Below are 80,844 nucleotides of genomic sequence, written 5' to 3' on the forward strand. Positions count from 1 at the left end.
GCCCCCGCCCGTCTGATACTGCTACGGCCACTACCGACCACTACACCCCCCCTATCGGCGGCAGCGTCAGATGTGTATAAGAGACAGCCCTGTGTCGGCCCGCCCGGACCCTCAGCCGGAGAAGCCGACGTGCGCGAGCCGCAGCGTGCCGCGCAGCGTGAGGTGGACGTCGTGCACACCGGCGGCCCGGAACGGGGCGTCCAGGGTGGTGCAGTCGTAGGGGCCCTTCGTCGGCGGCAGGGTGAGTGTCGCGAGGGCCGGGCCCCCGTCCAGGGAGATCTCCACGGTCCCCTCGCCGGACACCTCGGCGGTGACCGCGGTGACGCCGGCCCTGAAGTCGCAGGCCCGGTAGACCAGTTCGCCCGGGCCGTCGCCCAGCGGCGTCACCGCGTCCCCCGCCGTCCTGGTGGCGTCGACGATCCGGGTGCCGTGGTGTTCGTCGAAGTCGGCCCCGTCCAGGCCGCGTTCGCGGACCGGGCGGGGGCCCGCGGGCTCGCCGGCGAGGCCGAGCGTCGCGCGGAGCCGGACGTCCTCGCTGGACGCGCCCGCCAGGACCTCGTACGGGCCCGGCTCCAGCCGCCACCGGCCGTGCGCCACGTCCCAGAACTCGAAGACGGACAGCGGCAGTTCGAAGGAGAGCGCGGCCGAGGAGCCGGGGTCCAGGCGGACGCGGCGGTGTCCGGCCAGTTCGCGGCGGGGGCGCGGCACGGACGGGTCGACGGCGCGGACGTAGAGCTGGGCGACCTCGTCGGCCGTCACCGCGCCGGTGTTGGTGACGGTGAAGGAGACGTGCACCGCGTCCGGGCCCGACGTCGCCCGCAGGTCCGCGTACGCGAACGACGCGTACGACAGGCCGTGCCCGAACGGGAACAGCGGGGTGCCCTCGAAGTACAGGCAGGTCTGGCGGCCGCCGATCACGTCGTAGTCGAGGAGGTCCGGCAGGTCGTCGTCGGAGGCGTACCAGGTCTGCGGGAGGCGGCCGGCGGGCGAGACGTCGCCGGTCAGGATGCCCGCCAGCGCGGTGCCCGCCGCCTGGCCGCCGTGCGCGGTCCACAGGACGGCGGGAAGGTCCGCGGGGTCCACCGCGTACGGGTAGGCGGAGACCAGGACCAGGACGGTCGCGGGGTTCGCGGCCCGGGCCGCCCGCAGCAGCCGCTCCTGGTGCGCGGGCAGGCGCAGCGTCGTACGGTCCTCGGTCTCGCGGCCGTTGATGTGCGGGTCGTTCCCGGCGACCACGAGGACCACGTCGGCGTCGGCCGCGGCCCGGGCCACCGCGTCCTCGCCCCGCTCCACGACCTCCACGTCGAGGATCTCCGCGTCCCGCCCGGCAACCTTCACGCCGTCGGCGGCGACACAGACGTGTCCGCCCGTCCCCAGGTGCTTCAGGAGGTGCCCACTCCCATGTGCCGTGGAGGGTTCCAGGCGGAACGTCTCCTGGACGACCCAGCCGCCGGGCTGGTCGGCCGAGGCGCGCACGAAGCCGTCCTCGGCGACGGAGAGGTGGCGTCCGTCGGGCGCGCGCAGGGTCAGCACGCCGTCGCCCCAGTCGGTCAGCGCGAATTCGGTGCCGCGGGCGTCCGCGGTGAGCGGGGGCAGGTCGGTCCGGCCCGCGACGAGCGCCGGGTCCAGCGCGCCCCCGGCGCCGCGCACCCCGTCGGCCGCGTCCGGCGCCTCGGGCACGCTCAGGTACGTCCCGGCCGACGTCCGCAGCCGTATTCGGTCCACGCCCTCGGCGAAGGCGACCCGGTCGGCGCCGAGGCGCTCGTACAGGCCCTCCAGAGGTGTCGAGCGGTGCAGGAGGGTGCCGCTGTACCAGTCGAGCTTGCACTCGTCGGCGAGCAGGCCGACGACGGCGACGCGGGTGCCCTCCGCGAGCGGCAGCAGTCCGTCGTTCTTCAGCAGCACCACGGCCTGCTCGGCCGCCTCCCGGGTGAGCGCCCGGTGGGCCGGGGTGTCGAAGTCGTCCGTGTCCGCGAAGGGATCGGCCTCCGGGTCGAACTCGCCGAGCCGGAAGCGCACCGAGAGCTGCCTGCGGACCGCCGCGTCGACGTCCGCCTCGCTCAGCAGCCCCCGCGCGAGGGCCCCCCGGAGACGGGCGACGGTCTTCGAGCTGTCCGTGCCGTGGTCCGTGAAGCTGTCCACCCCGGCCCGCACCGCGGCCGCGACGGCCTCCTCGTGGGTGTCGAAGTAGTGCTCGGATTCGACCAGGTTCGAGGGTGCTCCCGCGTCCGAGCAGACCAGCAGCTCCTGGTCCGTCCAGGTGCGCAACTGCTCGCGCAGGTACGGCGAGACGTGGTTGGGGCGGCCGTTGACCAGGTTGTACGCGGGCATCACGCCGGCCACCGCGCCCGCCTCCACCGTCGCACGGAAGGCGCGCAGGTCGTACTCGTGCAGCACGCGCGGGCGCACGGACGAGGACGAGGTGTCCCGGTCGGTCTCGTTGTTGTGGGACAGCCAGTGCTTGAGCACGGGGGCCGTGCGCCAGTACACGGGATGGTCGCCGCGCAGGCCCCGGGTGTACGCGGTGGCGATGGCCGAGGTGAGCACCGGGTCCTCGGAGTAGCCCTCCTCGTTGCGTCCCCACAGCGGGTGGCGCAGCAGATTGACCGTGGGCGCCCAGACGTTGAGGCCGACGCGGTCGTCGCGGGCGCGCATGGCGCGGGCCTCCCGGGAGACGGCTTCGCCCACCCGGCGGACGAGGTCCTCGTTCCAGGTCGCGCCGAGCCCCACGGCCTGCGGGAACACGGTCGCCGGGCCCATCCACGCCACTCCGTGCAGGGCCTCCTGTCCGGTGCGGAAGGCGGCGATGCCGAGGCGCTCCACCGGGGGCGCGAACTGGTGCAGGAACGCGAGGCGTTCGTCGAGCGTGAGCCGTGCCAGCAGATCGTCGATGCGCTTCGCGAACGGCAGCCGCGCATCGCGGAAAGGCGGCGCGGAGGGCGGGGGTGCGGTCACGTGAGGGTCCCTTTGCGATGGAGCGACGGGGCGCTTTCGAAGCGCTTCGATGCTCGGGCGGCCGAGGCGGGGTGTCAAGACACCTCGGGGCAACAACTCCGTTCCCTCATTGGATTTTCAAGCACCGTGGACCGTCCGACCCGGCCCGTGGCGGCGCCCAGGAATGTTGGGATCGGCTCTTGTGCGCCCCTGGGTGTTCACTTAACCTCGCAGCAACATCGAAGCGCTTCGACAGGCGGCGAGAGCCCGTCCTGGGGTGCGTAGTCCGCCGGGGACCGCTTCAGCTCAGCCAGTTCCACTCGAGACACCGCAGCCGACGGCTCCCCGCCGGGTGTCCTGCTGTGCGCCACGAAGGGTTGACGCAATGACGCCGAACTCCGCCACCTCCGGCCCCAGCCGGAGAAGCTTCCTCGCCTCCACGGCGGTGGCCGCGACCGCCGTGGCCGGCGGGATGCCGCTGCTCGCCGCCTGCGGCGGGTCCGACGGCGGCTCCAAGGAGGGGACGACCTCGGGCAAGGACGCGCAGCGCATCCTCCCCGCCTTCGTGGCGCAGAGCGTGGTGACGCCGGACATCCCCGCGAAGAACGGCTCCGCGGCCGGCTTCACCGGCGAGCTCTCCCTCGCCGGGCTGAAGACCTCGGTACCGCGCAAGCTCGGCAAGGGCGGCACCGTCCGCGTCATGTCGCCCTTCTGGGGGACGCCCCCGAAGGGCAGCAACGCCTACTACGCGGCGATGAACGCCAGAATCGGCGCCGACATCGTCTGGCAGAACCAGGACGGCAACACGTACGACGAGAAGCTCGGCGCGGTCCTCGCCTCCAGCGACCTGCCGGACGTCGTGGTGATCCCCAGCTGGAACATGGGGGGCAAGATCCCGAGCGCCATCATCAGCAAGTTCGCCGACCTCGGCCCCTACCTCTCCGGCGACCGGGTGAAGGAGTACCCGAACCTCGCCGCCATCCCGAGCGACGCGTGGAAGTACTCCATCTTCGGCGGCAAGCTGCGCGGCCTGCCGCAGCCCGCGCCGACCGTCACCGGCATCGTGCCCTTCTACCGCAAGGACGTCTTCGACAAGGAGGGCTACGAACTGCCCTCCTCCGCAGCGGAGTTCCTCGCCCTCGCCAAGGACATCACCAACGCCAGGGCGAAGGTGTGGGCCTGCGACGACATGAAGTGGACCGCCTTCAACGTCTTCGGTGTGCTGTCCGGGAGCGAGAAGCCCCTCGGCTGGAACCTCGTCGACGGCAAGCTGGTCTACCGGGTGGAGACCGAGGAGTACCTCGACGCGCTGGAGTGGACGCGCAAGCTGTACGCGGCCGGTGTCGTCCACCCCGAGGCCAGGGCGGCCAACCAGGGCAACGCGGGCCAGCGCTTCACCGCCGGCGAGGTCCTGATGTACAACCAGAACATCTCGGACTGGTGGGGCAAGACGGCCGAGCAGGCGGGCCACCAGAAGGACTTCCGCATCGCGGGCATGGACATCTTCGGCCACGACGGGGGCGACCCCCGGCTCTGGGCCGGTTCGCCCGCGGGCATCTTCGCCTTCGTCAACAAGAAGGCGTCCAAGGCCGTGGTCCACGACGTGCTGGCCGCCGCGAACGTCTCCGCCGCCCCGTACGGCACCCAGGAGTACATGCTCACCAACTACGGGGTGGAGGGCACGCACTACACCGTGCAGGACGGCACGCCCGTGAAGAACGACAAGGGCAACCAGGAGGTCCTGAACGCGTACGTGATGCTGGCGAGTCCCGCCCCGACCATCGCGCACCCCGACTTCCCCGACATCGCGGCGGACCAGGTGCGGTGGCAGCAGCGGATGGGCGCCTTCACCAAGAAGTCCCCCTTCTACGGCCTCCAGATCACCGAGCCGGCCCGCTACACCAACCTCTCCAACGACTTCGAGCAGCTGGAGGACGACATCGTCCGCGGCCGCAGGAAGACCGGCGACATGCAGCAGGCCGTGTCGGACTGGAAGAGCCAGGGCGGCGACAAGCTGCGGGACTGGTACCGCAAGCTGCTGGACGACACCGGCTCCGCCCAGGGGTGACGAGGTGGCACACAGCACCGCACCGGGCCCCGCCCGCACGGCCGCGTCCTCGGCGGCGGACACCGCCGAGCCGTCCGCCGGCCGCGCGAGGGCCACCGCGGGCGGCCGGGCCCCCCGGGCCGCCCGCGCCGCGGAGAACGGCTCCTTCCGCACCCGCTTCCGGCGGGACCGCACCCTGGTCCTGATGACGCTGCCGGCCGTCCTGCTGGTCCTGGTCTTCAACTACATACCGATCCTCGGCAACGTCGTCGCCTTCCAGGAGTACGACCCCTACGTCGGCGACAACGGCTTCGTCGCCGTCTTCCACAGCCCCTGGGTGGGCTTCGAGCAGTTCACCCGGATCTTCGAGGACTCGGCGTTCTGGGACGCCGTGCGGAACACCCTCGTCCTGTTCGCGCTGCAGCTCGTGCTCTTCTTCCCCGTCCCCATCGCGCTCGCGCTGCTGATCAACAGCGTGATCAGGCCCCGGGTGCGGGCGGTGTCCCAGGCGATCCTCTACCTGCCGCACTTCTTCTCCTGGGTGCTGGTCGTCACCGTCTTCCAGCAGATCTTCGGCGGCGCCGGCATCATCGCGCAGACCCTGCGGCAGCACGGGTACGAGGGCTTCGACCTGATGACGGACCCGGGGATCTTCAAGTTCCTGGTGACGGCGGAGGGCGTCTGGAAGGACGCCGGCTGGGGCGTCATCGTCTTCCTCGCCGCGCTGGCCTCGGTGAGCCCCGACCTGTACGAGGCCTCGGCGATGGACGGCGCCGGGCGCCTGCGCCGCCTGTGGCACGTCACGCTGCCCGCCCTGCGCCCGGTGATCGCCCTGCTGCTGGTGCTGCGGGTCGGCGACGCGCTCACCGTCGGCTTCGAACAGATCCTGCTGCAACGGGACGCGGTGGGCCCCGGCGCCTCCGAGGTCCTCGACACCTACGTGTGGTGGAACGGCGTCCGCAACCAGGACTTCAGCTACGCGGCCGCGGCCGGTCTGATCAAGGGCGTGGTCAGCCTCGGGCTGGTCCTCGCCGCGAACAAGGTGGCCCATCTCATGGGCGAGCAGGGGGTGTACAAGAAGTGAGCGCCGTGACCGGGCCCCGGCCGAAGACCCCGGGACGCTGGGCCGCACCGCCGAGGCCCGCCTGGGAGGAGACGCCCGGCCGGGCCGGACTCGCGGGCAAGGGCATCGTGCTGGCCGGTGCCTGCCTGGCCGTCCTGTTCCCGCTGTGGATCGTCGCCGTCACCAGCCTGTCCTCGAAGGAGACCATCACCGACGCGGGCGGCCTGGTGGTGGTCCCCAGGGGCGTCACCTTCATCGCGTACCAGGAACTGCTGAGCGGCGGCCAGGTCACCCGCGCCACCCTCGTCAGCCTGGGCGTCACCCTCGTCGGCACGCTGTTCTCCATGACGGTGTCCGTCCTCGCCGCGTACGGGCTGTCCCGGACCGGGTCGGTCGGGCACCGCTGGTTCCTCATGACCCTGCTCGCCACGATGTTCTTCGGCGCGGGCCTCATCCCCACGTACCTGCTGGTGCAGTCGCTGGGGCTGACGGACACCTACCTCGCGCTGATCCTGCCGAGCGCCGTCAGCGTCTTCAACGTCCTCGTGCTGCGCGGCTTCTTCATGGGCATCTCCCAGGAACTCGTCGACAGCGCGCGGATCGACGGCGCGGGGGACTGGCGGATCCTCTGGCAGATCGTGGTGCCGCTGTCCCGCGCGGTCATCGCGGTGATCACGCTCTTCTACGCCGTCGGCTACTGGAGCGCCTGGTTCAACGCCTCCATCTACCTGAGCGACCAGGACATGATGCCGCTGCAGAACGTCATGATCCAGCTCGTCCAGAAGCAGGAGCCGCCGGTCGGGATGGGGCAGGCCATCAAGACGGGCGAACTGTCCGCGCTGGCCGTCCAGATGGCGGTCATGGTGCTGGCGCTGCTCCCGGTCGCGGTGCTCTCGCCCTTCGTCCAGCGGCACTTCAAGAAGGGCATGCTCACCGGCGCCGTGAAGGGCTGACGCGCGCCGGCCAGCCCCGTCCGGCCCCGGCACCGGCCGGCCGCTCGGCATCCCCGTCCCCGACGGGCCCCCTCCCCACGCTCTCAGGAACGAGGTATGTCATGCCCACGTCGCGACCGAGCCGGCGGACCGTGCTCGCCGGGACCGCCGCCACCGCCGCCCTCACCGCCGTCCCCGCCCTCGCCGCCCCGGCCCGAGCCGCCGGGGAACCCGGGGCGGCCCCCTACCGCTGGCGCAACGTCGTCATCGGCGGCACCGGTTTCGTCACCGGACTCCTCTTCCACCCCTCCGTGCGCGGTCTCGCCTACGCCCGTACCGACATCGGCGGCGCCTACCGCCGCGACGAGCGCACCGCCCGCTGGATCCCGCTCACCGATCACCTCGGCTGGGACGACTGGAACCTCCTCGGCGTCGAGGCCGTCGCCGTCGACGCCGCCCACCCGGACCGGCTGTACCTGGCGCTCGGCACCTACGCCCAGTCGTGGGCCGGACCCGGTGCCGTCCTGCGCTCCGAGGACCGCGGCGCCACCTGGACCCGCACCGACCTGGACGTCCGGCTCGGCGCCAACGAGGACGGCCGCGGCACGGGCGAACGGCTCCTCGTCGACCCGCGGGACAGCGACACCCTCTGGCTCGGCACCCGCCACGACGGTCTGCTCAAGTCGACTGACCGGGGCGCCAGTTGGTCCCGCGTGCCGGCGTTTCCCGCCCGGCCGAGCGCCACCGGCCAGGGCGTCACCCTGCTCGTCGCGGCCGGCCGCACCCTCTACGCGGGCTGGGGCGACGGCGACGGCACCGCGGGCACGGCGAACCTCTACCGCACGGCCGACGGCGCCACCTGGGAGGCCGTCCCGGGGCAGCCCTCCGGCACTTCGGCCAGGATCCCGGTCCGGGCGGCGTTCGACGCGCACACCCGTGAGCTGTACGTCACCTACGCCGACGCGCCCGGACCCAACGGCCAGACCGACGGCAGCGTGCACAAGCTGCGGACCGCAGGCGGGACCTGGACCGATGTCACACCCGTACGGCCGTCCGGCGGCGGGGGAGGAGACCCGGCCGACACCTTCGGCTACGGCGGGGTGGCCGTCGACGCGCGCCGCCCCGGCACCGCCGTCGTCTCCACCAACAACCGCTGGGCGGCCGTCGACACCCTCCTGCGCACCACCGACGGCGGCCGCACCTGGACCTCCCTCAAGGACACCGCCGTCCTCGACGTGAGCGAGACGCCCTACCTCGCCTGGGGCGGTGAGCAGCCCAAGTTCGGCTGGTGGATCCAGACGGTCGCCGTCGACCCCTACGACTCGCGGCACCTCGCCTACGGGACCGGCGCGACCGTCTACGCCACCCGCGACCTCACCCACTGGTCCCTCTGGATCCGCGGCCTGGAGGAGACGGCTGTACGCCACCTGATCTCGCCCCCGGCGGGGGCGGCGCACCTGATCAGCGGCCTCGGGGACATCGGCGTGATGTACCACGAGCGGCTGACCGCCTCCCCGTCGCCCGGGATGGCCGCGAACCCCGTCTTCGGCTCGGCGACCGGGCTCGCGCAGGCCGCGGCCCGGCCGTCGTACGTCGTCCGCACCGGCTGGGGCGACCATGGCAACGGCGCGTACTCCCACGACGGCGGGCGCACCTGGAAGCCCTTCGCCGCCCAGCCCGCCGTCGCGAAGGACGCGCCCGGCCCGATCGCGGTGAACGCCGACGGCTCGGTCCTGCTGTGGTCCTTCGTGCACTGGGACGGCACGAGGTACGCGGCCCACCGCTCCGCGGACGGCGGCGCGACCTGGACCGAGGTCGCCTCCTTCCCCAAGGGCGCGACACCGGTCGCCGACCCGGTCGACCCGGCGCTGTTCCACGCGTACGACACCGGCACCGGAACGCTGTACGCCAGCACCGACGGCGGCGCGTCCTTCGCGGCCCGGGCGAGCGGACTGCCCTTTGGCGACAGCCAGTTCAGGGTGGCCGCGGCCCCGGGACGGACCGGCGACCTGTGGCTCTCCGCCAAGGGCGAGGGCCTGTACCGGTCCACCGACGGGGGCGCGCGCTTCACCAGGGTCCCCGGCTGCCGGTCCTCGTACACCCTCGGCTTCGGCCGCGCGGCCCGGGGCGCCGGCTATCCCGCGCTCTACCAGGTCGGCTCGACGGACACGGTCACCGCCGTCCTGCGGTCCGACGACGAGGCGCGGACCTGGGTGCGCGTCAACGACGACGCCCACCAGTGGGGCTGGACCGGCGAGGTCGTCACCGGCGACCCCCGCATCCACGGCCGCGTCTACCTCGGCACCAACGGCCGGGGCATCCAGTACGGGGACCCGGCCTGATGCCCGCCCTCGGTGACGCCACCCGGGGCCGCCTCCTGTTCGGCGGCGACTACAACCCCGAGCAGTGGCCCGAGGAGACCTGGCAGGACGACGTACGGCTCATGAAGGACGCGGGCGTCAACTCCGTCACCGTCGGCGTCTTCTCCTGGGCCCGGCTCGAACCCCGTCCGGGAGCACGGGAGTTCGGCTGGCTCGACCGGCTGATGGACCTGCTGCACGGGAACGGCGTCGGTGTCGTCCTCGCCACCCCCACCGCCGCCCCGCCCCCGTGGATGGGCCGGCTGCACCCCGAGACGCTGCCGCGCGACGAGAACGGGCAGACGGTGTGGTGGGGCTCGCGCCAGCACTTCTCGCACTCCAGCCCCGTCTACCGCCATCACGCCGCCGCCATCACCGAGGACCTCGCCGCCCGCTACGGCGGCCACCCCGCCCTCACCATGTGGCACATCAACAACGAGTACTGCACGCACGACTGGGGCGACGAGGCCGCCCGCGCCTTCCGCACCTGGCTGCTCCGCCGCTACGGGACACTCGGCGCGCTCAACACGGCCTGGGGCACCGCCTTCTGGAGCCAGCGCCACGACACCTGGGACGAGATCATCCCGCCCCGCCGCGCCCAGTACATGAACAACCCCGCCCAGGTGCTCGACTTCCGGCGCTTCACCTCCGACGCCCTCATGGAGTGCTACCTCGCCGAACGCGACATCGTCGCCCGGCACACCCCGGACATCCCGGTGACCACCAACTTCATGCCGTTCTGGCAGGGGCAGGACGCCTGGGCGTGGGCGGCCGAGGAGGATGTCGTCTCCGTCGACGTCTACCCCGACCCCCGCGACCCCGACGGCGGCCAGTACTCCGCGCTGATCCACGACATGACCCGCGCGCAGGCCCGCGGCGGCCCCTGGATGGTCATGGAGCAGGCTGCGGGACCGGTCAACTGGCGTGGCGTGAACCACCCCAAGCCGCGGGGCCTGAACCGCCTGTGGTCCCTCCAGGCCGTGGCCCGCGGCGCCGACGCCGTCTGCTACTTCCAGTGGCGGCAGTCCCGCCAGGGCGCCGAGAAGTTCCACTCCGGGATGCTCGGCCACGCCGGCGAACAGGGCCGCGCCTTCCAGGAGGTCAAGCGGATCGGGGCGGAACTGGCCCGGCTGGGCGAGCGGGTGGCCGGCACCCGGGTCGAGGGCGCCGACGTCGCGCTCCTGCTGGACTGGCACGCCTGGTGGGCGGGCCTCCAGGACGGCCGGCCCTCCACCGAGGTCGACCTCCCGGCGGTCGTCCGCGCCTGGCACCGCGCCCTGTGGGAGACGCACACCACGGTCACCTTCGCCCACCCCGAACACGACCTGTCCGCGTACCGGCTCGTCGTCGTCCCGCAGCTGTACCTGCTGACGGACGCCGCGACCGACAACCTCGTGACGTACGTACGGGACGGCGGCACCCTCGTCTCCGGCTTCCTGACCGGCGTCGCGGACGAGGACGACCGGGTGCGCCCCGGCGGCATGGACGCCCGGCTGCGCGACCTCTTCGGCATCCGCACCCTGCACGAGTGGTGGCCGCTCGACGCCGGTGAGCACGTCGGCGTCGAGGGGTTCCGCGGCACCCTGTGGTCCGAGGAGATCGAGGCGGCGGACCCCGACGGCGTCACGCCGTACCGGGGAGGCGAACTGGACGGGCTCCCGGCCGTACTGCGCAAGGGCCGCGCCTGGTACTTCTCCACGCTCCCCGAGCCGGAGGCGCTGCGCGGCCTGCTGGCCGGGATCGCCGCGGACGCCGGGGTCCGGCCGCCGCTCGACGCGCTCCCCGACCGGGTCGAGGCGGTACGCCGCGGCGGGCTGCTGTTCCTGCTCCACCACGGACACGGCACGGTCACCGTGCGCGTCCCCGGACGCCACCGCGACCTGCTCACCGGCGACCGCGTCACGGACACCGTCGAGCTGGGCCGCTACGGCGTGGCCGTGCTGGAGGCGGCCGATGAGTGAGCCCGTGCACGGCACCTGGGAGCCGGCGCCCGCCGCCCGCTGGGAGGACGCCTTCCTGAGCGGCAACGGCCGGCACGGTGTCATGGTGTTCGGCGGTCCGGACGACGAGCGGATCGTCGTCAACCACCACCGCCTGGTCCGGCCGAACGGCGGCGACCACACCCGGCCGCCCGCGCTGGCCGCCGCGCTTCCCGGGCTCCAGGACCGCCTGCTCGCCGGGGACACCGCCGCGGGCGACGACTTCACCGACGGCCGGCCGCTGCGGTGGGTGCGGCCCTTCCACCCCGCCTTCCAGGTACGGCTGCGCGGACCCGGCGCCCCGTGGACCTCCTACCGGCGGGAGATCGACTTCACCACCGGCGTCGTGCGCTCCGAGTGCGACGGCCGGCGCGCCGACGTCTTCGTCTCCCGCGCCGACGACGTCGTCGTGCAGTACGTGCGCGGGCCGGGCCTCACCGCCGACGTGACGCTCGACCACCGGCTGCCGGGCGCCCCGCGGGACCTCGGGGTGGGACACGGCGCCGTCCTGACCCCCGAGGGCGCGCTCCTCACCCTGCGGGCCCGATACCCCGGAAGCGGGTCGGCCTACACGGGAGTGACCCTCGTGGTGGTCACCGGCGGTCGGACGGTGACCGCGCCGCCCGGCGTCCGGGTCACCGGGGCCCGCGCGGTCCTCCTGCTCACGCGGGTACGGCGGCACCCGGGAGAGCTGGACGTGCTCGCCGAGGCCCGCGCCCTGCGCGCCCTGCTCCCGGATGGCGACGAGGACCCCTACCAGCGCCTGCTGGAGCGGCACACCGCCCGGCACCGCGCCGCCTACCTGCGCGTGGGCCTGGACCTGGGCGCCGACCCGGCCGAACGCGCGCTGCCAGGTTCGGAGTTGCTGCGCCGGCCCGAGAGTCCCGCACTCGCCGAACGGCTCTTCGCGGCGGGCCGGTACCACCTGCTGTCCGCCTCGGGCTCCCTGCCGCCGCGGCTCACCGGGCTGTGGACGGGGGAGTGGGACACGGCCTGGTCGGGGGCGTTCACCACCGACGCCAACCTGAACCTCCAGACCGCCTCCGCCGTCGCGGCCGCCCTGCCCGAGGTCACCGAGGCCCACGCGGCCCTGGTGTACGGCCAGTTGGCGGACTGGCGCGACAACGCCCGCGCGATCTTCGGCACCCGCGGTGTCGTCGCCCCCGCCCACACCGACGGGGAGTCCGGGCACCTCTGCCACTTCAGCCGCGATCATCCGCTGCACGTGTGGACGGCCGGCGCCGACTGGCTGCTGAAACCCCTCGTGGACCACGACGAGACCCGCGGCGAACGGGACCCGCGGCTGGCCGCCGCCCTCGCCGAGGTCGCCGCGTTCTACGAGGACTTCCTCACCCGCACCGACGAGGAGGGCCGGCTCGTCGTCGTGCCGTCCTACTCACCGGAGAACCGCCCCGCGAACGCCGGTCCGGTCGCCGTCAACGCCGCCATGGACCTCTCGGCGGCCCGCCACGCCCTGCTCACGGCCGCCGACCACCACCCGGGCGACGCCGAGCGCCTGCGCGCGCTCGCCCGGCGGCTGCCGCCCCACCGGATCAACGCCGACGGCGCGCTGGCGGAGTGGGCGCGGGACGGACTGCGCGACACCTACGACCACCGGCACCTCAGCCACCTCTACGGGGTGTGGCCGCTGGACGAGATCAACCCGTACGACACCCCGGAACTCGCCGCGGCGGCCCACCGCGCCCTCGCCCTGCGCGGCGCCGAGAACGACTCCGCGCACGGACACCTGCACCACGCCCTGGTGGCGGCCCGGCTGGGCGACGGCGAGCGGGTGGCGGGCGCCCTCGGCGCCGTGCTGGCCGGCGACTACTTCCACGACTCCCTGATGAGCGGCCACTACCCGCACCGCCACGTCTACAACGCGGACGCCGCCCACGCCCTCCCGGCCGTGCTCATCGAGATGCTCGTGCACTCCACCCCCGGACGGCTCGTCCTCTTCCCCGCGCTCCCCACGGCGTACCCGAGAGGCCGTCTGCACGGCGTCCGCACCCGCTTCGGCGCCGAGGTCGACCTCGACTGGGCCCCCCGCCGCCGCACGGCCGTCGTCCGCCCCACCCGCACCGCACACGTCGAACTCAGGACTCCCTCCGGGGCGCGGACGCTCCGCCTGCGCGCCGGAGAGGACCGCGTCCTCACCCTGGGGCCGCGGTAGTACCGCACCACCGGACCTCCCCCCACCCATGGAAGGGACACCATGGCATCACGTACCCCGCGCCGGATCGTCAAGGCGCTGCTGGCCCCCGCGCTCGCCCTCGGCGCCACCGTCGGCCTCGCCTCCGCCCCGGCGCAGGCGGCCGTCTGGAGCTCCTGCGACCAGTGGGGCAACACCTCGCTGAACGGCTACACCCTCTACAACAACATCTGGGGCTCCGGCGCCGGTTCGCAGTGCTTCTGGGCCAACTCCGGGACCAACTGGGGCGTCAACGCGAACCACCCCAACACCGGCGGCATCAAGTCGTACCCCAACGCCAAGAAGGTGATCAACAAGACGATCACCTCGCTGGGTTCACTGAGCAGCGGCTACAACGTCTCGGTCCCGTCGTCCGGCGCGTACAACACGTCCTACGACATCTGGGACACCGACTACGACTACGAGATCATGCTCTGGGTCAACCACAACGGCGCCGTCGGCCCGCTCGGCACCTCGCAGGGCAACGTCACCCTCGGCGGCCACACCTGGACCGTCTACAAGGGCAGCAACGGCGCCAACGAGGTCTTCTCGTTCCTGCGCACCTCGGACTCGTCGTCCGGCACGGTGAACATCCTCCCGATCCTCAAATGGATCAAGGACACCAAGCACTGGTTCGGCAACGAGACCATCGGTGACGTCCAGTTCGGCTACGAGATCACGTCCTCGTCCGGCGGCCTGAACTTCACCACCAACAGCCTGACCGTCAGCAGCAGTTGACGCACACACGGAAAAGCGGCCGGTCCCTTCCCGGGGCCGGCCGCACTCGTCCGTGAGGGCTACGGCGCCACCGGAAGCCGGGCCCCGTCCCGCAGGAACAGCGGGATGCGGTCCAGCGGCGCGGGAACCGTCACCCGGGCGCCGCCCGCGTACTCCTCGCCGGTCCACGCGTCCGTCCAGCGCGCGCCCGCCGGGAGATACGCCGTCCGGACCGTGGCCCCCGCCGTCAGCACCGGCGCGACGAGCAGGTCGGCGCCGAACAGGTACGCGTCGTCCACCGACCAGGCGGCCTGGTCGTCCGGGAACTCCAGGAACAGCGGGCGCATCACCGGCAGCCCCTCCTCGTGGGCCTCCCGCATGACGTCGAGCACGTACGGCTTCAGCCGCTCCCGCAGCCGCAGGTACTTCTCCATGATCGCGCCGGCCTCCTCGCCGTACGACCAGACCTCGTTGGGACCGCCGGTCATCTCCGGGCCCAGCGGCATCCCCGGGTCGCGGAAACCGTGCAGCCGCATCAGCGGGGACAGCGCCCCGAACTGGAACCAGCGGACCATCACCTCGCGGTACGCCGGGTCGTCCGGGTCGCCGCCGTGGAAGCCGCCGATGTCGGTGTTCCACCAGGGGATGCCGGACAGCGCCGTGTTCAGTCCCGCCGCCATCTGGCGGCGCAGGGTCGCGAAGTCGGTGCCGATGTCGCCGGACCACAGCGCCGCCCCGTAGCGCTGACTGCCCGCCCAGGCCGACCGGTTGAGGGTGACGATGTCGCTCTCCCCGGCGGCCGTCATGCCCTCGTGGAACGTGCGGGCGTTCTCGCGCGGATACAGGTTGCCGACCTCCAGGCCCGGGCCCGCGTGGTAGCGCAGGTTCTCCTGGAAGCCCGGCTTCAGCTCCGGCTCGCAGGCGTCCAGCCAGAAGGACCTGATGCCGTACGGCTCCACGTAGTGGTCGCGGATCTTCGACCAGACGAAGTCGCGGGCCTCGGGGTTCGTCGCGTCGTAGAAGGCGACCTGGACCGTGGAGGCGACCTCCTTGTCGGGCCAGTCGGCGTGCGCCGTCGGGCCGTACTCGGTGCCGATGAAGTAGCCGCGCTGCTCCATCGTCCCGTGGTTCTCGGACAGCGGCGACACCGACGGCCACACGCTCACCACCAGCTCGACGCCCAGCTCGGCCAGCTCCCGCTGCATCGCGGCCGGGTCGGGCCACTCCGCCGGGTCGAACTTCCACTCGCCCAGGTGCGTCCAGTGGAAGAAGTCGCACACGATGACGTCCAGCGGCAGGCCCCGGCGCCGGTACTCCCGTGCCACCGCGAGCAGTTCGTCCTGGGTGCGGTAGCGCAGCTTGCACTGCCAAAACCCGGCCGCCCACGCGGGCAGCATCGGGGTGCGGCCGGTCACCGCGCTGTAGCGGCGCTGCGCGTCGGCCGGGTTCCCCGCGGTGATCCAGTAGTCGAGCTGGCGGGCGGAGTCGGCCACCCAGCGTGTGCCGTTGCCGGCCAGCTCGACGCGGCCGATCGCCGGGTTGTTCCACAGGAGGGTGTAGCCGCGGCTGGACGTGAGGACCGGGATGGTCACCTCGGCGTTGCGCTGCACCAGGTCGAGGACCGCGCCCTTCTGGTCCAGCAGCCCGTGCTGGTGCTGTCCGAGGCCGTACAGCTTCTCGCCGTCGTACGCGGCGAACCGCTGCTCCAGGCGGTGGTGGCCGTTGCCGGTCGGGGTGTAGAGGCGCGGGCCCGGCCACCAGAAGTGGGCCCGCTCCTCGGCGAGGAGTTCCCCGCCGTCCTCGGTGCGCAGGAAGCGGAGCATGCCCTCGGCGTCGGCCTCGACGGTGAGCGCGCCGACCGTCAGCCGGGCCCGCCCGTCCTCCACCTCGACGGTGCCGGCGGCGGCCGGCGGCTCGTCCAGCAGCGCGCCCGGCAGGTCCGGCAGGACGGGGCCGCCGAGGCGGGCGCGGACGCGGACGGCGTCGGGGCCCCAGGGCTCGATACGGACGGTCTCCTGGCGGCCGCTCCACTCCAGCGCGCCGTCCCGTTCGCGGAACGTGCCGACCGTGGGCGAGGACTGGGCGAGGCTGACCGACCCCTGCTGGGGCGGGTTCTGGGCAGGCTGGTTCACGAGGGGTGCTCCCGGGATGAGGAGTGGCGACAGGACCCGGCGCGGCCGTGGCGCGCCGGGGCGAGGCGGGGGTGCCTTCGGTGGCCCCGGGGCGGAGGTCGCCGAGGTGTCGTGGTGGCGGTGGGTTCAGAGGGCGGCGGGGCCGGTGCTCGCCCGCACGGTCAGCTCCGGCGCGAGCAGGACGACGTCGTCCCTGCCGTGCCCGTCGAGCTTGGCGATCAGCTGCTCGACGGCCCGGCGGCCCATCTCCTGCGCCGGGATGGCGACCGAGGTGAGCCGCACGGACGCCTGGGTGGCGACCTGGTCCGGGCAGACCGCGATCACGGACACGTCCTCGGGCACGGCGCGGCCCTGCCGGCGCAGCAGCGCGAGCAGCGGTTCGACCGCGGACTCGTTCTGCACGACGAAGCCCGTGGTGCCGGGGCGTTCGTCGAAGAGCCGGGCGAGGGTCACGGCCATCGCGTCGTAGCCGCCCTCGCAGGGGCGGTGCAGCACCCGCAGGCCCAGTTCCCGCGAGCGGGAGCGGAGTCCGTCGAGCGTGCGCTCGGCGAAGCCCGTGTGCCGCTCGTAGACGGCGGGCGCCTCGCCGATGACAGCGATGTCATGGTGGCCGAGCTTCGCGAGGTGCTCGGCGCACAGGGCCCCCGTCGCGCCGAAGTCCAGGTCGACGCAGGTCAGTCCGGTGGGGTCGGCGGGCAGGCCGATGAGCACGGCCGGCTGGTCGGTCTCGCGCAGCAGCGGCAGCCGCTCGTCGTCCAGTTCCACGTCCATCAGGATCATGGCGTCGGCGAGCCCGCTGCCGGTGACCCGGCGCATGGCGTCCGGGCCCTCCTCGCCGGTGAGCAGCAGGACGTCGTACCCGTGGGTGCGGGCCGTGGTCGCCACCGCGATGGCGATCTCCATCATCACGGGCACGTACATGTCCGTGCGGAGCGGGATCATCAGCGCGATGATGTTCGACCGGCTGCTCGCCAGGGCCCGGGCGCCCGCGTTCGGGTGGTAGCCGAGTTCCTGGATGCTCCGCTCGACCCGCTGCCGGGTGCCCGCGGAGATGGACCGCTTGCCGCTGAGGACATAGCTCACCGTGCTCGCCGAGACTCCGGCGTGCTGGGCGACCTCGGCGAGGGTGACCATCCGGCTCTCCAAGCATGGTGTGAAGCGCTTCGACAGCGCGGGCTGCGGGCAACGGCGAGTGGGGGTGGCTCGACAGTAGCTCGACGGGGGATGGGTGTCCATAGGTTGTCGAAGCGCTTCGACACGATTCTCGGGCCGCGCTCCCTCCGCGATCCGCCGGGCGCTCCCGGACGTCTCGCACGCCCGCGTGCGGCAGTCTCCCGGAGGCCCCCACCGGCGCGTACGGCGGCCCCGGCCGCCCGCGGCGGGCTCCGGGGTGTGTCCCAGACGGTCCCCCGGAAAGGAGCCCCGACGCAACACCCCGCGTCCCTTCTGCCGGGCCGGGCGGGACTCCGGCAGGCGGTCGCGCATTGGGCCGAACGCTGCGCCAGGACTGGTGGGGCCGGACCGGATCGGGTACATACGATCGGGTAGCACCGGTCGGTAACGAACAGCCCCAAGATCCCTATTCGCGGCGAGGTGAGCCTCTTGTCCGCAACACCCCACCAGCCCACAGTCACCGAACGTGAGGCCCGACAGGTCGCGGAGGCCGCGCGCGAACAGGACTGGCGCAAGCCCAGCTTCGCCAAGGAACTGTTCCTCGGCCGCTTCCGGCTCGACCTCATCCATCCGCACCCCATGCCGTCCGACGAGGCCGCCCAGCGCGGCGAGGAGTTCCTCGCCAAACTGCGCGACTTCTGCGAGACGAAGATCGACTCGGCCCGGATCGAGCGTGAGGCGCAGATCCCCGACGAGGTGATCAACGGGCTCAAGGAGCTCGGCGCCCTCGGCATGAAGATCGACACCAAGTACGGGGGCCTCGGTCTCACCCAGGTCTACTACAACAAGGCGCTCGCCCTGGTCGGCTCCGCGAGCCCCGCCATCGGCGCCCTGCTGTCCGCGCACCAGTCGATCGGCGTACCGCAGCCGCTGAAGATCTTCGGCACCCAGGAGCAGAAGGACGCGTTCCTGCCGCGCTGCGCGCGCACGGACATCACGGCGTTCCTGCTCACCGAGCCCGACGTGGGCTCCGACCCGGCCCGGCTGGCGACGACGGCCGTCCCGGACGGGGACGACTACGTCCTGGACGGAGTGAAGCTCTGGACGACCAACGGGGTCGTCGCGGACCTGCTCGTCGTCATGGCGCGCGTACCGAAGTCCGAGGGGCACAAGGGCGGCATCACCGCCTTCGTCGTGGAGGCCGCGTCCGAGGGCGTCACCGTCGAGCACCGCAACGCCTTCATGGGGCTGCGCGGCCTGGAGAACGGCGTGACCCGCTTCCACGGCGTCCGGGTGCCGGCCGCCAACCGGATCGGCCCCGAGGGCGCGGGCCTGAAGATCGCCCTGACCACGCTGAACACCGGGCGGCTGTCGCTGCCCGCCATGTGCGTGGGCGCAGGCAAGTGGTGCCTGAAGATCGCCCGCGAGTGGTCGGCGGCCCGCGAGCAGTGGGGCAAGCCCGTCGCGTTCCACGAGGCGGTCGGGACGAAGATCTCCTTCATCGCGGCGACGACGTTCGCCCTGGAGGCGGTCCTCGACCTGTCGTCCCAGATGGCCGACGAGGACCGCAACGACATCCGCATCGAGGCCGCCCTCGCCAAGCTGTACGGCTCGGAGATGGCCTGCCTGATGGCCGACGAACTGGTCCAGATCCGCGGCGGGCGCGGCTTCGAGACCGCCGAGTCGCTGGCGGCCCGCGGCGAACGCGCGGTCCCCGCCGAGCAGATCCTGCGCGACCTGCGCATCAACCGCATCTTCGAGGGCTCCACGGAGATCATGCACCTGCTGATCGCCCGCGAGGCGGTCGACGCCCACCTGAAGGTCGCCGGCGACCTGATCGACCCCGACAAGTCCCTGTCCGACAAGGCGCGGGCGGGCGCCAACGCGGGCGTCTTCTACGCCAAATGGCTGCCCAAGCTCGTCGCGGGACCTGGACAACTGCCCAACTCCTACAGCGAGTTCAAGCACGAGGTCGACCTCTCCGGACACCTGCGCTACGTGGAGCGCACGGCCCGCAAGCTCGCCCGCTCCACGTTCTACGCCATGTCCCGCTGGCAGGGCCGCATGGAGACCAAGCAGGGCTTCCTCGGCCGGGTCGTCGACATCGGCGCCGAACTGTTCGCGATGAGCGCGGCCTGTGTGCGCGCCGAACTCCTGCGCACCACCGAGGACCACGGCCGGGAGGCCTACCAGCTCGCCGACGTCTTCTGCCGCCAGTCCCGCATCCGCGTCGAGGAACTCTTCGGGCGGCTCTGGAACAACACCGACGACGTCGACCGGACCGTGGTCAAGGGCGTCCTCTCCGGCACCTACACGTGGCTGGAGCACGGCGTCGTCGACCCCTCGGGCGAGGGCCCCTGGATCGCGGACGCGACCCCTGGACCCAGCCGGCACAAGAACGTCCACCGCCCCATCCGCTGACCCCCCGCCCCGTCCGCTGTCCCGCTCCGCGGCTCACGCCCGTCCCGTCCACCGTCCCGCCCGCCCGCCGGGGAGCGGACCGGCGGACGGGAACGGGCGAGGAATCCGGGGCCGGGTCAGCAGTACTTGTAGCCCGCGCCGCGCGAGGACCACGTGCACGTGTCGACCCGCGTGCCGCTCGCCTTGCTCAGCCGGGCCGTGTCACCGGTGTTGTTCCACACGTACCAGGAACGGCCCCAGTACTTGTCGTACGCGTTGTTCGTGCCGGACCCGGTGTGGACCTTCTTGCTGTGCCCCGCGCCGACCTTCACGTCGCCGAAGGTGTAGGTGTAACCGGTGTCGTCCCTGAGCGTCCAGTTCTTCAGGGAGACCGCGGAGGAGGTGGTGTTCTTGATCCGGACCCACTCGCCGTTCAGCGACGTGTTCGAGCCGCCGTCCGAGCCGGGACTGTCGTAGTACACCTCGTAGATGAAGACACTGCCGGCCGCGTGGGCCGGAGCGGTGGCGAGGAACGTGCCGGTCAGAGCCATGGCGCCGACGAGCGCGGGCAGGACAGCGCGAACGCGCATGAGGACCCCCCAGGGTGGTTTTCCGGCCGGTCGTCCACCGGCCAGGGGAGCAGTGTGCTCATGGGATGGGCGTACTGTCCGGGAAAAGCCCGTTGCGGCCCCATTGGGCTCCCCGGGGTGCTAAAAGAACGAGGAGTAGGGGGACGTGCTGTCCTGCCGGACGCGCGTTGCGGCAACAATGGGGGGATGAGCGACAGTCCAGCCCCCCTCGCTGATCCGCATCTCGTTTTCGACCCCGTGGACGGAGTCAGGGATGTCGTGATCCTCGGCTCCACCGGCTCGATCGGCACCCAGGCCATCGACCTCGTGCTGCGCAATCCCGGCCGGTTCCGGGTCACCGCGCTCTCCGCCGCCGGCGGGAGGGTCGGACTGCTCGCGGAGCAGGCCCACCGCCTGCGCGTGCGCACGGTCGCCGTCGCCCGCGAGGACGTCGTACCGGCGCTGCGCGAGGCGCTGTCGGCGCGGTTCGGGGCGGGGGAGCGCATTCCCGAGATCCTGGCGGGGCCCGACGCGGCCACCCGGGTCGCCGCCTCCGACTGCCACACCGTGCTCAACGGCATCACCGGCTCCATCGGCCTCGCGCCGACCCTGGCCGCCCTGGAGGCCGGGCGCACCCTGGCGCTGGCCAACAAGGAGTCGCTCATCGTCGGCGGCCCGCTGGTCAAGGCGCTGGCCAAGCCGGGGCAGATCATCCCGGTCGACTCCGAGCACGCCGCCCTGTTCCAGGCGCTCGCCGGCGGCACCCGGGCAGACGTGCGCAAACTCGTCGTGACCGCCTCCGGCGGCCCGTTCCGGGGGCGTTCGAAGTCCGAGCTGGCGCACGTCACCCCCGCGGACGCGCTGGCCCACCCCACCTGGGCCATGGGACCCGTCATCACGGTGAACTCCGCGACCCTCGTCAACAAGGGCCTGGAAGTCATCGAGGCGCACCTCCTCTACGACATTCCCTTCGAGCGGATTGAGGTGGTGGTGCACCCGCAGTCGTATGTTCACTCGATGGTCGAGTTCACCGATGGATCCACGCTGGCCCAGGCGACGCCCCCCGACATGCGCGGGCCGATCGCCATCGGGCTCGGCTGGCCCGAGCGCGTCCCGGACGCGGCGCCCGCCTTCGACTGGACCAAGGCGTCGAGCTGGCAGTTCTTCCCGCTCGACACCGAGGCCTTCCCGTCCGTGGGACTCGCCCGGCACGTGGGACAGCTCGCGGGCACGGCCCCGGCGGTGTTCAATGCCGCCAACGAGGAGTGCGTGGACGCGTTCCTGAACGGCACGCTGCCGTTCAACGGGATCATGGAGACCGTCACGCGAGTGGTCGAGGAACACGGCACACCGCGTACGGGAACTTCCCTGACCGTCGCGGACGTCCTCGAAGCGGAGACCTGGGCGCGCGCCCGGGCCCGTGAGCTGACCGAGACGACAGCGCACACGACCGCGGAGGCCCGTGCATGACGACCTTGATGATGATCCTCGGCATAGTCGTCTTCGCGGTCGGCCTGCTCATCTCGATCGCCTGGCACGAGCTGGGACACCTGTCGACGGCCAAGCTCTTCGGCATCCGCGTGCCGCAGTACATGGTCGGTTTCGGCCCGACCGTCTGGTCCCGCAAGAAGGGCGAGACGGAGTACGGCATCAAGGCCATCCCGCTCGGCGGCTACATCCGCATGATCGGGATGTTCCCGCCCGGCTCCGACGGCAAGATCGAGGCCCGCTCCACCTCCCCCTTCCGCGGCATGGTCGAGGACGCCAGGTCGGCCGCGTTCGAGGAGCTGAAGCCGGGCGACGAGACCCGCCTCTTCTACACGCGCAAGCCGTGGAAGCGGGTCATCGTGATGTTCGCGGGCCCCTTCATGAACCTGATCCTGGCCGTGGCGATCTTCCTCGGCGTGATGATGACGTTCGGCATCAACACCCAGACGACCACCGTCGGCCGGGTCTCCGACTGCGTCATCCAGCAGAGCGAGAACCGCACGAAGTGCGAGAAGGGCGACCAGCCCGCGCCCGCCAAGGCCGCCGGACTCAAGCTCGGCGACAAGATCGTCGCGTTCGACGGCAAGCCGGTGAAGGACTGGTCGAGCCTCCAGTCCGACATCCGCGCCAACCCCGGCCAGGACGTCACGCTCACCGTCGACCGCAAGGGCGAGCGCCTCGAATTGACCGCCCACCTGATCAGGAACCAGGTCAGCAAGACCGACGGCAACGGCGGCTACGTCCAGGGGAAGTACGTCTACGCGGGCTTCCTCGGCTTCACCCCCGCCTCCGGGATCGTCGAGCAGTCCTTCGGCGAGTCCGTGGACCGCATGGGCGACATGATGCAGAACGGCGTCGAGTCGCTGATCTCGCTGCCCGGCAAGGTCCCCGCCCTTTGGGACGCGGCCTTCGGCGACGGCCCGCGCGAGGCGGACTCGCCGATGGGCGTGGTCGGCGCGGCCCGGGTCGGCGGTGACGTCTTCACCCTCGACATCCCGGCCTCCCAGCAGATCGCGATGATGCTGTTCCTGGTCGCCGGCTTCAACCTCTCCCTCTTCCTGTTCAACATGCTGCCGCTGCTCCCGCTCGACGGCGGGCACATCGCGGGGGCGCTGTGGGAGTCGCTGCGCAGGACCGCCGCGAAGGTGCTGCGCCGGCCCGACCCGGGCCCGTTCGACGTGGCGAAGCTGATGCCCGTCGCCTACGTGGTGGCCGGGATCTTCGTCTGCTTCACGCTGCTGGTACTGATCGCGGACGTCGTGAACCCGGTCAGACTCTCCTAGAGCGAGCCGATGACGACGGCCGGGCACGGTGTGTGCCCGGCCGTCACCATTGAGTGGGTTTACGCACGGGATGTGCTCCGCCGGGAGCCCGTGCCGTAATCTCGTTGCCTGGAGCCCACTGTCCCGGGACCTTGATCCATCACTTGGGGTTGCACAGCAGATGACTGCGATTTCTCTCGGTATGCCGTCCGTTCCGACCAAGCTCGCCGAGCGCCGGAAGAGCCGGCGGATCCAGGTCGGAACCGTGGCCGTGGGCGGGGACGCACCCGTGTCGGTGCAGTCGATGACGACGACGCGTACGTCGGACATCGGTGCCACGCTGCAGCAGATCGCGGAGCTGACCGCGTCGGGCTGTCAGATCGTGCGGGTGGCGTGTCCCACGCAGGACGACGCGGACGCGCTGGCGACGATCGCCCGCAAGTCGCAGATCCCGGTGATCGCGGACATCCACTTCCAGCCGAAGTACGTGTTCGCGGCGATCGACGCCGGGTGTGCGGCGGTGCGGGTGAACCCGGGCAACATCAAGCAGTTCGACGACCAGGTCAAGGAGATCGCGCGGGCCGCGAAGGACACCGGCACCCCGATCCGGATCGGGGTGAACGCGGGTTCGCTCGACAGGCGGTTGCTGCAGAAGTACGGCAAGGCGACGCCCGAGGCGCTGGTGGAGTCGGCGCTGTGGGAGGCGTCGCTCTTCGAGGAGCACGACTTCCGCGACATCAAGATCTCGGTCAAGCACAACGACCCGGTCGTGATGGTCAACGCCTACCGGCAGCTCGCCGCTGCCTGCGACTACCCGCTGCACCTCGGTGTGACCGAGGCGGGTCCGGCGTTCCAGGGGACCATCAAGTCGGCGGTCGCGTTCGGGGCGCTGCTGTCCGAGGGCATCGGCGACACGATCCGTGTGTCGCTGTCGGCCCCGCCGGCGGAGGAGGTCAAGGTCGGCATCCAGATCCTGGAGTCGCTCAACCTCAGGCAGCGCGGGCTGGAGATCGTCTCGTGTCCGTCGTGCGGGCGTGCGCAGGTCGACGTGTACAAGCTGGCCGAGGAGGTCACGGCGGGCCTGGAGGGGATGGAGGTCCCGCTGCGCGTCGCCGTCATGGGGTGTGTCGTGAACGGTCCCGGCGAGGCCCGCGAGGCCGACCTCGGTGTCGCCTCGGGCAACGGCAAGGGGCAGATCTTCGTCAAGGGCGAGGTCATCAAGACCGTGCCCGAGTCGAAGATCGTCGAGACCCTCATCGAAGAGGCCATGAAGCTCGCCGAGCAGATGGAGGCCGACGGCATCGCCTCCGGCGAGCCCTCCGTGTCGGTCGCGGGCTGAGCACCGGCTCCACCCGCCCCACGCGTCCCGCGCCCCCGGAGGCCCGCGCCCCGGGGGCCCGCTCCGCCCCGCCCCGGACAGGCGCCCGGGCGAGGGGCACCGCACGGCACCGCACACCCGTGCCGGGTACAGTGCGGAGATCAGCAGACCGTATGGTGAGGCCCCCGCACGTGTTGACCCAGACCACCACCAGGGTCCTCGAACCGAGTGACCTGGACGCCGCGCTCGCCGTCCTCGACAGCGAGCCGGTGTCGAACGCCTTCGTGGCCTCCCGGGTCAAGGTCGCCGGCCTCGACCCCTGGCGCCTCGGCGGCGAGATGTGGGGCTGGTACGAGGACGGCATGCTGACCTCGCTGTGCTACGCGGGCGCCAACCTCGTCCCCATCTGCGCCACCCCGCGCGCCGTCCGCGCCTTCGCCGACCGGGCCCGCCGCGCCGGCCGCCGCTGCTCCTCCATCGTCGGCCCCGCCGAACCCACCGCCCAGCTGTGGCGGCTGCTGGAACCCCACTGGGGCCCCGCCCGCGAGGTCCGCGCCAACCAGCCGCTGATGGTCACCGACCGCCTCCCCGACGACATCGCCCCCGATCCGTACGTCCGCCGCATGCGCAAGGACGAGATGGAGACGATCATGCCGGCGTGCGTGGCGATGTTCACCGAGGAGGTCGGCGTCTCCCCGATGGCCGGCGACGGCGGGCTCCTCTACCAGGCCCGGGTCGCCGAACTCGTCGGCGCCGGACGCTCGTTCGCCCGCCTGGACGAGGACGGCAAGGTCGTCTTCAAGGCGGAGGTCGGCGCCGCCACCGAGCACGCCTGCCAGATCCAGGGCGTCTGGGTCGCCCCCGAGTACCGGGGACGGGGACACGCCGCACCCGGCATGGCGGCCGTGCTGCGCTTCGCCCTCGCCGACGTCGCCCCGGTCGTCAGCCTCTACGTCAACGACTTCAACACCGCCGCCCGGGCGACGTACCGGCGCGTGGGATTCCAGGAGGTCGGGGCCTTCATGAGTGTGCTGTTCTGACACCCCGGGGCTGCCTGTAGTCTCCCCGGCATGCTGCGCTTTCCCGGTCAGGGTCCCCACAGCCCCGACGACGTGGTCATCGGTCCGCTGGATCTCGCCGCACGGGTGGACGAGGCGCTCGCCGTGCAGGCCCTGGCCTTCGGACTCGGCGCCGACGAGATCGCCGTACGACGGCAGATCGTGCTGCGGCACCTGGTCTACCCCGGAGCCCGCGCCCTCGGCGCCACCACCACCGACGGACGGCTCGTCGGCTTCGTCTACGGCATGCCCAACGACCGCACCCACTGGTGGTCCACCGTCGTGGAGCCGTACCTGCGCGAACAGGGCCAGGACGGCTGGCTCGACAACTCCTTCGTGATCACCGAGCTGCACGTCCACCCCGAGCACCAGAACCGCGGTGTCGGCCGGGCCCTGATCACCACCATCACCGACGGCGCCGCCGAGCCCCGCTCCATCCTCTCCGCGATCGACACGGAGAGTCCCGCCCGCGGCCTGTACCGCTCGCTCGGCTACGAGGACCTGGCCCGCCGGGTGCTCTTCCCGAGCGCCCCGAAACCGTACGCGGTGATGGGCGCTCCGCTGCCGCTGCGGCACCGCTGAGGCGTCCCGGCCCGGCGGCGCGCGGGCAAACCGATTTCCACCGTCCCGTACCGCCCGGCTAACCTCCTTGCCATCACCCTTACGCAGCAGGAGTCGAGAATCATGGCCCAGGTCCAGCGCATGTCCCGTTTGATGGTCAAGACACTGCGTGACGACCCGGCGGACGCCGAGACGCTCAGCCACAAGCTGCTCGTCCGCGCCGGCTACGTGCGCCGCAACTCCGCGGGCATCTGGACCTGGCTGCCGCTGGGCAAAAAGGTCCTCGACAACATCTCCCGCGTCGTGCGCGAGGAGATGGACGCCATCGGCGCCCAGGAAGTGCTGCTGCCGGCCCTGCTGCCCAAGGAGCCCTACGAGGCGTCCGGCCGCTGGGAGGAGTACGGCGACCTGCTCTTCCGCCTCAAGGACCGCAAGGGCGGCGACTACCTCCTCGGCCCGACGCACGAGGAGATCTTCACCCTGCTCGTCAAGGACCAGTGCACGTCCTACAAGGACCTGCCGGTCATGCTCTACCAGATCCAGACGAAGTACCGCGACGAGGCCCGTCCGCGCTCCGGCGTGCTGCGCGGCCGCGAGTTCCAGATGAAGGACTCGTACTCCTTCGACACCACCGACGAGGGCCTCGCCGAGTCGTACGCGCTGCACCGCGCCGCGTACCGGAAGATCTTCGAGCGCCTCGGCCTGGACTACCGCATCGTCTCCGCCGTCTCCGGCGCGATGGGCGGCTCGGCCTCCGAGGAGTTCCTCGCCCCGGCCGCAGCCGGCGAGGACACCTTCGTCGACTGCCCGAACTGCGACTACGCGGCGAACACCGAGGCGGTCACCTTCGCCCTCGCGCCCGTCGACGCGGAGCACGGCCCGGTCGAGGAGCTGGACACCCCCGACACCCCGACCATCGAGACGCTCGCCGCGCACCTCGGCGTCCCCGCCTCCGCCACCCTGAAGAACCTGCTGGTCAAGGTCGACGGCGAGATCGTCGCCGTCGGCGTCCCCGGTGACCGCGAGGTCGACCTCGGCAAGCTCGGCGAGCACCTCGCGCCCGCCGTCGTGGAACTGGTGACGGCCGAGGACTTCGAGGGCCGCGACGACCTCGTCCGCGGGTACGTCGGGCCGCAGGGCCTGGACAAGGTCCGCTACGTCGCCGACCCGCGGGTGGCCCCCGGCACCGCCTGGATCACCGGCGCCAACAAGGCCGACAAGCACGCGAAGAACGTCGTCGCGGGCCGCGACTTCGAGGTGGACGACTACCTCGACGTCGTCGTGGTCGAGGAGGGCGACCCCTGCCCGAAGTGCGGCACCGGCCTCAAGCTGGACCGCGCCATCGAGATCGGCCACATCTTCCAGCTGGGCCGCAAGTACGCGGACACCTTCCAGCTCGACGTGCTCGGCCAGCAGGGCAAGCCGGTCCGCGTGACCATGGGCTCGTACGGCATCGGCGTCTCGCGCGCCGTGGCCGCGCTCGCGGAGCAGTCGGCGGACGAGCAGGGCCTGTGCTGGCCCAAGGAGATCGCCCCGGCCGACGTCCACGTGGTCGCCGCCGGCAAGGCCCTCCAGACCGAACTGGCCCTCGACGTCTCCGAGAAGCTGAGCGCGGCGGGCGTGCGGGTCCTGGTGGACGACCGGGCCGGCGTCTCGCCCGGCGTGAAGTTCACGGACGCCGAACTCATCGGCGTACCGAAGATCCTGGTCGCCGGCCGGCGCTCCGCCGAGGGCGTCCTGGAGCTCAAGGACCGCCGCACCGGCGAGCGCGAGGAGCTCACCGTCGACGAGGCGATCGCCCGCCTGTCCGCCTAGTCACCGACCTGGTCCGCCCGCGGCCCCGCGAAGGAACTTCTTCGCGGGGCCGCGGTCCGTCGTGCGCCGCTCAGAGCCAGCCCGCGAACTCCAGCAGCAGCTCCGCGTCCTGCGCCCGCCCGACGCGCCGCGCCCGTACGCCCGACTCGACCGCCCGGAACAGGGTCCAGCCGCGCAGCCGCTCCTGGTCCAGGTCCAGCGACTCGGCCAGCCGCTTCACCCGGCGGCGGGTGATCGACGCGCCCGACGGGGAGGCGATCAGGTCCTCCACCCGGTCCCGGACCAGCCGGGCCAGGTCGAAGGCGCACTCGCCGACCACCGGGTCGGGGCCCACGGCCAGCCACGGCATCCGCTCCCCGGCGAGCACCTTGCTCTGCCGGAAGGTGCCGTGCAGCAGCCGCTCCTCGGGAGGGCCGGCGAGCAGAGCCTCGCGCGCCGCGAGGGCCGCTTCCACCAGCGGCCCGGACTCGGCGTCGGCGTCCGCCCGCATCGCCTCGGCCTGTCGGCCCGTGCGTTCGGCCACCGTCTCGAAGACATGACCGGCGGGCGGTTCGACCCACAGCCGGCGCAGGGTGCCGGCGGCCTCCAGCAGCGCCTTCGCCTCGGGCAGCGAGCGCACCGACACCTCGGGGTGCAGCCGCTCCAGCAGCAGCACCCCCTGGGTGTCGCCGGGATTGAGGAGCTGTACGGCCCCGAAGCCGTCCCAGTGGGCGAGCGCCGCCCGTTCGTGCTCGGGGCGGGCCCGGCCGGGTGCCAGCTTCAGCACGGCGGGCGTCCCGTCCACCTGCCGGACCAGCACGACCAGGCTGCTGCGGCCACCGGGAGCCTGCACCCGCTCGACGGTCAACTCGCGTAGAGCGGTGGCCTGCCGGACCTGCTCGGGCAGCTTCTCCAGCCACTCGGCGACCCCGTCCGTCCCGTTCCGCCGCGTCTCGCCGAGCGCCCGCACGAGGCGCTGCGGCGGTTCGAAAGCCATGCGGAGGTGTTCCTTCCAGGTCGCCCTATGCCGGTGGACTCGCCGCGGCGGAGGGGCCGGCCGCCCGCTCGGCGAGACCAGGGAAGGCTACGCTCTCGCCGCGCCAGCGCACCGCCCGCACCGCCGCCTCCCTGAGCGCGTCCGCGGCGGTGCGCCGCCGCGCCCCCTCCGCGGCCCGCACCAGGTCGCCGTAGACGCCGGCCACCCGGTCCTCCAGCTCGGCGGCGAGCCGGACGGCCGCCGCCGAGTCCGGCACGGCGAACGGCAGCGCGTAGGCGGCCGCCGCGGCCACCGGCCGGCCGTCCAGGTCGCGCACGAGGCGCTCCAGCTCGTCGCGCCGGGCGCGGTGCGCGTCGTACGCCGCCCGCGCCTCGTCACGCCGCTCCCCGGAGATGCGGCCGCCGACCACGCCGTACCCGTAGACGGCGGCGTGCTCGGCGCCCAGCGCCGCCTGCAGAGCCTTCAGCTCGGCCGCCTTCGCGGTCCCGTCCTTGCCGCCCGGTGTGCTCACTTGCCGTCCTCCGTCAACAGATAGGCGTGGGCCGCTCCGGCCGCCGCGACCGACGCCAGCAGCCTGGCGAGCTCGCCCGGCAGTTCCAGCAGGTCCCTGGCGCGGCGGTCGGCCAGGGCGCGCTCCGCCGCCGCCAGCTCGGCCAGCGCGTCCTTCTCCCGTTCCGGCACGGCGGGCGAGGCGCTCGCGGAGGGAGCCGCGGCGCCCGACGCGGACGGCGAACCGGACGCGGGGCCCGGGGCCGACGGGGTGGCCGACGTGCGCAGGCCGGACGTGAACGCCTTCGCGTGGCGGACGACCTCGGCGCGCAGCGGGTCCAGCCGTGCGGCCAGGGGCGGATGCGCGGCGATCACGGCGGTGTAGCGCGCGGCCAGCGTCTCGCTGTCGCGGGCCGCACGCGCGCGTGCCCGGTCGCCCGCGGACGGCCCGGAGGTGGTGTCGGTGGGGGACTCGGAAGCGGAACAGCCCGCGAGCGCGAGAGCGCCCGCGGCCGACGCGAGCAGGCTCCTTCGGCGCGGCCCCGGCGGGGTGCGCGGCGGCAGGGTGAACGGCACGGCAGACGTCCTCGGCAGGCTCGAACGACAGGGAGGGCGGCACGCCCGCGATCACGGTACCCGCGCACCGGCCCGCCGTCCGCCAGCGGCTCTCCCGCGACCCGGCCCGCCGTCCCGCCCCACCACGGTGGACGGCAACACCCCTTGCGACCGGATACCCTTTCACCTGACACGCGACCTACCCACAACAGCACACGCGGCCGAGGAGTCACCCGGATGAGCACCACCCAGAGCGAGAGGCTGCGAGAACTGCTGGAACCGCTCGTCGGCTCTCAGGGACTCGATCTCGAGGAGATCGCAGTGGACTCGGTCGGGCGCAAGCGCGTGCTGCGTGTCGTCGTGGACTCGGACTCCGGTGCCGACCTCGACCAGATCGCCGATGTGAGCCGCGCGCTCTCGGCGAAGCTCGACGAGACGGACGCGATGGGCGAGGGCGAGTACACCCTCGAGGTCGGAACCCCCGGTGCCGAGCGCGAGCTCAAGGAGCACCGCCACTACGTGCGCGCCGTCGACCGGCTCGTGAGGTTCCAGCTGGCCGGGGACGACGAGGTGGTCGCCCGGATCCTGAAGGTCGACGAGGACGGCATCGACGTCGAGGTGCCCGGTGTGAAGGGGCGCAGGCCCACCACCAGGCGGCTCGCCTTCGCGGACGTCGCCAAGGCGCGCGTCCAGGTCGAGTTCAACCGCAAGAACAAGCAAGACCCGAACGACACGAACGACACGAACGACACGAACGACGAGAACGAAGAGAACGCAGAGGAGGCGTAGCCGTGGACATCGACATGAGTGCCCTGCGGGGCCTGGTACGGGAGAAGGAGATCTCCTTCGACCTGCTGGTCGGAGCGATCGAGTCGGCCCTCCTCATCGCCTACCACCGCACGGACGGAAGCCGCCGCCACGCGCGCGTGGAGCTCGACCGGGAGAGCGGTCACGTGACCGTGTGGGCGAAGGAGGACCCGTCCGACCTGGAGGAGGGGCAGGAGGCGCGCGAGTTCGACGACACACCGTCGGGATTCGGCCGTATCGCCGCCACCACCGCCAAGCAGGTGATCCTGCAGCGGCTGCGGGACGCCGAGGACGACGCGACGCTCGGTGAGTACGCCGGCCGGGAGGGCGACATCGTCACGGGCGTCGTCCAGCAGGGCCGCGACCCGAAGAACGTGATGGTCGACATCGGCAAGATGGAGGCCATCCTGCCGGTGCAGGAGCAGGTGCCCGGCGAGCAGTACCAGCACGGCACCCGCCTGCGCTCGTACGTCGTCCGCGTCGCCAAGGGCGTCCGCGGCCCGTCGGTGACCCTGTCCCGTACGCATCCCGCCCTGGTCAAGAAGCTGTTCGCCCTGGAGGTGCCGGAGATCGCCGACGGTTCCGTCGAGATCGCCGCCATCGCCCGTGAGGCCGGCCACCGCACCAAGATCGCGGTGCGCTCCACGCGCTCCGGGCTGAACGCCAAGGGCGCCTGCATCGGCCCGATGGGCGGCCGGGTGCGCAATGTCATGGCCGAGCTGAACGGCGAGAAGATCGACATCGTCGACTGGTCGGACGACCCGGCCGACATGGTGGCGAACGCGCTGTCCCCGGCCCGGGTGTCCAAGGTCGAGGTCGTGGACCTCGCCGCCCGCTCCGCGCGGGTGACGGTCCCGGACTACCAGCTGTCGCTGGCGATCGGCAAGGAGGGGCAGAACGCCCGCCTCGCCGCCCGGCTGACCGGCTGGCGCATCGACATCCGCCCGGACACCGAGCAGCCGGACGAGAAGCAGGACTGACGCGGGCGGGCGCGGCCGGGAACGGATCCCGGCCGCGTGACGCTTTGATCACGACAGTTTTACGCACGGCAACTGTTCGATACCTGCCCCGAAGGGGTGAGGTCCGTGCGGGGAGGTAGACTTAAGAGTGTCTGGCCGGACGCGAGACCGTGCATGCCCTGAACGCACCTGTGTGGGGTGCCGGGAGCGAGCGGCCAAGACCGATCTGCTGCGCATCGTGGCGATCGAGGACGCGTGCGTCCCTGATCTTCGCGGTACGCTGCCCGGCCGGGGTGCGTACATCCACCCCGCCGTGGTCTGTCTCGACCTGGCGGTCCGCCGCCGGGCGGTCCCACGGGCGCTGCGTGCCCAGGGACCGCTCGACACGAAGGCGCTGCGCCGAGTGGTCGAGGAGACGGTTGCCGAGCAGGCAACACCGTAAGACGTGTGTCGCACGGAACCCCGTGCGGCCCCGGTACCCCGCGAGTTGGAAGTAGGTCGAGATTGCGATGAGCACTCGATGAGCACGCGATGAGTACGCCCATGAAGTAGCGACGGTCCGGACGCAACCCGGACCTAAAAGGAGCGATGTGGCTAAGGTCCGGGTATACGAACTCGCCAAGGAGTTCGGGGTGGAGAGCAAGGCCGTCATGGCCAAGCTCCAGGAACTCGGTGAATTCGTCCGTTCGGCGTCCTCGACGATCGAGGCGCCCGTTGTACGCAAGCTGACCGATGCTTTCCAGCAGGGCAGCAACGGCGGCGGCAAGTCCGCCCCGCGCAAGTCTTCGCCGGCTCGTCCGGCAGCCCCCTCACCGGCGCAGGCGGCCCGTCCGGCCGCCCCGCGCCCGCCGGCCCCCAAGCCGGCCGCGGCCGAGAAGCCGGCGGCGCCCGCCGCTCCGGCCGCTCCGGTCACCCCCGCGGCTCCGGGCCCGCGCCCGGGTCCCAAGCCCGCCCCGAAGCCCGCTCCGGCGGCTCCGGCGGCCCCGGCTCCGGCGGCGCCCGAGTTCACCGCGCCCCCGTCGGCCCCGGCGGCTCCCGCCGCCCCCGCCGCGGGTGCCCGTCCGGGCGCTCCGCGTCCCGGCAACCAGGCCCCGCGTCCCGGTGCCCGTCCCGCCGGTGGTCCCGGCCAGGGCGGCCAGGGCCGTGGTGACCGTCCCGAGCGCGGCGACCGCGGTGACCGTCAGGGCGCCCCGCGTCCCGGCGGCCAGGCCCCGCGTCCGGGCGCTCGTCCGGCCGGTCCCCGTCCGGGCAACAACCCCTTCACCTCTGGTGGCTCCACCGGCATGGCGCGCCCGCAGGCGCCCCGTCCGGGCGGCGCTCCGCGTCCCGGTGGCCCCGGTGCCCCGGGCGCCCCGCGTCCGCAGGGCGCAGGCCAGGGTGGTCCCCGTCCGCAGGGCGGTCCCGGTGGCGCTCCGCGTCCCCAGGGCCAGGGCGGCGCCCGTCCGAGCCCGGGCGGCATGCCCCGTCCGCAGGGCGGCGCTCCGCGTCCCGGCGGCGCTCCCGGCGGCAACCGTCCGAACCCCGGCATGATGCCGCAGCGTCCCGCTGCGGGTCCGCGTCCCGGCGGTGGCCCCGGCGGTGGCCGCGGTCCCGGCGGCGGCGGTCGTCCCGGCGGTGCCGGTGGCGGCGGTCGTCCGGGTGGCGGCGGCGGCTTCGCCGGCCGTCCCGGTGGCGGCGGCGGCGGTTTCGCGGGTCGTCCCGGTGGCCCCGGTGGCGGTGGCGGCGGTTTCGCCGGCCGTCCGGGTGGTCCCGGTGGCGGCGGCGGTGGCCGTCCCGGCTTCGGCGGTCGTCCGGGTGGTCCCGGTGGCCGTGGTGGCACGCAGGGTGCGTTCGGCCGTCCCGGCGGGCCCGCCCGTCGTGGCCGCAAGTCGAAGCGGCAGAGGCGCCAGGAGTACGAGGCCATGCAGGCCCCGTCGGTCGGCGGCGTCATGCTGCCTCGCGGCAACGGACAGTCCGTCCGCCTGTCGCGCGGTGCGTCCCTCACCGACTTCGCCGAGAAGATCAACGCCAACCCGGCGTCGCTCGTCGGCGTGATGATGAACCTCGGCGAGATGGTCACTGCCACGCAGTCCGTCTCCGACGAGACGCTGAAGCTCCTCGCGGACGAGATGAACTTCGTCCTCGAGATCGTCAGCCCCGAGGAGGAGGACCGCGAGCTGCTCGAGTCCTTCGACATCGAGTTCGGCGAGGACGAGGGCGACGAGGAAGACCTCGTGGTCCGTCCGCCGGTCGTGACCGTCATGGGTCACGTCGACCACGGTAAGACCCGACTCCTCGACACCATCCGCAAGACGAACGTCGTCGCGGGCGAGGCCGGCGGCATCACGCAGCACATCGGTGCGTACCAGGTCGCCACCGAGGTCAACGGTGAAGAGCGCAAGATCACCTTCATCGACACCCCCGGTCACGAGGCGTTCACCGCCATGCGTGCCCGTGGTGCCAAGTCGACCGACATCGCGATCCTCGTGGTGGCGGCCAACGACGGTGTGATGCCCCAGACGATCGAGGCGCTGAACCACGCCAAGGCGGCCGACGTGCCGATCGTGGTCGCGGTCAACAAGATCGACGTCGAGGGTGCCGACCCGACCAAGGTGCGCGGTCAGCTCACCGAGTTCGGTCTGGTGGCCGAGGAGTACGGCGGCGACACGATGTTCGTCGACATCTCCGCCAAGCAGGGCCTCAACATCGAGAGCCTGCTGGAGGCCGTGGTCCTCACCGCGGACGCCTCGCTCGACCTGCGGGCCAACCCGGAGCAGGACGCGCAGGGCATCGCGATCGAGTCCCACCTCGACCGTGGCCGCGGTGCCGTCTCGACGGTCCTGGTCCAGCGCGGCACGCTGCGCATCGGCGACACCATGGTGGTCGGCGACGCGTACGGCCGAGTCCGGGCGATGCTCGACGACAACGGCAACAACGTCGAGGAAGCGGGTCCGTCGACCCCCGTCCTGGTCCTGGGTCTCACCAACGTCCCGGGTGCCGGCGACAACTTCCTCGTCGTCGACGAGGACCGCACGGCACGCCAGATCGCCGAGAAGCGCGCGGCGCGTGAGCGCAACGCCAACTTCGCCCGGCGCGGAGTCCGGTTCTCCCTGGAGAACCTGGACGAGGCGCTCAAGGCCGGCCTGGTGCAGGAACTCAACCTCATCATCAAGGGCGACGCGTCCGGTTCGGTGGAGGCTCTCGAGTCCTCGCTGCTCCAGCTCGACGTCGGCGACGAGGTCGACATCCGCGTCCTGCACCGCGGTGTGGGTGCGGTCACCGAGTCGGACATCAACCTGGCGACCGGCTCCGACGCCATCGTCATCGGCTTCAACGTCCGCGCTGCGGGCCGCGCGGCGCAGATGGCGGAGCGCGAGGGCGTCGACGTCCGGTACTACTCGGTGATCTACCAGGCCATCGAGGAGATCGAGGCGGCCCTGAAGGGCATGCTGAAGCCGGAGTACGAGGAGGTCGAGCTCGGCACGGCGGAGATCCGCGAGGTCTTCAAGTCGTCCAAGCTGGGCAACATCGCCGGTGTCCTGGTCCGCTCGGGCGAGGTCAAGCGCAACACCAAGGCGCGCCTCGTCCGCGACGGCAAGGTCATCGCGGAGAACCTCAACATCTCCGGGCTGCGTCGCTTCAAGGACGACGTCACCGAGATCCGCGAAGGCTTCGAGGGCGGTATCAACCTCGGAAACTTCAACGACATCAAGGTCGACGACGTCATCGCGACGTACGAGATGCGCGAGAAGCCGCGCTCGTAAGGCGGTTGTGTGAGCTGGCCGGCGGTGACAAGTCACCGCCGGCCAGCTTGCCGTTTGCCGGGGCCGCGCCCCGGAAACCCTGTCGAGGACGCCGGCCCTTCGATGTACGGTTCTGATGTCCCGCCACACACGTGGCCGGGCCATCTACCCCGTACCGGCGGGACATCCGGACTCACATGTACGTGGGGACTCTGTCCTTCGACCTGCTCCTCGGCGACGTCCACTCGCTGAAGGAGAAGCGCTCTCTCGTCCGGCCGATCGTCGCCGAACTCCAGCGGAAGTACCCGGTGAGTGTGGCGGAGACGGGCCATCAGGACCTTCACCGCAGGGCCGAGATCGGCCTGGCGGTGGTCTCCGGAGACACCGAGCACCTCACCGACGTACTGGACCGGTGCGAACGGCTCGTCGCGGCGCGACCGGAGGTGGAGCTGCTGTCCGTACGGCGCAGACTCCACAAAGACGAAGACTGACGGAACAAGCAAGGCGAAGAAGGAGACGGACCAGTGGCCGACAACGCGCGGGCGAAGAGGCTGGCGGACCTCATTCGAGAGGTGGTGGCCCAGAAGCTGCAGCGCGGGATCAAGGACCCGCGGCTCGGTTCGCATGTGACCATCACGGACACCCGGGTCACCGGGGACCTCCGGGAGGCGACCGTCTTCTACACGGTGTACGGGGACGACGAGGAGCGGGCGGCCGCGGCCGCGGGCCTGGAGAGCGCCAAGGGCGTGCTCAGGTCCGCCGTGGGCGCGGCGGCCGGCGTGAAGTTCACGCCGACCCTGACCTTCGTGGCGGACGCCCTGCCGGACACCGCCAAGACCATCGAGGACCTCCTCGACAAGGCGCGCGCCTCCGACGCGAAGGTGCGCGAGGTCTCGGCGGGCGCCGCCTTCGCCGGTGACGCCGACCCGTACAAGAAGCCGGACGAGGACGACGAGGACGACGCCGCCGAATGACGGAGAAGCACAGGACGCCCGACGGGCTTGTCGTCGTCGACAAGCCGTCGGGCTTCACTTCGCACGACGTGGTCGCCAAGATGCGCGGGATCGCCAGGACCCGTCGGGTCGGCCACGCCGGCACCCTCGACCCCATGGCGACGGGCGTGCTCGTCCTCGGCGTCGAGAAGGCGACCAAGCTGCTCGGGCACCTCGCGCTGACCGAGAAGGAGTACCTCGGCACGATCCGGCTCGGGCAGAACACGCTGACGGACGACGCGGAGGGCGACATCACGTCCTCGGCCGACGCCTCGGGTGTGAAGCGCGACGCCATCGACGCCGGCATCGCCAAGCTGAGCGGCCGGATCATGCAGGTGCCGTCGAAGGTCAGCGCCATCAAGATCGACGGCGTCCGCTCGTACAAGCGGGCACGTGAGGGCGAGGACTTCGAGATCCCGGCCCGGCCGGTGACCATCTCCTCGTTCGCGGTGTACGACGTCCGGGACGCGGTCGCCGAGGACGGCACGCCCGTGCTCGACCTGATCGTGTCCGTCGTCTGCTCCTCCGGCACCTACATCCGGGCGCTCGCCCGGGACCTGGGTGCGGACCTCGGCGTGGGCGGCCATCTGACCGCCCTGCGCCGCACCCGCGTCGGCCCGTACAAGCTGGACACGGCGCGGACCCTCGACCAGCTCCAGCAGGAGCTGACCGTGATGCCGATCGCCGAGGCCGCGGCCGCCGCGTTCCCCCGCTGGGACGTCGACGAGCGGCGGGCCCGGCTGCTCCTGAACGGCGTGCGCCTGGACATGCCCGAGGAGTACGCGGGCGCCGGTGCCGTCGCCGTCTACGACCCCACCGGCCGCTTCCTCGCGCTGGTGGAGGCACAGAAGGGCAAGGCGAAGAGCCTGGCCGTGTTCGGCTGAGGCGCGCGCCGGGCGGTCCCCGTCCGGCTGCTCCGCGCTGCCGGCTTTCGGTCGTCGGGCGGTGCCGCGCAGGAGTCACGCGCAGGAATCAGGGGCGGTGCCACGTCGGAAGCGACGGGTGCCGCCCTTCGGCTGTCGCGGGAGCCGGTGCCGACGGAGCCGTCGTGCCGGTGATGCAGGCGGTGCTGGTAGTACGCGCGATGCTGGCGGTGCTGGTCGTGCCCCGGGTGCAAGCGGTGCTTGTTGTGCCCGTGGTGCAAGCGGTGCTGTCGTGTCGGCGGTGTCGGCGGTGTCGGCGGTGGGGGGAACGCGGGCGGGCCGGTCGTCCGCTACGGGCACCGTCCTTCGGCTGTCGCGGGAGCCGTTCCGCCGGTGAGGGCTGTGGGGGTGGGCCGGTCCTTCGCGCCCGGTCACCTCGTGAACGGAGTCCCGTCGGGGCCGCGGGCCCGGGACGGTGACCGCTTCGAAGGTGGCGCCGGGCCCGGGGGCCGTCCGTGTGGCCGGTGTCCGTGGAGCGGCGGTCACGGGGTTGTCGCTGATCGCCGCTCCACGGTCCCCCCTCGGTTCCCCCACCCAAGGGTCTGTCCATCCCCCTCCCTCCATTCACCCCTTCGGGCGGGCGCTCGGAGTGAAGCGAGGGAGCGGAAGGGGGCGCGTTCACCACGCGATCTGTTCCGCCGGTCAACCGGTGCCTACCGTCGGAAACAGGCACACTCCGGGAGGTTCGACCATGGCGGGACGTGGCCCTCGGACCGGGGGCCGGCGGACACCGGGCGCCGCCCCCGAGGCGGCCCCGGACACGGCCCTGGTGCAGGTGCGCGACCTCGCGGGACGCCCGCGCGGCACGGGGTTCGCCGCCGACCACCACGGCACCGTCGTCACCAGTCACGAGGCGGTGGACGGCCTGGCCCGCCTGGTCCTGCACGCGCCCGGCGGCCGTACCTGCATCGTCGGCGCGGACGCGGTGACCGCGCTGCCCGAGACGGACCTCGCGCTCGTACGCACCGAGGACCTCGGCCTGGACCCGCTCCCCGTCACCGTGCGGGACCGGATCGGGACGGGCGCGTACGTCCGGATCGCCGCGGGCGGCTGGCGGGAGGCACGCGTCCTCGGCGCGACCCGGGCGACGTACGCGGCGACGGACCGCTTCCACCTGCTCGACGCCGCCCTGGAGCTGGCGATCGGGACGGCGGGCGCGGACGCGCTGCGGCTCGGCGGCGGCGCCGCCGGGGGACCGGTGCTCGACGCGGCGACCGGTGCCGTCGTGGCGGTCCTCGGCACCGCGCTGCGCACCGGACACCCGGCAGCAGGACTGGCCGTCCCCCTGCGCGCCGCCGGAATCCCGCCCGTGCTCGCGGACCTGCTGGAGCGCAACGCCTCCACGGTGCCCGCGTACGGCGCCGACCTGAACCTGGCGGGCGTACTGGAACTCACGGCCACGTCGCTGGGGTCGGACGGGCCGGCCGGGGCGTTCGGCGGGGGCGCCTCCTTCCCGCGCGGGGGCTCCGCGCACCCGCGCGGAGGGACGTGGGCGGAGCCGGGGGACGGCTGTCCGTCCGCGGCTGCGGGGGCCGCGGAGAGCGCGGCCGAGCAGGCCCGGACGGGCTTCGGGACCGGGAGTCTCGCCGTGGCGCCCGAGTCGGCCGAGCGGCCCGACGTCATCGAGGAGTTCGGGGCGTTCGCGGCCGGCGGGGCGGCCGTCCTCGCGCTCGTCGGGCGGCCGGGCAGCGGCCGTACGACGGAGCTCGCCGCCCTCGCCGCCCGCCGGACCGGGGGCCCCGAACCGGCGCCCACGCTGTGGCTGCGCGGCGCCGACCTGCTGGCGACGGACACCTCGGTGGCCGACGCGGCGGCACGGGCACTGGAGCGGGCGGCGCGGATCGTGGCGGCCCCGGAAGCCGGACTCCCGGACCGCGCGCCGTCCTCCGTGGGCGGCGACGGCGACCTCGGGGACCTCGGTCCCGGCCGGCCGGCGCGGCTGGCGCGGGCCGCCGGACGTCCTCTGCTGCTGATCCTCGACAGCCCCGAGGAGATGCCGCCCGAACTGGCCCACCGGCTCGCCGAGTGGACGGCGGGGACCGCCGCGTGGCTCCGGGAGAGCGGCGCGCGGCTGGTCGTCGGGTGCCGCGAGGAGTACTGGGAGCAGGCGGGGGAGGCGTTCCCGCGCGAGCTGCTGCACGGCGCGGGCCCGGAAGGCGGCCGGGAACCGCTGCGGGACCGCGCGCCGCGCGCCGACGCCCGGCCGGACGACGTGCCGCGGGCCGACGGGGACCGGCTGCCGCCCTGCGTGCGGCTCGGTGACCTGGGCGAGGAGGCGGCCCGGCGGGCCCGCGCGCGCCACGGGATCCCCGAGGGCCTCCTCCAGGACGCCGACGCCCGCCACCCGCTGACCCTGCGGCTGCTGGCGGAGGTACGGGCCGCCCTGCCCGCCCCGCTCGACGCGATGACCGTGCGGCCCCTCGGCCGGGACGAGGTCTTCGCCGCCTACCTGGACCTGATGTGCCTGCGCGTCGCGGTCCGGCTCGCCGCGGCGAACGGCCTGCGCGGCACGGACGTACGACGGCTCGCCGCGCGGGTCTCCGGGCAGGTCCACGAGGCCGCGCGGCGCTGCCTCGGGCCAGGACAGGGGGAGTTGGACCGGGCGGCCTTCGAGTCCGTGTTCCCCTGGGGACCGGCCCCCGCGAGCCGCCTCGGCGCCACCACGGGCTGGGCCTCCGCCGTCCTCGCCGAGGGACTCGTCGTGCCCGCGGGCACCGGCTACCGCTTCGCCCACGAGGAACTCGCCGACTGGATCCAGGGCACCCACCTCGACGTGGACGCGGCCCTGCACGCCCTCGTCCACCGGGCCCCCGTCCCGCCCGGACCGGACGGCGACCCGGCCGGCCCCCGCCGCAGGTCCCGGACCGCGCGCGGGGCCGCCGCGGACGCCCGGCGCCACGCGCTGCCCGTGCCGCGCCACCGCATCGGCCCGGTCGTGCAGGCGCTGCTCCTGCTGGACCGGCAGCACGCCCACGCGGAGCTCACCGGCCGCCTGGAGGACCTGGTCGACGCCGTGGACGCCCTGCTGCCCGCGGCGCCCGAGCCGCCCGGCGACGCCCTCTGGTGGGCCGCTCACCTCCTCCGCGACGTCCTGACGCGCGTGCCCGACGCGAGCCCGTACTCCGGTGTGCTGCGGCTGCTCGCCGGGCGCATCGTGACCTGGCGGGCCCAAGAGCGGCGCGTGCCGGGGGAGTTCGGGCCGTGGTTCTGGGAGACGGTACGGCTGCCCGGCGCGGAGCGGTTCGAGCTGCTGCGGCGGCTGGTCGTCGCGGACGAGGCGCCGCACCCGGCGGACCCAGGACGGGGGACGCCCGCCCAGCAGCCGTGGCGGGCGGACGGCGGCGCCGCGGACGACCCGGCGGACGCGACCGCCACATCCGGGGAGCCGGGGGAGCCCGAGGCGGCCCGGCCCCGGACGCCCCGCTACCTGGACGCCGTGGCCCGCCTCCTCGCCGCCGACCCCACCGCCGCACTGCCCCACCTCACCCGCTGGTTCGACGACGAGCGCCCGCTGCCCGCCACGCCGGACGCCACCGTGGCGACCGCGGCGCAGGCCCTGCTGTACGCCCACCGCCGGCGCGCCCTGGACGACCTGACCGAGGCGCTGGTCGGCAGCGCGCACCGGCGCGGCGACGAACTCCTCGCCGTGCTCGCCGAGGAGGAGCCGTCCGCCGTCTGCCGGGCGGTCGACCGGTGGGCCCACGACGAGCGCCCGGCGAGGCACGTGGCGGCGATGACGTACGGGCTGCGGACCGCGCCGCACGCCCGCACGGAAGCCGACCGCGAACTGCTGCGGTACGCGGCGCTGTCCCTGCTCGCCCGCCCGGACGGCGCCGCGCACGGTGCGGCGCTCGCCCTCCTCGTGGCCGACCCCCGGACCCGGGCCCGGCACCTGCCCCAGGCACTCGGACGGTTCACCGCCGGCGATCCGCAGCTGCCCGCCGGCGCGCTCGTCACCGCCCTCGCCACCCACCCCGAGCAGGTGCTGGACGCCTTCGCGGCGCGACTGCGGCGGCCGGGACCGGACGCGGGCGAGCTGCTGCGCCCCCTCACCGACGCCACCACGCCCGCCCTCGCCCACCGCGTCGCCGGGCTCGTGCGCCAGGTCGCCGAGCTGTGCCCCGACGCCGCCGGGCACGTGGCCGACCGCGTCGAACGGCGCCTTGAGGACGACCACGACGCCCGCGCCGTACTCGTCCCGCTGCTCACCGGGCTGCTCGACGGCGGCCCGCCCGCGCTGCGGGCGGGCCTCGTGCCCGTCCTGGCGGCCCCGGGCAGTCCCCGCTCGCGCCCGCTCCGGCACGAGCTGCTGGAACTGCTGCTCGCCGGTGAGCGCGACCTGACCGTCCTCGGCGCCCTGCTGCGGGCCGCCGCGGCGGGAGCGGCACGCGGCGACGAGGCCCACGCCCGCGAGCTGGTCCGCCGCGCCGGCCTGCTGCTCGTCCGTACGCCCGACGGCGCCACCCTGTTCGACTGCGGTCTGGTCGACCTGGCCCGCGGTGTGCCGGGGTTCGCGGCCCTGGTCGCGGGCTGGCTCAGCGACGCCCCGCAGGACTGGTCGGCGGTCGTGGGACCCGGCGCCCGGCGCATGATCGAGAACCTGGCGGGCGTGCGGGTGCCCGCCTGAACCCGGTCCGGGAGTATGCGCCCCGTCACAGCCTCCATGCCGATGCGAGCCGACGCCCCGCGGCATGGCACCCTTAGACCTGCGTAGCGGCAACCACGGACACGGGTTCGACGAGTTTGCGACAAGGAGCAGTCACAGTGCAGCGCTGGCGTGGCTTGGAGGACATCCCCGAGGACTGGGGGCGCAGCGTCGTCACCATCGGTTCCTACGACGGGGTGCACCGCGGGCACCAGCTGATCATCCGGCATGCCGTGGACCGCGCCCGCGAGCTGGGCGTCCCCTCCGTCGTCGTCACGTTCGACCCGCATCCGAGCGAGGTCGTGCGCCCCGGCAGCCATCCCCCGCTGCTCGCCCCGCACCACCGGCGCGCCGAGCTGATGGCCGGACTGGGTGTGGACGCCCTGCTGATCCTCCCCTTCACCACCGAGTTCTCGAAGCTGTCGCCCGCCGACTTCGTCGCCAAGGTCCTGGTCGACAAGCTCCGCGCGAAGGCCGTCGTGGAGGGCCCCAACTTCCGCTTCGGCCACAAGGCCGCGGGCGACGTCGACTTCCTGCGCGAGCAGGGGCGGACGTACGACTTCGAGGTCGAGGTCGTCGACCTGTACGTGACCGGTGACGCCGGAGGCGGCGAGCCCTTCTCCTCCACCCTGACCCGCCGACTGATCGCGGACGGCGACATCCAGGGTGCGCGGGAGATCCTCGGCCGTCCGCACCGCGTCGAGGGCGTCGTCGTGCGCGGTGCCCAGCGCGGGCGCGAGCTCGGCTTCCCCACGGCCAACGTCGAGACGCTCCCGCACACGGCGATCCCCGCCGACGGCGTCTACGCGGGCTGGCTGCACGCCCAGGGCGAGAGCATGCCCGCCGCGATCTCCGTCGGGACGAACCCGCAGTTCGACGGCACCGAGCGGACCGTCGAGGCGTACGCCATCGACCGGGTCGGCCTGGACCTGTACGGCCTGCACGTCGCCGTCGACTTCCTCGCCTTCGTCCGCGGCCAGGCCAGGTTCGACTCCATCGACGAACTGCTGGTCGCCATCCGGGACGACGTGAAGCGCTCCCGCGAACTGATCGAGGCGTACGAGGGCGAGTAGGCCCGCTTCTCGGAACGTGTGCGGAGGGCCGGTGCCGAGCACCGGCCCTCACCGCATTTCCTACGCCGTGACGCGCGCCCTTGCCCAGTGGCAGGCGACCTGCGCCTCGCCGCCCCCGCCGAGCACCTCCAGGTCCTGGCCGCGGCACGCCTCCGCCACCCCGGCCCGCGCGGCCTCACCGCTCGCCAGGACCTGGCAGCGGGCGTGGAACCGGCAGCCGGACGGGACGCGGGAGGGGTCCGGCGGCTCCCCGGTCAGCACGACCGGCTCGCCCGGGGCCTCCGGCAGGACGGACAACAGGGCTTGTGTGTACGGGTGCTGAGGTGCCGTCAGGACCTGCTCGACAGCGCCCGTCTCCACGATGCGGCCGAGGTACATCACGGCGACGCGGTCGGCGATGTTCCAGGCCAGCCCGAGATCGTGCGTCACCACCAGTGCGGACAGTCCGAGTTCGGCGCGCAGCCGCAGGAGCAGCGCCAGGATCTCGCCGCGCACCGACGCGTCCAGGGAGGCCACCGGCTCGTCGGCGACGATGAGTTCGGGCTCCAGGACCAGGGCGCCCGCGATGACGACACGCTGGCGCTGGCCGCCGGACAGCTCGTGCGGGTAGCGCAGGAAGAAGCGCTCGGGGGGCCGCAGCCCGGCCCGCGAGAGCGCCTCCGCGACCGCCGCCCGTTCGTCGCCGCCGTAGCGGTGGATGCGCAGTCCCTCCGCCACGGCGTCGTACACCGTGTGCCGGGGGTTGAGGGAGCCGCTCGGGTCCTGGAGGACCAGCTGGACCCGCTTGCGGTAGGCCTTCAGGGCGCGTGAGGAGTAGTCCAGCGGCTGTCCGCCGAAGGTGACCCGGCCGCCGGTCGGCGGGACGAGCCCGAGCAGCGAGCGGGCGAGGGTCGTCTTGCCGCAGCCCGACTCCCCGACCAGGGCCACGATCTCGCCGGGCCGGATGTCCAGGTCGACCCCGTCGACGGCCCGCGCCCGGGCCGCCCCGTGCCGCCCGGGAAAGGAGACGTGCAGCCCTTCCGCGCTCAACAGCGGTGCCGTCGAGGTGCGTTCGGTGTCGACCTCGGGAGTGGTGGTCATGCGGTACTCCTCGCGTCGTCGTCCGCGATGCCTCTGGGCGCGCCGGTCTCCGCGGGTGCGGGGGCGGCCCGGTCGGGGGCTGTGGTGTCGGTCCGGTCGCCGTCGGTGGTGGGGGTGCCCGGCTCGGGCGGTGCCGAGGTGGGTTCTTCGCCGGTCGCGGTGGTGGGCTCGGGCGAGGTGGATGCGGTCGGTGCGCCGGGGGCGGTGGGGGTGCCCGGCTCCGGGGGAGGGGGGGTTCCCTGGCCGGCGTGCGTGGGAGCGGGGGCCGCGAGCGGGCTCGCCGGGGCGTCCTCGCCGGTCGCGGTGCCGACGTGCACGCAGGCCGCCCGGCGGTGCGGGCCCGCCACCCGCAGCGGCTGGTCCTGGCCGGCGCAGCTCTCCAGCGCCTCCGCGCACCGGGGATGGAACGCGCAGCCGGTCGGCAGGCCGGCCGGGTCCGGCGGGTCGCCCGGCAGGCCCCGCGGCGCGAACCGGGACGCCGGGTCGCCGATCCGCGGGAACGCGGCCGACAGCGCCTTGCCGTACGGGTGCAGCGCGTCCTCGTACACCTGCCGCGCGGGACCCTCCTCGACCACGCGGCCCGCGTACATCACCGCCAGCCGGTCGCAGGTGTCCGCCAGCACCGCGAGGTCGTGACTGATCATGACGAGCCCGAGATCCTGTTCGCTCACGAGCTGTTCGATCAGGCGCAGGATCTGTGCCTGGATCATCACGTCGAGGGCGGTGGTCGGTTCGTCGGCGATCACCAGCCGCGGGTCGCAGGCCAGCGCCATGGCGATCATGACGCGCTGGCGCTGGCCGCCGGACAGCTCGTGCGGATACGCGTCCGCGCGGGCGGCGGGCAGCCCGACCTGCTCCAGCAGCTCCCCGGTCCTCCTCTTCGCCCCGGCGGGTGTGGCCTTGCGGTGCAGCAGGATCGGCTCGGCGATCTGGTCGCCGACGCGGTGCACCGCGTTGAGCGAGTGCATCGCGCCCTGGAAGACGATCGAGGCACCGGCCCAGCGGACCGCCCGCACCCGGCCCCACTTCATGGTCAGGACGTCCTCGCCGTCGAGCAGGATCCGCCCGCCGGTGCGGGTCCCGGCGGGCAGCAGCCGCAGCAGCGCGAGCGCCAGCGTGGACTTGCCGCAGCCGGACTCGCCGGCGATGCCGAGCTTCTGCCCCGCGTCGAGGGAGAGGTTCACCCCGCGTACGGCTGCCGCGCCGCCCGCGTAGGTCACCTCCAGGTCGCGGACCTCCAGCAGACTCAACGGGCCACCCCCAGCCTGGGGTTGAGGACGGACTCCACGGCACGGCCGCACAGGGTGAAGGCGAGCGCCACGGCGGCGATCGCCACCCCGGGCGGCACGAGGTACCACCAGTCGCCGGAGCTGACCGCGCCCGCCTCCCGCGCGTCCTGGAGCAGCCCGCCCCAGGACACGACCGTCGGGTCCCCGAGGCCGAGGAAGGCGAGGGTGGCCTCCGCGAGGATCGCCGACGAGATGATCAGGGTCGTCTGGGCCAGCACCAGCGGCATAACGTTGGGCAGCACGTGGCGGGACATGACGTGCCAGTGGCCGCCGCCGAGCGCCTTCGCGCGTTCGATGTAGGGCCGGGACTCCACCGCCAGCGTCTGGGCGCGCACCAGCCGCGCCGTCGTCGGCCAGGTGGTCACCCCGATCGCCAGGATGATCGTGCCGAGCGAGCGGGACATGACGGTCGCGAGGGCGATGGCGAGGACCAGGGTCGGCATCACCAGGAACCAGTCGGTGATCCGCATGATCACCGTCGCGTACCAGCCGCGGAAGTGCCCGGCGGTGATGCCGATCAGCGCGCCGATCGAGACGGACAGGACGGCGGCGAGCAGCCCCACGAGCAGCGAGACCCGGGACCCCCACACCAGCAGGCCCAGCAGGTTGCGCCCGAACTGGTCGGTGCCCAGCGGGAATTCCGTGCTCGGGCTCTCCATCGGCCGGCCCGGCGCGTCCGTCACGTTCTGCACGTCGGCGCCCACGGTCAGCGGGGCGGTCAGGGCGATCAGGGCGAACAGCGCGAGCGCGGCCAGGCCGAGGACGCCCGCCCGGTGGGTGCGGTACTGCCGCCAGAAGCGCGCGGCGGAGTGGCGGCGGCGCTGCCAGGCGAGGGCGCGCGGGCCGGCCGTGGACGCGCGGGGCGCCGCCCCGGGCGTCAGTGGCCCGTCCGACTCGGTCGTGGTCATCGGCCCACCCGGGGGTCCAGGAGCGGATAGATCAGGTCGGCCAGCGTGTTCATCACGATCACCGCGGCCGCGAAGACGAAGAACAGCCCCTGCACCAGCGGCAGATCCGGCACGCTCAGGGCCTGGTAGAAGAGGCCGCCGAGACCGGGCCAGGAGAACACCGTCTCGACGAGGATGACGCCCGCGACCGTGCGCCCGAGGTTGACGAAGATCAGCGTCACCGTCGGCAGCAGCGCGTTCGGCACCGCGTGCCGACGACGCACCAGGTCGTCCCGCAGCCCCTTGGCGCGGGCGGTGGTCAGGTAGTCGCTGCCCATCTCGTCCAGCAGCGCGGACCGGGTGACGAGCAGCGTCTGCCCGTACTCGACGGCGACCAGGGTGACCACCGGCAGGATCAGATGGTGGGCGACGTCGAGGACGTGGGCGAAGCCCTCCTCGCCCCCCGACTCCATACCGCCGGTCGGGAAGAGACCGGGGACAGGTCCGATGCCCACCGAGAAGACGATGATGAGCAGCAGCCCGAGCCAGAACGACGGGATGGAGTACAGGACCAGCGCCAGGCCGGTGTTGAGCCGGTCGCCCAGCCCGCCGTTGCGCCACGCGGAGCGCGTGCCGAGGAAGATGCCGAGCACCGTGTAGAGCACGAACGCGGTGCCGGTGAGCAGCAGGGTGTTCGGCAGCGCCTCGGTGATCTTGTCCATGACGGGCGCCCGGAACTGGTACGAGGTCCCCAGGTCGCCCGTCAGCGCCTTGCCGCAGTAGTCCGTGAACTGCTGCCACATCGGCAGATCGAGCCCGAACTCACGCCGGTAGGCAGCGAGTTGTTCGGCGGAGACCTGGCGGCCCCCCGTCATGTACTTGACCGGGTCGCCCGGGATCAGCCGGAAGAGGAAGAAGCTGGTGACGAGGACGGCGAGCAGCGAGACGGCCGCGCCACCCAACTTGCCGCCCACGTACCGCAGATAGGCGGTCCTGGTGCGCGCCCGGGGGCCGCGGGCCGGCGGCCCGGCCGCAGCCGGACCTCCGGTCTCCTCGACCAGCGCTGGTGTTGCCTCAGCGGTCATCAGCGGCTCTCACTACTCGCGGTCTTCGGCGGTGGAGCGTCGGCGCATCGCGAAGAACAGGCCGGCACCCGCGAGGACGACGACGCCGGCGACGATGCCGATGATGACGCCCGTCGAGCCCGAATCGTCGGAGGACTCACCGGAGGAGGCCGCCGGAACCGCCGACCACCAGCTCCAGTAGCCGTCCTGCCCGTAGATGTTGCCCGCGGACTCCGGCATCGTGGTGATCGACTTGATCTGGTCGGTGCGATAGGCCTCGACCGCGTTCGGGTACGCCATGACGTTCATGTACGCGGAGTCGTACAGCCGCGACTCCATCTGCTTGACCAGGTCCGCGCGCTTGGCGGTGTCGTACTCGGCGAGCTGGCGGGCGTACAGGTCGTCGTACTTCTTGTCGCAGATGAAGTTGTCGGTGGCGCCGGTGTCCTTGGGCGTGGCGGGCAGCGCCGCGCAGGTGTGGATGGACAGGACGAAGTCCGGGTCCGGGTTGACGGACCAGCCGTCGAACGCGAGGTCGTACGTGCCCGCCAGCCATGGATCGGTCACGTTGTCCAGGCAGTTGAGCGTGACGCCGATGCCGAGCTTGCCGAACCACTCCTTGAGGTACTTGCCCACCGCCTTGTCGTTCGGGTCGGTCGCGTGGCACAGCACGCGGTAGTTGATCGGCTTGCCGTTCTTCTCGACGCGCTTGCCGTCGCCGTTCTTCTTGTAGCCGGCCTCGTCGAGGAGCCGGGCCGCCCTGGCGGGGTCGTACGCGAGCTTCTGATCGGCCGACGGCTTCCAGTAGTACGTCGAGAAGCGCGGCGGGATGTAGCCCTCGCCCTCCACGGCGTGGCCCTGGAAGACCTTGTCGATGAGGGCCTCGCGGTCGATCGCCATGAACAGCGCCTGGCGGACCTTCTGGTCGAGCAGCGACTTGGCGCCGTCGCCGAAGTGCTTGCCGTTCTTCGCCTGGGCGCCCGGGTTGGTGGCGAGGGCGTAGAAGCGGCGGCCTGGGGCGTCGTTGACCTTGACGTCGTCCTGGCTCCCCAGCGCGGACGCCTGGGCCGGCGTCAGGCCGGAGACGAACGACACCTCGCCCTTCTGCAGGGCCGCGACCGCCGCGTCACCGTCCTTGTAGTACTTGAAGACCAGCTCGTCGAACTTCGGCGCGCCCCGCCAGAAGCTCTTGTTGGGCTTCAGCCGCACGTAGCTGTCGGCCTTGTAGTCGGTCAGGACGAACGGGCCGTTGCCGACGATCGGGAAGCTCTTGTCGTTGTTGAACTTCGAGAAGTCGTCGACCTTCTCCCAGACGTGCTTGGGCACGATCGGCACGTCGAGCGCGGCCATCGTGGCCTGCGGCTTCTTGAGCTCGATGACCAGCTCGGTGGGGCTCGGGGCGGTCACCTTGCGGAAGTTGGCGACGAAACTCCCGTTGGCCGTCGCCGCGCCCTCGTCGGTCATCATCTTGTTGAACGTCCACGCGGCGTCCTCGGCGGTGGCCTGTTCGCCGTCCGACCACTTCGAGTTCGAGCGGATCGTGTAGGTCCAGGTCAGCTTGTCCGCGGACGGCGACCACTTGGTGGCGAGGCCCGGAACCGCGTGGTTGTCCTTGGGGTCGTAGTTGGTCAGGTACTCGTACATGAGCCGGTGGATGCTCGTACTGACCAGGCGCGACGCCAGGAACGGGCTCAGCGAGTCGACGCTCTGCGCGACCGCCACGGTGAGGACCCTCTTGCCGTCCGCGGCCTGGGCCGTCCGGGGCGCCGGGTCGAGCGGGGTGGCGAGACCGGCGGTGAGGGTCAGTGCCGCGGCCCCCGCGAGGGCGACGAGCCGGGGCAGACGGATCCGGGGGCGCAACGGCCCTCTGGCGTACTGGTCTTGTGGGTTCATGGCTCGGTGACCTCGCGTCATCGCTCGCACGGGGATGGCTTCTCGGACTGCTGGATCACGGTTGACCGGGTGACGCCGGCGGGGTTGATGAGTGTGTCTATCAGCGGCGGTCTCCGCACGTCAACGGCGCGTGAACCCCATGTGGCCTGCGGAAATAACGAGTTGACGTGGATTTTTCGCTCATTGGTACAGACCCCTGAAGCCGCCCTGGTGAGGGCCTGACGCTCCGTATCGTCCATGCGTGGGACGGGGGAGCGCGAGATGCGATCCGGCTGACATGCGAAAGGCCCGCACCGTCGTCGACGGTGCGGGCCCGGGCGGTGGCCGGTCCCCGGAGAGGACCGGCCGGACTACTGCCGAGGGGGCGCGGGAGGGGGCGGAGTCTGCCCCGGGTGCTGCGGGTACTCCGGCTGGGGGACGCCCTGTCGCGGGTGGTCCGGCTGCGCGGCGGGCTGCTGCGGATACCCCGGCTGAGCCGCGCCCTGCTGCGGATGGGGCTGCTGCGGCGGGTGGGGAGCGCCGCCGGGGTGCTGGGGGTAGGCCTGTCCCGGCTGCGGCTGCGGCTGCGGCGGTTGCGACGTCTGTCCCGGGAACGGTGCGCCGGGGTGGGCCTGACCCGGCATGGGCTGACCGGGCATGGGCTGACCGGGCATGGGCTGACCGGGCACCTGGCCAGGATGCGGCTGTCCCTGCATCGGCTGGCCCGGCATCTGCTGCGGGGGCATCGCCTGGCCCGGCAGCGGCGGGGCGGCGACCGGCGGCGGGTTGCCGTCGGACGTCCACAGGCCCAGCGACTGCTGGTGACGCGCGATGTCCTCGGCGACCAGCGCCGACAGGTTGAAGTACGCCTCGCGCACCTTCGGCCGCATCATGTCCAGGTCGACCTCGGCGCCCGCCGCCAGGTGCTCGTCGAACGGTACGACGATGACGCCCCGGCACCGCGTCTCGAAGTGCCCGACGATGTCGTCCACCTTGATCATCTTGCCGGTCTCGCGCACCCCGGAGATGACCGTGATGGACCGCGAGACGAGGTCCGCGTACCCGTGCGCGGAGAGCCAGTCCAGCGTCGTACTGGCGCTGCTCGCACCGTCGACGGACGGCGTCGAGATGATGATGAGCTGGTCGGCGAGGTCGAGCACGCCGCGCATGGCGCTGTAGAGCAGACCGGTGCCCGAGTCGGTCAGGATGATCGGGTACTGCTTGCCGAGCACGTCGATCGCCCGGCGGTAGTCCTCGTCGTTGAACGTCGTCGACACCGCGGGGTCGACGTCGTTGGCGATGATCTCCAGCCCCGAGGACGCCTGCGAGGTGAACCGCCGGATGTCCATGTACGAGTTGAGGTACGGGATCGCCTGCACGAGGTCGCGGATGGTGGCACCGGTCTCCCGGCGCACCCGTCGGCCGAGCGTGCCGGCGTCCGGGTTGGCGTCGATCGCGAGGATCTTGTCCTGCCGCTCACTGGCGAGCGTGGAGCCCAGTGCGGTGGTCGTGGTCGTCTTGCCCACGCCGCCCTTCAGGCTGATGACGGCGATCCGGTAGCAGGACAGGACCGGCGTGCGGATCAGCTCCAACTTCCGCTGCCGCTCGGCCTCTTCCTTCTTGCCGCCGATCTTGAACCGCGACGAGCCCGCGGTGGGACGGCCGCTCTTCGGCTTCTGCTTCTTGTTGTTGAGCAGCCGGTCGGAGGACAGCTCCACCGCCGCGGTGTAACCGAGCGGCGCTGCACCCGGGTTGACCGGCTGCCGCTGGTCGTGCTGGATGGGCTGCGGCCAGGCGTTGCCGGCCCGCGGGTCCACGGGCGCGACCGGGGGCTGCGGCTGCTGCGGGTGACCGCCCTGCTCGGCCGGGTGCTCCGGATGACCTTGCCGGCCGGGCTGTTGCGGGTGCCCCTGCTGGGCCGGCGGCTGCGGGAAGCTGTAACCGGTGGGCTGCGCCGGGGGATTGGGCGCGGCGGGCGCGGCGGTGTGCGGGAACCCGTAGCCGGGCTGGGGTGCCGGGGCCTGCGGTGCCGGTGCCTGGGGTGCCGACGGCTGGGGAGCCGGGGCGTTCGCGGCCGGTGCACCCGGCTGCGGGAAGCCGTAGCCGCCCTGCAGGGGGACCGGTGCGCCGGGCTGCGGGAAGCCGTAACCGGGCTGGGGCACCGGGGGCTGAGGGGCCGGGGCCTGCGGGTGAGCAGCGTCGGGGGCCGGGACCGGGGCCGAAGGCTGCGGGAAGCCGTAACCCGTCGGCGGCGCCGGGGTGCCCGGTGACGCGAGAGGCGTGCCCGGGATGCCGGGCTGCGGGAAGCCGTAACCGGGCTGCGGCGCCTGCGGGGCCTGGGGGATGTCGGCCGCGGGCTGGGCCTGCGGCTGCGCGGGGTGGGGCTGCTGCGGTGCCGAGGCCGGCTGCCAGGCGGCCTGGGCGGGCTGCGGGGCCTGCGGCTGAGCGGCCTGCGGGACCTCGGGCCGGGGCTGCGCGTCCGGCTGCGCGTGAGGCTGGAAGGACGGTTGCTGGGGAGCCTGCTGCGGTACCGGGGTCTGTGCGGGTACGGGCGCCTGCGTCGGGCCGCCGGGCTGCTGCGCCTGCGCGGCAAGCGGCTGGGCGTGCGGGGGTACGGGCGTCTGCGGCGCGGGCGTGTGCGGCTCGGCGGGCTGCGTGGACGCCGGCCACTGTGCGGCGGGGGCGGGTGCCGCGGGCTGGTAGGCGGGCGGCAGCGGCGGAAGACCGCTCTGCGGCGCCGGGGGAGGAGTCCAGGCCGGGGGGCCCACGGGGGCGTCGCCGGGTGTGGGTACGCCGGACACGGGGGCGGAGGCGTCCGCGTCGACGCCCGTACCGGTGTCCTGCGGGGCCGGGGCGTTCGGGGTGCCGTCGGCCTCGGGGGAGTGGGGCGCGTCCGCGTGCGGCGCCTCCGCCTCCTGAACCGGGGTCCCCTGCCCCGCGTCGGTGACCGGAGCGGTCGGTTCGAGGGTGCCCTCGGAAGCGTCGGCGTCCACGGGCACGCCGGACGAGAGGGACGCACCGCTCTCACCGGACCCGGCGGACTCGGCGGACTCAGCGGGTGCGGCGGGCTCGGTCCCGGCGTCGGACGAAGCAGCGGAGGCCGCGCTGTCCGGGCCGTCGCCGGTGTCCACGCCCGACACGGTGGCGACGTCGGTCGTCCCGGCGGTGTCGTCGATGTCGGTCACACCCGCGCCGTCGGCCGCGGGCTCCCGCTCGGAGTCCTGGGCCGGGCCGGACGAACGGTCCTCGGCGTCGGCGCCACTCTGGCCGGCCTCGGCCTGACCGGTACCGGGGACGGCGTTGTGGGCAGCGGCATCCCCGGCTGCCACGACGGCGTCGGAGACGTCACCCGAGGCGTGGCCCGCTCCCGAGCCGGCGCCCTCCTCGCTGCGGAACGGAGGAGTGCCGAGGCCGTCGACGCCGGAACCGCCCACAGGGGAAGCGTCCGGAACGGAGCCGTCGGGACCGGAACCGTCCGCGCCGGAACCGTCAGTACGGGGAGCGTCCTGACCTGGGCCGTCCGCAGCGGAACCGGCACCGTCCTGCGCACCGGCGCCTGCGGGGGCCGTACCGGCACCGTCCCGCGCACCGGCGTCCGCGGACGTCGTACCGGCGCCCCCCGGGGTCGTACCGGCACCCGCGGACGCCGTACCGGCATCCGGAGCACCCGTCGGCCCGGCGGCGGCAGCCGCGGCCTCGGCCCGGTCGGCGATCTCGCGACGCAGCGCGGCGGAGGAGAAGCGCATGGTCGCGCCGCTCTCCAGATCGCCCCTGCCGCTGTCCGCCTCGGCGACCGGCGGGGCCGGCTGCGTCCAACTCTGCTGACCCTGCTGCGGGAAGGCGTCCGGGGGCGGGGGCGGCAGGTCGACGGGCACGCCGACCGGCGGAGGAGCCGTCGCCGCCGCACCGACCGGCGGAGCCTGGTGGAACGGCGGGGTCTGCTGGAACGGCGGTGCCGAGGGTGCCGGCGGGGCCGGCTGCGACGGAACCTGGGGCTCCGGAGCCGGCGACGTCTCCGCCGTACCGCCCGACGCGTTCTGCGTGTACCAGGCAGGCGGCGCGTAGTCGATGGTGAACTCGCCCGTCGTCTCGATGGCGGACTCCGCGTCGGACTGGTCATCGCCGGGCGTGGCCCAGCCCCCGCGGATCCCGTCCCGATCGCTGTTCACAATTCCTCCTGGTGTGGTCGAGCACCCTCGTGCCGTGCCGGGGCGACCGCTCTCGTCGTCCGAAGCCGTCGGAAGTCGTCCGAATCCGCCCGGCTGTCCCCCTGGGGTGCCGACGGCCCTCTCGTGGGTCTCGGTGTCGCGCCCTGTCCCAGCCTAATCACCACCGGCGCCCCCGGGGCAGGCCCGTCCACCCCTCCGCGCCTGCCCGCTCCGTCCCGCGCGGCCCGCCAATGACGTACACACGCGTACCGCCCGCGAACAAAACGGGTGATTGTGGTGAACGCATCGACCGGAAGCGGGGGTGAAGCGGTCTCAAATGCCCCAAGCCGGTCGGTTGTTGAGGGATCAGTCCATCCTGCGTGGGGTACCCAACAATCCGGTCTCGGCGTCGGTCGGCTGGGTCATCACGTACTGCCGGTCGCGGTCGGCGCACCACAGGGTGACGCCGTCGGCGAGCGTCGGCAGGGAGTCCATGTCCCCCTGCGGCAGCGCCAGCGTGCGGCTTATCTCCGCGGCCTCGTCCGGCGAGACGCGCTGCACCCCGACGAGCCGCGCCTGCCGCATCAACCGCGGTGCCACCGGGCTCAGATAGGGCAGCAGCGTCAGCACCGCCTGCCACGGACCCGCGACGACCCGCCCGCGCGGCGGCCGCATGCCGCAGTCCCGCACCACGAGCACCGGGGCACCGGCCGAGGCGCCCTGCGGCGGCACCCGGCCCACGTCGTACACGGTCATCCCCGACTGCCCGCCGCCCACGGCCTGCACCATCTGCGCCCACGCCTGCGCCCGGCCGGTCTCCACGGCGACCCGCGTCCCCGTGGCCGCCGCCCGCAGGGCCAGCACCTGGGCCGTCCACAGTCCGCCGATCAGGACGACGTCGTACGGGGTGGGCCGGTTGAGGCCCAGCACCGCGGGCTGTCCGCCGGCGTCCACGCCGATGACCACCCCGTCGTCGCCGATGGGCAGGGCGAGCGCGTCCAGTTGGTCCGCGGCCAGCGTGTGCCGCCCGTGCCGCGGGCCGAGCAGCCCGAACCCGCTCCGCACCCGGGAACGCAGCCGGTCCGCGGCCGACGGTGCGGCGGGGCCGGCGGACCCGGGACCACCGGCCGGTGCGTACGCTCCCGGGCCCGCGCCCGGTCCGTACGGACCCGGCGCCTGCGCGCCCGGTCCGCCCGTCGGGGGTGAGGTCATGGCGGTCACCGGGCACCTCCGAGGGGCAGAGTGGCCAGTACTCCGGGCAGTTGCTGCCGGTCGAGCCGGGCCAGGCCCGCCCCGGCCTGCCGCGCGGCGTCCTCCAACGCGCGCCGCGCCGCCACCAGTTCGTCGTCGGAGCGTCCCGTCACCCGCAGATGCCCCACCAGTGAGACGTCCTGCCGATCACCGCGCGCCAGCGTGAGGCTGAAGGTGGTGGCCAGCGCGGGAACGGCGGTGAGCAGCGCCACGAGCTGCGCCATCGAGGGACCCCGCCCGCCCAGCCGGGGCCAGCGGCGCACCCAGTACGTCGTGTGCCGGCGGTTGTCGCAGCGCCAGCTGCGCCCGGACTCCTCGGTCCGCCGCTCGGGCACGTCGGTCCGCCCGGCCTCGGCGGTCACCAGGGGGTTGGCGCACGCCGACGTGGCGACGGCCGCGATCAGCTCCTCCTCGTCGAGCACCGTCGTACGGAAACCCGCGCCCGTCAGCCGGCTCGCCAGATGGTCGGCGGCCCGGACGGCGCACTTCTGCGCCCCGACGAGCCCGCCCCCGCGCGCGGCCACGGCCTCCGGGCACAGCTCCGGGTCCAGCTTCAGCGCGACCCACGTGATGCGCACCGCGGGCGCCCCGGTCTGCGCCTGCAGCGGCGCGTAGTTGCTCACCGCCACGGACTGCTGCGGAAGGTGCAGCGCGGGCGCGGGCTGCGTGTGCAGCACGATCTGCGCCGACTCCAGCCGGATCCCGTCCACTTCGAGGGCGTCACGCACCAGCCCGAGCGGCAGCGGCTGCCGGCTCCGCTCGGCCCGCAGCGCCGTCGCGTCCGCCTCCACCTGGAGGACCGCGGTGACGAACGTGCCGTCGCCGATCATCCCGACGGAGCGCCGGTCCCGGCCGCCGTACGCGTACGTGCGCAGGCTCGGGTCGCACTCGACCGCGGGGGCGAGCCCGGGCTCCGTACCCGGCTCTATCGCCGTACCGGCAGCCTGGCGCCTGCGGGCGCGCAACGCCCGTGCCGTACCGAGCCATTCGGGCAGGGAGCGGCCGCGGCGGCGCACGAAGGCGAGCAGGACCAGCACCACGGCGATCACGCCGGCCGCCATCAGCGCCACCGGGTCGACGACCCAGCCGGTGAGCAGCACGGCGGCGGCCAGCTCCAGCAGAACGACCCGTTGCAACCGGAACGACCCGAACTGCCCCGGACGCGTCCGCAACTGGAGCGCGTCCGCGTCCTGGGACTGCGTGCGCGGGGCGGACGGCCGTTGTCCGTGCGGCGGTTCAGGTGCCGCGGAGCCGCGCGTCCGCGACCGGTCGCGCAATCGCGTCCGCGCTCCCGAAGCCATCACTCCATCCCCCCGTAATGCTCACAACTCGCTGGAATCACGCCACCGCATGGGGCCCTTGAAGGTCCGGGTACCCTACCCGCTCCACGAGACCGTTCTTTTACCAGGCATAGTAGGGGGCCGGTCCGACAACGGAGGGCGGGGGACGCTGACCCCCGAGCGCCGACCAGGCGAGACACGGGGAGAAGCGGGCACACATGGCATCTCGGCGGGACCAGCTCAACGCCTACACCTTCGCGAAGCGCCGCATGCTCGCGTCCTTCGTGCAGTCGTCCCCCGACGGTTCCGAGGAGGGGGCGCCGCGTCCGCTGCGGGCGGTCGTCCCGGGTGTCATCGTCGGCGTGATCGTGATGGCCGTGTTCGGGGCCTGGGGAATGTTCAAGCCGACCGCCCCGAAGGGCTGGGACAGCCCCGGCGAGAAGGTCATCGTCGCCGACAAGTCGACCACCCGCTACGTGGTCCTGACGACCAAGGGCAAGACCCGCCTGCACCCCGTCCTCAACATGGCGTCCGCCAGACTCCTCCTCAAAACGGGTGACGCCGACGTCGTCACCGTCGACGAGTCCGTCCTCGACAAGGGCGACATCCCGCGCGGCGTCACGATCGGCATCCCCTACGCCCCCGACCGCCTGCCGTCCGACAAGGAAGCCGGGTCCGAGAAGCGCTGGGCCGTCTGCGAACGCCCCAGCGCCGGGGGCCGGTCCATCCAGAAGGCCGCGTTCGTCCTCGCCTCCCGCGACATGCGGAAGACCGAGGGCAGGAACCGGCTGCGCGGGGGCGAGCTCATGTACGTCATGGGCCCGGACAAGACCCGCTACATCGTGGACGCGCACGGCACCGCGTACGAGGTCGACGCGACCGACGAACTGCTGCTGCGCACCCTGGTCGGCTCCGAACGCGAACCGCAGCGCGTGTCCGAGCCCTGGCTGGCCACCCTGCACCGGGGCGACGCCGTCGACTTCCCGACGGTGGAGGGACGGATCGGCGCCCCGGCGGGCGTCGAAGGCAGCCTGCCCGAGGAGGCGAACAAGGTCGGCATGGTCCTCAAGGCCCCCAACGGCGACACCGAGCAGCACTACCTCGTCGAGCCCGGCAAGGTGGTCCCCGTCTCGGACTTCACCGCCCAACTCCTCCTCTTCAGCCGCGATTTGGTCAAGACCGGCCAGGCCGGCCACGCGCTCGACGTCAGCGCGGGAGCCTTCGTCCCGGCCACCGAGGCCTTCGCGGCCGACCGCGACTGGCCGAGCCACACCCCGACCGCCGTCAACGACGCGGGCACCGCGGACGGCAGCCGCAACACCGTCTGCAACGTCCTGCGCGACGTGGACGAGGAGAACAAGGGCGCCACCACGCTGAGCACGTGGGCCGGCACCGGCTTCCCGGCCGTCCTGCCGACCGGCTCCGACAGCGCGTACGTCACGCCCGGTTCCGGCCAGCTGTACCGCCAGTTCAAGGGCGAGGAGGTCAAGGCGGGCGGCGTCTTCCTCGTCACCGACACCGGCCTGCGCTACGCCATCCAGTCCAACGACGACAGCGCCACGGACGACGAGGGCATCGGCATCACGGCCAAGGAGCGCCAGCAGCTCCAGCAGGAGGCCAAACTCGCCCAGATCCGCCTGGGTTACTCCGACGTCGACCCGGCGCCGATCCCGGCCGAATGGTCCCGGTTCCTGTCCACCGGTCCCCGCCTGTCCACGTCGGCCGCACGCCAGCCGCAGGGCTCGTAGGACGGAGGAGACCATGCCGTACGCCCCTCCCGCCGCCGCGGGCACCCGCAGCGCCGTCGCCGCCGCCGCTGCGCTGACCTTCGCAGGCCTCGCGCTCGCGCCCCCGGCGACCGCCGACTCGTCCACCGACCAGTGCACCTTCCCCAACCAGAAGTACGCGGGCCGCCCTTGGTCCCTCCAGCGTGTCCTCCTCGACGAACTGTGGAGCCAGTCCCGGGGCAAGGGCGTACGGGTCGCGGTGATCGACACGGGAGTCGACGTCAAGAACCCGCAGCTCACGCACGCGGTGGACGCCTCCGACGGCGCCAACTTCCTTCCCGACAAGGATGACAAGGGCGAGAAGATCGACCGCGGCAACTCCCGGGGCACCACGGACACCGTCGGCCACGGCACGCGCGTCGCCGGCATCATCGCCGCCCGCCCCGCCAAGGGCACCGGCTTCGTGGGACTGGCCCCGGAGGCGACGATCATCCCGGTCAAGCAGAACGACGCGGAGGGCCACGGAACGGCCGACACCCTCGCCGACGCCATCCGCCACGCGATCAAGGCCGGCGCCGACGTCATCAACATCTCCCAGGACACCTCGAACGCCGTCGAGCCCGCCCCCGGCCTGAAGCAGGCGGTGGACGCGGCCCTGGCCCGGCAGATCGTGGTCGTCGCCTCCGCGGGCAACGACGGCCTCGGCGGCAACGTCAAGCGGACCTACCCGGCCTCGTACGACGGCGTCCTCGCCGTGGCCTCCTCCGACCGGAACAACGAGCGCGCCGCGTTCTCCCAGTCCGGTGAGTTCGTCGGCGTGGCCGCACCCGGCGTCGACATGGTCTCCACCGTTCCCGGAGGCGGCCACTGCACCGACAACGGCACCAGTTTCTCCGCTCCTTACGTGGCCGGAGTCGCCGCGCTCGTCAAGGCGAAGCACCCGCACTGGACCCAGCGCGAGATCGTCGCCCAGATCGAGCAGACCGCGGAGCGCTCCGTCGCCGGCCACGACCGCCTCGTCGGCTGGGGCGTGGTGGACCCGGTCCGCGCCCTGACCGAGGACGACCAGCCGATCGAGTCACCCCGCCCCCACGAGGGCGTCACCAAGGCGGAGGCCCCCACCCCGGCCAGGCTCCAGCTCGGCGAGTCCCCGGACGAACGCAACGCCCGCCTCGGCACGTACGTGGCGGTGGGCGCCGCGGTCCTGGTCGCCGCGCTGGGCGGAACGGCCGTCGCCGTACGGGACGCCAGACGCCGCTCCCGCCGGGTGGCCGGCCGCTAGCGCGACGGCCGCTTCTCCAGACAGTGGAGCGTCTTCACCGTGGCCGGCATGTAGGCCCGCATGAACCGCTCGATGGCGACCCTGCGCTCCGCGTCGAGCTTCCCCCGCGTCACCTTGAGCGCGAGGGTGAAGTGATCGGCCCCGCTCCTGTCCCTGCACCGCGTGGTGGCGATGGCCCCGTCATCGGCGGCGACGGCCTTGTCCGCGAGGGGGATACGGGGCAGGGGCCGCGCGTTCCGGAGCCCGGTGACGGAGTTGTCGGGGGAGGCGGCTTTCATGACGTCGGCCGGACCGCCGTGCCGTGCGAAGTTGAGGCTCAGCGCGTCGTGCTTGTCGACGTACACCACACACCAGTGCGACTGTCCCACTTCTTGGCCTGCACTGATCCACTCGGTCACCTTGCCGGGGGGTTGGAGCAGGGGTCTCGAAAGGCTCGGCCGTACGGGCGTTCCGCACAGCGAGCGAGGAAGTTCCTGATCCGGCTCGGCTGTGCTGCATGCGGCCAGGAGGAGGCCGAGCAGAACGAGGCCCGCAGTCCTCGGAGATGGTCCGGTTGTCGATCTCACTTTCACGCTCCTCCGGAGACGCCGACCGCGCGCGCGATACCGGAGTTCGCGGCTTCTTCCGTCGAATACTGGAGACGCAGCGGTGAGTTTCCTCCCGAGCCGTGCACCTTCCACCACTCCTCTGTGAGTGCGATCAACTGACTGTTCCGATCTCGATAGCTGGCGAGGTGTTGCTCGGTCGACTTGTCGTCGAGGCGTCTCTGTTCGTCGGCGAGCCAGCGCTCCGTCACGTAGTCGACTCCTGCCTGCACTTCGCCACTCCCGACCGGCAGATGACCGATTGCCTGGTCCACGACCCACTTCCCTTCCAGCTCCGCCGTTTTGGGTTCCGCGGCCACCTGGGCGCGGGCCTCCTCCATGAAGCCCACCGTGCGTCCCGCGCGGAGGAGTGACTCGTCGGGATACCTCTGGTCGGGCTCGTGGATCGCGGCGACCAGCGCCTGGTTCATCCCGCGGTTCAGCGTCCCGTAGGCGCCCTGGTCCCGTGAGACCTGCTTCATGACCTCGATGAGCTGCTCCTGCTTCAGCGGGGCCTCCGTCATGTCGATGCTGCTGGCGGCGACGTGCACGGTGTCGCCGTGATTGGCGAGCATCCGGGCCACGGGCTCCCGCAAGGACGGCGGGAAGTCGTCGCCGCTGTCGGCGAGATACCGCACCGAGGACCGCAGAATCGCCTTGTTCTCCTCCGAGTGGGGGACGAACTCCGCCCCCTTGTCGGAGGGATCGATCCCCGTCGTCGCGGCCTGGAGCGCGGCCCCGAACCCGGCGCGGTCGTCCTTGTCCAGGGCGGCGCCGTAGGTCGGAGCCTTGGCGCCGTCCTGCGCCTCCTCGACGACCTTCCAGTCTCGTTCCTCCATGAGGTACTTCATCCGGTCGTCGGACTTCAGATAAGACGCGGCGGTGTCCGGATCGTGGCTCATCACGCCCAGCAGTCCGTCGAGCGGATCGTTCGCGAACCAGCCGTCCCGCTTGCCGGAGTAGCCGCCCTTGAGATCCCAGACGTCGGGGTCCCTCTTCTCGGCGCTGATGATGTCGTCACCGAGGTCCTTGAGGAACTGGGGCGCGTAACCGTCCCCCTTCTGCATGAGGGTGACGAGTGACTGATAGCCGCGGACCTTGTCGAGACGGGCGCCCTGGAAGTCCGTCTCGTACCGCTCGACGCCCGCCTTCCGCATCTCGCCCCGCCATTCCCCGTACCACTTGGACTTCGTGTCCTTGGTGGCCGTGGCGAGGGTGCGTGCCAGTCCGGACTCGATCACCGAGAAGTCGCGGGCGCCCTTGCCGCCCCGGACGTGGATGAGGTCGTTGAGGCGGTTGGTCATCCTGATCGTGCCGCCGGCGCCGAGTCCGTCGAGGAACGTGCGGCTGAACGCCTTGTCCTGGCCGTTGTCGCGGAAGGTGCGCCGCAACTCCGCGACGTCTCGGTCGGACAGCTCCGCACCGCTGTTCAGCCGGAGGGCGATGGCGTCCGCGGCCTCGGCCTCGTACTTCTCGATGTCGCCCCGCGCACGGGAGTTGAATCCGTCGCAGGTGCCGTCCAAGACGTCGGAGTCGACCGTGACGGCCTTGAGGGCGATCCCGACTCCCCGGTCGGCGTCGGCGACGGCACGGACCGCGCGGTCGAGGCTGTCCTGCCAGGAGGACGTCGACGTACAGACCCGCTGGGCGTGGCCGGCGTCCGGGGACGCCGACGCGTTCTGCCCGGCATACGAGACGACTCCCCGCTCCGAAACCCGCATACCCGCTTCCACGGCGTCCCGCCGTACGGCCTTGACCTTGCCGCGCAGCTCGACGAACTGCGCGTGCGCGTCCCGCAGCAGCGACGCGAGCGCCTTGGCCTCGGTCTGCGCAGCCTGGAACTCCTTGAGCGTGATGTCGAAACGGGCGTTGGCCGCGTCCGCGCTCATCCCCTCCCAGGAGCGCCCGGCGGAGATCCCGTGCACGTCCCGCCGGTACTGGGCCTCGCGCTTCTCGAACTCCCCGGCCATGCCGTCCCAGCGCTCGGCGGCGGTGACGAGGGAGGAGAGGTCGGTGGTCATGATCTCGTGATACGTCGGCATGGTTCCCGGGATGAGGACGAGGGTGGGGGCAGGGGCAGGGGCAGGGGCAGGGGCAGGGGCAGGGGCAGGGACGAGGACGGCGGTGAGGACGGCGACGAGCGCCCTGGTATGCGGCCCAACCAGGCTTTGGCGCAACGGAGTTGAGGGAGTCCGCTAGAGCAGGTCGAGGCCGGAGGGCCGACGCACCTGCGCCCCCACCCCGACGTCCGTCTTCTGGAAGAGCGCCGACGTGCTCCGCAGCGCGTCCTTCTCCGCACCGAGCCGGTCCATCAACGCCTTAACCTGATCGCTCCACGCCTTGTGCGCCCGCTTGAGGGCTCCGGACGTCACCCAGCCGTGCCCGTCCCGCGCCCCGAACTCCTTGACCGCCGCGGCCGTCTCCTCGTCGGCCCAGGCGCCGGACTTCCGCGTGCCGGGCTCGAGATGCTCCTCGATGGCCCGAGCTGCGGCCTTCTTCTCGGCGGGACGTGACGCCAGATCAGGACCACCGGCACCACCGCCCGGGGTACTCCGCTGTACGGGCAACTGGTCCAGCCGGACGCCGACGCCCTGTCCGGCGGCCCGCCCTCGCGCCTGCTCCCACTCGTCCCACGTCACGGCGGGCCACCTCCCCAAGTGCACTCTCAGTCGTTGTCAGTGACGCAGAGTAGCGTTGTTAGTGGGTGCCGGTCGGGTGGTCGGAGGTGGAGAGGTGCGCGAAGTGCGAGTGCGTGCGGTCAACGGGTTGCCGCGACACGTTGGGGGGACGGTGGTGGTGCGGCTTGACCTGCGCTGAGCTGCCGTCAACCAGAGGGCGGGCGAGAGCACCCGCAGGTTTAGTAGTGCAAAGATCTACTAACTTCGGCGGCGAGGCCCGGCGGATGGTGAGAGTTGCCACTCGGCCACGGAAGCGGTGTGCGATTTGGCGCTCTATCTGGACATTTGAGTTCGTTCGACAGGCGACACCTGACGACCTCCCGACAGCTTCGTAACTGACTCAGCACAAAGTTCAGTTGGCCGGGATTTACACAGTGACTACAGTGGTCAATGAGTGTGCCGCGGGCGGTTGAGCCGCAGCGGCCCTCGACAGCTGGACAAACGGGGAACGGGGAAGGGGACGCATCGTGCTTCCTGCGGACATGGGCGGAAGTGTGGCCCTCAAGCGAGGTCTGGGAGCGCTGAAGGACTTCCGAAAGCGCGTCAACGCGGTTCTGGACCAGCTCGAAGGCTCTGCTGGCGACCCGACCAACGTGGGGGCGCAGAGGCTCTCTCGTGCTTCGTTCAGCGGCGCCGGGAAGTTCGACGAGGCCTCGGGGCTCTACACCCAGTACCACCGTGTCCACGAACGACTCACGGCGCTGTCCAAGACGCTCAACCTGCAGATCGAGGCACTGGGCATCGCCGTTCACGGCGCGGATGTCGGCTTCGACAAGCTGGAGGAAGACGTCCGTCGACGCTTCTGGGAGATCCAGACGCAGGTCAGTCGTGAACACGCCGAAGCACAGCGTGAGAAGACCTCAGCCGAGCGTGAGAGGACCGGGGAGCAGGGCGGCAAGCAGGACAAGCCCGAGCAGCAGCGGTCCGACGACAAGACGTCGAAGGTCAGGTACTGATGGGTGACGACCGGAAGACACAGGACGAGCACAAGGTCGACCTGGAGAACGTGACGCGGCAGGTGGGTGCCGTCGACGCGACCACGGCCGTGTCGGAGATGCTCAACAACACGTTTCTCGGCGGTGGCATCCGCTTCTTCGGCAAGACGGATTTCGAGGGTCACCGTCTCAACGACATGATCGACTTGGTCGAGGGTGCCAACCCAGCCGATCTCGAAGCGGCGGGCAAGGCGTTGTGGGATGCCCGCGACGCCATCAAGGACGCGGCCGACGAACTCAGCGGGCACATCGAACGAGTCGAGTGGGAAGGCGAGTCGGCCGAGGCATTCCACACCTGGGGCAAGAAGCTGGTCGCCCACACCCAAGACCTCGCCACTTTCGCCGACGCGGCGGGAACCCAGATCACGGCAGCCGGCACGGGTCTCGCATCCGTCCGCAAGTCCATGCCGCCGCGGGACCACCGTTCCGACCCCAAGACCGTCGACGACATCCCCACGCCCAAGCGCGTCGAAGGGAACGACGAGTACGCCGCGGCCGTACAGGCGGAGAAGCACAGGCAAGAGGCCATCAACCAGATGAACCGGCTGGCGTCGTTCTACGCGGTGTCGGAGGAGACTCTGGGTGCCCAGGAACCGCCCACGTTCGAACCGATGCCGGCGGTGGGGGTTCCGCAGCCTAATCTCTCCTACTCGGCGCCCTTTTCGTCGGCAGGGGAGCAGGAGAGCACAAAGTTCGCCTCGGTGGGTGACACGGGCGGGCCGTCCCACCGCGAAGCTGTCGGTGTCACCGGTGACTCGCGTACGCACGACGCCACATCCCTGATCAAGGATGTGGATGTTCCGGTCACGACTCCCGACCGGAACGTCGGAACAGAGATCGACAGTGTCGGCACCCTGCCGGACGCGAGGCCGGCCACGAGCGCGCCCCCGTCCGCGACGGGACAGGCCGGAGCTCAAGGAGGGACACCGCCCGCACTGGCCGGTGGTGGTCCGGTGGCACCGGCCTTCGGCGGCACCACGGCACGCGGCAGCGCCATCGGCCGGGCCGCAGGCGCCGGTGGCACGTCCGGTGCCCGGACTCCTGCGTCCGCGCAGGGCCGTGCCGGCGCTGCCGGCGCCAGGACTTTCGCGCCGGCGCAGGGACGTGCCGGTGCCACGGGTGCGACTGCTGGAGGACGCGGTCCGATGGGCCCCGTGGGACGTACTGCCGCGCCGGGGCAGGCCGGCACTCGTGGATCTGCTACGGCCAGAGGCACGTCGGCGATGGGCCGCGGCGTCACCGGAGGGGTGCCAAGGTCCGCAGGCACGACGGGTGGACGCACAGGCGGAGCGGGGGCGACAGGTGCCGGACGCGCCGGCGGTGTGGTCGGCGGTAAGCCCGCCACAGGTTCGACGCCGTCCGCGAACGCTTCGAGGATGCCGCGCGGCACGGTCATCGGAGGTGAGGGAGCCGCGACCGCCCGCACCACAGGTGGCAAGCTCGGGCAGCGTGGAGTGATTGGGGCACCGCAACCGTCGTCGGGCGGGGCGGCAGGCAGGACCTCGCCCCGGCCCGCGGGCAACGCCGACGGAGTGGTCGGCGCGCCGAAGAGCAAGAGTTCGCAGGCCAGGAAGGCGGGGCGGCCCTCCGGCGGAGCCGGCGCGGCGCGTGGCTCGGGAAGTAATCAAGGACCCCAGCGAGCAGACGACAGAGGCACGTCGCGTCGTGAGCGGTCAAGCGACGACGAGACCCATTCGCCCGACAGTGCGCGGCGCGACGTGCCGCCCGCGGCCGGCTGACGGATACGAGCGAGGACGTACAGAGGCATGTGGTCAGGGATCAGCCGACGTGATGAGGGCAAGGCACCTTCGACGAGACGCGTGTCCAGACGGGCGTCCGCCGTGTGCGCCGCGCTGGGTGCACTGGGCATCGTGTGCTCGGGGATGGCGCCCAGCGCCGTGGCGGACGACGTCCAGAAGCGTCAGTGGTACCTGGACGCCATGGACGCCGACGGGCTCTGGAAGTCCGCTACGGGCAAGGGCGTCAAGGTCGCGGTACTGGACACCGGGGTGAATCCGGCGACGCCGTCGCTGAAAGGCCAGGTACTCGGCAACGCGGTCCCGAAAAGCGTCTCTTACAACGCCACCAAGGACTTCAAAGGTCACGGGACGACGATGGCCGAGCTGATCGCGGGGACGGGCGCGGGGGGCGGATTGAAGGGTCTCGCCCCCGACGCGAAGATCGTCCCCTACCGGGTGCTGGCCGTGGAGTCGCTAGACGAGACGGCCAGGAAGAAGACGCCCAAGATGAGTGACGCCATCCGGGCCGCCGCTGACAGTGACGCGCGGATCATCAGTATGTCCTTCGGCGCGGACGTCATCGCCCCTGAGGTGGAAGCGGCGGTGAAGTACGCGGAGTCAAAGGGAAAGTTGATGTTTGCCGCCGTGGGGAACGACGCCGAGAAAAGGAACTTCATCGGCTATCCGGCCGCCTACCCCTACGTTGTCGGTGTCGCGGCTACGGATGAGGCCGGCAGAGTCGCGAAGTTCTCGGAACACGGCGACTACGTCGACCTCGCCGCACCGGGACTCGACCTCCCGTACTACTGCGACGCGACATTGCGCGCGTACTGCAACGACGGCGGTGGCACCAGCGCCGCCACGGCCATCGCGTCCGCGTCCGCAGCCTTGATCTGGTCCGCTCACCCTGACTGGACCTCCCACCAGGTGCTGAGGACCCTCATCGACACCGCCGGCCGGAGCTGGCCGAAGGACAAGCCCAGCAACTACCTGGGATACGGCCTCATCCGTCCCCGTAAAGTCCTGGCCGACAAGGACATCGATCCCGGCCCGGCCAACGCGGACCCTCTCAGCTACGAGAACGGAACGGGCGCCGCAGGCGCCACCCCCTCCGCCTCCGTCCCAGCCTCGTCACAGCCCCCGAAAAGCACTTCAGGCGGCCAGACTTCAGCGGCAGGATCACACTCGGAGCCGTCCGACGGCAACACGCTGTGGGTGGTCCTGGGAGCCGTCGCCGCGGCGGCGGTGATCGGAGGGGGCGGCTTCGCCGTGCTGCGCGCGCGCCGCAACGGCTGAGCAGGCACTCCCCTCCGGTCCAATTCCGGCCCGACTTTCCAGGCCGGGTCGCGCACCCACCGGCCGGTGGCGCGTGAACCCGGCACGTTCGCACGGCAATCCAGGAAGGAAGCCCATTCATGGCAGACGGCCAGCGGCTATCAGATGCCCAAGTAGTCAAGCTCGAGCAGGACATCGCGACGAAGTTCGAGTCGATCAAGGGGCAGGTCCACCGCCTCCAGGGCACCATCGACAGCCTCGAGAGCGGTCAGTGGAAGGGCATCGGTGCCGGTGCCTTCAACACCAAGCAGCACGAGATCAACACGTCCCTGGTGCGGATCGGCAACATCCTCACCAAGTTCCTCGAGGCCATGAGCGCCACCCGGAAGATCAAGGACGGCACCGAGGACGACGTCCGTCAGGCCGTCAACAGCATCAACGTGTACGACGGAGCCCCGAAGTCGAGCCTCAGCGGGTTCTGAGCGAGTGCCGCCTCGGACACCCGAGGCCGGATCCGTCGATGCACAACATGAAGGAGTGGAGTGAGTATGGCCGGCAACAGCCACGATGAACTCGTAGTCAAGTACGGGGCCCTCGACGCCGCCGCGACCGAGATCGGCAACCAGGCGAAGCAGCTCGAGACGGACCTGGAAGAGATCAAGAAGATGGTCGCCAGCGTGGCCTCGGGCTGGGAGGGCGAGGCGCACGACATGTACAAGCAGCAGCAGACGCTGTGGGACAAGGAAGCCCGGGACATCCACCAGGCCCTGGTCTCCATCGCGCAGGTCGTCGGCCGCGCCGGCGGCGACTACATGGGCGGCGACAAGAAGGCCGCCAGCTACTACGCGTAACGCTGATGAGCACAGGTCACCGGGGTGGGCGCGCGCGGGAGGCGCCCACCCCGAACCGTTCCCGGATCACACGCCCTTGCGAGAAGCAGCGCCGCTCTGTGAGCCGTGCCGGGTCGTCAGCCGGTGTTCACGGCGGCGGACGCGACCTCGCCGTCCTGGACCTGGCGCGCGCGCTCGGCGAACGTGGAGGCGAACTCGGCCACCAGGTCATCGCTCATGTCGACACCGGCGGCGGACTCCGCAGTGGTCAACAGGAGCGCGCTGCCCACGCGTACCTGAACGAGCGTGCTCTTCGTCCGCTTGTCGAAGGAGGGGCCCGGCCCGACCACGGCGTCGTGCTCCTCGCCGATCTCGCCGAGATTCAGCACCCGTGCCTCCGGGACGCGCGCCTTCCACGCCTTCCATACCCGGCCGTAGGCGGACTGGGCCGTGTCCGCGTCCTCATAGGTCATGATCATGAAGGTGAACCGGGGCTTCTGAGTGCCCTGGGCCAGCGATACGCCCGCGAAGCGCACGTCTTCACACGAGGCACGCGTGTAGCACCGCACGAGCCCTTCTGAACGGGCCTTCTGCAGGGGGTGAGCCGCAGGTTCCGCCGCAATGCTCCAACCGGGAACGGCCTTCTTGTCGGGCAGTATGTCGCGCGTCTTCTCCACGTCGAGTGGAGTCGCCTCGTCCGTGCCCGCATCGCAAGCGGCGAGGAGGGGGAGGAGGGCGATAGAGGCGGCGACGATCCGGTGGCGGCGGCGAGACAGTCCCTGCATGATCCGAAGCTTTCCTTAATGTGAGAATTGAGTGGGGAGCCCGTCAGGTCCTCACCTCAGGCGCAGGCGTCCGACTTCTTGGTCGACTTGGTGTAGTCCGCGATCAGCTTCCTCATGGCCGCCTTGTCGCTCCGGTCCGGCGCGTACACCTGAAGTGTGGTGAAGAGCGCCTGATCGGGGTGTTCCGACGTCTCGCACCCCGACGCCCTTCCGACCGCGCCGGTGCTGGAGTACAGGTACGTCCCGGATCCGGTGACCGTGCCGGGGCTCACCTTCGCGTGTGCGGCGGCCACATCGGACACTCCCTCGTCCTTGTCCCACCAGATCTGTCCGGCCACCAGGGCGACCTTGCCGTCCACGGCAATGGTGCATCGTCTGGTCCCGCCGTTGGGTGTCTCCGTCCGTGTGGACACCTTCTTCCCCGGCGGCAGCAACGGCTCCAGCAGCTCGGGGCGGACAGGGGCTCCACAGAGAGACTCCGGCAGCGCGTACTCGCGCTTCTCCTCCTGCGAGCAGCCCGCGAGCGCCATTCCCCCCACCACGGCGGCTGCGGTCAGGGCGACCACCCGCCGTCCCGGAACACGTCGAAGACGCAGATGCTGCAAGGCCGTATGCCTCTCTGGGTGCAGGGATCGCGACGCGAGACCTGAGGGCGGACTCGGGACAGCCACGTCAGATGTCCGTCTTGAGGTCGGACGCCATGGCGCTGACGTTCGTGCCGGACTCCTTGAAGCCGCGCTGCGCACCGTCTCGGGCCCATTCTCCGACGTCGGGCAGATCGGTTCGCTCATGGCCCTTCGTCGCCTCCTCGGCCGCTCTCTCCGTGTACTTGCTGTTGCTGTCCAGGCCGGATTCCCAGTACTCGCCCATCACCGGCCCGGCGTCGTCCTTGGCCTTGCCCTCGGCGTCCTTGAAGATCTCCTCGAGGATGATGCTCGTCGCCGTTCCCGCGGCGCCGCCGACCGCCGCGCCTCCCACGGGACTGGTGATGAGGGCCGCGCCGGCCCCGGTGACGGTACCGACCGCGCCCGAGATGAAGTTCTTCCGCTGGGCGATGGAGTGTTCGTAGGCCTTGTCCTTCGTCTCGGCCTCACCGGCGACGGCCTCCGCCCGGCCCTGCGCCAGCGTTCCCGACACTTCGCCCGAACCCTTGGAGATCTGCTCGACCACGAACTGCGGATCGTGGGCGTAGCGCTCGGCCGCCGGGAGGCCGGGATCCAGGTGGTACTCCATCAGCCTGGCCATGTACGCCTTCTGGCCCACCTCGACCGCGGCGTATCCCTCAGGGTTCTGACCGACGGTGAAGAGGAAGCGCGTCACGTCCCGGTGATTCAGCTCAGCCTCGGTACCCGCGACCGGGAAGAGGCGGTCGGTGTCCCCGTCACCGTCGTCGGTCATGGCGCGGTTGATGTCCGGCAGGTACTCCGACGCGATCTGCCCGATGCTGTCGCTCATGTACCCGTGATCGGTGAGCCGCTCGTTGTTGTCCGAGACGGACGCGATGAGGCTCTCCATCAGCTTCGTCTGTTCCGCGTTGTGCGGAGGCGTGTCCACCGTAGGCAGCTCGCCCGCCGGATGCCCCGTCGTCGCCGCTTCCAGGGCGAGCGCCAGGTTGTTGCGGCCCGCGATGCTGTCCTCGCCCTTGTCGTCCTGGTCCATGGGCCAGTCGCGCTCTTCGAAGAGGTAGTCGAAGTTGGACAGGGACCGCTTGACGTCCTTGCCGTCCTTCTTCTCGGTGAAGTCGTGGTCCTCGTCCTTGGTGACGAAGTCGCCGTTGAAGAACTCCGTGGCGGCGTCCGGGCTGTTCGACAGCGCCTTCAGGTAGCCGGTCATCGGGTCCCAGCCGGAGTCCGTGCCGGTGCGGTTGACGAGCGGGTCCATGCCCATGCGCTGCCAGGCGCCGTGCCGGCCGTTGCCCGTGAACTTCTTCTCCGTCTCGATCAGCTTGTCGCCGTAGTCGACCAGGAACCTGTCGTCGTAGTCGCCCCACCGCATCAGGTTGGACATGACCTGGGCGCCCAGCGGGAAACCGCCGTTGCGGCCGACCGGCTTGTCGACCAGGTCGACCATCCCGCTCTTCCACTCCGTCATGCCGGCGGTGTCGCTCTGGGTGGCGTTGGCCAGCGTGAGGCTCAGGTTCTTCTGCAGGTCGTCGTACTGGTCCACCCGCTTGCTGCCCACCGAGTAGGCGCTGTGCGGGTCGTTGAGCCCGGTCCAGAAGTCGAGCGTCCCCCGCGGCCCGAGCTTCCTGGCAAACTCCTCCGCGAACAGGTCATCGTCGGCGTACTTCTTCAGCCCCGCGTTCAGGCGGTCGAAGTCCTGGACGCTGAGGTCCTCCGGCTTCTTCCTCGCCAGAGCGGCCAGCTCGTCGGCCTCCTTGACCGCGTCCGCCGCGGCGTCCCGGTCGGCGTAGCCCGCGTCGGAGAAGCCGAGCCGGCTCTGGTCGACCAGCGCCTGCAGCACCTTGTTGGCCGAAGTGTCGCTCTCCGTGGCGTCGTTGAGTATCTTCTGGACCTCGTCGCGCAGCGCGGTGACGTCCTGCGCGTCGTGTTCGGGGACCGTCGTCCCCTTCGCCGCGCGGTCGGGGTGGATGTTCATCGTGACGGTGAAGCCGCCGCCTCCGGTGGTGGTCACGGTGAGGTTCTTCTTCTCGCCGCGCGAGATGGCCGCGTTGAGCTTGGTCTTGAAGTCTTCGAGTTCGGTCAGGGTGTCCTGGAGGATGTTCCTGATGGACGTCGCCTGGGTGTGGGCGTCCGCGAACTCGCCGGCGGTCTTGCCGACGAACTCCTTGGAGACGGTGGCGTTCTGGCCGGTCCAGGCGGCCTTGTTGGCGGCGCCTCGGAGGCCCTTGTCGGCGGACTCCTTGAGTTCGTCCAGGTCGCCGATCATCGTGGTCCAGTCGGTGACCGCCTCTTTGAGCAGCGTGAAGTCGGCGAAGCGGAGTGCGTCGAGATCCATCAGTCGCCCTTCTTGTCCTTCTTCTCGTCCTTGTCGGCGTATGCGGGGTTCTTGTCGCCCGGAGCGCCCACGCGTTCGTCGAAGCCCGCGTCCAGGACGTCGATGCTGCTCATCTGCCGCCGGATGTAGTGGTCGTCGCCGCTGTGGAGTTTCTTGGTGACGCTCATGTGGTTGGAGATGTGGGCGCACGCGTCGCGCAGCGAGGACAACTGCTCGTCCCAGCGGGTGGAGACGTGCTGCAGTCCGCCACCGAGGGCGAAGCCCTGCCGGGTGAGGTCACCGGCCGCTTTGTCACTGCTCGGTACGGCTCTGCGGCCCTTGTTCCACAGGTCGTTGTAGAGCGTGAACGCGTGCTCGCCGATCTTCGCCAGGTCGCCCTGATTCACGGTGAGGTCCCCGTACTGGGCGGGGTCCACGACCCGGCCGCCGCCTCCACCCGGCTCCAGCTGATTGAGCTGCGTGTGAGCCGGCCGACGCTCGGCCGCCTGCGACTTCAACTGCTCCCACTCGTCCCACACCATGCGCGAACCCTTCCCCGTTCTCCCGGCGGACCCGCCCCGGGCGCGAGGCGCACCCTTGCGTTCGGACCCGCGAGATCGTCGACTCATCTTCACGGCCACGGCCACGGCCACGGCGTACAGCCACGGCACCGGTTACCGGCCACCGCCCTCGTCAGTACGACACCTCCGGCACAAGTCCCGTCTGCACCAACGGCTTTCCGCGCTTCCTGGAGACGAAGACGCCCCGGCCCACCGGCATCGGTCGCGGCCTGACCCCGCCGAGGATGTCGCCCTCGCCCGGGTCGCCGGCCATCACGACGCCCTGCGCGCCCAGTTCCTTCATGCGCTGCATGAACGGCTCGTACGCCGCACGCCCCGCACCGGCTGTCGACCGCGCGATGATGAAGCGCACGCCGACGTCCCGGGCGAACGGCAGGAGTTCCGTCAGGCCGCCCAGCGGGTTCCCGCTCGACGTGGAGACCAGGTCGTAGTCGTCCACGATCACGTACACCGTCGGCCCCTGCCACCAGCTCCGCTCCCGCAGCTGCTGCGCGGTCACGTCGGCCGTGGGCGTCCGGCGCTGCATGAGGTCCGCGAGCGCCGTCATGTGGTGGTCCATGGCGTTGGACATCGGGATGTACTCCGCCAGGTGCGTGGACGGCGTGACGTCCAGCAGGGAGCGCCGGTTGTCGACGACGAACAGCTTGCACTCGTCGCCCGAGTAACGCTCGGTGAGCTGCTTGATGAGCAGCCGCAGCAGATTCGACTTGCCGGTCTCGCTCTCGCCGAAGACGAGGAAGAACGGGTCCTGCTCGAAGTCGACGAAGACGGGTTCGAGATTGTCCTCGTCGAGCGCGAAGGCCACCCCGCGCCGCGGGAACCGGTCACCGGGCGGCAACTGCGCGGCCGGGAACTCCCGCGGCAGCAGGCGCACTTCGGGCGCACCCGGCGCCTGCCAGTGCCGGGCGACCTCCGTCGTCAGCGCCGCGGTGGCGTCGGCGAGGTCCGTGTCCGAGGTGAGCCCGTCGATCCGCGGGACGGCGGCCATGAAGTGCAGCTTCTGCGGCGACTGGCCGCGACCGGGCACGCCGGTGGGGACGTTCGCCGCCACCTTGCGGTCCAGCTCGGAGTCCATCGTGTCGCCGAGCCGCAGCTCCAGACGGTTCATCAGGTGGTCCTTGAGGTTGGACCGCACCTCCATTGACCGCGACGCGCTCAGCACCACGTGGATGCCGTAACCGAGGCCCCGCGCCGCCATGTCGAGGACGACCTGCTCCAGACCCTCGTAATCCGCGCGGAAGTTGCCCCAGCCGTCGATGACGAGGAAGACGTCACCCCACGGCTGCTCGGTCACGGAGATCTCGCCGCGGGCCCGCTTGGTGCGGAACTCCGCGATGGAGGAGATGCCGGACGCGCGGAAGTACTCCTCGCGGCGGGTCATGACGCCGTACACCTCGGCGACCGTGCGGCGCACCCGCTCGGGGTCGAGCCGGGACGCGACGCCGCCGACGTGCGGCAGCCCGGCGATCGCCGACAGGCCGCCACCGCCGAAGTCGAGTCCGTAGAACTGCACTTCGAGCGGCGTGTGGGTCAGGGCGAACGACGCGATCAGCGTGCGCAGCAGCGTCGACTTGCCGGACTGCGGACCGCCGACGATCTGCATGTGGCCGGCCGCGCCCGAGAAGTCGACCCACAGCGGGTCGCGGCGCTGCTCGTACGGCTTGTCGACGAGGCCCACGGGGACGACGAGGCGTCCCGCTCCCTCGTACCCGGGCTGCGTCAGCCCCCGGCCCTGGACGGCCGTCAGACCCGGCAGCAGCCCGTCCAGCGACGGCGGGCTGTCCAGCGGCGGCAGCCACACCTGGTGCGCCGCGGGCCCCTGCGCCTCCAGCCGGCGCACGATCACGTCGAGGACGGTGTCGGCGAGCGCGTCGTCCGTGTCGGAGGACGCCTCGGGCCGCTGCCGGGGCACGGACACGTACCGCACCGGCACCTCGGCCGCCGTGAACACCACGGGCCGCCGGTCCACCGGCAGCGGCCCGCCCAGCGCGGCGGCCTGCGCGGAACCCGAGCGGTACACCCCGGAGACGTACGCCGCCTTGAAGCGCACCATCTCGTCCGTGCCGTACTTCAGGAAGCCCGAACCGGGCACGTTCGGCAGCTCGTAGGCGTCCGGCACGCCCAGCGCCGCACGCGACTCGGCGGCGGAGAACGTCCGCAGGCCGACGCGGTACGACAGGTACGTCTCCAGTCCGCGCAGCCGGCCCTCCTCCAGGCGCTGCGAAGCCAGCAGCAGGTGCACGCCGAGCGACCGGCCGATGCGGCCGATCTGCACGAACATCTCGATGAAGTCCGGCTTGGCGCTCAGCAGTTCACTGAACTCGTCGATCACCAGGACCAGGGACGGGATCGGCTGGAGCGGGGCGCCGGCCGCGCGCGCCTTCTCGTAGTCGTGGATGTTCGCGTAGTTGCCCGCGTCACGCAGCATCTCCTGGCGGCGGTTGAGCTCGCCGCGGATGGAGTCGCCCATACGGTCGACCAGGGTCAGGTCGTCCGCGAGGTTGGTGATGACGGCCGCCACGTGCGGCATCTGCGCCATGCCCGCGAAGGTGGCGCCGCCCTTGAAGTCCGCGAGGACGAAGTTGAGGGTCTCCGAGGAGTGCGTGACCGCGAGACCCAGCACCAGGGTGCGCAGCAGCTCCGACTTGCCGGAACCGGTCGCGCCCACGCACAGGCCGTGCGGGCCCATGCCTTCCTGCGCCGCCTCCTTGAGGTCCAGCATCACGGGCCGGCCGTCCTCGCCGACACCGATCGGCACCCGCAGCCGCTCGGCCAGCGAACGCGGCCGCCAGGTGCGCTTGGTGTCCACCGACGCCGCGTCCCCGAGGCTCAGCAGATCGGTGAACTCCAGGTTGGCGAGCAGCGGTTCGTCGTCGTCGCCGCCCGACGCCATGCGCAGCGGCGCCAGTTGCCGGGCCAGCGCCTCGGCGGACTCGTAGGAGAGTGCGTCCGGGGTGCCCTCGTAGATGACGCCGTGCCCCGATTCCAGGTGCAGTTCGTGCGGCTGGACGACGATGGACAGATCGCCCGGCGCGCCCGTCAGCTCCCCGGGCACCACCTCGATGACCGTGACGCCCTGCAGCCCCTCGGGGGAGGCGAGGGCGGATCCGGGGAGCAGCGACAGCCCGTCGAGCACGACGACGATGTGCGGCTCGTCGGCGAGCGGGGCGGCGTTCGGGTGGAAGCGCGGGCGGCCGGTGAGGCGGCCGGCGAGCAGGTCCTCCAGCTCGCGGGAGTCGCCGCCGATCAGGCGGCGGGTGCCGGCGCCGTCCACCGCGCCGGGCGCCTGGACGTGCGGCAGCCACTTGGCCCACTCCCAGTGCGGCAGGGACTCGCGCCCGGCCGCGACCACGACGATCAGGTCCTCGGGGGAGTGCAGCGAGGCCAGCGACCCGGTCAGGGCGCGCGCGGAGGCCCGTACGGACTCCGGGTCGCCGCTGACGGTCACGTGGTAGAAGGCGCGCAGCGACACGGCCATGGGGAGGTCGTCCAGCGTGCTGTGGGCGGCGACGAACCGCCGCACGGCGCCCGCGGTCAGCGGCTCCAGCTGCTCGACGGGACCGGTCTCGGGGGTGAGCAGCGGGGTGGCGAGCGACTGCGGGCCGAGCCCGATGCGGACCTGCGCGAAGTCCTCGTCGCCCGGGCGCCGTTCCCACAGCCGGCTGCCCTCGGCGACCAGCGCCCACAGCTGTTCGGGGGAGGGGTGCAGGTAGTACTGGGCGTCGCGCTGCGCCTTCGCGGTGCCGAGGGCCGCGCGCCGGGTCTGCGACAGATAGCTCAGGTAGTCGCGCCGCAGGTCGGCGAGCTGGCCCTGGGAACCGCGCCGGAAGCGGACCACCATCGCGATGGACATGGCCACCGTCGAGGCGATCATCACCATGCCCATGATCTTCATGAACGGCTGCCCGCTCGTGAAGAAGAAGACGACCGAGCCGCCCATGCCGAGGGTCGGCAGCAGCTGCATCAGGACGCTCTCATGATGACCGCGCGGCAACTCGGGCGGAGGCTGCAGGACAACCTCGTCCGTGGGCACCTCGGACGGCAGCGCCCGCGGTGGGCGCTTCACGACGATTTGGCTCACTGCTCACCAATTCCCTTGACGGCCCCAGGGTCTTCCGCCCGCCGCCCCGTGTCAGGCGGACGCAGGCCGCCGCGTGATCCTACTGACTTCACGGGGGACCGGTGGGCGGTAGGGTGCCGGATGTTCGCGTGAGCACACGCGAACGAGGCCGAAGAATCAGGGCATTTCGCGCCATGTGAAGGTGCGCGGAGTCCGCTGCTCGGCCGGACGGGCGCCTGTTCCGCGTCGCGCCGAGCGATCGGCGCGGTCCACCGTGAAAACGGGCGCAGGACCTTCACGGCGCAGTTCCACAACCATCACTGAGGGGGAGCAGCAGGTGAGCATGACGGCCTCCGCGACGACCACCGGAGCCGGCGGCCCCGGAACCGGGGCCCCTTCCGGGGCGGGCACCGGACTCGGTTTCTGCCGGGTCACCATCGTCGCGCCGGACAGCCGGATCGACGTGGCGCTGCCCGACGACATCCCCGTCGCCGACATCTACCCGGAGATCCTGCGGCTCTCCCGCCAGAGCCCCGCCGAGGGCGCTCCGGTCGGCTACCACCTCGTGCGCCGCGACGGCACGGTCCTGGACAGCTCCCGCTCCTTCGCCGCCCAGCGCATTCTCGACGGCGAACTCCTCACGCTGCGCCCCTTCTCCGAGTCGCTGCCGCCCGCGGTCTTCGACGACGTGTCCGAGGCGGTCGCCTCCGCGGTCACCCGGGAGCGCACCCTGTGGAACGGCGACCTGACCCGCGCCGCGGGCCTCGTCGGAGGCGGTGTCCTGCCGGCCCTGCTCGCCTTCGTCGCCTGGACCGCCGACCCCCGGCACGACATGCACAGCGTGCCCGGCATCCTCGCGGCCGTCACCGGCGTACTCCTGGTGGTCGTCGCCGCCGTCCGCGCACGGGTCTACGGCGACCGCGCCTCGGCGATCGCGCTCGGCCTCGGCGCCCTGCCGAACACCGCGGTGGCCGGCTCCGGACTGCTGGCCCTCGCCGAGGGCCAGGGAGTGGGCAAGCTCCAGTTCCTGCTGGGCTGCGCGGCGGTCCTGGTCGCCTCGACGGTCCTCACCCTGTGCTCCCCGCGGGGCGACGGCCCGTTCGTCGCCTTCGTGTGCGCCTCCGCCATCGGCGTGCTCGCCGTCTTCGTCTCGCTCCTCGCGCACTGGACGCCCACCGAGACGGCCGCGCTGTGCGCCCCGGTGGCCGTGGGCGCCCTGGCCTTCCTGCCCGGCCTGTCCATGCGCTTCGCCCGCCTGCCGATCGGCTTCGACCCGCCGAACAACGCCCAGCGCGGCACGTACGGCGCCGACCCCGCGCCGCCCGAGCCGGTGGACGCCGAGCGCATCCAGGCCCAGGCCCGCCGCGGGCACGAGCTCCTCGTCGGCCTGGTCGGCGGCTGCGCGCTGGTCGCCGTCGCGGCCTGCGCGGTGCTCGGCTTCTCCGACGACCTCTGGGGCCTGCTGCTCGCCTGCGCGACCGGCGTCGCCCTGCTGATGCGCGCCCACCTCTTCCGCTACACCGCGCAGGTGGCGCCCATCCTGGCCGCCGGTCTCGCCGCCCTCGTCCTGCTGGGCCTCGGTCTGGCGCTCAACCCGCCGTACGCCCTGATGCGCGACGCCATGGCGGGCGACCGCGCGGCGCTGGACCTGCGCACGGTCTGGCTCGTCGCGGTCATCGCGGCGGCGGCCGCCCTGGTCACCGCGCTCGGCCTGATCCTGCCGCGCGGCGGGGTGACCCCGTTCTGGGGCCGCTTCCTGGAGATCGCCGAGGGCTTCGTCCTGCTGACGCTGGTCCCGCTCGCGCTCGCCGTCTTCGACGTGTACGCGGCAGCGCGCGCCATGACCAGCTGAGGGCCGGCCCGCTTCACGCCACCCCTCCGGCCGGGCAGACCACGGACGGAGGGGTACCGGCGGCGCGAAGGCTTACCTGCTCCCCGTCAGAGTCCCCGGGGGTCACGAAGCGGAATCCGCGTCCGTCCCGCCGCCCGGCGCCGACTCGAGATCGAACTCCCCGTCCCGCGCGCCCAGCACGAAGGCGGTCCACTCCGCCTCCGTGTAGCGCAGCACCGTGTCCGGGTCCAGCGAGGACCGCATGGCCACGGCGCCCGCCGGCAGGTACGCGATCTCGACCCGCTCCTCCTGCTCCTCCGTACCCGGCGCGCTGTGCCACTCGACGCCCGAGATGTCGAGGGCGTAGAGCTCGTCCTTCTCTCGCTCCTTGCGGGCCCTGACATCCTCGTCCTGTGCCTCGACCATGGCGAAGCGACCCCTTCCCGACTTCCCGACGTCCGACGTATCGGCGATCCGAGCGCTCACCCTAGTGGCCGCACCCTGCCCGTCAGGGGTGCTTCGGGGACCCGGGCGAGCGGGTCCTCCCAGGCTGGTACGCTGTGTAACGGCCGTTTGTGTACGCACCCCCGGAACCATGCGTTCTGGAGGTCGCGCCCAGCGGATCCCCGCCTACCGAGTCACGGAAGCTCCCCTGAGATGTGGACCAGGGGCACTCGGTGGCCATCAGAAGACTACGAGGAGTACGCGTGCCGCTCGACGCCGCTACGAAGAAGCAGCTCATCACCGAGTTCGGTCAGAAGGAGGGCGACACCGGCTCCCCCGAGGTCCAGGTCGCCATGCTGTCCCGCCGGATCTCGGACCTGACCGAGCACCTGAAGACGCACAAGCACGACCACCACTCCCGCCGTGGTCTGCTGATCCTGGTCGGCCAGCGCCGCCGCCTGCTGCAGTACCTGGCCAAGAAGGACATCCAGCGCTTCCGCGCGCTGGTCGACCGCCTGGGCATCCGCCGCGGTGCGGCGGGCGCCAAGTAAGACGCCGTGAAGGGAGCGGTTCCCACCTCAGGAGGGGACCGCTCCCTTTGCTGTACGTGCGGAGTGTCGCCGCCTCTTTGTAATGTGGTAGCCACGACACACGACGTACGACACAGCGTGACTGCGCCTACCCGTACCGGGTAGAGCGAGATCACGACCTGAACGAGGAGAAGCGCGCCTCGCCGCCGCCGGTCCTCGGTAGTGGCCCCCGGGGAAGCAGACCCGGGTGCTTCGATCGAAGACCGGCCCGCACCAGACGGAGCGCTTCTCCGCCACCGTCCCCCTGTCACACGGGCAGGAGGGACGAAAGACGAAAAGTATCGGAGAAAACGCTAGTGGAGAACGAGACCCACTACGCCGAGGCCGTTATCGACAACGGTTCCTTCGGCACCCGCACCATCCGTTTCGAGACGGGCCGCCTGGCCAAGCAGGCCGCCGGCTCCGCCGTGGCGTACCTGGACGACGACACCATGGTGCTGTCGGCCACCACCGCCTCCAAGAACCCCAAGGACCAGCTCGACTTCTTCCCCCTCACGGTGGACGTCGAGGAGCGGATGTACGCCGCCGGCAAGATCCCCGGCAGCTTCTTCCGCCGTGAGGGCCGTCCCTCCGAGGACGCCATCCTCACCTGCCGTCTCATCGACCGTCCGCTGCGCCCGTCCTTCAAGAAGGGCCTGCGCAACGAGATCCAGGTCGTCGCGACGATCATGGCGCTCAACCCCGACCACCTGTACGACGTCGTCGCGATCAACGCCGCGTCCGCGTCCACGCAGCTGGCCGGCCTGCCCTTCTCCGGCCCGATCGGCGGCGTCCGCGTCGCGCTGATCAACGGCCAGTGGGTCGCGTTCCCGACGCACACCGAGCTCGAGGACGCCGTCTTCGACATGGTCGTCGCCGGTCGCACCCTCGAGGACGGCGACGTCGCGATCATGATGGTCGAGGCCGAGGCCACCGAGAAGACCATCCAGCTGGTCGCGGGCGGCGCCGAGGCGCCGACCGAGGAGGTCGTCGCCGCCGGTCTGGACGCCGCGAAGCCCTTCATCCGCGTGCTGTGCAAGGCCCAGGCCGACCTCGCCGCCAAGGCCGCGAAGCCGACCGGCGAGTTCCCCGTCTTCCTCGACTACCAGGACGACGTCCTGGAGGCGCTCACCGCCGCGGTCAAGGGCGAGCTCTCGCAGGCCCTCACCATCGCGGGCAAGCAGGAGCGCGAGGCCGAGCTGGACCGCGTCAAGGGTCTGGCCGCCGAGAAGCTGCTCCCGCAGTTCGAGGGCCGCGAGAAGGAGATCTCCGCCGCGTACCGCTCGCTGACCAAGTCCCTGGTCCGTGAGCGCGTCATCAAGGAGAAGAAGCGCATCGACGGCCGCGGTGTCACCGACATCCGCACCCTGGCCGCCGAGGTCGAGGCCATCCCGCGCGTGCACGGTTCCGCGCTGTTCGAGCGTGGCGAGACCCAGATCCTGGGCGTCACCACCCTGAACATGCTCCGCATGGAGCAGCAGCTGGACACCCTCTCCCCGGTGACCCGCAAGCGCTACATGCACAACTACAACTTCCCGCCGTACTCCGTCGGCGAGACCGGCCGCGTCGGCTCCCCGAAGCGCCGCGAGATCGGCCACGGCGCCCTCGCCGAGCGCGCCATCGTGCCGGTGCTGCCGACGCGCGAGGAGTTCCCCTACGCGATCCGCCAGGTGTCCGAGGCCCTCGGCTCCAACGGTTCGACGTCGATGGGCTCGGTCTGCGCCTCCACCATGTCGCTGCTGAACGCCGGTGTGCCGCTGAAGGCCCCCGTCGCCGGTATCGCCATGGGTCTGATCTCGCAGGAGATCAACGGCGAGACGCACTACGTCGCCCTCACCGACATCCTCGGTGCGGAGGACGCCTTCGGCGACATGGACTTCAAGGTCGCCGGCACCAAGGAGTTCGTGACCGCCCTCCAGCTCGACACCAAGCTGGACGGCATCCCCGCCTCCGTCCTGGCCGCGGCCCTCAAGCAGGCCCGCGACGCCCGCCTCCACATCCTCGACGTGATGATGGAAGCGATCGACACGCCGGACGAGATGTCCCCGAACGCCCCGCGGATCATCACGGTCAAGATCCCCGTGGACAAGATCGGTGAGGTCATCGGCCCCAAGGGCAAGATGATCAACCAGATCCAGGAGGACACCGGCGCCGACATCACGATCGAGGACGACGGCACCATCTACATCGGTGCCGCCCAGGGCTCGCAGGCCGAGGCCGCCCGCGCCACGATCAACGGCATCGCCAACCCGACCATGCCGGAGGTCGGCGAGCGCTACCTGGGCACGGTCGTGAAGACGACCACCTTCGGCGCGTTCGTATCGCTGCTCCCGGGCAAGGACGGTCTGCTGCACATCTCGCAGATCCGCAAGCTCGCCGGCGGCAAGCGCGTGGAGAACGTCGAGGACGTCGTCGGCGTGGGCCAGAAGGTCCAGGTCGAGATCGCCGAGATCGACTCCCGCGGGAAGCTCTCCCTCATCCCCGTGATCGAGGGCGAAGAGGGCGACGACCAGAAGGACGACACCGACCAGTGACGTCGAGCAGCTCCACGGCGACGGCCCGCACCTCCTCGGAGG

The 80,844-nt window shown here is 72.0% G+C and carries 57 protein-coding genes; 33 read left to right on the plus strand and 24 right to left on the minus strand.

Going from position 1 to position 80,844, the window contains the following annotated elements; all coding sequences use genetic code 11:
- Positions 1-111: 111 nt before the first annotated feature.
- On the minus strand, positions 112-2,955 hold the full coding sequence (locus tag ACWGIS_RS26280; RefSeq protein WP_453364904.1) for a glycoside hydrolase family 3 C-terminal domain-containing protein: 2,844 nt from the start codon (positions 2,953-2,955) through the stop codon (positions 112-114).
- 364 nt (positions 2,956-3,319) lie between these two features.
- On the opposite strand from ACWGIS_RS26280, the gene ACWGIS_RS26285 reads away from it, so the two are divergent.
- The 7 genes from ACWGIS_RS26285 (at position 3,320) to ACWGIS_RS26315 (ending at position 14,244) form a co-directional block, all read left to right on the plus strand.
- The gene (locus ACWGIS_RS26285) at positions 3,320-5,002 is read left to right on the plus strand and encodes an extracellular solute-binding protein (protein WP_453364905.1); all 1,683 of its coding nucleotides are present in this window, start codon (positions 3,320-3,322) and stop codon (positions 5,000-5,002) included.
- A 4-nt stretch (positions 5,003-5,006) separates the two neighbouring features.
- The gene (locus ACWGIS_RS26290) at positions 5,007-6,065 is read left to right on the plus strand and encodes an ABC transporter permease (protein WP_453364906.1); all 1,059 of its coding nucleotides are present in this window, start codon (positions 5,007-5,009) and stop codon (positions 6,063-6,065) included.
- Positions 6,062-6,997: a carbohydrate ABC transporter permease gene (locus ACWGIS_RS26295; RefSeq protein ID WP_453364907.1), complete on the plus strand. Its 936-nt coding sequence runs from the start codon at positions 6,062-6,064 to the stop codon at positions 6,995-6,997. The genes ACWGIS_RS26290 and ACWGIS_RS26295 overlap by 4 nt, the downstream gene beginning before the upstream one ends.
- A gap of 101 nt (positions 6,998-7,098) precedes the next feature.
- Entirely contained in the window at positions 7,099-9,318 is a 2,220-nt protein-coding gene (locus ACWGIS_RS26300) for a WD40/YVTN/BNR-like repeat-containing protein (protein ID WP_453364908.1), read from the plus strand.
- Positions 9,318-11,297 (plus strand): beta-galactosidase, encoded by a 1,980-nt coding sequence (locus ACWGIS_RS26305; RefSeq protein WP_453364909.1) that lies wholly within the window; start codon positions 9,318-9,320, stop codon positions 11,295-11,297. The genes ACWGIS_RS26300 and ACWGIS_RS26305 overlap by 1 nt, the downstream gene beginning before the upstream one ends.
- Entirely contained in the window at positions 11,290-13,488 is a 2,199-nt protein-coding gene (locus ACWGIS_RS26310) for a glycosyl hydrolase family 95 catalytic domain-containing protein (RefSeq protein WP_453364910.1), read from the plus strand. Before ACWGIS_RS26305 ends, ACWGIS_RS26310 begins: the two co-directional genes overlap by 8 nt.
- A gap of 42 nt (positions 13,489-13,530) precedes the next feature.
- Positions 13,531-14,244, plus strand: a complete 714-nt coding sequence (locus tag ACWGIS_RS26315) for a glycoside hydrolase family 12 protein (RefSeq protein ID WP_453364911.1) — start codon at positions 13,531-13,533, stop codon at positions 14,242-14,244.
- 59 nt (positions 14,245-14,303) lie between these two features.
- On the opposite strand, the gene ACWGIS_RS26320 is transcribed toward ACWGIS_RS26315, so the two are convergent.
- Both ACWGIS_RS26320 and ACWGIS_RS26325 read right to left on the minus strand, forming a co-directional pair.
- The gene (locus ACWGIS_RS26320; RefSeq protein ID WP_453364912.1) at positions 14,304-16,355 is read right to left on the minus strand and encodes a glycoside hydrolase family 31 protein; all 2,052 of its coding nucleotides are present in this window, start codon (positions 16,353-16,355) and stop codon (positions 14,304-14,306) included.
- 126 nt (positions 16,356-16,481) lie between these two features.
- The gene (locus ACWGIS_RS26325; RefSeq protein ID WP_453364913.1) at positions 16,482-17,489 is read right to left on the minus strand and encodes a LacI family DNA-binding transcriptional regulator; all 1,008 of its coding nucleotides are present in this window, start codon (positions 17,487-17,489) and stop codon (positions 16,482-16,484) included.
- A 459-nt stretch (positions 17,490-17,948) separates the two neighbouring features.
- Here ACWGIS_RS26325 and ACWGIS_RS26330 point away from each other — a divergent pair, with 459 nt between their 5' ends.
- Positions 17,949-19,889 (plus strand): acyl-CoA dehydrogenase family protein, encoded by a 1,941-nt coding sequence (locus ACWGIS_RS26330; RefSeq protein ID WP_453364914.1) that lies wholly within the window; start codon positions 17,949-17,951, stop codon positions 19,887-19,889.
- A gap of 116 nt (positions 19,890-20,005) precedes the next feature.
- On the opposite strand, the gene ACWGIS_RS26335 is transcribed toward ACWGIS_RS26330, so the two are convergent.
- A complete protein-coding gene (locus ACWGIS_RS26335; protein ID WP_453364915.1) occupies positions 20,006-20,458 on the minus strand; it encodes a lamin tail domain-containing protein in 453 nt (150 codons plus the stop codon).
- A gap of 186 nt (positions 20,459-20,644) precedes the next feature.
- Between ACWGIS_RS26335 and dxr the strand changes: the two genes are divergently transcribed.
- From dxr to ACWGIS_RS26365, 6 genes are all read left to right on the plus strand, one after another.
- Complete coding sequence (gene dxr / locus ACWGIS_RS26340) at positions 20,645-21,907, plus strand: 1-deoxy-D-xylulose-5-phosphate reductoisomerase (protein WP_453364916.1); 1,263 nt, start codon at positions 20,645-20,647, stop codon at positions 21,905-21,907.
- Positions 21,904-23,208 carry a M50 family metallopeptidase gene (locus ACWGIS_RS26345; protein WP_453364917.1) on the plus strand — a complete coding sequence of 435 codons (1,305 nt, stop codon included), beginning with the start codon at positions 21,904-21,906 and terminating at the stop codon, positions 23,206-23,208. Before dxr ends, ACWGIS_RS26345 begins: the two co-directional genes overlap by 4 nt.
- 160 nt (positions 23,209-23,368) lie before the next feature.
- Positions 23,369-24,526: a flavodoxin-dependent (E)-4-hydroxy-3-methylbut-2-enyl-diphosphate synthase gene (ispG, locus tag ACWGIS_RS26350; protein ID WP_453364918.1), complete on the plus strand. Its 1,158-nt coding sequence runs from the start codon at positions 23,369-23,371 to the stop codon at positions 24,524-24,526.
- A gap of 170 nt (positions 24,527-24,696) precedes the next feature.
- Complete coding sequence (locus ACWGIS_RS26355) at positions 24,697-25,545, plus strand: GNAT family N-acetyltransferase (RefSeq protein ID WP_453364919.1); 849 nt, start codon at positions 24,697-24,699, stop codon at positions 25,543-25,545.
- Between the two features lie 30 nt (positions 25,546-25,575).
- Entirely contained in the window at positions 25,576-26,145 is a 570-nt protein-coding gene (locus tag ACWGIS_RS26360) for a GNAT family N-acetyltransferase (RefSeq protein ID WP_453364920.1), read from the plus strand.
- 102 nt (positions 26,146-26,247) lie between these two features.
- Positions 26,248-27,939, plus strand: a complete 1,692-nt coding sequence (locus tag ACWGIS_RS26365) for a proline--tRNA ligase (protein WP_453364921.1) — start codon at positions 26,248-26,250, stop codon at positions 27,937-27,939.
- A 70-nt stretch (positions 27,940-28,009) separates the two neighbouring features.
- On the opposite strand, the gene ACWGIS_RS26370 is transcribed toward ACWGIS_RS26365, so the two are convergent.
- The 3 genes from ACWGIS_RS26370 to ACWGIS_RS26380 are packed head-to-tail and all read right to left on the minus strand — an operon-like array spanning position 28,010 to position 29,980.
- A complete protein-coding gene (locus ACWGIS_RS26370; protein ID WP_453364922.1) occupies positions 28,010-28,915 on the minus strand; it encodes an aminoglycoside phosphotransferase family protein in 906 nt (301 codons plus the stop codon).
- A 25-nt stretch (positions 28,916-28,940) separates the two neighbouring features.
- A complete protein-coding gene (locus ACWGIS_RS26375) occupies positions 28,941-29,426 on the minus strand; it encodes a ferritin-like domain-containing protein (protein WP_453364923.1) in 486 nt (161 codons plus the stop codon).
- Entirely contained in the window at positions 29,423-29,980 is a 558-nt protein-coding gene (locus tag ACWGIS_RS26380; protein ID WP_453364924.1) for a hypothetical protein, read from the minus strand. The genes ACWGIS_RS26375 and ACWGIS_RS26380 overlap by 4 nt, the downstream gene beginning before the upstream one ends.
- A gap of 216 nt (positions 29,981-30,196) precedes the next feature.
- On the opposite strand from ACWGIS_RS26380, the gene rimP reads away from it, so the two are divergent.
- From rimP to ACWGIS_RS26425, 9 genes are all read left to right on the plus strand, one after another.
- The gene (gene rimP, locus ACWGIS_RS26385) at positions 30,197-30,748 is read left to right on the plus strand and encodes a ribosome maturation factor RimP (protein WP_453364925.1); all 552 of its coding nucleotides are present in this window, start codon (positions 30,197-30,199) and stop codon (positions 30,746-30,748) included.
- Between the two features lie 2 nt (positions 30,749-30,750).
- Entirely contained in the window at positions 30,751-31,746 is a 996-nt protein-coding gene (gene nusA, locus ACWGIS_RS26390; protein ID WP_453364926.1) for a transcription termination factor NusA, read from the plus strand.
- A 127-nt stretch (positions 31,747-31,873) separates the two neighbouring features.
- Positions 31,874-32,167 carry a YlxR family protein gene (locus tag ACWGIS_RS26395; RefSeq protein WP_453364927.1) on the plus strand — a complete coding sequence of 98 codons (294 nt, stop codon included), beginning with the start codon at positions 31,874-31,876 and terminating at the stop codon, positions 32,165-32,167.
- Positions 32,168-32,315: 148 nt separating this feature from the next.
- On the plus strand, positions 32,316-35,468 hold the full coding sequence (gene infB, locus ACWGIS_RS26400; protein ID WP_453364928.1) for a translation initiation factor IF-2: 3,153 nt from the start codon (positions 32,316-32,318) through the stop codon (positions 35,466-35,468).
- Positions 35,469-35,644: 176 nt separating this feature from the next.
- Positions 35,645-35,938: a DUF503 domain-containing protein gene (locus ACWGIS_RS26405; protein WP_453364929.1), complete on the plus strand. Its 294-nt coding sequence runs from the start codon at positions 35,645-35,647 to the stop codon at positions 35,936-35,938.
- Between the two features lie 33 nt (positions 35,939-35,971).
- Positions 35,972-36,421 carry a 30S ribosome-binding factor RbfA gene (gene rbfA, locus ACWGIS_RS26410; RefSeq protein ID WP_453364930.1) on the plus strand — a complete coding sequence of 150 codons (450 nt, stop codon included), beginning with the start codon at positions 35,972-35,974 and terminating at the stop codon, positions 36,419-36,421.
- Positions 36,418-37,323, plus strand: a complete 906-nt coding sequence (gene truB / locus ACWGIS_RS26415; protein WP_453364931.1) for a tRNA pseudouridine(55) synthase TruB — start codon at positions 36,418-36,420, stop codon at positions 37,321-37,323. The genes rbfA and truB overlap by 4 nt, the downstream gene beginning before the upstream one ends.
- A gap of 730 nt (positions 37,324-38,053) precedes the next feature.
- Positions 38,054-41,989, plus strand: coding sequence for a trypsin-like peptidase domain-containing protein (locus ACWGIS_RS26420; protein ID WP_453364932.1), 3,936 nt, complete (start codon positions 38,054-38,056; stop codon positions 41,987-41,989).
- A gap of 137 nt (positions 41,990-42,126) precedes the next feature.
- Entirely contained in the window at positions 42,127-43,080 is a 954-nt protein-coding gene (locus ACWGIS_RS26425) for a bifunctional riboflavin kinase/FAD synthetase (RefSeq protein WP_453364933.1), read from the plus strand.
- 60 nt (positions 43,081-43,140) lie between these two features.
- Here ACWGIS_RS26425 and ACWGIS_RS26430 read toward each other — a convergent pair whose 3' ends face one another.
- From ACWGIS_RS26430 to eccE, 8 genes are all read right to left on the minus strand, one after another.
- Positions 43,141-44,160 carry an ABC transporter ATP-binding protein gene (locus ACWGIS_RS26430; protein WP_453364934.1) on the minus strand — a complete coding sequence of 340 codons (1,020 nt, stop codon included), beginning with the start codon at positions 44,158-44,160 and terminating at the stop codon, positions 43,141-43,143.
- Positions 44,157-45,410: an ABC transporter ATP-binding protein gene (locus ACWGIS_RS26435; RefSeq protein ID WP_453364935.1), complete on the minus strand. Its 1,254-nt coding sequence runs from the start codon at positions 45,408-45,410 to the stop codon at positions 44,157-44,159. The genes ACWGIS_RS26430 and ACWGIS_RS26435 overlap by 4 nt, the downstream gene beginning before the upstream one ends.
- The gene (locus tag ACWGIS_RS26440) at positions 45,407-46,357 is read right to left on the minus strand and encodes an ABC transporter permease (RefSeq protein WP_453364936.1); all 951 of its coding nucleotides are present in this window, start codon (positions 46,355-46,357) and stop codon (positions 45,407-45,409) included. The genes ACWGIS_RS26435 and ACWGIS_RS26440 overlap by 4 nt, the downstream gene beginning before the upstream one ends.
- The gene (locus tag ACWGIS_RS26445; protein WP_453364937.1) at positions 46,354-47,421 is read right to left on the minus strand and encodes an ABC transporter permease; all 1,068 of its coding nucleotides are present in this window, start codon (positions 47,419-47,421) and stop codon (positions 46,354-46,356) included. Before ACWGIS_RS26445 ends, ACWGIS_RS26440 begins: the two co-directional genes overlap by 4 nt.
- A 12-nt stretch (positions 47,422-47,433) precedes the next feature.
- Positions 47,434-49,293: an ABC transporter substrate-binding protein gene (locus ACWGIS_RS26450; protein ID WP_453364938.1), complete on the minus strand. Its 1,860-nt coding sequence runs from the start codon at positions 49,291-49,293 to the stop codon at positions 47,434-47,436.
- A 350-nt stretch (positions 49,294-49,643) separates the two neighbouring features.
- Positions 49,644-53,441 carry an SCO5717 family growth-regulating ATPase gene (locus ACWGIS_RS26455; protein WP_453364939.1) on the minus strand — a complete coding sequence of 1,266 codons (3,798 nt, stop codon included), beginning with the start codon at positions 53,439-53,441 and terminating at the stop codon, positions 49,644-49,646.
- 345 nt (positions 53,442-53,786) lie between these two features.
- Positions 53,787-54,641, minus strand: coding sequence for a hypothetical protein (locus ACWGIS_RS26460; RefSeq protein WP_453364940.1), 855 nt, complete (start codon positions 54,639-54,641; stop codon positions 53,787-53,789).
- On the minus strand, positions 54,638-55,972 hold the full coding sequence (gene eccE / locus ACWGIS_RS26465) for a type VII secretion protein EccE (RefSeq protein ID WP_453364941.1): 1,335 nt from the start codon (positions 55,970-55,972) through the stop codon (positions 54,638-54,640). Before eccE ends, ACWGIS_RS26460 begins: the two co-directional genes overlap by 4 nt.
- Before the next feature lie 197 nt (positions 55,973-56,169).
- On the opposite strand from eccE, the gene eccB reads away from it, so the two are divergent.
- Complete coding sequence (eccB, locus tag ACWGIS_RS26470) at positions 56,170-57,699, plus strand: type VII secretion protein EccB (RefSeq protein WP_453364942.1); 1,530 nt, start codon at positions 56,170-56,172, stop codon at positions 57,697-57,699.
- Positions 57,700-57,712: 13 nt separating this feature from the next.
- Positions 57,713-58,960: a type VII secretion-associated serine protease mycosin gene (gene mycP, locus ACWGIS_RS26475; RefSeq protein WP_453364943.1), complete on the plus strand. Its 1,248-nt coding sequence runs from the start codon at positions 57,713-57,715 to the stop codon at positions 58,958-58,960.
- On the opposite strand, the gene ACWGIS_RS26480 is transcribed toward mycP, so the two are convergent.
- The 3 genes from ACWGIS_RS26480 to ACWGIS_RS26490 all read right to left on the minus strand — a co-directional run bounded on the left by ACWGIS_RS26480 (position 58,957) and on the right by ACWGIS_RS26490 (position 62,183).
- The gene (locus tag ACWGIS_RS26480) at positions 58,957-59,328 is read right to left on the minus strand and encodes a hypothetical protein (protein ID WP_453364944.1); all 372 of its coding nucleotides are present in this window, start codon (positions 59,326-59,328) and stop codon (positions 58,957-58,959) included. The genes mycP and ACWGIS_RS26480 overlap by 4 nt on opposite strands.
- Before the next feature lie 200 nt (positions 59,329-59,528).
- The gene (locus ACWGIS_RS26485; RefSeq protein ID WP_453364945.1) at positions 59,529-61,586 is read right to left on the minus strand and encodes a hypothetical protein; all 2,058 of its coding nucleotides are present in this window, start codon (positions 61,584-61,586) and stop codon (positions 59,529-59,531) included.
- Between the two features lie 153 nt (positions 61,587-61,739).
- Positions 61,740-62,183: a hypothetical protein gene (locus ACWGIS_RS26490; protein WP_453364946.1), complete on the minus strand. Its 444-nt coding sequence runs from the start codon at positions 62,181-62,183 to the stop codon at positions 61,740-61,742.
- A 506-nt stretch (positions 62,184-62,689) separates the two neighbouring features.
- On the opposite strand from ACWGIS_RS26490, the gene ACWGIS_RS26495 reads away from it, so the two are divergent.
- From ACWGIS_RS26495 to ACWGIS_RS26515, 5 genes are all read left to right on the plus strand, one after another.
- Positions 62,690-63,178 (plus strand): hypothetical protein, encoded by a 489-nt coding sequence (locus ACWGIS_RS26495; protein WP_453364947.1) that lies wholly within the window; start codon positions 62,690-62,692, stop codon positions 63,176-63,178.
- Positions 63,178-64,956, plus strand: a complete 1,779-nt coding sequence (locus ACWGIS_RS26500) for a WXG100 family type VII secretion target (RefSeq protein WP_453364948.1) — start codon at positions 63,178-63,180, stop codon at positions 64,954-64,956. Before ACWGIS_RS26495 ends, ACWGIS_RS26500 begins: the two co-directional genes overlap by 1 nt.
- Before the next feature lie 144 nt (positions 64,957-65,100).
- The gene (locus ACWGIS_RS26505; protein WP_453364949.1) at positions 65,101-66,252 is read left to right on the plus strand and encodes a S8 family serine peptidase; all 1,152 of its coding nucleotides are present in this window, start codon (positions 65,101-65,103) and stop codon (positions 66,250-66,252) included.
- 119 nt (positions 66,253-66,371) lie between these two features.
- Positions 66,372-66,713 (plus strand): WXG100 family type VII secretion target, encoded by a 342-nt coding sequence (locus ACWGIS_RS26510; RefSeq protein ID WP_453364950.1) that lies wholly within the window; start codon positions 66,372-66,374, stop codon positions 66,711-66,713.
- Positions 66,714-66,779: 66 nt separating this feature from the next.
- Positions 66,780-67,082, plus strand: a complete 303-nt coding sequence (locus ACWGIS_RS26515) for a WXG100 family type VII secretion target (protein WP_453364951.1) — start codon at positions 66,780-66,782, stop codon at positions 67,080-67,082.
- A gap of 116 nt (positions 67,083-67,198) precedes the next feature.
- Here the strand turns inward: ACWGIS_RS26515 and ACWGIS_RS26520 are convergent, their stop codons facing one another.
- The 5 genes from ACWGIS_RS26520 to eccCa all read right to left on the minus strand — a co-directional run bounded on the left by ACWGIS_RS26520 (position 67,199) and on the right by eccCa (position 75,445).
- On the minus strand, positions 67,199-67,846 hold the full coding sequence (locus ACWGIS_RS26520; RefSeq protein ID WP_453364952.1) for a hypothetical protein: 648 nt from the start codon (positions 67,844-67,846) through the stop codon (positions 67,199-67,201).
- A gap of 56 nt (positions 67,847-67,902) precedes the next feature.
- The gene (locus ACWGIS_RS26525; protein ID WP_453364953.1) at positions 67,903-68,412 is read right to left on the minus strand and encodes a hypothetical protein; all 510 of its coding nucleotides are present in this window, start codon (positions 68,410-68,412) and stop codon (positions 67,903-67,905) included.
- Positions 68,413-68,518: 106 nt separating this feature from the next.
- Entirely contained in the window at positions 68,519-70,804 is a 2,286-nt protein-coding gene (locus tag ACWGIS_RS26530; RefSeq protein ID WP_453364954.1) for a hypothetical protein, read from the minus strand.
- Positions 70,804-71,325 (minus strand): hypothetical protein, encoded by a 522-nt coding sequence (locus ACWGIS_RS26535; protein WP_453364955.1) that lies wholly within the window; start codon positions 71,323-71,325, stop codon positions 70,804-70,806. Before ACWGIS_RS26535 ends, ACWGIS_RS26530 begins: the two co-directional genes overlap by 1 nt.
- 151 nt (positions 71,326-71,476) lie before the next feature.
- A complete protein-coding gene (eccCa, locus tag ACWGIS_RS26540; RefSeq protein ID WP_453364956.1) occupies positions 71,477-75,445 on the minus strand; it encodes a type VII secretion protein EccCa in 3,969 nt (1,322 codons plus the stop codon).
- A gap of 316 nt (positions 75,446-75,761) precedes the next feature.
- On the opposite strand from eccCa, the gene eccD reads away from it, so the two are divergent.
- Complete coding sequence (gene eccD / locus ACWGIS_RS26545) at positions 75,762-77,276, plus strand: type VII secretion integral membrane protein EccD (RefSeq protein ID WP_453364957.1); 1,515 nt, start codon at positions 75,762-75,764, stop codon at positions 77,274-77,276.
- 102 nt (positions 77,277-77,378) lie between these two features.
- Here the strand turns inward: eccD and ACWGIS_RS26550 are convergent, their stop codons facing one another.
- Entirely contained in the window at positions 77,379-77,681 is a 303-nt protein-coding gene (locus ACWGIS_RS26550) for a DUF397 domain-containing protein (protein WP_453364958.1), read from the minus strand.
- A 281-nt stretch (positions 77,682-77,962) separates the two neighbouring features.
- Between ACWGIS_RS26550 and rpsO the strand changes: the two genes are divergently transcribed.
- A complete protein-coding gene (gene rpsO / locus ACWGIS_RS26555) occupies positions 77,963-78,250 on the plus strand; it encodes a 30S ribosomal protein S15 (protein WP_020128575.1) in 288 nt (95 codons plus the stop codon).
- 335 nt (positions 78,251-78,585) lie between these two features.
- On the plus strand, positions 78,586-80,802 hold the full coding sequence (locus tag ACWGIS_RS26560; protein ID WP_453364959.1) for a polyribonucleotide nucleotidyltransferase: 2,217 nt from the start codon (positions 78,586-78,588) through the stop codon (positions 80,800-80,802).
- The last annotated feature ends 42 nt before the right edge of the window (positions 80,803-80,844 follow it).

The sequence above is a fragment of the Streptomyces sp. NPDC054842 genome (assembly GCF_053611025.1).

Bases quoted from the DNA above. Each gene is read 5' to 3' on its own strand.
- ACWGIS_RS26530 (WP_453364954.1), bottom strand. From the start codon at position 70,804: ATGGATCTCGACGCACTCCGCTTCGCCGACTTCACGCTGCTCAAAGAG.
- ACWGIS_RS26300 (WP_453364908.1), top strand. From the start codon at position 7,099: ATGCCCACGTCGCGACCGAGCCGGCGGACCGTGCTCGCCGGGACCGCC.
- ACWGIS_RS26440 (WP_453364936.1), bottom strand. From the start codon at position 46,357: ATGACCACGACCGAGTCGGACGGGCCACTGACGCCCGGGGCGGCGCCC.
- ACWGIS_RS26420 (WP_453364932.1), top strand. From the start codon at position 38,054: ATGGCGGGACGTGGCCCTCGGACCGGGGGCCGGCGGACACCGGGCGCC.
- ACWGIS_RS26365 (WP_453364921.1), top strand. From the start codon at position 26,248: ATGGCCCAGGTCCAGCGCATGTCCCGTTTGATGGTCAAGACACTGCGT.
- ACWGIS_RS26285 (WP_453364905.1), top strand. From the start codon at position 3,320: ATGACGCCGAACTCCGCCACCTCCGGCCCCAGCCGGAGAAGCTTCCTC.
- ACWGIS_RS26325 (WP_453364913.1), bottom strand. From the start codon at position 17,489: ATGGTCACCCTCGCCGAGGTCGCCCAGCACGCCGGAGTCTCGGCGAGC.
- ACWGIS_RS26335 (WP_453364915.1), bottom strand. From the start codon at position 20,458: ATGCGCGTTCGCGCTGTCCTGCCCGCGCTCGTCGGCGCCATGGCTCTG.
- ACWGIS_RS26370 (WP_453364922.1), bottom strand. From the start codon at position 28,915: ATGGCTTTCGAACCGCCGCAGCGCCTCGTGCGGGCGCTCGGCGAGACG.
- ACWGIS_RS26520 (WP_453364952.1), bottom strand. From the start codon at position 67,846: ATGCAGGGACTGTCTCGCCGCCGCCACCGGATCGTCGCCGCCTCTATC.
- rimP (WP_453364925.1), top strand. From the start codon at position 30,197: ATGAGCACCACCCAGAGCGAGAGGCTGCGAGAACTGCTGGAACCGCTC.
- ACWGIS_RS26315 (WP_453364911.1), top strand. From the start codon at position 13,531: ATGGCATCACGTACCCCGCGCCGGATCGTCAAGGCGCTGCTGGCCCCC.
- ACWGIS_RS26515 (WP_453364951.1), top strand. From the start codon at position 66,780: ATGGCCGGCAACAGCCACGATGAACTCGTAGTCAAGTACGGGGCCCTC.
- ispG (WP_453364918.1), top strand. From the start codon at position 23,369: ATGACTGCGATTTCTCTCGGTATGCCGTCCGTTCCGACCAAGCTCGCC.
- mycP (WP_453364943.1), top strand. From the start codon at position 57,713: ATGCCGTACGCCCCTCCCGCCGCCGCGGGCACCCGCAGCGCCGTCGCC.
- ACWGIS_RS26535 (WP_453364955.1), bottom strand. From the start codon at position 71,325: ATGGTGTGGGACGAGTGGGAGCAGTTGAAGTCGCAGGCGGCCGAGCGT.
- dxr (WP_453364916.1), top strand. From the start codon at position 20,645: ATGAGCGACAGTCCAGCCCCCCTCGCTGATCCGCATCTCGTTTTCGAC.
- truB (WP_453364931.1), top strand. From the start codon at position 36,418: ATGACGGAGAAGCACAGGACGCCCGACGGGCTTGTCGTCGTCGACAAG.
- ACWGIS_RS26345 (WP_453364917.1), top strand. From the start codon at position 21,904: ATGACGACCTTGATGATGATCCTCGGCATAGTCGTCTTCGCGGTCGGC.
- ACWGIS_RS26500 (WP_453364948.1), top strand. From the start codon at position 63,178: ATGGGTGACGACCGGAAGACACAGGACGAGCACAAGGTCGACCTGGAG.
- ACWGIS_RS26550 (WP_453364958.1), bottom strand. From the start codon at position 77,681: ATGGTCGAGGCACAGGACGAGGATGTCAGGGCCCGCAAGGAGCGAGAG.
- ACWGIS_RS26485 (WP_453364945.1), bottom strand. From the start codon at position 61,586: ATGCCGACGTATCACGAGATCATGACCACCGACCTCTCCTCCCTCGTC.
- ACWGIS_RS26510 (WP_453364950.1), top strand. From the start codon at position 66,372: ATGGCAGACGGCCAGCGGCTATCAGATGCCCAAGTAGTCAAGCTCGAG.
- ACWGIS_RS26405 (WP_453364929.1), top strand. From the start codon at position 35,645: ATGTACGTGGGGACTCTGTCCTTCGACCTGCTCCTCGGCGACGTCCAC.
- eccB (WP_453364942.1), top strand. From the start codon at position 56,170: ATGGCATCTCGGCGGGACCAGCTCAACGCCTACACCTTCGCGAAGCGC.
- ACWGIS_RS26430 (WP_453364934.1), bottom strand. From the start codon at position 44,160: ATGACCACCACTCCCGAGGTCGACACCGAACGCACCTCGACGGCACCG.
- ACWGIS_RS26305 (WP_453364909.1), top strand. From the start codon at position 9,318: ATGCCCGCCCTCGGTGACGCCACCCGGGGCCGCCTCCTGTTCGGCGGC.
- eccE (WP_453364941.1), bottom strand. From the start codon at position 55,972: ATGGCTTCGGGAGCGCGGACGCGATTGCGCGACCGGTCGCGGACGCGC.
- ACWGIS_RS26310 (WP_453364910.1), top strand. From the start codon at position 11,290: ATGAGTGAGCCCGTGCACGGCACCTGGGAGCCGGCGCCCGCCGCCCGC.
- ACWGIS_RS26450 (WP_453364938.1), bottom strand. From the start codon at position 49,293: ATGAACCCACAAGACCAGTACGCCAGAGGGCCGTTGCGCCCCCGGATC.
- ACWGIS_RS26445 (WP_453364937.1), bottom strand. From the start codon at position 47,421: ATGACCGCTGAGGCAACACCAGCGCTGGTCGAGGAGACCGGAGGTCCG.
- ACWGIS_RS26360 (WP_453364920.1), top strand. From the start codon at position 25,576: ATGCTGCGCTTTCCCGGTCAGGGTCCCCACAGCCCCGACGACGTGGTC.
- ACWGIS_RS26505 (WP_453364949.1), top strand. From the start codon at position 65,101: ATGGCGCCCAGCGCCGTGGCGGACGACGTCCAGAAGCGTCAGTGGTAC.